The organism is Sphingomonas sp. DC4900 (assembly GCF_049896485.1).
Classification (GTDB): Bacteria; Pseudomonadota; Alphaproteobacteria; order Sphingomonadales; family Sphingomonadaceae; genus Sphingomonas; species Sphingomonas aquatilis.
On record NZ_JAFCUK010000002.1, the window covers coordinates 339511 to 437957 of the forward strand.

At 68.8% G+C, this 98447-nt stretch carries 83 protein-coding genes and 1 riboswitch (1 of these 84 running past the window's edge); of the genes, 48 read left to right on the forward strand and 35 right to left on the reverse strand.

What is annotated here, in order from left to right:
• Window positions 1-2133 carry the 5' portion of a ribonuclease R gene (gene rnr / locus ACP690_RS04120; protein WP_426260238.1) on the reverse strand. The gene continues 87 nt to the left of window position 1, outside the view, so the window shows 2133 of its 2220 coding nt (coding positions 1-2133); it begins with the start codon at window positions 2131-2133; the stop codon falls past the left edge of the window.
• 147 nt (window positions 2134-2280) lie between these two features.
• On the opposite strand from rnr, the gene ACP690_RS04125 reads away from it, so the two are divergent.
• Window positions 2281-3201 carry a rhodanese-related sulfurtransferase gene (locus ACP690_RS04125; protein WP_426260239.1) on the forward strand — a complete coding sequence of 307 codons (921 nt, stop codon included), beginning with the start codon at window positions 2281-2283 and terminating at the stop codon, window positions 3199-3201.
• 178 nt (window positions 3202-3379) lie between these two features.
• Entirely contained in the window at window positions 3380-3757 is a 378-nt protein-coding gene (locus ACP690_RS04130; protein ID WP_043060513.1) for a hypothetical protein, read from the forward strand.
• Between the two features lie 55 nt (window positions 3758-3812).
• Here ACP690_RS04130 and ACP690_RS04135 read toward each other — a convergent pair whose 3' ends face one another.
• Window positions 3813-4724 (reverse strand): SMP-30/gluconolactonase/LRE family protein, encoded by a 912-nt coding sequence (locus ACP690_RS04135; RefSeq protein WP_426260240.1) that lies wholly within the window; start codon window positions 4722-4724, stop codon window positions 3813-3815.
• A gap of 108 nt (window positions 4725-4832) precedes the next feature.
• Between ACP690_RS04135 and ACP690_RS04140 the strand changes: the two genes are divergently transcribed.
• Complete coding sequence (locus ACP690_RS04140) at window positions 4833-6485, forward strand: thiamine pyrophosphate-binding protein (protein WP_426260241.1); 1653 nt, start codon at window positions 4833-4835, stop codon at window positions 6483-6485.
• A gap of 12 nt (window positions 6486-6497) precedes the next feature.
• Here the strand turns inward: ACP690_RS04140 and ACP690_RS04145 are convergent, their stop codons facing one another.
• The 3 genes from ACP690_RS04145 to ACP690_RS04155 form a co-directional block, all read right to left on the reverse strand.
• Entirely contained in the window at window positions 6498-6962 is a 465-nt protein-coding gene (locus ACP690_RS04145; protein WP_241890759.1) for a RidA family protein, read from the reverse strand.
• A 64-nt stretch (window positions 6963-7026) separates the two neighbouring features.
• Complete coding sequence (locus tag ACP690_RS04150; RefSeq protein WP_426260242.1) at window positions 7027-7662, reverse strand: HAD family hydrolase; 636 nt, start codon at window positions 7660-7662, stop codon at window positions 7027-7029.
• On the reverse strand, window positions 7662-7937 hold the full coding sequence (locus ACP690_RS04155) for a DUF3572 domain-containing protein (protein ID WP_017977472.1): 276 nt from the start codon (window positions 7935-7937) through the stop codon (window positions 7662-7664). Before ACP690_RS04155 ends, ACP690_RS04150 begins: the two co-directional genes overlap by 1 nt.
• A 39-nt stretch (window positions 7938-7976) precedes the next feature.
• On the opposite strand from ACP690_RS04155, the gene ACP690_RS04160 reads away from it, so the two are divergent.
• Complete coding sequence (locus tag ACP690_RS04160; RefSeq protein ID WP_018250532.1) at window positions 7977-8339, forward strand: response regulator; 363 nt, start codon at window positions 7977-7979, stop codon at window positions 8337-8339.
• Between the two features lie 151 nt (window positions 8340-8490).
• Here ACP690_RS04160 and ACP690_RS04165 read toward each other — a convergent pair whose 3' ends face one another.
• Together ACP690_RS04165 and rpmG are read right to left on the reverse strand one after the other, a co-directional pair.
• The gene (locus ACP690_RS04165; protein ID WP_426260243.1) at window positions 8491-9234 is read right to left on the reverse strand and encodes a MauE/DoxX family redox-associated membrane protein; all 744 of its coding nucleotides are present in this window, start codon (window positions 9232-9234) and stop codon (window positions 8491-8493) included.
• Between the two features lie 326 nt (window positions 9235-9560).
• Entirely contained in the window at window positions 9561-9728 is a 168-nt protein-coding gene (rpmG, locus tag ACP690_RS04170; RefSeq protein WP_017977469.1) for a 50S ribosomal protein L33, read from the reverse strand.
• Between the two features lie 175 nt (window positions 9729-9903).
• Between rpmG and ACP690_RS04175 the strand changes: the two genes are divergently transcribed.
• From ACP690_RS04175 to ACP690_RS04185, 3 genes are all read left to right on the forward strand, one after another.
• On the forward strand, window positions 9904-10239 hold the full coding sequence (locus ACP690_RS04175) for a hypothetical protein (protein WP_043060516.1): 336 nt from the start codon (window positions 9904-9906) through the stop codon (window positions 10237-10239).
• Window positions 10240-10263: 24 nt separating this feature from the next.
• Complete coding sequence (locus ACP690_RS04180; protein WP_426260244.1) at window positions 10264-10830, forward strand: TMEM165/GDT1 family protein; 567 nt, start codon at window positions 10264-10266, stop codon at window positions 10828-10830.
• Window positions 10831-10941: 111 nt separating this feature from the next.
• Window positions 10942-11433: a Dps family protein gene (locus tag ACP690_RS04185; RefSeq protein WP_295561635.1), complete on the forward strand. Its 492-nt coding sequence runs from the start codon at window positions 10942-10944 to the stop codon at window positions 11431-11433.
• A 62-nt stretch (window positions 11434-11495) separates the two neighbouring features.
• On the opposite strand, the gene ACP690_RS04190 is transcribed toward ACP690_RS04185, so the two are convergent.
• A complete protein-coding gene (locus tag ACP690_RS04190; RefSeq protein ID WP_426260245.1) occupies window positions 11496-12329 on the reverse strand; it encodes a metallophosphoesterase in 834 nt (277 codons plus the stop codon).
• 51 nt (window positions 12330-12380) lie between these two features.
• On the opposite strand from ACP690_RS04190, the gene ACP690_RS04195 reads away from it, so the two are divergent.
• Window positions 12381-13976, forward strand: coding sequence for a cisplatin damage response ATP-dependent DNA ligase (locus tag ACP690_RS04195; protein ID WP_426260246.1), 1596 nt, complete (start codon window positions 12381-12383; stop codon window positions 13974-13976).
• A gap of 137 nt (window positions 13977-14113) precedes the next feature.
• On the opposite strand, the gene proS is transcribed toward ACP690_RS04195, so the two are convergent.
• The gene (gene proS, locus ACP690_RS04200) at window positions 14114-15643 is read right to left on the reverse strand and encodes a proline--tRNA ligase (RefSeq protein ID WP_294316852.1); all 1530 of its coding nucleotides are present in this window, start codon (window positions 15641-15643) and stop codon (window positions 14114-14116) included.
• A 224-nt stretch (window positions 15644-15867) separates the two neighbouring features.
• On the opposite strand from proS, the gene ACP690_RS04205 reads away from it, so the two are divergent.
• The 3 genes from ACP690_RS04205 to ACP690_RS04215 all read left to right on the forward strand — a co-directional run bounded on the left by ACP690_RS04205 (window position 15868) and on the right by ACP690_RS04215 (window position 20104).
• The gene (locus ACP690_RS04205) at window positions 15868-16782 is read left to right on the forward strand and encodes a DMT family transporter (protein WP_426260247.1); all 915 of its coding nucleotides are present in this window, start codon (window positions 15868-15870) and stop codon (window positions 16780-16782) included.
• A 60-nt stretch (window positions 16783-16842) separates the two neighbouring features.
• The gene (locus tag ACP690_RS04210) at window positions 16843-19014 is read left to right on the forward strand and encodes a primosomal protein N' (protein ID WP_147037394.1); all 2172 of its coding nucleotides are present in this window, start codon (window positions 16843-16845) and stop codon (window positions 19012-19014) included.
• A gap of 100 nt (window positions 19015-19114) precedes the next feature.
• Window positions 19115-20104, forward strand: a complete 990-nt coding sequence (locus ACP690_RS04215; RefSeq protein ID WP_426260248.1) for a N(4)-(beta-N-acetylglucosaminyl)-L-asparaginase — start codon at window positions 19115-19117, stop codon at window positions 20102-20104.
• A gap of 275 nt (window positions 20105-20379) precedes the next feature.
• On the opposite strand, the gene ACP690_RS04220 is transcribed toward ACP690_RS04215, so the two are convergent.
• From ACP690_RS04220 to ACP690_RS04245, 6 genes are all read right to left on the reverse strand, one after another.
• The gene (locus ACP690_RS04220; RefSeq protein ID WP_017977459.1) at window positions 20380-20631 is read right to left on the reverse strand and encodes an ATP synthase F1 subunit epsilon; all 252 of its coding nucleotides are present in this window, start codon (window positions 20629-20631) and stop codon (window positions 20380-20382) included.
• Between the two features lies 1 nt (window position 20632).
• On the reverse strand, window positions 20633-20815 hold the full coding sequence (locus ACP690_RS04225) for a hypothetical protein (protein WP_063687418.1): 183 nt from the start codon (window positions 20813-20815) through the stop codon (window positions 20633-20635).
• On the reverse strand, window positions 20815-22296 hold the full coding sequence (gene atpD, locus ACP690_RS04230) for a F0F1 ATP synthase subunit beta (protein WP_426260249.1): 1482 nt from the start codon (window positions 22294-22296) through the stop codon (window positions 20815-20817). The genes ACP690_RS04225 and atpD overlap by 1 nt, the downstream gene beginning before the upstream one ends.
• A 25-nt stretch (window positions 22297-22321) precedes the next feature.
• Window positions 22322-23230 carry a F0F1 ATP synthase subunit gamma gene (locus tag ACP690_RS04235; protein WP_426260250.1) on the reverse strand — a complete coding sequence of 303 codons (909 nt, stop codon included), beginning with the start codon at window positions 23228-23230 and terminating at the stop codon, window positions 22322-22324.
• 75 nt (window positions 23231-23305) lie between these two features.
• Window positions 23306-24835: a F0F1 ATP synthase subunit alpha gene (gene atpA / locus ACP690_RS04240; RefSeq protein ID WP_017977455.1), complete on the reverse strand. Its 1530-nt coding sequence runs from the start codon at window positions 24833-24835 to the stop codon at window positions 23306-23308.
• 5 nt (window positions 24836-24840) lie between these two features.
• Window positions 24841-25389, reverse strand: a complete 549-nt coding sequence (locus ACP690_RS04245; protein WP_426260305.1) for a F0F1 ATP synthase subunit delta — start codon at window positions 25387-25389, stop codon at window positions 24841-24843.
• A gap of 196 nt (window positions 25390-25585) precedes the next feature.
• On the opposite strand from ACP690_RS04245, the gene ACP690_RS04250 reads away from it, so the two are divergent.
• Both ACP690_RS04250 and ACP690_RS04255 read left to right on the forward strand, forming a co-directional pair.
• Entirely contained in the window at window positions 25586-26527 is a 942-nt protein-coding gene (locus ACP690_RS04250) for a hypothetical protein (RefSeq protein ID WP_043060525.1), read from the forward strand.
• Between the two features lie 49 nt (window positions 26528-26576).
• Window positions 26577-27602, forward strand: coding sequence for a methylated-DNA--[protein]-cysteine S-methyltransferase (locus tag ACP690_RS04255; protein ID WP_426260251.1), 1026 nt, complete (start codon window positions 26577-26579; stop codon window positions 27600-27602).
• 425 nt (window positions 27603-28027) lie between these two features.
• Here the strand turns inward: ACP690_RS04255 and ACP690_RS04260 are convergent, their stop codons facing one another.
• Together ACP690_RS04260 and ACP690_RS04265 are read right to left on the reverse strand one after the other, a co-directional pair.
• The gene (locus tag ACP690_RS04260; protein ID WP_426260252.1) at window positions 28028-29566 is read right to left on the reverse strand and encodes a hypothetical protein; all 1539 of its coding nucleotides are present in this window, start codon (window positions 29564-29566) and stop codon (window positions 28028-28030) included.
• A gap of 112 nt (window positions 29567-29678) precedes the next feature.
• Entirely contained in the window at window positions 29679-31181 is a 1503-nt protein-coding gene (locus tag ACP690_RS04265) for a S1C family serine protease (RefSeq protein WP_426260253.1), read from the reverse strand.
• A gap of 334 nt (window positions 31182-31515) precedes the next feature.
• On the opposite strand from ACP690_RS04265, the gene ACP690_RS04270 reads away from it, so the two are divergent.
• The 4 genes from ACP690_RS04270 to ACP690_RS04285 are packed head-to-tail and all read left to right on the forward strand — an operon-like array spanning window position 31516 to window position 36371.
• Window positions 31516-33051: a CpaF family protein gene (locus tag ACP690_RS04270; RefSeq protein WP_029720768.1), complete on the forward strand. Its 1536-nt coding sequence runs from the start codon at window positions 31516-31518 to the stop codon at window positions 33049-33051.
• Window positions 33052-33067: 16 nt separating this feature from the next.
• A complete protein-coding gene (locus tag ACP690_RS04275; RefSeq protein ID WP_426260254.1) occupies window positions 33068-34636 on the forward strand; it encodes a hypothetical protein in 1569 nt (522 codons plus the stop codon).
• 29 nt (window positions 34637-34665) lie between these two features.
• Window positions 34666-35847, forward strand: coding sequence for an aspartyl protease family protein (locus tag ACP690_RS04280; protein ID WP_426260255.1), 1182 nt, complete (start codon window positions 34666-34668; stop codon window positions 35845-35847).
• A gap of 5 nt (window positions 35848-35852) precedes the next feature.
• Window positions 35853-36371, forward strand: coding sequence for a TPM domain-containing protein (locus ACP690_RS04285; RefSeq protein WP_426260256.1), 519 nt, complete (start codon window positions 35853-35855; stop codon window positions 36369-36371).
• A gap of 74 nt (window positions 36372-36445) precedes the next feature.
• Here the strand turns inward: ACP690_RS04285 and ACP690_RS04290 are convergent, their stop codons facing one another.
• From ACP690_RS04290 to phaR, 3 genes are all read right to left on the reverse strand, one after another.
• Window positions 36446-37132, reverse strand: a complete 687-nt coding sequence (locus tag ACP690_RS04290) for a hypothetical protein (protein ID WP_426260257.1) — start codon at window positions 37130-37132, stop codon at window positions 36446-36448.
• Between the two features lie 241 nt (window positions 37133-37373).
• Window positions 37374-37559 carry a hypothetical protein gene (locus tag ACP690_RS04295; RefSeq protein WP_043060532.1) on the reverse strand — a complete coding sequence of 62 codons (186 nt, stop codon included), beginning with the start codon at window positions 37557-37559 and terminating at the stop codon, window positions 37374-37376.
• 12 nt (window positions 37560-37571) lie between these two features.
• Window positions 37572-38135 (reverse strand): polyhydroxyalkanoate synthesis repressor PhaR, encoded by a 564-nt coding sequence (gene phaR / locus ACP690_RS04300; protein WP_426260258.1) that lies wholly within the window; start codon window positions 38133-38135, stop codon window positions 37572-37574.
• 89 nt (window positions 38136-38224) lie between these two features.
• Here phaR and ACP690_RS04305 point away from each other — a divergent pair, with 89 nt between their 5' ends.
• From ACP690_RS04305 to ACP690_RS04315, 3 genes are all read left to right on the forward strand, one after another.
• Complete coding sequence (locus tag ACP690_RS04305; protein WP_426260259.1) at window positions 38225-39232, forward strand: alpha/beta fold hydrolase; 1008 nt, start codon at window positions 38225-38227, stop codon at window positions 39230-39232.
• A gap of 21 nt (window positions 39233-39253) precedes the next feature.
• Window positions 39254-40426 carry an acetyl-CoA C-acetyltransferase gene (locus ACP690_RS04310; RefSeq protein WP_426260260.1) on the forward strand — a complete coding sequence of 391 codons (1173 nt, stop codon included), beginning with the start codon at window positions 39254-39256 and terminating at the stop codon, window positions 40424-40426.
• A gap of 184 nt (window positions 40427-40610) precedes the next feature.
• Window positions 40611-43805: a TonB-dependent receptor domain-containing protein gene (locus tag ACP690_RS04315; protein ID WP_052814229.1), complete on the forward strand. Its 3195-nt coding sequence runs from the start codon at window positions 40611-40613 to the stop codon at window positions 43803-43805.
• Window positions 43806-43860: 55 nt separating this feature from the next.
• Here ACP690_RS04315 and alr read toward each other — a convergent pair whose 3' ends face one another.
• The 5 genes from alr to ACP690_RS04340 all read right to left on the reverse strand — a co-directional run bounded on the left by alr (window position 43861) and on the right by ACP690_RS04340 (window position 49784).
• Window positions 43861-44883, reverse strand: coding sequence for an alanine racemase (gene alr / locus ACP690_RS04320; protein ID WP_426260261.1), 1023 nt, complete (start codon window positions 44881-44883; stop codon window positions 43861-43863).
• 53 nt (window positions 44884-44936) lie between these two features.
• Window positions 44937-45707, reverse strand: coding sequence for an ABC transporter ATP-binding protein (locus ACP690_RS04325; protein WP_426260262.1), 771 nt, complete (start codon window positions 45705-45707; stop codon window positions 44937-44939).
• Entirely contained in the window at window positions 45698-46654 is a 957-nt protein-coding gene (locus ACP690_RS04330) for a FecCD family ABC transporter permease (protein ID WP_426260263.1), read from the reverse strand. Before ACP690_RS04330 ends, ACP690_RS04325 begins: the two co-directional genes overlap by 10 nt.
• Window positions 46651-47448, reverse strand: coding sequence for an ABC transporter substrate-binding protein (locus ACP690_RS04335; RefSeq protein WP_426260264.1), 798 nt, complete (start codon window positions 47446-47448; stop codon window positions 46651-46653). The genes ACP690_RS04330 and ACP690_RS04335 overlap by 4 nt, the downstream gene beginning before the upstream one ends.
• A gap of 410 nt (window positions 47449-47858) precedes the next feature.
• Window positions 47859-49784, reverse strand: coding sequence for a TonB-dependent receptor plug domain-containing protein (locus tag ACP690_RS04340; RefSeq protein WP_426260265.1), 1926 nt, complete (start codon window positions 49782-49784; stop codon window positions 47859-47861).
• 136 nt (window positions 49785-49920) lie between these two features.
• Window positions 49921-50127, reverse strand: a riboswitch (cobalamin riboswitch).
• A 130-nt stretch (window positions 50128-50257) separates the two neighbouring features.
• On the opposite strand from ACP690_RS04340, the gene ACP690_RS04345 reads away from it, so the two are divergent.
• The 4 genes from ACP690_RS04345 to ACP690_RS04360 all read left to right on the forward strand — a co-directional run bounded on the left by ACP690_RS04345 (window position 50258) and on the right by ACP690_RS04360 (window position 54678).
• Window positions 50258-51115, forward strand: coding sequence for a glucose 1-dehydrogenase (locus tag ACP690_RS04345; protein WP_426260266.1), 858 nt, complete (start codon window positions 50258-50260; stop codon window positions 51113-51115).
• 214 nt (window positions 51116-51329) lie between these two features.
• Window positions 51330-52910: an aldehyde dehydrogenase (NADP(+)) gene (locus ACP690_RS04350; protein WP_426260267.1), complete on the forward strand. Its 1581-nt coding sequence runs from the start codon at window positions 51330-51332 to the stop codon at window positions 52908-52910.
• A gap of 281 nt (window positions 52911-53191) precedes the next feature.
• Window positions 53192-54049, forward strand: coding sequence for a dienelactone hydrolase family protein (locus ACP690_RS04355; RefSeq protein ID WP_426260268.1), 858 nt, complete (start codon window positions 53192-53194; stop codon window positions 54047-54049).
• Between the two features lie 11 nt (window positions 54050-54060).
• The gene (locus ACP690_RS04360; RefSeq protein ID WP_426260269.1) at window positions 54061-54678 is read left to right on the forward strand and encodes a glutathione S-transferase family protein; all 618 of its coding nucleotides are present in this window, start codon (window positions 54061-54063) and stop codon (window positions 54676-54678) included.
• Window positions 54679-54884: 206 nt separating this feature from the next.
• On the opposite strand, the gene ACP690_RS04365 is transcribed toward ACP690_RS04360, so the two are convergent.
• Window positions 54885-55613: a hypothetical protein gene (locus ACP690_RS04365; protein ID WP_426260270.1), complete on the reverse strand. Its 729-nt coding sequence runs from the start codon at window positions 55611-55613 to the stop codon at window positions 54885-54887.
• Window positions 55614-55723: 110 nt separating this feature from the next.
• Here ACP690_RS04365 and ACP690_RS04370 point away from each other — a divergent pair, with 110 nt between their 5' ends.
• Genes ACP690_RS04370 through ACP690_RS04380 form a run of 3 tightly spaced genes read left to right on the forward strand, consistent with a single transcriptional unit; the run spans window position 55724 to window position 58685 of the window.
• Window positions 55724-56395 carry a response regulator gene (locus tag ACP690_RS04370; protein WP_426260271.1) on the forward strand — a complete coding sequence of 224 codons (672 nt, stop codon included), beginning with the start codon at window positions 55724-55726 and terminating at the stop codon, window positions 56393-56395.
• Window positions 56392-57759 carry a sensor histidine kinase gene (locus ACP690_RS04375; protein ID WP_426260272.1) on the forward strand — a complete coding sequence of 456 codons (1368 nt, stop codon included), beginning with the start codon at window positions 56392-56394 and terminating at the stop codon, window positions 57757-57759. The genes ACP690_RS04370 and ACP690_RS04375 overlap by 4 nt, the downstream gene beginning before the upstream one ends.
• Window positions 57760-57818: 59 nt before the next feature.
• Window positions 57819-58685, forward strand: a complete 867-nt coding sequence (locus tag ACP690_RS04380; RefSeq protein ID WP_426260273.1) for an SMP-30/gluconolactonase/LRE family protein — start codon at window positions 57819-57821, stop codon at window positions 58683-58685.
• 120 nt (window positions 58686-58805) lie between these two features.
• Here the strand turns inward: ACP690_RS04380 and ACP690_RS04385 are convergent, their stop codons facing one another.
• Both ACP690_RS04385 and ACP690_RS04390 read right to left on the reverse strand, forming a co-directional pair.
• Window positions 58806-59483 carry a DUF1013 domain-containing protein gene (locus ACP690_RS04385; protein ID WP_020486343.1) on the reverse strand — a complete coding sequence of 226 codons (678 nt, stop codon included), beginning with the start codon at window positions 59481-59483 and terminating at the stop codon, window positions 58806-58808.
• 213 nt (window positions 59484-59696) lie between these two features.
• Window positions 59697-60713 carry an NAD(P)H-quinone oxidoreductase gene (locus ACP690_RS04390; protein WP_426260274.1) on the reverse strand — a complete coding sequence of 339 codons (1017 nt, stop codon included), beginning with the start codon at window positions 60711-60713 and terminating at the stop codon, window positions 59697-59699.
• A 95-nt stretch (window positions 60714-60808) separates the two neighbouring features.
• On the opposite strand from ACP690_RS04390, the gene ACP690_RS04395 reads away from it, so the two are divergent.
• The 3 genes from ACP690_RS04395 to ACP690_RS04405 all read left to right on the forward strand — a co-directional run bounded on the left by ACP690_RS04395 (window position 60809) and on the right by ACP690_RS04405 (window position 64001).
• Window positions 60809-61003 (forward strand): DUF1192 domain-containing protein, encoded by a 195-nt coding sequence (locus ACP690_RS04395; protein WP_017977424.1) that lies wholly within the window; start codon window positions 60809-60811, stop codon window positions 61001-61003.
• A 134-nt stretch (window positions 61004-61137) separates the two neighbouring features.
• Window positions 61138-63453: an ATP-dependent Clp protease ATP-binding subunit ClpA gene (gene clpA, locus ACP690_RS04400; protein ID WP_017977423.1), complete on the forward strand. Its 2316-nt coding sequence runs from the start codon at window positions 61138-61140 to the stop codon at window positions 63451-63453.
• A 77-nt stretch (window positions 63454-63530) separates the two neighbouring features.
• Window positions 63531-64001: a hypothetical protein gene (locus tag ACP690_RS04405; protein ID WP_426260275.1), complete on the forward strand. Its 471-nt coding sequence runs from the start codon at window positions 63531-63533 to the stop codon at window positions 63999-64001.
• Here ACP690_RS04405 and ACP690_RS04410 read toward each other — a convergent pair.
• Window positions 63975-64439, reverse strand: coding sequence for an NUDIX domain-containing protein (locus tag ACP690_RS04410; protein WP_426260276.1), 465 nt, complete (start codon window positions 64437-64439; stop codon window positions 63975-63977). The two genes, ACP690_RS04405 and ACP690_RS04410, sit on opposite strands and share 27 nt — an antisense overlap.
• A gap of 151 nt (window positions 64440-64590) precedes the next feature.
• Between ACP690_RS04410 and ACP690_RS04415 the strand changes: the two genes are divergently transcribed.
• Both ACP690_RS04415 and ACP690_RS04420 read left to right on the forward strand, forming a co-directional pair.
• Entirely contained in the window at window positions 64591-66261 is a 1671-nt protein-coding gene (locus ACP690_RS04415) for a diguanylate cyclase domain-containing protein (RefSeq protein WP_426260277.1), read from the forward strand.
• Between the two features lie 116 nt (window positions 66262-66377).
• Complete coding sequence (locus ACP690_RS04420; RefSeq protein WP_017977419.1) at window positions 66378-66572, forward strand: hypothetical protein; 195 nt, start codon at window positions 66378-66380, stop codon at window positions 66570-66572.
• A gap of 23 nt (window positions 66573-66595) precedes the next feature.
• On the opposite strand, the gene ACP690_RS04425 is transcribed toward ACP690_RS04420, so the two are convergent.
• Genes ACP690_RS04425 through ACP690_RS04435 form a run of 3 tightly spaced genes read right to left on the reverse strand, consistent with a single transcriptional unit; the run spans window position 66596 to window position 71605 of the window.
• Window positions 66596-67954, reverse strand: coding sequence for an NAD-dependent succinate-semialdehyde dehydrogenase (locus tag ACP690_RS04425; RefSeq protein ID WP_426260278.1), 1359 nt, complete (start codon window positions 67952-67954; stop codon window positions 66596-66598).
• A 46-nt stretch (window positions 67955-68000) separates the two neighbouring features.
• A complete protein-coding gene (locus tag ACP690_RS04430) occupies window positions 68001-69056 on the reverse strand; it encodes a glycosyltransferase family 2 protein (protein ID WP_426260279.1) in 1056 nt (351 codons plus the stop codon).
• Window positions 69057-69058: 2 nt separating this feature from the next.
• The gene (locus tag ACP690_RS04435) at window positions 69059-71605 is read right to left on the reverse strand and encodes a DegT/DnrJ/EryC1/StrS family aminotransferase (protein ID WP_426260280.1); all 2547 of its coding nucleotides are present in this window, start codon (window positions 71603-71605) and stop codon (window positions 69059-69061) included.
• A gap of 153 nt (window positions 71606-71758) precedes the next feature.
• Here ACP690_RS04435 and ACP690_RS04440 point away from each other — a divergent pair, with 153 nt between their 5' ends.
• From ACP690_RS04440 to ACP690_RS04515, 16 genes are all read left to right on the forward strand, one after another.
• Window positions 71759-72229, forward strand: a complete 471-nt coding sequence (locus ACP690_RS04440; protein ID WP_426260281.1) for a MarR family winged helix-turn-helix transcriptional regulator — start codon at window positions 71759-71761, stop codon at window positions 72227-72229.
• Window positions 72226-73641, forward strand: coding sequence for an efflux transporter outer membrane subunit (locus tag ACP690_RS04445; RefSeq protein WP_426260282.1), 1416 nt, complete (start codon window positions 72226-72228; stop codon window positions 73639-73641). The genes ACP690_RS04440 and ACP690_RS04445 overlap by 4 nt, the downstream gene beginning before the upstream one ends.
• Entirely contained in the window at window positions 73638-74828 is a 1191-nt protein-coding gene (locus ACP690_RS04450; RefSeq protein ID WP_426260283.1) for an efflux RND transporter periplasmic adaptor subunit, read from the forward strand. Before ACP690_RS04445 ends, ACP690_RS04450 begins: the two co-directional genes overlap by 4 nt.
• Window positions 74829-74941: 113 nt before the next feature.
• A complete protein-coding gene (locus tag ACP690_RS04455) occupies window positions 74942-76474 on the forward strand; it encodes a DHA2 family efflux MFS transporter permease subunit (RefSeq protein ID WP_294284093.1) in 1533 nt (510 codons plus the stop codon).
• A 100-nt stretch (window positions 76475-76574) separates the two neighbouring features.
• Window positions 76575-77285 carry a response regulator gene (locus tag ACP690_RS04460; protein ID WP_017977411.1) on the forward strand — a complete coding sequence of 237 codons (711 nt, stop codon included), beginning with the start codon at window positions 76575-76577 and terminating at the stop codon, window positions 77283-77285.
• Between the two features lie 171 nt (window positions 77286-77456).
• Window positions 77457-78767, forward strand: a complete 1311-nt coding sequence (locus tag ACP690_RS04465) for an ATP-binding protein (protein ID WP_426260284.1) — start codon at window positions 77457-77459, stop codon at window positions 78765-78767.
• Between the two features lie 318 nt (window positions 78768-79085).
• Window positions 79086-79784, forward strand: a complete 699-nt coding sequence (locus ACP690_RS04470) for a carbonic anhydrase (protein WP_017977409.1) — start codon at window positions 79086-79088, stop codon at window positions 79782-79784.
• A 6-nt stretch (window positions 79785-79790) separates the two neighbouring features.
• Window positions 79791-81305, forward strand: a complete 1515-nt coding sequence (locus ACP690_RS04475; protein ID WP_063687340.1) for a SulP family inorganic anion transporter — start codon at window positions 79791-79793, stop codon at window positions 81303-81305.
• Window positions 81306-81464: 159 nt separating this feature from the next.
• Window positions 81465-82310, forward strand: coding sequence for a TorF family putative porin (locus ACP690_RS04480; RefSeq protein WP_017977407.1), 846 nt, complete (start codon window positions 81465-81467; stop codon window positions 82308-82310).
• Window positions 82311-82518: 208 nt separating this feature from the next.
• Window positions 82519-83631 carry a glycosidase gene (locus tag ACP690_RS04485; protein ID WP_426260285.1) on the forward strand — a complete coding sequence of 371 codons (1113 nt, stop codon included), beginning with the start codon at window positions 82519-82521 and terminating at the stop codon, window positions 83629-83631.
• Window positions 83632-83825: 194 nt separating this feature from the next.
• Window positions 83826-85385 (forward strand): alpha-amylase family glycosyl hydrolase, encoded by a 1560-nt coding sequence (locus ACP690_RS04490; protein WP_426260286.1) that lies wholly within the window; start codon window positions 83826-83828, stop codon window positions 85383-85385.
• 230 nt (window positions 85386-85615) lie between these two features.
• Window positions 85616-86623 carry a glycosyltransferase family 4 protein gene (locus ACP690_RS04495; protein WP_426260287.1) on the forward strand — a complete coding sequence of 336 codons (1008 nt, stop codon included), beginning with the start codon at window positions 85616-85618 and terminating at the stop codon, window positions 86621-86623.
• Window positions 86624-86668: 45 nt separating this feature from the next.
• Complete coding sequence (locus tag ACP690_RS04500) at window positions 86669-88324, forward strand: MFS transporter (RefSeq protein WP_426260288.1); 1656 nt, start codon at window positions 86669-86671, stop codon at window positions 88322-88324.
• Window positions 88324-89475, forward strand: coding sequence for an HlyD family secretion protein (locus ACP690_RS04505; RefSeq protein ID WP_426260289.1), 1152 nt, complete (start codon window positions 88324-88326; stop codon window positions 89473-89475). The genes ACP690_RS04500 and ACP690_RS04505 overlap by 1 nt, the downstream gene beginning before the upstream one ends.
• Complete coding sequence (locus tag ACP690_RS04510) at window positions 89475-91169, forward strand: efflux transporter outer membrane subunit (RefSeq protein ID WP_426260290.1); 1695 nt, start codon at window positions 89475-89477, stop codon at window positions 91167-91169. The genes ACP690_RS04505 and ACP690_RS04510 overlap by 1 nt, the downstream gene beginning before the upstream one ends.
• 84 nt (window positions 91170-91253) lie before the next feature.
• Complete coding sequence (locus tag ACP690_RS04515) at window positions 91254-93347, forward strand: ATP-binding protein (RefSeq protein WP_426260291.1); 2094 nt, start codon at window positions 91254-91256, stop codon at window positions 93345-93347.
• Between the two features lie 109 nt (window positions 93348-93456).
• On the opposite strand, the gene ACP690_RS04520 is transcribed toward ACP690_RS04515, so the two are convergent.
• The 3 genes from ACP690_RS04520 to ACP690_RS04530 all read right to left on the reverse strand — a co-directional run bounded on the left by ACP690_RS04520 (window position 93457) and on the right by ACP690_RS04530 (window position 97841).
• Window positions 93457-94329: an HpcH/HpaI aldolase/citrate lyase family protein gene (locus ACP690_RS04520; RefSeq protein WP_426260292.1), complete on the reverse strand. Its 873-nt coding sequence runs from the start codon at window positions 94327-94329 to the stop codon at window positions 93457-93459.
• A gap of 162 nt (window positions 94330-94491) precedes the next feature.
• Window positions 94492-97098, reverse strand: coding sequence for a bifunctional lysylphosphatidylglycerol flippase/synthetase MprF (gene mprF / locus ACP690_RS04525; RefSeq protein WP_426260293.1), 2607 nt, complete (start codon window positions 97096-97098; stop codon window positions 94492-94494).
• Window positions 97095-97841 carry an AcvB/VirJ family lysyl-phosphatidylglycerol hydrolase gene (locus ACP690_RS04530; RefSeq protein WP_426260294.1) on the reverse strand — a complete coding sequence of 249 codons (747 nt, stop codon included), beginning with the start codon at window positions 97839-97841 and terminating at the stop codon, window positions 97095-97097. Before ACP690_RS04530 ends, mprF begins: the two co-directional genes overlap by 4 nt.
• Between the last annotated feature and the right edge of the window lie 606 nt (window positions 97842-98447).

Sequence of the window (98447 nt, forward strand, 5' to 3'; positions counted from 1 at the left end):
GCCGAGATGCCGCGGTCCCGGTGCGGCGCCCTTGCCGCCGGGCAGTTCGAAGCGCAGCGCGCCCGACACCGGATTGGCCTCGGCGAGGCGCAGTTCTAGCCGTTGCCCCAGCGCATATTCCTCGCCGCTGTCCTCGCCGGTCAGCGTACGCGCCGCCTCGTCGAAACGGAAATATTCGCCCCCCAGGTCACGCACCGACATCAGGCCGTCGCCGCCGATCCCCTCGACGGTGGCGAAGAAGCCGTAATTCTGCACGCCGGTGATCCGCGCCGACACCGTCTCGCCGACGCGTTCGGCGAGGAAGGCGGCGACGTACCGGTCGATCGTGTCGCGCTCCGCCTCCATCGCGCGGCGTTCGAGCGCGCTGATCGTCGTGCCGATCTGCTCCATCGCCTCGGCATCCGCCTTGGTGAGCCCGCCCTCGCCCAGGCCATAGGCCGCAACCAATGCGCGGTGGACGACGAGGTCGGCATAGCGACGGATCGGCGAGGTGAAGTGCGCGTAACTGCCGAGGCTGAGGCCGAAATGCCCCTGGTTGGCGGGCGCGTAATAGGCCTGGGTCTGCGTGCGCAGCACTTGCTCCATCACCTGCGGACGGAAGTCAGCATCGCCGATCCGTTCGAGGATATGGTTGAACGTCGCCGGGCGGATGACCTGGCCGAGCGCGAAAGGCACGTCGAACGTTTCGAGATAGTCCTTCAGCGCCACCAGCTTTTCGCGGCTGGGCGGTTCGTGGACGCGGTACATCACCGGCGCCTTCTTCGCTTCCAGCGCCTTGGCGGCGGCGACGTTGGCGGCGATCATATAATCCTCGATCAGCCGGTGCGCATCGAGCCGCTCGCGCGGGGCGACCGACATGATCCGGCCCTGTTCGTCGAGGACGACGCGGCGTTCGGGCAGGTCGAGGTCGAGCGGCTCGCGCGCATCGCGCGCCTTCGCCAGCGCGCGCCAGCAGGCCCACAGCGGGCGCAGCACGTCGATCATCGCGCCGGCATCGGCGTCGATCGCCGCCTGCGCCTCTTCATAGGCGAGGTTCGCCGCGATGCGGACGCGGGCGCGGGCGAAGCGCCAGCTTTCTAGTTTGCCCGATTTGGAGATGTGGAGGTGGCAAACCAAGGCGGCGCGGTCCTCGCCCTCCTTCAGCGAACAGACCTCCGCCGACAGGATTTCGGGCAGCATCGGCACGACGCGATCGGGGAAATAGACCGAATTGCCGCGCCGCCGCGCCTCGCGGTCCAACTCCGATCCGGGGCGGACGTAGAAACTGACGTCGGCGATCGCGACGACCGCCTGCCAGCCGCCATCCTCATGTGGCGCGGCCCAGACGGCGTCGTCATGATCGCGCGCATCGACCGGGTCGATCGCAACGATCGGCAGGTGCGTGAGGTCTTCGCGGTCTTCACCGAGCGGCAGTTCCGACACGCGCTTCGCCTCGTCGAGCGCATCGCCCGAGAAGACGTCCGGGATGCCGAGCTTGTGGATCGCGATCAGCGAGAAGCTGCGCGGTGCGAACGGATCGCCGAGGCGCTGGACGACGCGGACGGTGATGCGCGGCGGTCGCCCGCCCATTTCCGCCATGACGAGGTCGCCGGCCGCCGCGCCGCCGGTGTCGGAGACGGGAAATTCGCGCCGCTCCTTCTTTTCGACGCCGGTCAGCCAGAAGCGCTCGCCCTCTTGCCGCAGCACGCCGAGGATCTGTTCGGAGGCACGGGCGAGCACCTTCATCGGATGCGCGATCCAGCCGTTGCCCGCCTCTTCGGTGCGGGCGAGGATGCGTTCGCCGATGCCGAGCGCGCCACGCTTGCGTTCGCGGACGCGCAGCCGCGGCACGGGGCCGTCCGCCTCCCAGCGATCGGGCACCGCCCAGACGTTGCCGCCATCGTCGACGTCGGCGATGCGCAGCACCGTTACCTTGGGCAGGCCGCCCATCTTGTGAAAGGCGCGGCCGGGGGCGCTGTCGATCAGGCCTTCGTCGGCCATGTCCTTCAGCATCGCCTTCAGCGCGATCTTTTCCTGCGCGGTCAGGCCGAACGCCTTGGCGATCTCGCGCTTGCCGGCGGGAACCTCCGATTGCGTGATGAAGTCGAGGATCTGCGCCTGCGTCGGCAGGCCGGGTCTGGGTTTCTTTGCCACTTAGTGGAGATAGGGCGCGCGGGCGGGTTCGTCACCGCATGTTTGTTCACGCGAAGACGCTAAGACGCGACGAGGTCGCGGATGAGCGAGGCCATCCTGCTTCTTCGCGGCTTCGCGTCTTTGCGTGAACCGACTAAAGGCCTACCCATGTCCGTCACCGTCGCCGCACTGTATCACTTCACCCGTTTCGCCGATCCTGCCGTGCTGCAGGGCCCGCTGCTCGCCTTGTGCGAGGCGCAGGGCGTGCGCGGCACGCTGTTGCTGGCGGAGGAAGGGATCAACGGGACGATCGCCGGACCGGCCACAGGGATCGACGCGGTGCTGGCGCATATTCGTGGCCTGCCGGGATGCGCGGCGCTGGAGGTGAAGTTTTCCGCGGCGGACACGATGCCCTTCCACCGTACCAAGGTGCGGCTGAAGCGCGAGATCGTGACGATGGGCGAGCCGCTGGTCGACCCGACCGATCCCGGCACCTATGTCGATCCCGCCGACTGGAATGCGCTGATCGTCGATCCGGGCACGGTGCTGATCGACACGCGCAACGATTACGAGGTGGCGGTCGGCACGTTCGATGGCGCGGTCGATCCAGAGACGCGGTCGTTCCGCGAATTTCCGGACTGGTTTCGGGCGCATCGCGACGAATTGCTCGCCGGCACGAAGCGGGTCGCGATGTTCTGCACCGGGGGCATCCGCTGCGAAAAGGCGACGGCGTTCCTGAAGGCCGAGGGCGTGCCCGACGTGTTCCACCTGAAGGGCGGCATCCTGAAATATTTGGAAGAGGTGCCCGCCGAGCAGAGCGCGTGGCGGGGCGAATGTTTCGTGTTCGACGAGCGAGTGGCGGTGGGGCACGGCCTGGCGCCGGGCAGCCACGGCTTGTGCCGGGCGTGCCGGATGCCGGTGTCGGAGGCGGATCGCGCGTCGCCGCTATACGAGGAAGGGGTGAGCTGCCCCCGCTGCCACGACACGCGCGATGCGGCGGATCGGGCGCGCTATGCGGAGCGGCATCGGCAGGCGCAGCTGGCCGAGGCGCGCGGCGAGGCGCATGTCGGGCGACGGTTTGGGGATTGAGCCGCGGGTTGTTCCGCCCTCACCCTTCCGGCGCTACGCGCCTCCCTCCCTCTCCCGATGGGAGAGGGAAGAGACGGCGAAGCCGTCGATAGGGTGAGGGTGGGTGCGGGACAGTCGCCTGTCGGATGAACCAACCCCCGGCATCGTCGTTATGCTGCCGTAACAGGAGGCTCGACGGATGCTGTTCACCACCACCACGCAATTCGCCGCGCTGGCGCTGTGCCTGATCGCAGGCTGGTTCTTCGGATTGGCGAGCAGCAGCGGCGGCAAGAAGTGGAAGGCGCGCTATGCCGCGGAGCGCGAGGCGCATGGCACCTATCGCAAGCAAGGCGACACCAGCCTGGCTGCCGCGAATGCCCGCGTCGCCGAACTGGAGCGCGAGAATGCGCGGTTGACCGAAGCGGCGCAGGCCCGGCCCGTTGCGGCGCCGGTCGCCACCACGGCGCCGACGATCGGCGAGCGCCTGACCGGCCGGCGTCAGACCGCCGCCCGTCCGGCCTATCCGGTAGGCCAGCGTCCGGGCTGGTTCGACTTCGGTCCGCGGTCGCGGGTGTAAGCGGACGATAAGGCGCTCAGCGGTCGGCGGACCGATCGCCGGGCACGCCGTTCCCTCAATAGGCCAGGCGCAAGCCGGGCCGCGGCCAACGCATCGTCACCAGCCGGCCGCTGCCCGACAGCGTGACATAGGCGTCGTGCAGGTCGTCCCCGCCCCAGCAGATGTTGGTCGTGAACACGTCGTCGGTCGCGACGAAATCAACAAGGTCGCCCGTCGGGGACACGACGCTGATCCCGCTTTCGCCGATCGTCGCGACGCAGATGTTCCCGCTGGCCTCAACACCCAGCGAATCGAAGAATTTATACCCCGCCGGCCGGTAGACCGGGATGCCGGGCCCGCCCGGGCCGCCGCCGGGTGCGACCTTGCCGGGGGCGGTCACGTCGAACGCCATCAGCCGGCACGTATAGGTCTCTGCGGCGTAGAGGCGGCTGCCGTCGGGTGACAGTCCGATGCCGTTCGGGTTTTCCGACGGGAACACCACCTCTTCCAGGAAGCTGCCGTCCGCCTTGGCGTAGAAGATGCCGGTGACGTCGCGCTCGCGGGGGCGCGTCTTGCCGTGGTCGGTGAACCAGAAGCCGCCATGCGCGTCGAACACGATGTCGTTGGGTCCACGCAGCGAACAGCCGAAATCGCCATCGGCGTACAGCACGTCGACCGTGCCGCGCAGCGGGTCGATCCGTTCGATCCGCCCGCCGCTATAATCGTCGGCCTGCCCGTGCGGCGCCAGAAAACCGCCCGCCTCGTGCCAGTTAAACCCGCCGTTGTTGCAGCAATACAGCTTGCCGTCGGGCCCCATCGCCAGGCCATTGGGTCCGCCGCCCGGCTCTGCGACCACGTCGATCCGGCCCTCCGAATCGATGCGGGTGATCCGCCCCGCCGCGATCTCGACCAGGATGACGCTGCCGTCGGGCATCGCCACCGGTCCTTCGGGAAAGCGCAGGCCCTGCGCTACCGTCCGCCACGTCATCCGCGCGCCTCTCCCACGTCGTCGATGCTGCCGCAGCATCGCCAGGGGCGGTGGCGCTGACAAGTCCCTTCCTCGACATCGTCGCCGCCGCGGGGCACAGTCGCGCGCATGGAGAGACAGACCCGGACCGGCGGCCGCATCCTCGTCGACCAATTGCTCGCGCAAGGGTGCGAACGCATCTTCACCGTGCCGGGCGAAAGCTTCCTCGCGGTGCTCGATGCGCTGCACGATACGCCGCAGATCGAAACCGTGGTGTGCCGGCAGGAAGGCGGCGCGGCCTTCATGGCGTGCGCCGACGGCACGCTGACGCACCGGCCGGGCATCGCCTTCGTGACGCGCGGGCCGGGCGCGACCAATGCCTCGATCGGGGTGCATGTCGCGCGGCAGGATTCGCAGCCGATGATCCTGTTTATCGGCGACGTCGACCGCGGCACCCGCGACCGCGAGGCGTTTCAGGAGGTCGATTTCGCCGCGATGTTCGGGCCCCTCGCCAAATGGGCGGCGCGGATCGACGATGCGGCCCGCATCCCCGAATATGTCGCGCGCGCCTATGCGGTGGCGATGAACGGGCGGCCGGGGCCGGTGGTGCTGGCGCTGCCCGAGGACATGCTGCTCGATGAGGTCGAGGCCACCGGCCGGCCGCGCGTCGAGCGCGCGGCGCAGGGGTGCGACGAGGGCGCGATGGCGCAGCTTGCCGATCTGCTCGCCACCGCCGAACGCCCCGTCGCGATCGTCGGCGGTGCGGGATGGGATGGGATCGCGGCGCAGGATTTCGCCGCCTGGGCGGATCGCACCGGCGTGCCCGTCGCCGCCGCCTTTCGCCGGCAGGATGCGGTTCCCAACGCCTGCCCCGCCTATGCCGGGAATCTGGGCTATGGCCCGAACCCGAAGCTCGTCGCGCGGATCAAGGCCGCCGATCTGTTGCTGGTCGTGGGCCCGCGACTGGGCGAGGCGACGACCGATGGCTATGCACTGATCACCCCGGAGCATCCGGGCCAGCGTCTCATCCACGTCCACCCGGACGCCGACGAGCTGGGCGTGACGTACCGCACCGACCTCGCGATCTGCGCCGGCATGGCGGAATTTGCGGAAGGCTTGAACGCGATCGACGGACCGCCGAACGCCGGTGGTGCCGCGGCACATGCCGATTGGCAGGCGTGGTCGACGCCCGCGGCGCGCGACGGCGTGGCGATGGACCTGGGGCCCTGCGTCGCGGCGATGCGTGAGGCGCTGCCCGCGGATACGATCATCTGCAACGGCGCGGGCAATTACAGCGGCTGGTGGCACCGCTATTGGCCCTATGCCGCGCCGGGCACGCAACTGGCGCCGACGGCAGGGGCGATGGGCTATGGCCTGCCCGCTGCCGTTGCCGCCGCGCTGCGCCATCCGGGGCGGCAGGTGGTGGCGCTCGCCGGCGACGGCTGTTTCCTGATGAACGGGCAGGAACTGGCGACCGCGGTGCAATATGACGCGCAGCTGCTGGTGCTGGTGATCGACAATGGCGGATATGGCACGATCCGCATGCACCAGGAGCGCGAATTTCCGGGCCGCGTATCGGGCACGGCGCTGGCCAATCCCGATTTCGCAGCGCTCGGCCGGGCCTATGGCTGCTGGGCGGAGACGGTGACGCGGACCGAGGATTTCGCGCCGGCCCTCGCGCGCGCGCAGGCGGAACGCGGGGTGCGCCTGTTGCATATCCGCACCGATATCGAGGTCATCACCGCCGGCACCACGCTGAGCGCGGTGGCGCGGCGGGGGTGACGCCGCGCCGCGTTACGCCAGTTCGATGATCGCATCGACCTCGACCGCCGCGCCCAGCGGCAGGACGGGGACGCCGACGGCACTGCGGGCGTGCTTGCCGGCGTCGCCGAACAGCGCGACCATCAGCTCGGAGGCGCCGTTCGCGACCTTGGGCTGATCGGTGAAGTCGCCGTGGCTGTTGACGAACACGCCCAGCTTCACGACGCGCTTGATGCGCGACAGGTCGCCGCCGAGGTGCTTCTTGACCTGCGCGACGATCATAAGGCCGCATAGGCGCGCGGCCTCCTGCCCCTGTTCCAGCGACACGCCGTCGCCCAGACGGCCGGTGACGAGCTGGCCGTCCTTGAAGGGCAGCTGGCCCGACAGGTGGAGCATGCCGCCCGCCTCGACCACTGGGACATAGGCCGCGACCGGCGCCGCCGCCTCAGGCAGGGAGAGGCCGAGTTCCTCGAGCTTGCGATCGACGTGCGTGGTCATGGCAGTATCCTTCGATGATGCGTTGCCCGCGCGTCTAGCCGATGGCGCGGCGGGCGGTAAACCGTCAGGCGGCGGGTTGCCCCGCGGCGAAGCGGGCGGCGATCCAGTCCGCCGCCTCGCGCCAGTCGTCGATGCGCGCATGCGCGTGCGGCGCGGGGGCGACACTGGGCGCAAGGCTGGGTTCGGAGATCATGTGCAGCCGGTGGACCTGCGGCGCGTGACGCGACACCGATTCGTGATGAACGGCCAGATCGTCGACGAACACCGTCACCGGATTGCCATGCTCCTCGACGAGGCGCGACACGGGATCGCCCTTGCCGCCCTGGTTGCATTCGACGCGGTGATGGATGCCGAAGGCGGCGAGCTGGTCGATCCGCGCGGTGCGGCAGCTGTCGAGCAGATTGGTGAGGACGACGATGTCCGCCACCTCGCTCAATTGCGCAAGCGCCTCGGCGGCGTGGGGGACCAAGGTCTGGCGGTGCATTTCGGAGGGGAAGAAGCCGCCGAGCATCGACCACATCTCCGCCTGCGTCGGCGTCTCGCCCGTCGAGCGGCGGCGCATCGAATTGGCGAAATCGGCGCCATCGGGCGTGAAGTCGATATCGTGCGTTTCGCGCACCCATGTGCCGAAATGCTTGACCATGTGCAGCAGCACTTCGTCGCAATCGGTGATCAGCAAGGGTCGGGGGGTCGGGGTCATCAGCGAGCCTCCAGCATCTGGTGTGCGGCGACCAGCGCCGACGGGGTGACGCCCAGCGCATCGGCGCAGGCGATGAGATCGGGTTCGTACGCCTCGAGATAGGCCAGCACCGCGGCGAGCACGGCGGGTTCGCCGGCACGGGCGCGCAGATCGTCGGGGTAGAGGCCGGTCGTCGCGATCAGGCGATCGGCACGCGCCTGTTCGCCGAGCGTCCAGGCCAGCGCCTGAAGCCCCAGCAATTCCGCATCGGGGGTGTTTGTATCGCGACCGCGCATTGCCTATCGTCCGCTGACTGGAAAGGATCGGTGACCCACGTGGCGAAACGGGTGCTCGTTGTCGAGGACAACGAACTCAATCTGAAGCTGTTCTGCGACCTGCTGCGGGCGCACGAGTTCGTCGCCGAACCGGTGCGCGACGGACGCGAGGCCGTGGCGCGCGCGCGCGAGGTGATGCCGGACCTGATCATCATGGATATCCAGATGCCGCATGTGACGGGATATGAGCTGATTCTGGAGCTGATGGCGGACGAGCAGCTGCGCGATATCCCGGTGATGGCGGTCACCGCCTATGCGGGACGCGACGACGAGGAGCGGATCCGGGCGGCAGGCGCCCGATCCTATGTCTCGAAACCGATCAGTCTCGCGCGATTCATGGATGCGGTGAACGCGCTGGTCTGACCGGAGCGGCGCGACACAAAAAAAGCACCCTGCCGCGGCGATCGGGCCGCGACAGGGTGCCGCGCGCTCTCAGCGCCCTTACCCCCCGAAAAGGGCGCGGGAGCTGCGAGCTATGGGTAAAAACGACGATTCCTCAACGCGGTTCCCAGCGTCATCCCGCCAGCATCATCCACACGGCCATCGCGACCATCATCAGGTTTTCGGTCAGCGACACGAAGCCCAGCGGTACGTTGCTGTCACCGCCGACGCAGGCGCATGTGAGTTCGCGCCGATCGACATACACCGCCTTGTAAACCGACACCGCGCCCACACCGCCGATGACGAGCGCGACGGGCACCGACAGCCATGTCGCGACGCCGGCGATCATCAACACGCCCGCCAGCCCCTCCAGATACGGGTAGAGCATGGCATAGGGCACCCAACGTTGCGCGAGCAGGTCATAGCCCAGGAACATCGTCGCGAATCGATCGACGTTCTGGAGCTTGAGGATCGCCAGCACGACCATGCTGAAGGCGATGAACCATTCGCCCGCGCGGACCGTGACCGGCGATCCGAAGGCGGCAAGACTGGCAGCCATCGCCATCAACGCGGTCATCGCGAATACGGCCAGAACCGGACGATAGCTGACCGCCTTGGGGTCCGGCACCGACAGTCCGAAATAGCGGCGCAGGTCGTCGTAGCCGCCGATCCGCACGCCATCGATGAACGTCTGCGGCGTGGTCTTCACGTCATGTTCGGCCTTGAACGCATCGGTTTCGGCACGAGTCGTCAGGTGACGATCGTCGACCGCATAGCCCTTGCGGCGCAGCAGATCGCGCGCCTTCAGACCATAGGGACAGATGTGGGTCGGCATGACCATGCGGTAGAGGACGGCGCGCTTCGACATGACCGACATGTGGGGACACGACCGTCAGGCCGCCAGCACCCCGCATAAACCAAGGGCGGCCCCCTCGATTCGAGAAGACCGCCCTTAGCCCGTAGTGACGCGATACAGGGCGGCCGGATCGTCCGGCCACCACGGTCCGCTATGCCGACCGAACATGAACGCAATGTGGCCGAACCTAGCCCCCACCATGGCTTCGTCACAAAAACGCATAGGTTGCCCGCACGTGGTTTTCCCCGCACGCACGCACGCGAAGAGCCGCCGATGCGCGGGGCACCGGCGGCTCTTCGCGATTCGATCCGGCAAGCAGCGCGGGGCGGCGGCGCCCCGGCAGCGGCTTACTTGATCTTGGCTTCCTTGAACTCGACGTGCTTGCGCACGACGGGGTCGTACTTGCTGAAGCTCAGCTTCTCGGTCTTGGTGCGCGGGTTCTTCTTCGTGACGTAGAAGAAGCCGGTGTCGGCAGTGCTGACGAGCTTGATCTTGACGGTAGTCGGCTTGGCCATGAGCCCTAATCCTGAAAACAAGGAGAGCGGCAGCACCAACGCCGCCGCTCGATCAGTCGCGGCGCATGGGCCAGACGGCGACGAAAGTCAACCGCGGATGCCCCCATCCCCATCGTTAACCACCACGTTACCGGTGCGGGCGCATGAATGCCATATGACATGACGGGAGCGGGACATGGGGCATCAGGGGCATATCAACGACATGGCGCTGGACGCGGTGCGCGCCGATCTGGCGGCGCGAATCGCCGCGATCGACGTGAAGGCGCCCTATACCTGCGCACGCGACCTGAAGCCCGATATCAACCAGATTCGCCTGATCGCACATCGCCACGGCCTGAACCCCGCGGTGACGGTCGCGCATTTCGTCGACTCGGCACTGTCACGCGGCGAACATGGCGCCCTGGTGCATGGCTGGCTGTCGATGCTGGGTGACGCGGTCGCCTGCGACCGGCAGGATGTGCGGGCGTGCGACACGTTTGCGGCCGCCTGTTCGGTGCGCCTCGCAAGCTGAACACCGACGACGGGACGGGACGGGATGGATGCAATAATGGCGGCGCTGGTCGCCGCCGCGCTGGCACAGGTGGGCGACCGCCCCGCCTGGCTCGCCGCGATCCTGGCCGATCGCTACCGCGCGCCCGGCCTCGTCATCGCGATGGCGGCCATCGCGCTTGCCGTGGCCGCGGGATTGGCGGGCGCGGCGGGGGGCCTGATCGCCCCGCAGCTGACGCCCGAGGCGAAGCAGCTGTTCCTGGGGTTGGCGCTCGTGCTGCAGGGCGGTGGCGCGCTGTTTCCGGCCAAGGCCCCCGACCGGCTCGAACGCTGGCGGCTCGGCGCTACGGCGACCAGCCTGCTCGGACTGTTCATCCTCGCCTTCGGCGACGGCGTGCAGTTCATCGTCCTGACCCTGAGCGCTCGGGCCGAACTGGTGTGGCTCGCGCCGCTGGGTGCGACGCTGGGATCGCTTGCCGTGATCGCGCCCGCGGCGCTGCTTGGCGAAGCGGGATGGCGCGCACTGCCGCTTCGGTCGCTGCGGATCGGGATCGGCATCCTGTTCCTGATCGCGGGGCTCTGGCTGGGTGTGGGGGCGCTGCGTCTGATCTAGTCGGACGATCAGCCTGACCATGATTCCTGATGCAAAATCCCGGTCCGACCGGGAGCGTTTGCGCTATCGGATCGTTTCCGCAACGAACCCATTTCTGTCAGGAGCTTCCCCATGGCCGACGTCAATCCGGCGCTCAGCACGCCCACCGATCTGTCGAACACGCGCTCGGTCGCCGACGCCCTCAATGCCTCGCTCGCCGATTGCTATGCGCTGTATCTGAAGACCAAGAACTTCCACTGGCACGTCAGCGGCCCGCATTTCCGCGACTATCACCTGCTGCTCGACGATCAGGCCGCGCAGATTCTGGGCGTGACCGACGCGATCGCCGAACGCGTGCGCAAGACCGGCAACGTCACGCTGCGCTCGATCGGCGACATCAGCCGTCGCCAGACGATCGCCGACAATGACAAGGACTTCGTGGAAGCCGGCGCGATGCTGGCCGAACTGCGCGAGGACAATCTGAAGCTGGTCGAAAGCTTCCGCGCGGTGAAGGACGCGGCCGAAGCGGCCAAGGACAATGCGACCAGCGGCATCGTCGACGACTGGACCGACCAGGCCGAAGAGCGCGCCTGGTTCCTGTTCGAAGCCAGCCGCAAGGGCTGAGCCCGGCTTTTGCGTCACCCCGGACCCGATCCGGGGTGACGGTACATCCCTGCGTCCGGCCGTCAGCGGGAGGGGATCGGGCCGACGCGCACCAGCCACAGGTCGGGCGGCGCGCCGAAGCGGATCGGCAGGTTGCTGGTGCCGAGCCCCGCCGTCACCACCGTCAGCCGATGCGGATCGCGGACGATGCCGCAGCGATAGCGCGGATTGGTCACCTCGACCGGCGCGCCGATCAGCGGCAGCACGACCTGTCCGCAATGCGTGTGGCCGGCGAGCAGCAATGTCGTGCGCCGCGACAGCTTCACGGCGACATCGGGCGAATGCGCGACCATCACGCCGGCGCCCGCCAGGGTCGCGAGTGCCGCCTGGGTCGAGGCGATGCGATCGTGATGCGTCGCCGGATCGTCGAGGCCGCCGAGCGCGAGCGGCCCGAGCCCCTCGCCCTGATTGACCAGCACGACCACGCCGATCCGCCGCAGCATCGCCGCGATCGGCGCAGGATCGGTCCAGTGATCGTGATTGCCGAGCACCGCGACGACCCCCAGCGGGGCCTTCAACTGCGACAGCGGGCGCGCCAGCAGCGGGATCGCCCGCTCCGCCTCGCCGGCGCCGCGCCCCTCGATGAAATCGCCGGCCAGCACGACCAGATCGGGGTGGAGCGCGTTCACCTGCCCGACGATGCGGGCGAGCCGGCCCTCATCCATCGCCATGCTTTCCATGTGGATATCGCTCATCAGCGCGATGGTGATCGGCGGTTTGCCGGCCGGCCAGTCGGGCAGCGCCATCGTCACGCGCCGAACGACCGGATCGGCGCGAGCATTGAGATAGCCGATGAGGAAGACGGCGCCGGCGATAAAGGCGACGATCAGCGCAGCAGTGAGAAGCGGACGTTTCACGATGCGGGTCCTAGCGGGAGCGCTTCGGCGGCGCCATGCGTTCGTGTGTCCATGCAAGCCTTTGCCGCGCTTCTCGATTCGCTGATCTACACGCGGGGGCGCAACGCGAAGCTCAAGCTGATCGTCGACTATCTGCATGCGACGCCCGATCCGGATCGCGGCTGGGCGATGGCGGCGCTGACCGGCGATCTCGACCTGCCCGGCGTGAAGCCCGCGCAGATCCGGGCGCTGATCGAGGCGCGGGTCGACCCCGTGCTGTTCCGGATGAGCCGCGACTATGTCGGCGATACGGCCGAGACGGTGGCGCTGCTGTGGCCGGCGCCGGTGGTGCCGCCGCCCGATGTCGGTCCGCTGTCGATCACCGCTGCGGTCGACGCGCTGCGCCATCTGTCGCGTTCCGATGCCCCCGCGGTGCTCGCCGGCATGCTCGACCGGCTAGATGCGGAAGAGCGGTTCGCGCTGCTCAAGATGGCGACCGGTGGCCTGCGCATCGGCGTGTCGGCGCGGCTGGCCAAGACCGCGCTGGCGCAGGCGTTCGGGCTGGATGTCGATGCGGTGGAGGAGGTGTGGCACGGCCTGTCGCCACCCTACGCCAGCCTGTTCGCCTGGGCGGAGGGAAAGGGCGCGCAACCCACGCCGGCGGACGTGCCGGTCTTCCGCCCTTTCATGCTTGCGCACGGGCTGGAGGATGCGCAGGTCGACCTGGCCGATTATGCCGCCGAGTGGAAATGGGACGGCATTCGCGTCCAGATCGTCCATGTCGCGGGCCAGACGCGCCTGTACAGCCGCACCGGCGACGACGTGACCGGCAGCTTTCCCGACGTCGCCGCGGCCTTTACTACCCCCGGCACGGTCGATGGCGAACTGCTGGTGAAGGGCGAATTCCAGGGCGGTGCGCTGGACGACGGTGGTGGGGCAGCGAGCTTCAACGCGCTGCAACAGCGGCTGGGACGCAAGCAGGTGTCGGCGAAGATGCTGGCCGACTATCCCGCGTTCGTCCGCCTCTACGACATCCTGTTCGACGGGCCCGAGGATTTGCGGGCGCTACCTTGGACGGAGCGGCGCGACCGGCTGGAGGCGTTCGTGCCGCGGCTCGATCCTGATCGCTTCGATCTCAGCCAGGTGATCGCAGCCGACAGCTTCACCGAACTGGAGGCGATCCGCGCCGGCGCGCGCGATGCGGCGATCGAGGGCGTGATGCTGAAACGCCGCGACAGCCCCTATGTCGGGGGGCGGCGCGCCGGCCTGTGGTACAAATGGAAGCGCGATCCGCTGACCGCCGATTGCGTGATGATGTACGCGCAGCGCGGCAACGGGCGGCGATCGTCCTATTACAGCGACTATACCTTCGGCTGCTGGACCGAAGAGGGCGAACTGCTGCCGGTCGGCAAGGCCTATTCGGGGATCACCGACGAAGAGTTGCGCATGCTCGACAGCTTCGTCCGCCGCCATACGGTGAAGCGGTTCGGCCCGGTACGCGAAGTGGAGAAGACGCTGGTGCTGGAGATCGCGTTCGATTCGATTCACACGTCCACGCGGCACAAGTCGGGCGTCGCGATGCGCTTCCCCCGCATCGCACGCATCCGCACCGACAAGCCCGCGGCAGAGGCGGATCAGGTCGAAACGTTGCGGCGGCTGGTGACGTAAGGCGGGAGCGACGCCCAAGCTCCCCCTACGCAACGTCGTCCCAGCGACCGCAGCAGTCTCCCTGTTATCCCGCCCAGCAAAAGCCGCTCGAGGCCTCCGCCTTCGCTGGGGCGACGTTTCCGGGGCGCGCCTGTCGATCAATACGCCCGGGCGAGCAGCACGCGTTCGACGGCCGGCGCGCCGGTGAAGACGCAGGCGCCGTCCGCCGGGGCCTGATCGCCCGGCGCGTTGCGGATCGTCAGCTTCAGCGCCTTCAGTCGCTCGACCACCTGGTCGAGCGCCGCACCGGTGGGGCGCGACCATTGCACCTCGACCCAGCCGGGGTTCTTCTGCCCTTCGGCGAAATGCGCCTCGACCGCAGCAAAGTCCGCCGCCGGCACGATGGCCGCCTGCATCCGCGCGGTCGCCTGTTCGTGCAGCGCCTGCTGGATCGCGGCGAGCAAGGCGGGTGCATCCGCCTCGAAATCGCCGCGCGGCATGACGACGCTGTCGAGCTTGCCGTCCTCGCGATATAGCCGGTCGCGGCGGATCACCGAGACGTTGCCGCCCGCCATGTCGCGGCCGCCGATCTCGATCACGATCGGCGCGCCCTTCTTCACCCAGCCCCAGCGCTTGGTCGCGGCCTTGGCGGGCTTGAGGTCGAGCAAAGCGCGCACCGGCTCGCCCAGCGCGGTCAGGCCGGCGAGGTTCGACTGGATGTCCTTGGCGTAGGCGATCAGCGCCTCGTCCTCGGGCTGGTCGCGCAGCATCGGCACGATCACGATCTGCCACGGCGCGATGCGCGGCGGCACGCGCAGGCCGTCGTCGTCGCCATGCACCATGATGACGCCGCCGATCATGCGCGTGCTGACGCCCCAACTGGTCGTGTTCGCCAGCTCCAGCTCGCCGCTGGCATTCTGGAAGCGGATGTTCTGGGCGTGCGCGAAATTGGTGCCGAGGAAGTGGCTGGTTCCCGCCTGCAGCGCCTTGCCGTCCTGCATCATCGCTTCGATGCTGTAGGTCGCGACCGCGCCGGGAAAGCGCTCGTTCTCCGGCTTCTCACCCGCGACGACGGGTAGCGCGAGGCAGGTTTCGGCGAAATCGCGATAGACTTCGAGCATCTTGCGCGTCTCTTCGCGCGCTTCGTCGGCGGTGGCGTGGGCGGTATGCCCCTCCTGCCACAGGAACTCGCTGGTGCGCAGGAACATGCGCGTCCGCATCTCCCAGCGCACGACGTTGGCCCATTGGTTGATGAGCACGGGCAGGTCGCGCCACGACTGCACCCAGCGGGCAAAGGCGGTGCCGATCACAGTCTCCGACGTCGGGCGCACGACCAGCGGCTCTTCCAGCTTGGCGGCGGGATCGGGCTTCAGGCCGCCGTGGCCGTCGGGGATCAGGCGATGGTGCGTGACGACCGCCATTTCCTTGGCGAAGCCCTCGACATGCTCGGCCTCCTTTTCGAAATAGGACAGCGGGATGAAGAGCGGGAAGTAGCAATTCTCATGCCCCGTCGCCTTGATCCGGTCGTCGAGCAGGCGCTGGATCCGTTCCCAGATGCCATAGCCCCACGGCCGGATGACCATGCAGCCGCGCACGCCCGATTCCTCGGCGAGGTCGGCCTCGGTGATGACGGATTGATACCAGGCGGCGAAATCGGCGTCGCGGGTGACGGGGAGAGCGTGCTTCATGGTGGTGGCTCTTATCTCCGACGGACGTTTCCGTCACCCCGCAAGTCCTCCCCCGCCAGGGGGAGGTGGCGGTGACGGAGGGGGAGGTAAGCGAGGGGCTTCCTCGCGCACGGCACCGGGCACCTCCCCCTCCACCATTCGGCTGGCGCCGAACGGTCCCCCTCCCCCTGGCGGGGGAGGAATTTAGGTCGCGCGCTCGCTCCCAATCCCGCTACAGCCCCGGCATGAACGACCGCATCCTGCCCGCGATCGGCCTGCGCCTGCTGTCGGTCGTGTTCTTTGCCGCGATGAACGCAAGCATCAAGCTGGCCGAACATGCCGGCGCGAGCGTGGTCGAGATCCTGTTCTTCCGCCAATTCGGTGCGGCGCTGCTGGTGTCGGCCGTCATCGCCAGCGGTCCCGGCATGACCAGCGTCGCGACACAACGATTGCCGGCGCATGTCGCCAGAGCAGTGGTGGGGCTGAGCGCGATGGCGCTGACCTTCCACGGAATCGTGCTGTTGCCGCTCGCCGAGGCGACGACGATCGGCTTCACCGTGCCGCTGATCACGACGACCCTCGGCGCACTCGTGCTGCGCGAGCCAACGGGGGTGTGGCGCTGGGGCGCGGTAATGGCGGGGTTCGCCGGCGTGCTGATCGTCGCGGCGCCGGGCCTTGCCGCCAACGACGGGCATCTACCACTGGGCGGCGCGGCCTTTGCGCTGCGCGGGGCGTTCGGCACCGCCTGCGTCACGATCCTGCTGCGCCAGATCGGGCGGACCGAAGCGGCGCTGACCACGGTCTTCTGGTTTTCGACGCTGTCGCTGGTGCCGCTGACGCTGTTCTACGTGCCCGTCGCGCAAGGGCATAGCGCGTTCGGCTGGGCGTGCCTTGCCGCGGTCGGCGTTCTGGGCGGATGCGCGCAGATCGCGATGACCAATTCGTTGAAGCTCGGCCCCGTGTCGGTGGTGGTGCCGATGGACTATTCTAGCCTGTTGTGGGCGACCGCGCTCGGGTGGCTGATCTTCGACACCCTGCCGGCCAGCGCGACCTGGATCGGGGCGCCGGTGATCATCGCGAGCGGCCTGATCATCGTCTGGCGCGAGCGGGTGCGCCAGCGACAGGAAACGATCGCGGCGAGCGCCGACGACGTCGCCTAGCGGTCGAAGCGGCGCAATCCGGCGCTTCACGCCGAGTCGATCAGCCCCCATATGGACGCCATGTCGTCGCGCGCCCGCGTTCTCGTCCTCAATTCCGCGCTCGGCCCGCTCGACTATCGCGTGCCGGCGGGCTCGCATGTCGAGCCGGGATCGGTGGTCATCGCGCCGCTGGGGCCGCGCCAATTGCTCGGCGTGGTGTGGGAACCCGAGCGGATGCCGTCGGATGCGGAGGTCGGCGACAACCGGCTGCGGCCGCTGCTCGGCGTGGTCGACGTGCCGCCGCTCGCCGCGCCGTTGCGCCGGCTGATCGAGTGGACCGCCGACTATTACCTCGCGCCGCCGGCCGCCGTGGTGCGGATGGCGCTTGCATCCACCTCGGCGCTGGAGGGGGCGCGGACCGTCACCGAGTACCGCGCCACCGGCACCGTGCCGCCGCGCCTCACCCCACAGCGCGAACAGGCGCTGGAGCGGATCGGCGACCGGCAGGGGCTGATCCGCGAACTCGCAACCCTCGCCGACGTGTCCGACGCGGTGGTCCGTGGGCTGGTGAAGGCCGGCGCGCTGGAGGCGGTGAGCGTCGATATCGACAGCCCCTATCCGCATCCCGACCCGGCCTTCGGTCCGCCGACGCTGGCGGAGGCGCAGCAGGCCGCCGCGGACGAGCTGGTCGCCGGGGTCGCCGCCCATGACTTCCGCCCCACCCTGCTCGACGGCGTCACCGGATCGGGCAAGACAGAGGTGTATTTCGAAGCGGTGGCAGAAGCGATCCGGCAGGGCCGGCAGACGCTGGTGCTGCTGCCCGAGATCGCACTGACCGAACCGTTCCTGAAGCGCTTCCACGACCGCTTCGGCTGCGAGCCCGTCGCATGGCATTCGGGACTGCGCTCCACCCAGCGGCGGCGGGCGTGGCGCGCGATCGCGAGCGGCGAGGCGCTGGTGACGGTGGGCGCGCGGTCCGCTTTGTTCCTGCCCTATCGCAACCTCGGCCTGATCGTCGTCGACGAGGCGCATGAGACGAGCTTCAAGCAGGAAGAGGGCGTCCATTACCATGCCCGCGACGTCGCGGTGATGCGCGGCAAGTTCGAAGGCTGCCCGGTGATCCTGGCCAGCGCGACCCCGGCGATCGAGACGCGCCAGCAGGTGGCGCTGGGCCGCTATGCCGAACTGAAGCTGCCCGGCCGCTACGGCCCCGCCGAGATGCCGACGATCGAGGCGATCGATCTGATCCAGCACCCACCCGAACGCGGCACGTGGATCGCGCCGAAGCTGGTGACGGCGCTGCGCGAGACGTTCGAAAAGGGCGAGCAGTCGCTGCTGTTCCTCAATCGCCGGGGCTATGCGCCGCTGACGCTGTGCCGCAATTGCGGGCATCGCTTCCAATGCCCCAATTGCACCGCCTGGATGGTCGAGCATCGCCTCACCCGCCGGCTGGCCTGCCACCATTGCGGCCATGTGATGCCGACGCCGCGGGCCTGCCCGGAGTGCAAGGCGGAGGACAGCCTGGTCGCCTGCGGTCCCGGCGTCGAGCGGATCGCGGACGAGGTGGCGACTTTGTTCCCCGAGGCGAAGACCGCAGTCGTCACCAGCGACACGATCTGGTCGCCGGCCAAGGCCGCCGAATTCGTGGGGCGGATGGAGGCGGGCGACATCGACATCGTCGTCGGCACGCAGCTCGTGACCAAGGGCTATCACTTTCCCAATCTGACATTGGTCGGCGTAATCGATGCCGATCTGGGGCTGGAGGGTGGCGACCTGCGGGCGGCGGAGCGGACGTTCCAGCAGATTCGGCAGGTGTCGGGGCGTGCGGGGCGGGGAGCCAAGCCGGGGCATGTGTTCATCCAGACGCACAGTCCGTCGGCGCAGGTGATGCAGGCGCTGATCACCGGCGATGCCGAGGCCTTCTACGAAGCGGAGACCGAAGCGCGGCGCGATGCCGGCGCCCCGCCCTTTGGCCGCTATGCCGCGATCGTCGTGTCGTCGGAGGAGCAGGCGTGTGCGCATGAGGTGGCGCGGGCGGTGGCGCAGAGTGCGCCGCGCGTCGACGGCATGGCGGTCTATGGCCCCGCCCCTGCCCCGCTCGCTATGCTGCGCGGGCGGCATCGCTATCGATTACTGGTGCATGCCCGGCGCGCGCTCGACGTGCAGGACGTGATCCGCGACTGGCTGGGCGGGCTCGACTGGCCGGCGAAAGCGCGCGTGACGGTCGACGTCGATCCGTACAACTTCCTCTGAACCGTAACCCCCGGGCTTGACCCGGGGTCCCTCTTCTTCCCACGCTGTCCGACGACAGCGGGACCCCGGGTCGAGCCCGGGGTGACGAAAGGGATATGGGATGACGACGCGACGCACCTTCATCGGCAGCATGGCCGCGACCGGCCTGGCCAGCGCCGCGCGCGCACAGGCGGCCAGCCCGGATCGCGCGCTGATCGTGTCCACCTGGGATTTCGGTGCGGCGGCGAACGATGCGGCGTTTGCGCGGATGAAGGCGGGGGGCACGTTGCTCGACGCGGTCGAGGCGGGGGCGATGGTGCCGGAGGCCGACCCGGAGAATCATTCGGTCGGCTATGGCGGCTATCCCGATCGCGACGGGCATGTGACGCTGGATGCGGTGATCATGGACGATGCCGGCGGCGTCGGCGCGGTCGCGGCGCTGGAGGATACCGTCCACGCCATCTCGGTCGCGCGGCGGGTGATGGAGAAGACGCCGCACACGTTCCTCGTCGGCGAGGGCGCGACGCGGTTCGCGCGCGACCAGGGGTTTCCCAAGGTCGATCTGCTGACGCCGCCGGCGGAGAAGGCGTGGCGCGAGTGGCTGAAGACCTCGCAGTACAAGCCGGTCGCCAATATCGAGAACCGCCGCGCGCCTTTGGGTGGTGCGCTGGATCACGACACGATCGGGTTGCTGGCGCGCGACGCCTCGGGGCGGATGGCGGGGGCCTGCACCACGTCGGGCATGGCGTTCAAGATGCGCGGGCGGGTGGGCGATTCGCCGCAGGTCGGTAGCGGATTGTACGTCGAGGCGGGCGTCGGTGGCGCGACCTCCACCGGGCTGGGCGAGGAGGTGACGCGGATCGCCGGCACCGCCCGCGTCGTCGCGTCGATGCGCGCGGGGCTGTCGCCGCAGGCGGCGTGCGAGGAGGTGGTGAAGCATATCGCCAAGCTGCGTGGCGATGCGATCAAGGGCGTGCAGGTAGGCTTTCTGGCGCTGTCGCCGCAGGGCGAGGTGGGAGCGTTCTGCCTGTTGCCGGGCTTTACCTATGCGGTGACCGATGCGGCGGGGCGGACCGTGGTGCGCAAGGGGCGGTCGCTGTTCGCTGCGTGAGCGACGATGGAGACCTTGGCGGAAATTTGGGTGTCGTCACCCCGGACTTGATCCGGGGTCCCGCTTTTTGCCCGCCCGAGCAGAAGAAGCGGGACCCCGGCTCAGGGCCGGGGTGACGGGAATGGGGTGAGCGGCGGTGAGAAAGAGCCGGGGTTTGCCGGCTGCTGTATCGGGGTAACGGGCTGTAGGACAGCCGGTGCTGATTGTGCGCCCTCGCGCAGGGACTTAGCGGGAGGGCGATCCAACAGTCTGCATCGCCGCCGGCCCCGGATCGATTACGCCGCGTGTTCGGCGAGGACGGTGAGGCCCTGGGCGTTCACTTCCGCAAAGCCGCCCTGGATCGCGATGGTTTCGGGCTGGCCACCTTCGGTGCGGTAGACCGAGAGCGCGCCGTCGCGGACGGTGGACATCAAGGGCGCATGGCCCTCCAGCACGCCGAAGTCGCCTTCGGTGCCGGGCACGACGACCATGTACACGTCCTCGGAGCGGACGAGCTTTTCGGGCGTGACGAGTTCGAAGTGCAGCATGTCAGAGTCTCGTTTCAATCACGCGATCGAACGCGGTGATGGCCGCGTCGAATTTGTCCCGGCAGCCGGGATTGCAGAAACCGACCACCGCGCCGCGATAGACCGTCAAGGCATCGTCGCTGATCGGCTTACCCGACCAGGGACAGATGGCGTTGACGGCGTCCTCGCGGCGCAGCGCAGGCATTAGGCCTCGGCGGCCATCTTTTCGGCCTTGGCGACGACTTCGTCGATGCCGCCGACCATGTAGAAGGCCGCTTCCGGCAGGTGATCATATTCGCCGTCGACGACCGCCTTGAACGAGCGGATCGTGTCTTCGATCTGCACGAACTTGCCGCTGATGCCGGTGAAGACTTCGGCGACGTGGAACGGCTGGCTGAGGAAGCGCTGGATCTTGCGGGCGCGCGTGACGGTCAGCTTATCCTCTTCGGACAGTTCGTCCATGCCGAGGATGGCGATGATGTCCTGCAGCGACTTGTAGCGCTGGAGCAGCGACTGAACGGCGCGCGCCGTGTCGTAATGCTCCTGGCCGACGATGCGCGGTTCGAGAACGCGGCTGGTCGAATCGAGCGGATCGACCGCCGGATAGATGCCGAGTTCCGAGATCGCGCGGTTGAGCACGGTCGTCGCGTCCAAGTGGGCGAACGAGGTTGCCGGCGCCGGATCGGTCAAGTCGTCCGCGGGGACGTAGACGGCCTGCACGGAGGTGATCGAGCCCTTGTTGGTCGAGGTGATGCGCTCCTGCAGCGCGCCCATGTCGGTCGACAGCGTCGGCTGATAGCCCACCGCCGACGGGATGCGGCCGAGCAGTGCCGACACTTCCGCGCCCGCCTGCGTGAAGCGGAAGATGTTGTCGACGAAGAACAGCACGTCCTGCCCTTCCTGATCGCGGAAATATTCCGCGATGGTCAGGCCCGACAGCGCGACGCGCGCGCGGGCGCCCGGCGGCTCGTTCATCTGGCCGAACACCAGCGCGACCTTTGATCCTTCGCTGATCGGATTGCCGTCGGCATCCTTGGCGATGACGCCCGCGTCGAGGAATTCGTGATAGAGGTCGTTGCCCTCGCGGGTGCGCTCGCCGACGCCCGCGAACACCGAGGTGCCGCCATGGCCCTTGGCGATGTTGTTGATCAGTTCCTGGATCAGCACGGTCTTGCCGACGCCGGCGCCGCCGAACAGGCCGATCTTGCCGCCCTTCGCGTACGGCGCGAGCAGGTCGATGACCTTGATGCCGGTGACGAGGATCGCGCTGTCGGTCGACTGGTCGACGAATTCCGGCGCCTTCGCGTGGATCGGCGCGCGCAGGTCGGTGGCGACCGGGCCACGCTCGTCGATCGGCTCGCCGACGACGTTCATGATGCGGCCGAGCGTCGCCGGGCCGACGGGGACGCTGATCTGCGAACCGGTGTCGCGAACGGTCTGGCCGCGGGTCAGGCCCTCGGTCGCGTCCATCGCGATCGTGCGGACGGTGTTCTCACCCAGATGCTGCGCGACCTCGAGCACCAGCTTGGTGCCGTTGTTATCCAATTCCAACGCCGACAGGATCGCCGGCAGCGTTTCGGGGAAGTGGACGTCGACGACGGCGCCGATGACCTGCGCGATCGTGCCGGTGGTGTTGCTGCTGCCCGTCGACTGGGTCGGGCGGATGTCGTCTGCGGCGGTTGCCATGGCGGTTCTTCCTGCTTCGGATTCGTTAGAGCGCTTCGGCGCCGGAGATGATCTCGACCAGTTCGGTCGTGATCGCGGCCTGGCGCGTGCGGTTGTACTGGATGGACAGGCGGTTGATCATGTCGCCCGCGTTGCGCGTCGCATTGTCCATCGCGTTCATGCGGCTGCCCTGTTCCGACGCGGCGTTTTCCAGCATCGCGCGGAAGATCTGGATCGCGACGTTGCGCGGCAGCAGGTCGGCGAGGATCGACTCTTCGTCGGGCTCGTATTCGACGACCGCGGCGGGGGCGGAAGTGTTGCTGGAAGTGGACGAAGTGGAGGGTACGTCCTTGTCCAAAGCGTCCACCGCGACGGGGATGATCTGGCGGCCGACGGGCAGCTGCACCAGCGCCGAGACGAACTTGGCGTAGAACAGGTGCGCGACGTCGAATTCGCCCGCCGCGTAGCGTGCGAGCAGGTCGTCGGCGACTTCGCGCGCCTGCTGGAAGCCGAGCACCTTGTGCTGGCCCAGCTCATGGTCGGCGAGGATCGCGTTCGGGTAGAAGCGACGCAGCACGCGGCCCTTCTTGCCGGCGAGGTAGAAGCGCACGGTCTTGCCCTGCGCCTCCAGCTCCTCCGCCTTGCGGCGGGCGGCGCGGACGATGTTGCTGTTGAACGCACCGGCGAGGCCGCGTTCGGACGTTGCGACGACGAGCAGGTGAACCTGGTCCTTGCCGGTGCCCGACAGCAGCGGCGAGACGCCCGCACCGCCCGCCAGCTGGCGCGACAGGCTGGCGACGACCGCCTCCAGCCGCTCGGCATAGGGACGACCGGCCTGCGCCGCTTCCTGCGCACGGCGCAGCTTGGCGGCGGCGACCATCTTCATCGCCTTGGTGATCTTCTGGGTCGACTTGACCGAGTTGATCCGGATCTTGAGGGCCTTCAACGACGCCATTGTTGTCCTTCATGTGTCCCCGCGACGGCGGGGACCCAGTACTGGGCTCCCGCCTGCGCGGGAGCACATTGAACGTTACGCGAAGGTCTTCGCGAACTGGTCGAGCGCGGCCTTGAGGCCCGCCTTCGCTTCGTCGCCGAGATCGCGGGTGTCGCGGATCTTGGTGAGGACGTCGGCGTGGTTGGCGCGCAGGTCGGCGAGCATCGCGGCTTCGTAGCGGGTCACGTCCGCGACGGGGACGTTATCGATATAGCCGTTGGTGCCGGCGAAGATCGACGCGGTCTGCTCCTCGAACGGCATCGGGCTGAACTGCTTCTGCTTGAGCAGCTCGGTCAGGCGCGCACCGCGGTTGAGCAGCTTCTGCGTCGAGGCGTCGAGGTCCGAGCCGAACTGCGCGAAAGCAGCCATTTCGCGATACTGGGCGAGCTCCAGCTTGATCGAGCCCGACACCTTCTTCATCGCCTTGGTCTGCGCGGCCGAGCCGACGCGGCTGACCGACAGGCCGACGTTGATCGCGGGGCGGATGCCGGCGAAGAACAGGTCGGTTTCGAGGAAGATCTGGCCATCGGTGATCGAGATCACGTTGGTCGGGATGTAGGCCGACACGTCGCCCGCCTGGGTTTCGATGATCGGCAGCGCGGTGAGCGAGCCGCCACCGTTGGCATCCGACATCTTCGCGGCGCGCTCGAGCAGGCGGCTGTGCAGATAGAACACGTCGCCGGGGTACGCTTCACGGCCCGGCGGACGGCGCAGCAGCAGCGACATCTGGCGATAGGCGACCGCCTGCTTCGACAGATCGTCGAACACGATCAGCGCGTGCATGCCGTTGTCGCGGAAATATTCGCCCATCGCAGCGCCGGTGTAGGGCGCGAGGAACTGCATCGGCGCCGGCTCCGACGCGGTCGCGGCGACGACGATGGAATATTCCATCGCGCCATTCTCTTCCAGCGTCTTGACGAGCTGCGCGACGGTCGAGCGCTTCTGGCCGACCGCGACATAGACGCAGTACAGCTTCTTCTTTTCGTCGGTGCCGGCGTTGACGCCCTTCTGGTTGATGAAGGCGTCGATCGCGACGGCGGACTTGCCGGTCTGGCGGTCGCCGATGATCAGTTCGCGCTGGCCGCGGCCGACGGGAACGAGCGCGTCGATCGCCTTCAGGCCCGACTGCATCGGCTCGCTGACCGACTGGCGCGGGATGATGCCCGGCGCCTTCACCTCGACGCGGCTGCGCTGGTCGGCGACGATCGGGCCCTTGCCGTCGATCGGGTTGCCGAGGCCGTCGACCACGCGGCCGAGCAGGCCCTTGCCGACCGGCACGTCGACGATGGTGCCGGTCCGCTTGACGGTGTCGCCTTCGCGGATTTCGGCGTCCGAACCGAAGATCACGACGCCGACGTTGTCGGCTTCGAGGTTCAGCGCCATGCCCTGCACGCCATTGGCGAATTCGACCATCTCGCCCGCCTGGACGTTGTCGAGGCCGTAGATGCGCGCGATGCCGTCGCCGACGCTGAGCACCTGGCCGGTCTCGCTGACCTGGGCCTGGTCACCGAAGTTGCTGATCTGGTCCTTGATGACCTTCGAGATTTCTGCGGCGCGGATATCCATTTGCGTTAGCCCTTCATCGCGTGCGCGAGAGTGTTGAGACGGGTGCGGATCGACGAATCGATCATTTGCGAACCGATACGGACGACCAGGCCGCCGAGCAGTTCGGGGTCGACCGACAGGTCGACGGAAACGTCGCGGCCGACGCGAGTGCGCAGCTGCTGCTTGAGTTCGCCGACCTGTTCCTCGGTCAGCGGATGCGCGCTGGTGACCTCGGCCGACACTTCGCCGCGGTGGCGGCTGGCGAGCGCGCGGAAGGCGCGGATGATCTGCGGCAGCGCGGCGAGGCGGCGGTTTTCGGCGAGGACGCCGAGGAAGTTCTTGGTCGTCGCGTCGAGGCCCATCGCGTCGGCGGCGGCAAGCACCGCCTTCACCGCGGCGCCGCGGGCGACCAGCGGGCTGGTGGTGAGCTTGGCGAAGTCGTCGCTGTCGCGCAGCGCGTCGCGGACCGCCACGAGGCTCGCCTCGACGGTGTCGATGCTCTTCGCATCGCGGGCGAGTTCGAACAGCGCGATCGCATAGCGTCCGCCCAGGCTCGCCTGGATACCGCCGCCCAAATTACCGCTGGATGTCTCCACGGAATCGAAGTCCTCGTGCCGAAATGTTGGCCCATGGGGAAGAGGGCGCGCGAGTTCGCGCACCACTTATGGGTGGCGGGCGGCTAGCATGGGGGGCGAACAAGCGCAAGTAGACGCGCAGCTTCTGTTCAGGAACGGGGCCGTAACGGTGGCAACAGGGCAAAACGGGAGGCGGATGATGCGGTGGGCGGCGATCGTATTGGCGGGACTGGCGATCACGGGCACGGCGCGGGCCGAGGTGCTGCACGTGGCCGGCGTGTTCGGCGCCAATGCGCGCGCGGCGAGCCTGCTGCCGACGATCGGGATCGGGCCGTTCGACGGCGCTTATGGCGGTACGCTGGCCGATGCGATCGAGCGGCGGCTGAGCAAGCTGGGCGCGGACGGCGTGCCGCATGCGGTGCTGGTGCCCGCGGGCCTGCGCCCCGACGGGCTGCTGTCCGGCCATACCGGCGTCAACGTGTCGACCAACGATTACACCGAAAGCCGCGAGCGCTGCGTCGAGAAGAACAAGGACGGCAAATGCGTCGCCAAGCAGCGCTATCAGGTGCGCTGCACCAACCGGACGATCGACATCCGTGCCGATCTGGTGCTGCGCGAGGCGCGGAGCGGCGAGAAGCCATACGATACTACCAAGACGCGGCACGACTTTTCGAGCTGGTGCGAGGATCGCGGCGTCGCCAGCGACGTCGGCTTTACCGTCGGCAGCATGGCCGATTCGATCGCGCAGGAGGTGCGGCTGGACCTCGCCCCGCATGCCGAGGATTATAAGGTGCGCGTGCGCGAGGAGCGCGACGGCCTGCCGCCCGACATCGCGAAACAGTTCAAGGCCGCAGTCCATCTGACCAAGAGCGACGAACACGCGGCGTGCGACGCCTTTGCCGCGATCGACAAAGCGGTGCCCGATCAGGGATCGACGACGTTCAACCTGGCTTTGTGCGCCGAAGCCGCGGGCCGCTATGCCGAAGCGGCGGACCGCTACACGCGGGCGCGGTTGTTCGCGCCGGATGCGGGCAGCGCGGTGAGCAAGGGGCTGGAGCGCGTCGCGAGCCTGGCCGCCGGGCGCGACGATGTCGCGATCATGCGCGCACGGCCGCCGGTGCGCGGCACCGGGTTTTGATCGCAAGCCGCGGGATGAGCGGCGCCCGCCCGCGCGCTATGACGGGGGCATGAGCGAGATCGATCAGGATGCGGCCTGGGCCGCCTTCGTGGCGCGGGACAGGAGTCAGGACGGCGCGTTCGTCGTCGCGGTCACCAGCACGGGCATCTATTGCCGGCCGAGCTGCCCGGCGCGGCGCCCGGCACGGGCGAACGTGCTCTTTCTGGCAGATGGCGCGGCGGCGCGGGCGGCAGGCTATCGGGCGTGCCGGCGCTGCCTGCCCGATGGCGTGGCGCGCGACACGCAGGCGGTGGCCGACGCCTGCGCGGCGATCGCGGCGGCGGAGGGACCGGTGACTTTGGCGGACCTCGCCGGTGCGGTCGGCTATGCGCCGCATCATTTCCAGCGGGTTTTCACGCGGGCGACGGGGGTCAGCCCCGCCGCTTACGGGCGGGCGGTGCGCGCCGGACGGGCGGCGGCGTCGCTGGATGCGGGCGCGGGCGTGACCGAGGCGATCCATGCCGCGGGCTATGGCGCGGCAAGCCGTTTCTATGCCGACGGCGCCGCGCGACTGGGCATGGCGCCGCGCGCGCGGGCGAAGGGTGCGGCGGGGCTGACGATCCGCTGGACCGTGGTGGCGACCAGCCTGGGGCCGTTGCTGGTCGCGGCGACGGACACGGGCCTGTGCCGGATCGCGTTCGACGAGGATGCAGGCGCGCTGACGGCGCATTTCCCGCAGGCGACGATCGTGCCGGGCGATGCCGCGCTGGCGACGTTGGCGGCGGAGGTGGTGGCGCTGGTCGAGACGCCGGGACGCGACGCGGGCCTGCCGGTGGATGTGCAGGGCACGGCGTTTCAGGAGGCGGTGTGGCAGGCGCTGCGCACCATCCCGGCGGGCGAAACGCGCAGCTATGCCGAGCTGGCGGCGGCGGCCGGACGGCCGGGGGCGACGCGCGCGGCGGGGACGGCCTGCGGGCGTAACCCGCTGGCGGTGCTGGTGCCGTGCCACCGGGTGACGCGCGGCGACGGCGCGATGGGCGGTTATGCCTGGGGGGTTGAGCGCAAGCGTGCGCTGCTGGCGCGCGAGCGGGGGTAGCGGCGCGTGATGCCGTTTGGGTTGTGCATGCGAGCGCGGTGTGCGGTTTCGGGGCTGATCGGGTGACGCCGTCGAGGGCGGGGGACGGGAGTGTCTGCGGTTGCGAGGCGCTGCCCTGACCTCCCCCTCCGTCATGCCTGCGGCATGCCACCTCCCCCTGGCGGGGGAGGACTTGGGGGGCTTGGCCTATGGGGTCGGCTCGGGGTCCGGCGCTTTAGTCCAGCGTTACGTCGTCCTTTTTGCTGCCGGCCGCGGCGAGCGCGGCGGGGCCGGTCTTGCTGTCGAGGGCGGTGGACGGGAGTGTCTGCGGTCGCGAGGCTCCCCTGACCTCCCCCTCCGTCATGCCTTCGGCATGCCACCTCCCCCTGGCGGGGGAGGACTTGGCGGGCTTGGCCTCTGTGGTCGGTTGGGGAGCCTCGCGCGGGCTAGTCCAGCGTCACGTCGTCCTTCTTGCCGCCGGCCGCGGCGAGCGCGGCGGGGCCGGTCTTGCCGGCATCGATCTGGGCGAGCAGGCGGGCGGCGGGGTTGTCCACGGGGGCATGCGGGGAATAGGCGAGCGTCCGGAGCGCGAGGCGCGCGTCGTCGGTCTTGCCGTCGAGCAGCGACTGGACGCCGTAGGCGAAGGTCAACGCCTCATCTTGCGGCACCAGCATATGCGCCTGTGCCAGCGCAGCCTTGGCGTTCGCGGTCGGCACGTCGTGCGCCATGCCGAAGCTGGAATAATAGAGCATGAGGGCATAAGCGTCGTTGTTGTCGAGCTTGTTGGCTTTGAGCAGCCACGAGCGCGCCTCTTTCCAGACGGCGGGGTCCTTGGCATGCGCGGCGCTGGCGCGGCGGAGGTGGACCTGCGCCTTGTAGACCAAAGCCTGCGACGATTTGGGATCGAGCGTCAGCGCCCGATCCGCCGCCGCCTCGGCAACGTCGTTGCGCCCCGCATCCAGCGCCATTTCCGCAAACCAGCCCTGGACCACGGGATCGTCGGCATATTTCGCCGCGATCGGCGTGGCTTCGGCGAGGATCGGCTGCGCCGTTTCGCGATTGACGCCTCGATCGGATCGCATGCGCAGCGCGATCATCGCCTTTTCGCCCGGCCGTAGCGGTCTGAGGCTCACCTCGGGCTTGGGCAGCCGATCGTTGGACAGTTTGTACGCGGGGAAGCTGGAACCGCTGAGGCGCTTGTTCATCTCCTTATTCAGCGCCTTGAGGTCGCCAAAGGCCTTGGTCGCCGCCTCGCTGCTCGGCATGCCCTGGTTGAAGAGCGTGAGGTAGGTGGAAAACTGCGCCGCACGCGTCCGGTCGAGCGCGAGGACGTGCGTGAGCAGCCAGCCGCGCGCATACAGCTCGCTCGTTTCCGAATCCGACAATTTGCGGCGATCGGTGGCGAACAGCTTTTCCGCCGACATGCCCTGCCCTTCCAGCAGCGTGTAGGCACGATGCTGCGCTGGCGCGCCGATCCAGAAGACGTCCTTGTCGAACCGCGTCGTCGACATGAACTCCGCGAACCCTTCCGAATACCAGCGCGGCACCGCAAGCTCGGAATGCCCGAGCAGCGCGTGATGCGCATATTCGTGGAACAGGACGATCTGCGGATCGAGCCCGCCCTCCGAGCGATCGCTGCGACCGGGGGTGAAGGCGACCGATCCGCTGGCGCGGCCATCATAAAAGCCCGCAATGTTCTTGCCGCCGGCGCCGAACAGCCGCTGGACCGCCGAATCGTTGGCGACAACGTAGACGGTCAGCTTGTTCGAGGTATCGAGATCGGTGTCGGGCAAGCCGCGCACCAGGCGGATCGCCGCATCGAACCGTTCCAGCTGCTCGGCCTGCTTGCGCACGGCATCGGCGCTGTCGTTGGCGTAAACGACGACGTGGCGACCGGTCGCTTCATACCATTCGGCCTGCGCGGGCACAGCGAGCGTGGCCGCTCCGATCGCCGCCGCCATCATGCCCCGTATCGCGAATCGCATCCCCGCCCCCCTTCGGTCCGATATGGGCAGCGTAACGCGGCCCGTGGGAGGTGCCAGAGGTCTTTTGGAAATGCCGCCGCGGCTTTGCGGACGTCGTTGCGATCGACCGGGCTCAACCCGCGCGGCGGCAGGCGTAGACGAGCTTTTCGTTGGGGAGCGGGGGCAGCGCGGCGCGCTGCGCGGATTGCTGTTGGACCAGGCGTTCGGTGGCGACCGGATCGACGGTGCAGCGCTGGCCGACGGTCTTCGCACTCAGGCTGCGCAGCGCCTGCATCGCCTGCGCGCCGAGCATGTAGCGCGTGACCGTCAGGCGGCGGGTGACGGGATCGAACACGCGCGACGACACGGTCTGTTCGTCGTCGGGGACGGTGAGGCGCTGCCACGCGTCGCCGGTGGCGAGATATTGGGTGCGACCGTCGGCGCAGCCGCTCTTGCCCCAGTCGAGCGTCACGTCGTCGGTCGACGAGACGGTGACGCGGCTGGCGTCGGCCTGCAACGTGCAGACGAGCTTGCCGAGCGGTGCGTTGGGTACTGCCTGGCGTGCGGCAACGGGGACGGGCGGCAGATCGGCGCGCGCCGAGGGGCGCAGGATGAAGGTCGCGATGCCCGCCGCCATCGTCGCGGCCCCGATCCCCGCGGCCCAGAGCGCGGCGCGGCGGCGGCCCTTTGCGTCGAGCAGGCCGGCGCCGCCCAGCCCCATTGCGCCGAAGACCAGCAACAGGCCGGCGATGCCCATGACATTCTCGCGCCGCGCCTGTGCGGCCTCGCGCGCGGTGGCCAGCGCTTCCTCGCGGCCCATCGCGGCGCGGGTCGCTGCTTCGCGGGCGCTGGTGAGCGCGTCGGCGCGGGCGCGGGCGTCGGCCTCGCTATCCTGCCGCAGCCGCTCCTCGATCGAGGTGCAGGGCGCGCCGGTGGTGGCGAAGGGCTGTTTGGCGGTGCGCAGGAAGGCGGCAAGCTCGGTATCGGCGATGGCGAAGCCGAATGAGCTGTCGCCCTCTTCGCCGCGGGTAATCGCCGAGTTGATGCCGATCACCCGGCCGCAGCGATCGAGCAGCGGCCCGCCCGAATTGCCGCGCGCGATGCTGGCGGTGTGGAGCAGCACCTCGGTGCCGGTGAGGTTGCGCCGGCCGGAGAACACCCCCTCCGACCGCACCGGCGAGGTGGGGCGGATATAGTCGGCCGCGGATTTCGCCGTCGCGAGGTCGACGTTGCCGGGATAGCCCAGAGCGACCACCGCATCGCCTTCGCCGATCGGCCCGGTGTAGAGCGTCGCCGGCGGCAGGCTGGCGCCGGTGAATTCGATCAGCGCGAGGTCGGCGCGCGCGTCATAGGCGATGACGCGGCCCTGGTAGCTCTTGTCGCCTTCGGACGGCACGACGCCGACGACGACATTGTCGGGATAGCGTTCGGCGAGGTCGACGACGTGCGCGTTGGTGACGACGCGATTGGGCGCCACCGCGACGCCGCTGCCATGGCCGAAGCCGACCACCTGCCCATCGACCACCGCGATGGTGACGACGCGCACCACACCGCGCGCGGTGGCGCCGATATCGTCGGCGCGCGCCGGCTGGGTCCAGGCGAGGAGCAGCAGCAGGGCGAGAAACAGGCGGCGCATGCCCCGGTCTCGAAGGCTAGCCACGCCACGCTGTCAAGCCTTGTACGGGCGGACGGGATGGATCGGGCGGGATGAAGGCTGTGTTCGCGCAGAGGCGCGGAGACCGCAGAGGTGTTGCGCCCGCTGCCCGCGCGGCCCATCCCGAACACGCGCCGAAGGAGGCGCGCGTGGCCGCGCGACGGACACCTCCGCGTCCTCAGCGCCTCTGCGCGACCACAGCCTTCGCCAGCCTTTGCGATGTCTTCCCGGCACACCGGCCCGCGGCGCATCGTGGTTAGGAAAATGTCAAACCTTGCCCCCTACCCCTCTCGGCAGGACCATATTGGAATTGGGTATGAGCGCGTTCGGGCGTCGGAACGGAATGGGTGGCGGACAGCCGGCGAGGCCGGCGTTCGGCGTCGCGCGCCCGATGCAAAGCAGCGGCGTGGCGCCGCGGCCGGCGGAGGACACGCCGCCGGGCAGCCAGTTCCCGCCGATCGAATCGGCTTTGCTCGCGCCCGAGGATCCGCTCGCCCCCGCGCCGCCCGCCGGCACCGTCGATGCGATGGCGCGGCTGACCGAGCGACAGAATGCCAGTGGCGATGCGGGCAGCAGCCGCAACGAGGGCTTCGAAGCCTCGATCCACAAGATCAAGGAACAGGTGCTGCCGCGCCTGCTGGAACGCGTCGATCCGGAAGCCGCGGCGACGTTGAGCAAGGACGAGCTCGCCGAGGAATTCCGCCCGATCATCGGCGAAGTGCTCGCCGAGCTGAAGCTGACGCTGAACCGGCGCGAACAGTTCGCGCTGGAAAAGGTGCTGGTCGACGAGCTGCTCGGCCTGGGGCCGCTCGAGGAGCTGCTCGCCGACGCCGCCGTCACCGACATCATGGTCAACGGCCCCGACCAAACGTACGTCGAGCGCAAGGGCAAGCTGGAGCTGGCGCAGATCCAGTTCCGCGACGAGGAGCATCTGTTCCAGATCGCGCAGCGCATCGTCAATTCGGTCGGCCGCCGCGTCGACCAGACGACGCCACTCGCCGACGCCCGCCTGAAGGACGGCAGCCGCGTCAACGTGATCGTGCCGCCGCTGTCGCTGCGCGGCACCGCCATCTCGATCCGTAAATTCTCCGCCAAACCGATCACGCTCGACATGATGGCCGGGTTCGGCAGCATGAGCCCCAAGATGGCGACCGCGCTGAAGATCGCGGGCGCCAGCCGGTTCAACGTCGTCATTTCGGGCGGTACGGGTTCGGGCAAGACGACGATGCTGAACGCGCTGTCGAAGATGATCGACCCGGGCGAGCGCGTGCTGACGATCGAGGACGCGGCCGAATTGCGGCTGCAGCAGCCGCACTGGCTCCCGCTCGAAACCCGACCCGCGAACCTGGAGGGTCAGGGCGAGATCAGCATCCGCGACCTCGTGAAGAACGCGCTACGTATGCGCCCCGACCGCATCATCCTGGGCGAAATTCGCGGGTCCGAGTGTTTCGACATGCTCGCCGCGATGAACACCGGCCACGACGGATCGATGTGTACGCTCCACTCCAACTCCCCGCGCGAGGCGCTGGCGCGTATGGAAAACATGGTGATGATGTCGGACATCAAGGTGCCCAAGGAGGCGATCAGCCGCCAGATCGCCGACAGCGTCGACATGATCATCCAGGTCAAGCGCCTGCGCGACGGCAGCCGCCGCGTCACCAACGTCACCGAAGTGATCGGCATGGAAGGGCCGGTGATCGTGACGCAGGAATTGTTCAAGTTCGAGTATCTGGACGAAAGCGCCGACGGCAAGATCATCGGCGAATATCGCTCGATGGGCCTGCGCCCCTATACGCTCGACAAGGCGAAGCAGTTCGGCTTCGACCAGGCGTTCCTCGAAGCCTGTCTGTAAGGCGGGGGCCGGGCGGATGACCGCGGCGATTCACGCGCGTGACATGGCGACGACGCGGGACGCGGCGATTCGCGGGCCGGGCCTGTACGCGGCGATCGAACGGGTCGTCCTCGCGCGGCCGCTCGCCTGGCTGATGCTGATCGGTGCGGTGTTGCGCGTCTGGGCGGCACTGACCCCCGGCTTCCATCACCCCGACGCGATCTATCAATATCTGGAGCCCGCGCATCGCCTGCTGACCGGCGAGGGCGTCATCACCTGGGAATGGCGGACCGGCATCCGCAGCTGGATGCTGCCCGCCTTGCTAGCCATCCCGCTGGGAATCGGCGAAGCGATCGATCCCAACGGCCTGTTGCCGATGATCCTGCCCCGCTTTGCCACCGCGGCGGCATCGCTCGGCATCATCTGGGCGGCGTGGGATATCGGGCGACGACATAGCGCGACCACCGGGGTGCTTGCCGGCGTCGTCGCGGCGACCTGGTTCGAAATCGTCTTCTTCGCCGCCGAAACGCTGGCGGAGCCGATCGCGGTCGCGGCCTTCCTGCCCGCCGTCGCGCTGCTGACCGCAAGGCATGCCGGGCCGCGCCGCATCGCCGCGGCGGGCGCCTTGTTCGCCTTCGCCGCGCTCGCCCGGCCGCATTACGCGCCCGCTGCGGCGGTGCTGGTGCTGGTGGAATGGCGGCGCGACCTGTTCGACGGCAAGCGCTGGGCGGTGTTGCTCACGGGAGCGCTCGCGGTCGCCGCCGCCAGCGCGATCGTCGACGCCGCACGCGGACTGATGCCGTTCGCCTGGATCCTGGGCAATTTTGAACAGAATATCGTCCACAACGTCTCCGCGCGCTACGGCACCTTCCCGGCGCTGTCCTATGTCGCGTGGTTCATGGAAGTGTGGTCGTGGTGGATGGTGCCGGCGGTGGTCGGCATCCTGTACGGCTGGCGGCAGGCGCCCGGACTGCTCGCCGCGGCGGCGGTGACCCTGGTGATCCACAGCCTGATCCCGCACAAGGAATATCGGTTCATCTTCCTCGCCTTTACCGTGCTGGTGATCCTGGCCGCGCTTGGCTGGGGCGAGATCATCGCACTGGCCCGTGCGCGGCTATCGCAGGGGCAGGCGCGCGCGGTGACGGTCGGCGTCTTCGCGGCTTTCGCGCTCGCCTCGATCGGCCTGGCGCAGGGCAAGCTCGCGCCCAATCAGCTATCGCCCAACGCGGACGGCTGGCGGACCTTCGCCCATCTGCGCGCCGATCCGGCGGTGTGCGGCGTCGCGCTGGTCAAGCCCGCCAGCTTCGCCGTGCTACCGGGTGCGGTCGCGCTGCGCCGGGGCACGCCGATCAGCATGTTCTGGACGGGCGATTCCGCCGATCCCGCCGACCGCCCCATGGCGAATGCGCTGGCGCATCAGGCGGGGTTCAACCGCATCGTTACCGCGACCCAGGGCACGCTGCGCGTTCCCGCCGGCTGGCGCGTCGACCATTGCGAGCAAAGCTGGAACATCCGGATGTGCGTGCTGGCGCGCAGCGGCGGCTGCTCGGGGGCAAGCGAATCTCCCTTCCTCATTAACCGCGCGATGGCCCGCACGGGTTTATAGGTCGGTTCGGGCGCGCTAGGGTGTGCCCAATGCGCGTCCTCCTACCGTTCGCCCTGCTGCTGCTCGCCGCGGCACCCCCGCCTGCGGGACGCGAGGGCGTCGCGACGCTGGCCGCGGATACCGATGCGCGCTGGGTGCCGTTCGACCTGACACCGGGCAACCAGATCCGCTTCACGCTGACGCTCGACGGGGCGCCGTTGACCGCGATCCTCGACACGGGGGTGAGCTATTCGGTGCTTGCGCGTGCCGCCGCCGACCCGGCGCGGGTGCAGAGCGACGGGCAGGCGACCGCGATCGGCGGGGCCGGCAGCGGCGCGGTCGCGGTTGGGTGGCAGCCGACGCGGACACTGACGATCGGCGGGCTGACGCGCACCGGCGGCGGCGTCACCGTCGCCGACCTGCCGGCGCTGGCGACGGGCAGCGCCAAAGCGGTCGACATGCTGATCGGGCGCGACGCGATCGGCGGGCAGGCGCTCGACATCGACTATGCAAACCACCGGTTTCGCCTGCTCCCCTCCGGCCGGCTGCCGTTCGTCGGCGCGCTGGCGCCGCTGACGATCTCGCCCGCGCGCCATGTCTACGAAAGTCAGGTCAGGATCGGGCGCCGTACGCTATCGCCGGTGATCGTCGATACCGGCGATGGATCGGCGCTGACGCTGTCGGACAGCGCGGCGAAGCGCGCGGGCGTGACGCGGCTGCCGAGCACCACCACCGTCTCGTTCGGTCTCGCCGGGGAGACGGTGAGCACGCTGACGATCGTGCCGATGATCACGATCGGCGAACAGGCGATCCGCAGCGTCGAGACGCGGATCGAGCCCGCGAACGGCTTTTCGGAGACGATCGGCGTCGCCGGGCGGATCGGATCGGGGCTGCTACAGAATTATCGCGTGCTGCTCGATCCCGCCGCGGGGCGCATGGTGTTGAAGCCCGGGCCGGACGCGAACCGGCCGCCGCTGCGATCGACCAGCGGGCTGCTCGTCGGGCTGGAGCGGGACCGGCTGAAGGTGCTGCACGTCATGCGCGGCGGCCCCGCGGCGACGGCGGGGTGGCAGGTCGGCGACCTCATCTGCCGGATCGACGGCCAGCCGATCGGTGCGGACTATCCGACGAGCGCGCTCGCCAAATGGTCGATCGGCACGCCGGGCACGATCGTGCGGCTGGGCCTGTGCGACGGCACCGTCCGGTCGCTGACGCTGAAGCGCTTCTATTGAGCGGGGTGCTCGCATCGATCCTGATGCTGCTGGCAGCGATCGGCGGCACCGATGCGGCGTTGAGCAGCGTCGATCGTCCGGCAGCTGTCGCGGCCACTCCCTTGCGCTTCACGGGGTATGTCGTCGACCAGGCAGGGGTGCTCATCCCGCAGCAGCGGCAGCGGTTGACGCAACAGCTGAGCCGGTTTCAGCGGGAAACCGCGCACCAAATGGTCGTCGTGACGGTGAACAGTCTGAACGGCGACGATGTGGCCCGCTTTACCGACCGGCTGGGGAACCGGTGGGGTGTCGGCCGAAGGGGAATCAACGACGGCATCGTTCTATTGGTGGCGCCGAATGACAGACGGGCGAGAATATCGGTCGGCTCGGGATTGACCCGGCGGCTGCCCGACGCCGTGTGCCAGCACGTCATGGACCAGGTCATGATTCCGGCCTTCAAGGCAGGCCAGATCGGGTTTGGGATCGAGCGCGGTGTCGCAGCACAGCTCGGGCGACTGTCCTTTCCGGGCAACGCCACCCGCTGACCGTCGCGCGACGCGGCGAGTGCGAGCCGGCACGCCCGTCTGGCGCGCCGCAGTTATAACCAGCCCCCGTTGCCTCACTTCACCGGCTGGTGGCCACTGAACGTCACGTTGGTTTTCAGTTCGCCCGATTTGCCCATCATCGATCCCGTCATCGCCATCGCGAAGGATTCGGGGACGATGCCGATGCCCGGCGCGGCGACATAGCGGCTGCTGCTGTCGATCCGCTTGACCGAGGCGACCAGCATCATGCGGAACCCCTTGGTCGAGGTGAAACGCACGCGTTCGACGAAGGGGGTGGCGCTTTTGGTGTTGACCAGCACGTCGGCGGCCGTGTCGGCGGAGGCGTCGTGGTTGCCGATCTTCAACTCGCCTGCGGGCAGGCGATCGAAGTGATAGGCGGCATAGCCCGCCGGCGCCTCGACCCGGCGCGCCGGCGTGCCGAACCAGTCGGCGAGATCGCCGTAGGAGCCGGGCTTCTTCTTGCCCTCGCGCGCCTTGGCGATGTCCTTGGCGGTGGGGGCCTTGCCGTCGACGCTGACCAGCGTCCAGCGCTCGGCGGCGGGGCGGCGGGGGTCGTAGCGTTCGACGATCGTGCGCCGCGCCTGCCCGGTCGTCTCGACGACGATCGTCTGCTGGAAGGCGAAGGCGGTGGCGCGCGCCGCCTGCATGCCCGCGAGCAATCGCGATTGCAGTTCGTCGGCATGGGCAGGCACAGCGAACAGGACGGCCGCCGCGGCGGTCGGGATCAGCAGATGGCGCACGGATGTCGCTCCCCGGAAGACGGCGGGGAGATAGGCCCGCGATGGCCGCAAGCGTAAGCCATTGAAGGCAGGACGCAACGGGATTTTGAGGAGGTGCGCTTCACCCTTTTGGCCGTTCGTCCTGAGCCTGTCGAAGGATGGGTCGCCACACGCGCGGCGCGGCGGTGGACGCCTGCCCTTCGATAGGCTCAGGGCGAACGGGGGGATGGCGCGACAGACTGGCTGGTCGCTGCCCCGGCCCTCAGCGCGTATGCAGCCCGACGCTCACCAGCAGGATCGTCGCGAGCAGCGCCGCCATCTGCACCGTGCGCCAGTCGACGAAGCCGACGCGATCGGGATCGTGGCGCAGGCGCCGCCGCCGATCCGCGAACGCCGCGACGAGGGCGACGCACAGGCTGGCGCCCGCGCTCCAGAACATCACCGGCACGGGCGCGCGCCGTCAGCCGAGCTTTTCGACCTTGTCCTGCAACCGCGTCAGCTCCGCCTTCAGCGCGGCGATCTCGTCATCCTTGCTGGCGGGCGCGGCGGGCGCAGGCGCGGCGGCGGGCGCCATCGCAGGTGCGACGCCGAACGCCTGGGTCGCGGCCTCGAACATCTGCATGTTGCGCTTGGCGATTTCGGCGAAAGGCGAATGAGCGAACGCGCCCTCGACCGCCGATTTGAACTGTTCCTGGTTGCGGCGGAAGCTGTCCATCGACGCCTCCAGATAGCCCGGCACCATCGACTGCATCGAATCGCCGTACATGGCGATCAGCTGGCGCAGGAAGCTGACGGGCAGCATCGTCTGCCCGCGGCTTTCCTCCTCCATGATGATCTGCGTCAGCACGTTGTGCGTGATATCGTCGTCGGTCTTGGCATCGACGACCTTGAAGTCGCGGCCTTCGCGGGTCATCGTCGCGAGATGATCGAGCGTGATGTAGGACGAGGTCTCGGTATTGTAGAGCCGCCGGTTGGCGTATTTCTTGATGATGACGACGCCGTCGCCCGGCTGTTGCTTCTTCATACGCGTCCCCTGCCCGTTCCGGTGTTATGCCCGTGATCGAACCGCATGCTACGCCTCAATTTTCCGCACCGCAACACGGTCCGCGGCCGTTGCCCCTGTTCCTCGACATGCTGCGCAGCGAAACTGCAGCATATCCCGAGCGGATGGCTGCCGCGCTCGCCGGGCTGACCGCCTATCAGCAGGCGCCCCGCCCCCCTGCCCCGCCGCCGATGCCGGCGCTGGCCACGGCGGGACGGGCGGCGTTGCGCTATTATGGCGGGCGGGGGCGGATGGTGGTGTGCGTGCCGTCGCTGATCAATCCGCCCGCAATTCTCGATCTCGGCGCGGTATCGCTGGTGCGCTGGCTGGCGGCACAGGGCTTTCGCGTCGCGCTGGTCGACTGGGGCGCGCCGACGCCGGCGGACCGGGACATGGACATGTCCGGCCATGTCGAATCGCTGCTGCTGCCGCTGATCGAGCAGCTCGATGCGCCGCCGGTGCTGGTCGGATACTGCCTGGGCGGCACGATGGCGACCGCGGCGGCGGCGGGTACGACCGTGGCCGGCCTCGCGACGATCGCGGCGCCGTGGCGGTTCGATGGCTATGGCGCGGCGCGGGGCGGGATGCGCGAGCTGTGGCAAGCGGCGCTGCCGACCGCAGAGGCGCTGGGCGTGCTGCCGATGGAGGTGCTGCAGGCGGGATTCTGGCGGCTCGACCCGGCGCGCACGATCACGAAATATGAGGCGTTCGGGCGGATGGCGCCCGACAGCGAGGCGGCGCGCGCCTTCGTCCGGCTGGAGGATTGGGCGAATGCCGGCGAGCCGCTCCCCCTCGCCTGCGCGCGCGATCTGTTCGATCGCTTCATCACCGCCGATGCGCCGGGACAAGGGCAATGGACGATCCGTGGGCACAGCGTGATCCCTGAGGCGCTCGCCTGCCCGACGGTGGAGTTCGTCTCCACCACCGACCGGATCGTCCCCGCCGCCACCGCCGCAGGGCTCGCCGATCATCGCGAGCTGGCGCTGGGCCATGTCGGCATGATCGTCGGCGGGCGCGCTCGCGCATCGCTATGGCAGCCGCTTGCCGACTGGATCGCGGCCCTGCCCGCCGCTAGATAGGCGGCGCACAAGGAGATCATCATGACCGAGATCGTCATCACCGCCGCCAAGCGCACCCCCGTCGGCAGCTTCCTGGGCGCGTTCGCCGCCACCCCGGCCCACGAGCTGGGCCGCGTCGCGATCGAGGCCGCGCTGGAACAGGCCGGCGTCAAGGGCGAAGAGGTGTCGGAGGTGATCCTGGGCCAGGTGCTCACCGCGGCGCAAGGGCAGAACCCGGCGCGCCAGGCATCGATGGCGGCCGGCATCCCCAAGGAAGTGCCCGCCTGGGGCGTCAACCAGGTGTGTGGATCGGGCCTGCGCGCGGTGGCGCTCGCGTGCCAGGCCATCCAGACCGGCGATGCGTCGATCGTCGTCGCCGGCGGGCAGGAAAGCATGTCGCTCAGCCCGCACGCACAGACGATGCGCGGCGGCACCAAGATGGGCAACGTCAGCCTGGTCGACACGATGGTGAACGACGGCCTGACCGACGTGTTCAACGGCTATCACATGGGCATCACGGCGGAAAATCTCGCCGAGCAATATCAGGTGACGCGCGGCGAGCAGGACAGCTTCTCGGTCGCCAGCCAGAACAAGGCGGAGGCGGCGCGCGGGTCTGGCCGGTTCAAGGACGAGATCGCGCCCGTCACGATCAAGGGCCGCAAGGGCGACACCGTCGTCGCCGACGATGAATATATCCGCGCCGGCGCGACGATCGACAGCGTCAGCGGCGTGCGCCCGGCATTCAAGAAGGACGGCACCGTCACCGCCGCCAACGCCAGCGGCCTGAACGACGGCGCCGCCGCGCTGGTGCTGATGAGCCGCGAGGAAGCCGAGAAGCGCGGTACCCCCGTGCTGGCGACGATCAAGAGCTGGGCGAGCGCGGGCGTCGACCCGTCGGTGATGGGCATCGGCCCAGTGCCGGCGTCCAAGAAGGCGCTGGAAAAGGCGGGCTGGACCGTCGCCGACCTCGACCTGATCGAGGCGAACGAGGCGTTTGCGGCGCAGGCGCTGTCGGTGTGCAAGGAACTGGGCCTCGACCCCGACAAGACCAACGTCAACGGCGGCGCGATCGCCATCGGCCACCCGATCGGCGCCAGCGGCGCCCGCGTGCTGACCACGCTGCTGTACGAAATGCAGAAGCGCGACGCGAAGAAGGGCCTGGCGACGCTGTGCATCGGCGGCGGCATGGGGATCGCGATGTGTGTGGAGCGGTGATCGAGAGCATTGTCACCATACGGCAGCATAGCTGCACCAATGTTGCGTGCCAGTCACATCATGACGTGAAAATGTAGTTTTTTGTTGCCGATGGGCGATCGATCGTTGCGGTCGCCGTCATCTGATGTTCACAATGGGCCCCTGGGATAAGCACGAACACGTGCTCTTCAACAGGGGACCATGCATGAATATCCGTACCTTGCTGGCGGCGTCGGCGCTCGCCGGCACTTTGGCAGCCTATCCTTCCGTAGCAGCCGCGCAGGCTGGTAAGACCGATACCCCCGTTCAGTCCGGCGCCGATGCGCAAGCCAATGCGGCGACCGACCCGACGAGTGAACAGACCGAAACGTCTCGGGACGGCGAGATCGTCGTAACCGGTTCGCGTCTCGCTCGACCCAATCTCGATTCGCCTGCGCCCGTCACCTCGGTCACGTCCGAGTTGCTCACCTCGACCGGCAACCTGTCGATCGGTGACGCACTCAACCAGCTTCCGGCATTGCGCACGACGTACAGCCAAGCCAATTCGACGCGTTTCATCGGCACGGCCGGTCTTAACCTGCTCGATTTGCGTGGTCTCGGGACGCAGCGCACGCTGGTGCTGGTCAACGGCCGCCGCCACGTGACGTCGCAGCCGGGCAGCTTCGTCGTCGACACCAACACGATCCCGACCGATCTGCTCGAGCGCGTCGACGTTCAGACCGGCGGTAGCTCGGCCGTCTACGGTTCGGACGCGATGGCCGGCGTGGTGAACTTTGTCATGAAGCGCGACTTCGAGGGAATTCGCGCTACCGGGCAAGGCGGCATTTCGTCCCACGGCACGCGCGGATCCTATTTCGGCGCGCTGACCGTCGGCAAGAACTTTGCCGACGGCCGCGGCAACATTGCTGCGGCTGCCGAATATTCGCGCTCCAACGTAGTCTATTACACCGACCGCGACGACATCACCGGCGCCTATTCGGGCCGCAGTCAGTTCAATGCGACGCAGAACACTGGACCGCAGCTCAACCCCAATGGCGGCGCCATCCGCACCGGGCCGGAATCCTCCTTGGGCGACGGCATTCCTGACACCAGCTTCCTCCGTAACGTGCGCAACAACACGATTTCGGAAGGCGGTCTGTTCACAGCCACCTGCCCGACCGTGGCTGCCACCGGTGAATCCGCTGCCGCCTTCGCGGCACGGCGTGGCGTAGCCTGTTCGGGACTTGCCAACGTGGGCAGCACGAACACCCTCAGCCAGTACGGCCGCACCTTCGTGTTCAACCCGGATGGTTCGCTGACTGCGAACAACTGCATCACGGATCTGCGTCCTTTCGGTTCGGGAAATTGCGTCGGCGGACAGGGTTCGACGCTGCGGCTCACCGGCATGCTTCAGCCCAAGCTGGAACGTTACTCGGCCAATATCCTGGCCCATTATGACTTCTCGGACGCTTTCAAGCCGTTCGTGGAAGCAAAGTACGTCCGTATCGACGCGTTGCAGGAAGGTCAGCCGACCTTCGCCAACAACACGTTCAGCATCAACAACCCGTACCTCACCGATCAGGCCCGCGCGACGCTGGTGTCGGCACTGGCACCGGGGGCGACCACGTTCACCGCTCAGCGCTTCAACGTCGATTTCGGCGGCCGCGGTGAGGTTCATCGCCGTGAGACCTTCCGGATCGTTGGCGGCGTCGAGGGAGACTTCGGCCAAGGCTGGCATTACGAAGTGTCGGCGAACTACGGCCGTCTTGACACCTTCTACAAGACGAACGGCAACTACGTTACGCAGAAGTACGCGAATTCGATCAATGCTGTGCGCAATGCAGCAGGCCAGATCGTCTGCGGAATCAATGCAGACGCGATCACCACAAACGACGATCCGAGCTGCGTGCCCGTCAACCTGTTCGGCCAGGGACAGGTCAGCCAAGCGGCGTTGAATTATTTTTCGGTGACCTCGACGCGTAAGCAGAAGGCCGAAGAATTCGACCTCGTCGGTTTCGTCAACGGCAAATTGTTCAAGCTGCCGGGCGGTGACGTGACCTTCTCGATCGGTGGCGAATACCGCCGTGAGACGGCATTCTCGAAGTATGACGACCTGACCGCCAGCGGCGCGACGTTCCTTAACTCGATCCCGACGTTCGCACCGCCAGCGTATGACATCAAGGAAGCGTTCGGCGAACTCAGCATTCCGCTCTTGGCCGACCGACCGTTCTTCCACGAACTGACGCTGAGCGGCGCGGCGCGCGTGTCGCACTACAATATCGGCAATGCCGGTACGCCGTGGACGTACAACCTCAACGCGGTCTGGGCACCGATCCGCGACATCACCTTCCGCGGCAGCTACGCCCGGTCGGTGCGTGCGCCGTCGCTGATCGAACTGTACAATTCGAATTCGCAGACCTTCGCCAATGGTCTTGCCGATCCGTGCAGCCAGGCGAACATCAACAACAACCCAAATCGCGTAAAGAATTGCGCGGCGGCCGGCGTTCCGACCACTCAGACGTTCAACGGCACGACCGAGCCGTTCACGAATAACGCCGCTTCGGGCATCTCGGGCTTCAACCGGGGCAACCCGAATCTGAACGCCGAAAAGAGCCGCAGCTTCACCGCTGGCGTTATCCTGCAGCCGCAGGCGCTCCGCGGCTTCTCGCTGACGCTCGATTACTACAATATCACGATCAAGGACGCGATCTTCTCGCTGGCAGCGCAGACGATCGTGAACCAGTGCTACGACAACCCGAGCGGCATCAACAATCCGTTCTGCGCGGCGGTCTTCCGCAACCCCAACGGCACGTTCCAGGGTCAGCAGAACGTCGTTCACGGTGGTTCGACGGTGTCGTTCCCGATCACGGGTCCGGCGTTCTTCTCGCAGGGCTTCAACTACGCGAAGCTGGAAACGTCCGGGTTCGACCTCGACATGTCGTACCGGACCCGGATCAGCGACACCGGCACGCTGTCGCTACGCCTGCTCGCCAGCTATGTGGCGCAGAATAACGCCTACACCGACGTCACCGATCCGACCTACCGCGACCGCCAGAAGGGTGAGCTCGGCTATGCCGCATGGCGTGGCCAGTTCGTCGGGAACCTCGACTTCAAGACGTTCGATATCCAGTATCGCGTCCGGTACGAAGGCAAGTCGACGATCGGCGAATGGGAAACGCAGCACGCGTATGACGGACGTCCGGCACGCAATCCGGATGCTTACCCGGTCGTTTTCTACCCGGAAGCGTTCTATCACTCGATCCAGTTGGGCTTCAACGCAACCGAGCGTTTCCGCTTCTACGTCGGCGTCGACAACATCACCGACAAGAAGCCCCCGTATGACCTGCTGGGCGTTGCCAGCGGCGACCCGTACGATAACATCGGCCGTTTCTTCTATTCGGGGTTCAAGGCGAACTTCTGATCATTTAGAAATGGAAAACAGTTGGGCCGCTTCTTCGGAAGCGGCCTTTTTTTTGTCAGCCCCACACCCGCCCATACCGGCGGCCCAGCCCGGTCAGCAGCTCGTACTGCGATAGGCCGCCCTGCGCCGCCACATCCGGCAGCGCGAAATCGATCGCCAGCCAGTCGCCCTCCGCCACGTCCGGCGCGGCCGTCACGTCTACCGCCAGCAGATCCATCGAGACGCGGCCGATGACCGGCAGAGTGCCGCCCTGTGCGCTGCCGCGGTCGGAGAAGGCGCGGAGGTAGCCGTCGGCGTAGCCGAGGTTGAGGATGGCAACCTCGGTCTCGCGGGCGGCGGTCCAGGTGGCATTGTAGCCGACGGTGTCGCCGGCGGCGACGGTGCGGCGCTGGAGGATCTGCGCTTCGGGCCGGACGACCTGGCGGATCAGGCCCGCGAAGTCGGACCGCGGGATGCCGCCGTAGAGCGCTATGCCGGGGCGCGTCAGGTCGAAGGCATAATCGGCGCCGAGCGCGATGCCGGCGGAATTGGCGAGGCTCATCCGCCGCGCGCCCGTCGCCCCGCGCAGGGCGGCAAAGGCGGCGAGCTGGCGCGCGTTCATCACGCTATCCTCATCGGCGCAAGCGAGGTGGCTCATCAGCGTGTCGATGGCGAGGCCGTCGAGCAGGCCGGTCCGCACCGCGTGCGGTGACACGCCGAGGCGGTTCATGCCGGTATCGACCATCACGTCGCACGCACCGCCGCCCGCCGCCCGCCAGCGCGCAACCTGCGCGTCGGTGTTGAGCACGGGCCGCGCGATGCCGGTCAGCGCGATCGCCATGTCCTCGTCGCGCACGCCATGCAGCACCGACAGCGGGAGCCGCAGCGGGGCGAGCCGTTCGGCCTCTGCCCAGGTGGCGACGAAGAAGTCGCGGCAGCCTGCCTCGCGGAGGTGCGATGCGACCTCGGTCGCGCCCAGGCCATAGCCGTTCGCCTTGAGCGCTGCGCCGCAGGCCGCGCGGCCGCTCATCCGGTCGAGCGTGCGCCAATTGTCGGCGAGGGCGGCGGGGTCGAGGCGGAGGCGGAGGGGAGCGGTCACGCGCCAGCGCATAATCGCGCACGCCCGTTGCGTCGATGCCTCAGGGCCGACGGTCAGCGGACAATGCGGCCGATCGGCACCATCACGCGACTGCCGGGCAGGCTGGCGACGGTGACGTCGAACACCTCGGCGATGCGCGCGGCGGTGAGGGTGCAACTGGCTGGTCCGGCGGCGACGATGCCGCCATCGCGCAGCAGGATGACGTCGTCGGCGATGCGCGCGGCCTGCGCGAGATCGTGGAGGACGAGCACGACGCCACGGCCGGCGACGGCGATGCCGCACAGCCGATCGAGGATGTCGATCTGGTGCGCGGGATCGAGGCTGGCGAGCGGTTCGTCGGCGAGCAGCCAGTCGGGTTCGCCGGCGAGGACGCGGGCGAGCAGGACGCGCGCCCGCTCGCCGCCCGACAGATCGGCGATAGGGCGGTCGGCAAGGTCGGTGGCATGGGTCGTGGCGAGCCCAGCGTCGATGGCGGCGCGGTCTTCGGGCGACGGGCCGGCGAAAGGTGCGCGATGCGGCACGCGGCCGAGCGCCACGACGTCGCGCGCGGGGACGTTCCAATGAACCGCAGCCTCCTGCGGCAGATAGCCGATGCGGCGCGCGCGCTGGCGGGGGGCGAGCGCGGCGAGCGGCGCGCCCTCCAGCGTCACATTGCCCGCGGCCGGGGTGACGAGGCCGGCGAGCGCCTTCAGCAGCGTGCTCTTGCCCGCGCCATTGGGGCCGAGGATGACGGTGACGCGGCCGCGCCGGATGGTCGCGTCGACATCGTACAACACCCGGCGCGGCCCGAGATCGACCGAGAGGCGGTTCGCGATCAGATCCATGCCCGCCCCCGATGCCGCAGCAGCAGGCCGAGGAAGAAGGGCGCGCCGATCAGCGCCATGGCGACGCCGAGCCGTACTTCGCCCGCACCCGGCGCCAGGCGGCACAGGCTGTCGGCGACCAGCACCAGCGCCGCGCCGCCGAGGCCGCTCGGCAGCAGCAGCGCGGACGGGCGGTGGCCGAAGACGGGGCGGAGCAGGTGCGGCACGACGAGCCCGACGAAACCGATCACGCCGGTCGCCGCGACGCCTGCCCCAACGCCGAGGCCGATGCCGAGCACGACCAGCGCCTGGACACGGCCGAGCCGGATGCCGAGCGAACGGGCCGCCCCCTCCCCCAGCGTCAGCGCGTCGAGCGCGGGGCCGGCCGCCGCGAGCAGGATCGTGCTGACGATCAGGAAGGGCGCGGCGCGGGCGAGGTCGGCGAGGCCGCGGTCGGTGAGGGCGCCCATCAGCCAGTCGAGCACGCCTGCCACCGCATAGGGGTTTGGCGCGATCGAAATGAGGAAGGCGGTGAGTGCACCCGCAAGGCTCGACAGGACCGTGCCGGCGAGAATGAAGGCGACCGGGTCCGCGTTGCGCCAGGTGAGCGCGACGAGCAGCAGCATCGACGCCACCGCCGCGCTCATCGCCGCGGCGAAGATGCCGAGGCTGGACGCACCGGCATAAAGAATCGCCGCGACCGCGCCGAAGGCGGCGGACGACGACACGCCGATCACGGCGGGGTCGGCGAGCGGGTTGCGCAGGAAGCCCTGCAGCACCGCCCCCGACACGCCGAGCATCGCGCCGAGCAGCAGACCGAGCAGCGCGCGCGGCAGGCGCAGTTCGAGGAAGATGGCGGTGGCGGCGTCGCTGCCCCAGGGCAGCCACTGCTTGCCGGCGACCAGCGACAGCGCGAAGCCGGCGACGACGAGCGCGGCAAGGCCTGTGAGGCGGAGCCCGCGGCTCATGACAGCAGCTGCGCGCGGATCGCCCACAGGCGGCGCAGCGCGGGGACGATGGTGGGGCCACCGCAATTCATCAGATGTCGGGGAAAGCGCACCTCCGCGACCTGCGCGCCGCTGCGGGCGAGGATGCGGCGGCGCAACTCGGCCGTGCGGCCGTCGCCGTCGCTGAGGATCAGCGCGGGCGGGTGCGCGACGATGGTTTCGATCGGCAGCGTACCGGTGAAGGCGAGGCCATAATCCGCGGCGGCGTTGCGCAGGCCGGCGCGGGTCATCAAATCGTCGAGCAGCGTGCCGCCGCCATTGGCGAGGTCGCCCGAGATATAGAGCAACGCGGCGGGCTTTGCGCCGGTCGCGGGTGGGATCGCGCTCTGCATCGCGCGGACCATCGCCTGCCCACGCGCGGGAACGCCGGCGGCGGTGGCGATCTGCATCACCTGTGCTTCGCTGGCGGCGATCGTGGCGGGGGAATCGAGGGTGAGCACCTTCAGCCCGGCGCGGTCATAGGCGGCGCGCGTCGCGGCGGGGGCGAAGGTGTCGGTGACGACGAGGTCGGGGTGGCGCGCGATCACCTCTTCGGCGGTGCCGGCGGTCGCGGGATAGCGGCGCGCGAGGGCGAGCGGCATCGAGGTCGCGGCCGGATCGTGCGAATAATGGCTGACCGCGGCGAGACGATCGGGCGCGATCTGCGCCAGGATCGCGTCGGCGCAAGGGTTGGTGGAGACGATGCCGCCCTGGTGTGGCGGGGGAGCGCAGGCGGTTAGGGTGAGGGCTGCGCTCAGCCAGACACCTGCCGTCACCCCGGACTTGGTCCGGGGTCCACCGGGCCGCGAGGGGGTGGCCTGAGCCTCTTGCCGTCCCCCTAGCCGCAGAGTGGACCCCGGAACTAGTCCGGGGTGACGGAGAATGTGAGGCACCCGATCGGCGAACCCCCGCCACGGCGCAGTGCCACTAGTGAATATCAGGGCGGCGACTCGCCCCACCCACCCCGTCATCCCCGCGCAGGCGGGGATCCAGACTGGCTGGCCTTGCGGCGCTTGCGAGACGGTAGCGGGTCTGGATTCCCGCCTGCGCGGGAATGACGGAAGGAAGGTAAGCACAGACGACAGCAGGCGACGACCCTCACCCTTCCGGCGCTGCGCGCCTCCCTCCCTCTCCCATCGGGAGAGGGAAGAGGCGGCAACACCGGCCAAGGGTGAGGGCATCCGCATCAGTCCAGCTTCACGCGCACGCCGCCATAGGCTGCGCGGCCGTAGGTGCCGTATTCGGCCACCGTCTGGTAGCGGGCGTCGGTGACGTTATCGATGCGGCCGTAGATCGACAGGCGGTCGCCGATCGGCAGTTCGGCGCGGACGCTGGCCAGCGCATAGCCGTCGACGCGCACGCGGCTGCCGTAGCTGTCACTGTCGAAGCTATCGCCGACGATCTGCACGGTGCCACCGATACCCAGGCCGAACGGCAGGCGATAGTCGACGACGAACGCCGCGGTTTCCTTGGGCCGGCGCAGCAGATCGGTGCGGAAGGCGGTGCCGGGCGTGCGGTTTTCCGCATCGATGTACGACACGTTCGCCGAGACGGTCAGCGCATCGACCGGACGCAGGCCGATCGCGAACTCCACGCCCTCGGCATGGGTGCGCTGGATGTTGTCGTAGACGCCGAACGGGCGGTTGACGCAGATCGAGCCGCTGGTTGTCTGCTCGGCGCCCGAACAGCCGCGGAAGCTGATCTGGTTGCGCGTGTCGCGGTTAAAATAGGTCGCCGAGACGCGGGCGCGGCCGTCGAGCAGCGCCTGTTCGATGCCGGCATCCCAGTTGCGCGCGGTTTCCGGATCGAGGCGCGTGTTCCCGTACGGGCTGTAGAGCTGGTACAGCGTCGGCGCCTTGAAGCCCTCGCCATAGCTCGCCCGCAGCGTCGTGCCGGTGCGCAGCGCCAGCGCGGCGTCGGCGCCGAAGGTGGTGTGGTTGCCGAACGTCTCATGATCGTCGTTGCGGATGCCGCCGGTGAAGGTCAGCGCGTCGAACGGCTTCACGATCGCTTCGCCATAGACGCTGGTGATGCCGACCGAGCGGCGCAGGCTCGAATCACGATAGCGGCTGTCTTCATGCTCGACGCCGGCAACGATGCGGACCTGATCGATCGGCTGGTAATCGCCCTGATATTCGTAGCGTTCCGAGCGGCCGCGGAACGGCGACGGCGTGGCGCCGGGCTTGGCATAGGTGTCGCGGTTGATGTCGGCGATGGTGAAGGCGACGCGGTTGCGGAACGTGCCGAAATTGGCGTGCAGGCCGGCATAGCCGTACAGCTCGTTCGCGGTCGAGAAGCTGGGGTCGTCGGCGAGGATATAGTTCGGCGCAGGATAGCCGTCGGTCTGCGTCTTGCTGTCGGCCCAATAGCCGCGCAGGTCGAGGCCGATGCCGTCGGTGAAGTCGACGCCCAGGCGGCCGGTCGCGCCATATTGGCGATAGCCGTCACGCTCGGTGCCGTTGGCCGCGGCCGAGATGCCGTCGCTGCGCAGATAGCCGCCGGTCAACGCGCCCGAGATCGCACCGCTGCGACCCGAGATGCCGCCCTGCGCAAACACGCTGTCGGCATAGCCATATTCGGCGCTGGCGCGCGCCTTCAGCCGCTCGGTCGGTTCTTCGGTGATGACGTTGACGACGCCGCCGATCGCCTGGCTGCCCCAGGGGACCGAATTGGGGCCGCGCAGCACTTCGATGCGCTGGACGCTGGCCGACAGCAGGTTCGCGAAGTCGAAGCCGCCGCCGGGCGACGAGGGATCGTTGACGCGTATGCCGTCGATCACGACCAACGTCTGTTCCGCCTCGGCGCCGCGCAGGCGCACGCCAGTGAAGCCGCCCAGGCTGCCGTTGCGCGTCACGGTGACGCCGGGGGTGGTCGACAGCAGATCGGCGACCGACACGGTCTGGCGGCGATCGATCTCGTCGCGGGTGATGACGGTCACGGCCTGGCCGACTTCGGCCGCAGGCTGGGCGACGCGGGTCGCGGTGACGACGATGTCGTCGCTGTTGGCAGGATCAGCGGTCGGCGCGATTTGCGCGGCGGCGGGCGCGGCGAGCAGCAGGCCGACCGTCAACAGCGACGGACGGACAACGGAAACAGATAGGCGAACAGTCATTGGGCACACCCCTTATGACCGCACGCGACGGATCGCGCGCGGCGGCCTTTTTGACCGCGCGCGACCATTCGCGCACGGCGGATGTCGCTCGCATCGAGGGGGTTCCCTCGTCCGCCCGGCACACCCCGTCCGCGCGAAGGATCGACGGCGAAAGGTAGGTCTCCTGGCTTCCGGGTCGTCGCCTGTGTCCCCGCCTTCCCAAATCCGTCGCGGACCCAGTGGCTCGATGGGGACCGGCTCGCCGGTCACAGTTGCGGGGGCAGCGCCGGATCCGCGCCTCCCGTTGCGCATCCCGGCTTCCCTTTTGACCCCGTCTCCGGGGACCTTTCACGGCCGCGCCCTTACGGTCAGACGGGCCGAGGCGTCAATGCCGCGCCGCCGCGGTGTCGGCGTCGGGGCAACTTCATTGATCCAGGTTGATGTGCCGGAACGGGTCAGCACGCGATCGGTTGGCCGGAGCGAAGGAGTGCCCCATGACCGATTACCCCACCCCGCCCTATCCCGAACAGCAGCAGGCGATCCCCGGCCGTACTGACGACATGGACCCGCGCCCCGACCATGGTGAGTCGAGCTACAAGGGCTCCGGGCGCCTTGCCGGCAAGAAGACGATCGTCACCGGCGGCGACAGCGGCATCGGCCGCGCGGTTGCCCTGGCCTTTGCGCGCGAAGGCGCCGACGTGCTGATCGCCTATCTCGATGAACATGACGATGCCGAGGCGGCCAAGGCGCTGGTCGAGGCGGAGGGGCAGCAGGCGGTACTGGTCGCGGGCGACCTGTCGCAGCCTGATCAGTGCCGCACCGTGATCGCCAAGGCGGTGGAGGCGTTCGGCCGCATCGACGTGCTGGTCAACAATGCCGCGCAGCAGCGCAGCTTCGAGACGCTGGAAGATATCGCCGACGAGGAATGGCAGCTGACCTTCGCCACCAACATCCATGCCATGTTTTATCTGTCGAAGGCCGCGGTCGCGCACATGGGCGAAGGCGCGTCGATCATCAACACGACGTCGATCAACGCGCAGGACCCGAACCAGCAATTGCTCGCCTATGCGACGACGAAGGGTGCGATCTACAATTTCACATCCGGGCTGGGGCAGATGCTCGCGGAGCGGAAGATTCGCGTGAATGCGGTCGCGCCGGGGCCGGTGTGGACGCCGCTGATCCCGTCGACGATGCCGCCCGAAGCCGTGAAGACGTTCGGCGAGAACACGCCGCTCGGCCGCGCCGCGCAACCGGCGGAGCTGGCGCCCGCCTATGTGCTGCTGGCGAGCGATGAATCGAGCTATATCACCGGCGCGACGATTCCGGTGACGGGCGGGCGGGCGTTTTTGTAAACGCTGCCCATTCACCCCACCCCCGTTCGCCCTGAGCCTGTCGAAGGGCGCGTTGCCACAGGCGACGGCGCGCATGTGGCACCCCGTGCTTCGACACGCTCAGCACGAACGGGTGTTGGGGAATGGGTAGCGACACCCGAACAATCGGTCATTGTCCGCAGCGTCGTGCCACCCTACAATTAGTCAGACATTATCTTCGATACGAGGCACATCCATGATCGACGGCGCCCTGCTGATCGGCGGCGACACTCGCCAGGCCGAGACCCGTTTCACCGCGGTCAACCCTGCGACCGGCGAGACGCTGATCCCCGATTTCTCGTCGGCGGGTGCCGATGCAGTGGCGGAGGCGTGTGCGCTGGCCGATGCCGCCTTCCCCGCCTTTGCCGCGACCGATCCCGAGACGCGTGCGGCGTTCCTCGAGCGGATCGCCGACAATATCGTGGGACTCGGCGATGACCTGATCGTGCGCGCGATGGCGGAAAGCGGCCTGCCGCGCATGCGGCTGGAGGGCGAGCGCGGGCGGACCGTCGGCCAGCTGAAGCTGTTCGCGGGCGTGGTGCGCCAGGGCGACTTCCTCGACGCGACGATCGATCCCGCCATGCCGGATCGTGCGCCGCTGCCGCGCCCCGACCTGCGCCGCGTCAATGTCGCGATCGGGCCGGTCGCGGTGTTCGGCGCATCGAACTTCCCGCTCGCCTTCTCGGTCGCAGGCGGCGACACCGCCTCGGCGCTCGCTGCGGGCTGTCCGGTGGTGGTGAAGGGCCATCCGGCGCACCCGGGCACCGGCGAGCTGGTCGCACGGGCGATCGCCCGAGCGGTGAAGGACAGCGGCCTGCCCGCGGGCGTCTTCTCGTACCTGCCCGGCGAGACGAACGAACTGGGGGCTGCGCTGGTGCGCGATCCACGTATCCAGGCGGTGGGCTTCACCGGATCGCGTGGCGGGGGCCTCGCGCTGGTCCGCATCGCCGCCGAGCGCGAAGAGCCGATCCCGGTCTATGCCGAAATGTCGAGCATCAACCCGGTCGTACTGTTCCCCGCCGCGCTCGCCGCGCGGGGCGAGGCGCTGGGCAAGGAATTCGTCGCGTCGCTGACAATGGGCGCGGGCCAATTCTGCACCAACCCCGGTCTGGTGCTGGCGATCGACGGCCCCGATCTCGATGCGTTCATCGCCTCCGCCGCGACGGCGATGACCGACGCGGCACCGGCGACGATGCTGACGCCGGGTATCCATGCGAGCTTCGAACAGGGCGTCGATGCGCTTGCCGGCCATGATGCAGTGAAGACCGTCGCGCGCGGCAAGGTGGGCGATGGCGTCAACCAGGCGGTCGGCGCGATCTTCGACACGACGGCTGAGGCGTTCCTCGCCGACCGCGCGCTGAGCCATGAGGTATTCGGATCGTCGTCGGTCGTCGTGCGCTGCCGCGACATGGCGGAGATCGCGCGCGTCATCGCCGGGCTGGAAGGCCAGCTGACCGCGACGCTGCAGATGGATGCCGCCGACGAGGCCGATGCCGCGCGGCTCGTACCGGTGATCGCGCGCCGTGTGGGTCGCATCCTCGCTAACGGCTGGCCGACGGGTGTCGAGGTCGCGCCGGCGATGGTGCATGGCGGGCCCTTCCCCGCGACGAGCGACGGGCGCACGACGTCGGTCGGTACGCTCGCCATCGCGCGCTATCTGCGGCCGGTGTGTTTCCAGAACCTCAGCGGCGCGCTGCTGCCGGCGGCGCTGGACGACGCTAATCCCTGGGGCATCGCACGGCGGCTGGACGGCAAGCGTGAGGCGAGCCCGCGGTAAGGGTTGCTCCCCTTCCGTCACCCCGGACTTGGTCCGGGGTCCACTCCGCGGCGAGGGGGTTGGTTTGAGCCTCTTGCCATCCCCCGGCGGCCCGGTGGACCCCGGAACAAGTCCGGGGTGACGGGGTGGGTGGGGCGGCCGTCATTCCCCCACCTGTCGTCATCCCTGCGGAGGCGGGAATGACGGCGGTGGTGGAGGCAAAGGTCTTTGACCAAACGCTTTTCCGGCTGGAGCCTTGACGCGCACTCGATTAGCCTCCCCACAACATCAGGAGAGGCCGCATGTGCGACGAAATCACCGAAGCCGATAACGCCACCCATCTCACCCGCCGCCAATTGGGCGCCTCTGCCGGTGCGGTGGGCATGGCGGCGCTGCTGCCGACCTCGGCCGACGCCAAACCCGTGAAGGGCCGCGACGTCACGATCACGACGCCCGACGGGCAGTGCGACGCCTATTTCACCGCGCCGGCCAGCGGCAAGCATCCCGGCGTGCTGATGTGGCCCGACATCATGGGGCTGCGGCCGGCGTTCCGGCAGATGGCGGACCGGCTGGCGGGCGAAGGCTATGCGGTGCTGGTCGTCAATCAATTCTACCGGTCGACCAAGTCGCCGATCGTCCAGCCCGGCGAATCGTTCGACCAGCCCGCGGTGCGCGACAAGATCATGCCGTGGCGTGCGGCGCTCACCGCGGATGCGGTGACGCGCGACGGGACGACCTTCGTCGCCTTCCTCGACAAGCAGAAGGAGGTCGACACCAAGCGGCACATCGGCAGCGCGGGCTATTGCATGGGCGGGCCGATGGTGCTGCGCACCGCCGCCGCGGTGCCGAACCGCGTGCATGCGGGCGCATCCTTCCACGGCGCCGGCCTCGTCAGCGAGGCGGCCGACAGCCCGCACCGGCTGATCCCGAAGCTCGCCGGCGGCTATTTGATCGCGATCGCCAGCAACGACGATGCCCGCAGCCCCAACGACAAGACCGTGCTGCGCGACGCCTTCGCCGCGGCGAAGCGCCCGGCGGAGATCCAGGTCTATGCCGACGCGATGCACGGCTGGTGCGTCATCGACAGCAAGGTCTACAACCAGCCGCAGGCCGAGCGCGCCTGGGGCCGGATGCTCGACCTGTTCCGCAAGCAGCTCTGAAGGAACGCCCGATGCCCGCCGATCTGACACTCTACACCAACCCGATGTCGCGCGGCCGGATCGCGCGCTGGATGCTCGAGGAAACCGGCGCGCCCTACGACGTCGTGCTGCTCGACTACGCGACGACGATGAAGGCCGAACCGTATCGGTCGATCAACCCGATGGCCAAGGTGCCCGCGATCGTCCATCGCGGCCATGTGGTGACCGAAGGCGCGGCGATCTGCGCCTATTGCGCCGACGCCTTTCCGGACGCCGGGCTGGCGCCGACCGACGACGAGCGCGCGGATTATTACCGCTGGCTGTTCTTCGCCGCGGGTCCGGCGGAGCACGCCATCACCAACCGATCGATGGGCGTCGCGCCGACCGCGGAGCAAGAGCGGATGGCGGGATACGGCAATTACGATCGCATGGTCGATGTGCTGGAGCGCGCGGTCGCGGCGCATCCATACATCGCCGGCGATCGGTTCACCGCGGCGGACGTCTATGTCGGGGCGCAGGTGATGTGGGGGCTTCAGTTCGGGTCACTGCCCAAGCGCGCGGCGTTCGAGGAATATGCGGGCCGGTTGGCGAGCCGCGAGGCGCTGGTCCGCGCGGCGGCGCTGGACGATGCGGCGGTCGCAGCGGGGTAAAGCCGTCTGGGATTCGCGTGATGGCCATTTGGTCACGCGAAGACGCTAAGACGCGAAGGGGGCGCGCCTGCCGCACGCGCGGCCGTTTCCGTCACGATCCGATGGGCAGGGTCGAGCGTAGCCCGGAACGCGCCAACGTCGCGTCTTCGCGTCTTTGCGTGACCATAGGAAAAGCCGGCCACCCATAAGGCAGCCGGCTCGTCAGGTCAGCGCGCCGGAGCGGCGGGCGGCGGCGCGGTAGGGGCGCCTGCCGCGGGGGCCGGCGGACGGGCGCCTGCGGGCGGCGGCACCGGGGCGCCGGCGGCGGGCGGAGCGCTCGCTGCACCCGGCGGCGGGGGCGGCGGGGCGACACCGTTCGCGCCGGCAGGCGGCGGCGGCGGTGCGCCGGTCGGACCGGATCCGGCAGGACCAGCGCCGGGCGGTGGCGGCGGGGGCGCACCGGCGGGGCCGGCACCCGGCGGGGGCGGCGGCGGGCCGGCAGGGCCGGCACCCGGAGGCGGGGGCGGCGCGCCGGGGCCGTGCGGCGGGTGCGCCGGGCCGACCGCCTCGACCGCACCATTCGGGCCGACGAGGAACTGCGCCCGCAACTGACCCTGGTCGTAGCGGCCCTGCACCATCACCGGCGCGCCGGTGGTGAGGTTGCTCGCGCCATCGGGTCCGGCGTCGATCATCGCGCGGCCACTGCCGTCCTGCACGACGATGCGGTTGCCGAACACCTCGGCGACGCGGCCCTTCACCGTGACGATGCCGCTGCTCGAGGCGAGCTTGGCGATCGGCGTGGCGACGGTCGGCGCCATTTCAATCGACGGCCGCGTCATCGCCATCGCACCGGCGCCGCCCGCGCTCGCGGCGAGCACCACCACTGCGCCCAGCGCCGCCCATTGGCGATGCTCCAGCGTCAGTTTTTCCTTCATACGCTTCGTGAACCTACCCATCTGTCGTCTCCTTGGGGGTCGATGAGGGGGTTCTACCGATTCGCAGCCGACGCCCGCTGAACCATGCGGTTCAGTTTCGGTTTAGGCAGGGGCCATAGGTGACGGGTGTCATGCGGATATTGCTGGTCGAGGACGATGACGAACTGGGCCCCGCGATCGCGCGTGCGCTGCGGGCCGAACATTGCGCGGTCGACCTGATCGCCGACGGCATCGACGCCGCGCATCTGGGCGAGACCGAGGCGTATGACGCGGCCGTCCTGGATCTGGGGCTTGCCGGCAAGGACGGCATCACGGTGCTGCGCGAATGGCGGGCGGCGGGGCGCGCGCTGCCGGTGCTGATCCTGACCGCGCGCGACGGCTGGTCGGACAAGGTCGCCGGGTTCAAGGCGGGCGCCGACGATTATCTGGTCAAGCCGTTCCGCGTCGAGGAGCTGATGATGCGACTGCGCGCGCTCGTCCGCCGCGCCGCGGGCCATGCGCAGCCGGTGCTGACCTGCGGGCCCCTGTCGTTCGATACGCAGATCGGGCATTTCGAGCTCGACGGCCTGCCGCTGAAGCTGACCGCGTTCGAATGGCGCGTGCTGTCGGCCCTCATGCTGCGCAAGGAGGCGGTGATCGAGCGGCTCGACCTGCTCGAGCGCGTCTACGAAGGTGACGCCGATGTCGATTCGAATAGCCTGGAGGTGATCGTCGGCCGGCTGCGTCGCAAGATCGGCGCCGACCGGATCGAGACGATCCGCGGGCGCGGCTATCGCCTGACATGCGGGGGTTCCGGATCATGATGCCGCGGTCGTTGCAGGGACGGATGCTGCTGCTGTCGGCGGTCGCGATCCTGGCGGCGCTGGGCATTGCCGGCTGGGCGATCGCCGGCGTGCTGGAGCGCGTCGTTACCGAAGGCATCGACCGGCGGCTGGATGCCGAAATCGCGCTGATGGCGAGCGTCGTCGATGGCGACGGCCGGGTCGATCGCGCGGCGCTGGCGCAACGACAGGGGGCGCTGGACGCGGGGCGCGACTGGTTGTGGCGGATCGAGGCACCGGGCGGCGCGATCGGCTCGACCGACCGGTTCGTGCCCCGGCCCGACGCCGCTCCACCCGGCCCGCGCCTGCCGGGACCGCCCGGTCCGCCACCACCGGGCGCGGCGCCGCTGCCGGATGGAGGGCCGCAGGGCGTGGACGGCACCGATGCCAGCGGCGCGCGCATGCATGCGCGACGGCTGGTGCTGACGACGCGCAGCGGCCCGGTGACGCTGTTCGCCGCCGCGCCGCGCGGGGTGATCGCGCGGCCGCTGCGCGTGGCGCTGGTGCCGTTGCTTGCCGCGCTGGCGATCCTCGCCGGACTGCTCGCGACGGCTACGCTGGTGCAGCTGCGGCTGGGGTTGAAGCCGCTCGCCCGACTGCGCGCGCAACTCGCCGCGATCCGCGCCGGCGAAGCGGAGCGGGTCGATGAGGACCAGCCCGTCGAACTGCAGGGCCTCGCCGCCGAACTCAATGCGCTCGCCGCGGATCGCGCGCAGGCGCTCGCCACCGCGCGCCAGTCCGCCGCGAACTTGGCCCATGCGCTGAAGACGCCTGTCGCGACGCTGGCGTTGCGGCTCCGCGCAGATGCGGAGGGAGCCGCGCAGGTCGAGCGGATCGACGCGACGATCCGCCATCACCTCGCCCGCGCCCGTGCCGGTGTCGTCGATACGCGCGCCAGCACCGCGGTGCGCCCCGCGGTGGATGATCTGGTGCAGGCGATCGGACGGCTGCACGGCGACCGTGGTCTGGCGATCACCGCCGACGTCCGCGGCGATCCGGTCGCGGCGATCGAGCCGCAGGATTTCGACGAACTGCTCGGCAACCTGCTCGACAATGCTGCGCAGCATGCGCGCAGCATCGTACAGGCGTCCGCGTCGCTCGACCCGGCGGATGCGCGGCGACTGGTGCTGACCGTCACCGACGACGGCCCCGGCATTCCCGAAGAAGAGCGCAGCCGCGTGACCCAGGCGGGCGTGCGGCTGGACGAACGCGGCGAAGGCCATGGCTTCGGCCTGGCGATCGTACGCGAACTCGCCACTCTGCATGGCGGCGCGTTGACGCTGAATGCCCGCGAGGGCGGCGGCCTCGTCGCGCAGGTGACCCTGCCGGCGCGTGCATTTGTCTGACTAGACGCCGGCCGCGCAAGCGGGAATGGTGCGCAGGACAGACGAGAGGATGATTCCCCATGCCCCATGATGTTCGATCCGTCCTGCCGGTCCAGGCGACGCTGGGCGAGGGCCCGGTGTGGATCGGCCGCGACGCGGCCTTGTGGTTCGTCGACATCAAGCAGCGCCACGTCCACCGCTTCGATCCGGCGACCGGCACCGCGCATCGCTGGGACGCGCCCGAACAGGTCGGCTGGGTATTGCCCGCCGCGGACGGTGGCATGATCGCCGGGTTGCAGAGCGGCCTGTATCGCTTCGATCCCGCCGACGGCACCTTCCGCCCGCATGCCACGCCCGATGGCCATCCGACGCACAACCGGCTGAACGATGCGGCAACCGATTCGCACGGCCGCATCTGGTTCGGGACGATGGACGATGGCGAGAGCGCCGATACCGGCCGGCTGTTCGCGCATCACGGCGGCGCGATCCGATGCAGCGGGCTGCCGGCTGTGACGATCACCAACGGGCCGGCCGTGCATGGATCGACGCTCTACCACACCGATACGCTGGGCAAGACGATCTGGCGCGCCGCGATCCGCGACGACGGCACGCTGGGGCCGGAAGAGCGCTTCGTCACGATCGAGGAGGGGGCGGGCTGGCCCGACGGATCGGTCGCGGACGCGGACGGGTGCCTGTGGGTCGCTTTATGGGGCGGCTGGGGCGTGCGCCGCTACGATCCCGCGGGACAGCTGATGGGGACGGTGCGGCTGCCGGCGTCGAACATCACCAAGATCGCGTTCGGCGGGTCCGATCTGCGCACGGCCTACGCAACGAGCGCGCGCAAGGGTCTGGACGCGGCGGCGCTGGCCGAGCAGCCCGAGGCGGGGAATCTGTTCGCCTTCGATCCCGGCGTGGCGGGCGTCGCGGTGACGCCTGCGGTGGTGTGAGGCGGTTCAGAGCGAACCGCCTAACATATCGTCACCCCGGGCTTGACCCGGGGTCCCGCTTCTTTTCAGGCCGCTCGCAGAAGCGGGACCCCGGCTCTTCGGCCGGGGTGACGGGCTAGATCAGCGCTTGAACGGGTCCTGGAACAGCGCCTGCGCGGCCGCTGCCGGATCGTTGTCGTAGGAATCGACCTCGCGGTTCGCCGCGTCGCGCTCGGCGCGCAGCGACGCGATCAGTGCTTCGCGATCGCCTTCCAGGCGGGTGTCGGCCGGGGCGGCTTCGCCGGTGCCCTTCGATGCCTTGGCGACCGCGGCGTCGAGTTCGCGCTGCGTCGTCAGGCCGAGCGTCACCGGATCCTTGGGCGTGATGTTGGCGATGTTCCAATGGCTGCGGTCGCGGATCGCCGCGATCGTCGTGCGGGTGGTGCCGATCAGGTTGCTGATCGCGCCATCGGTGATTTCCGGATGGTTGCGGATGATCCAGGCGATGCCGTCCGGCTTGTCCTGACGCTTCGACACCGGCGTGTAGCGCGGGCCCTTGGTGCGGCGGACCTGCTCGGGGCCCTTGATCATCTTCAGGCGATAGGCGGGATCGGCCTGGCCCTTGTCGATTTCGTCCTGCGTCAGCTCGTGCGCGCGCACCGGATCGCGGCCGGTCAGCTTGGTCGCGGCGGTATCGTCGGCGATCGCCTGCACTTCGAGGATGTGGAGACCGCAGAAGTCCGCGATCTGGTCGAACGACAGCGAGGTGTTGTCGACCAGCCAGGAAGCGGTCGCATGGGGCATGAGCGGCTGGGCCACGGGAAAACTCCGTCGGAAATAAATAGGGCCGCCCCATCCGGAGCGGCCTGCTGCACCCTTCGATGTACGGTACGCGCACGCGAAGGGCAAGGCGTGTGGTGGAATTGCGCGGTTTTCTCGCCGTCATCCCGGCCTTGAGCCGGGATCCCGCCTCTTCCTCTCGCGGGAATAAAAGCGGGACCCTGGATCACGTCCTGGGTGACGGGCACCGCCTCACACCGTCAGCACGATCTTGCCCACATGGTCGCCCTCTTCCATTCGCGCATGCGCTGCGGCGGCGTCGGCCAGCGGGAAGACCTTGTCGATCACCGGGCGCAGGCGGCCCGCCTCGACGTGCGGCCAGACGGTGCGCGCGATCTCGTCGGCGACCAGCGTCTTGAACGCGGTGTCGCGCGGGCGCAGCGTCGATCCGGTCAGCGTCAGGCGGCGGCGCATGATCTCGAAGATCGGGATGGTCGCGGTCGGGCCGCCCTGTACCGCGATCGAGACGTGGCGGCCGTCGTCGGCGAGGCATTGCAGGTTGCGTGGCACATAGTCCCCGCCGACCATGTCGATGACCGCGGTGACGCCCTTGCCGTCGGTGATCGCCTTCACGCGCTCGACGAAATCCTCGGTCTTGTAGTTGATCGCATGCGCAGCGCCGAGGTCCAGCGCGCGGGCGCATTTGGCGTCCGATCCGGCGGTGACGATGATCGTCATGCCGAACAATTGGCCGAGCGCGATCGCCATCGTGCCGATGCCGCTGGTGCCGCCGTGAACCAGCACGCTGTCGCCCTCGGTCGCAAAGGCGCGTTCGAACAGGTTCGTCCACACGGTGAAGAGCGTTTCGGGAATCGCCGCGGCATGAACCATGTCGAGCCCGTGCGGCACCGGCAGGCACTGGCCGGCGGGTGCGACCGCATATTCGGCATAGCCGCCGCCTGCGATCAGCGCACAGACCGGCTGGCCGATCATCGTATCCTCGACACCCTCGCCCACGGAAACGACGGTACCGGAAACCTCCAGCCCCATGATCGACGGCGCCCCAGGCGGCGGCGGATAGCCGCCCTTGCGCTGCAGCACGTCGGGCCGGTTCACACCGGCGGCAGCGACGCGGATCAGCACCTCGCCCGATTGCGGCTGCGGCACCGGGCGTTCCACCAGCCGCAGCACCTCCGGCCCGCCATGCGCCTCTGGATCGATCGCCTGCATCGTCGCGGGGATCGTTGCCCCGTGCTGCCGTTCGTCCATCCGCCCATCCTGTCCCTGTTGCCCGCCGCAAACGCAGCGCGCGCCCTATGGTGCCTTATTGACATCGCACCGGCGGGGGTCAACGTTAGCGCTTCATGGATATGGACGACGCCCCCTCCCGTCCCGACGACGCCCTCGGCCTGCTGCTGCGGCAGGACCTCGACCCGTTGTCGGTCGCCGAGCTGGAGGCGCGCATCGCCGCGCTGGAGGGCGAGATCGCGCGCACCCGGCGGCATATCGAACGCTCCGTTAACCATCGCGCAAGCGCCGACGCGCTATTCCGGCGATGAGCGACGCGCGCACCGGATCGGGTTCCCGCCAGCCCCGCCCGGTGTGCCGCCCGCCGCTTGATGCACGGCCCAACGATACCGACATAGGTGGAAAGGGCCGGGCGTCACGATCCGGTCCGACTGGAGTAAGCTGAATGCCATCCTTCGCCCCCGCGCTCGAGACCACGCTGCACAAGGCGCTCGAGGCCGCGTCCTCGCGGCGGCACGAATATGCGACGCTCGAGCATCTGTTGCTTGCGCTGATCGCCGACGAACATGCATCCCAGGTGATGGAGGCATGCCACGTCAACCTCGGCGACCTGAAGACCACCGTCGCGCATTATCTCGACACCGAACTCGATGCGCTGAAGGTCGACACCGCGACCGATCCGTCGCCGACCAGCGGCTTCCAGCGCGTCGTCCAGCGCGCGATCCTGCACGTCCAGTCGTCGGGCCGCGACGAGGTGACCGGCGCCAACGTGTTGGTCGCGCTGTTCAGCGAGCGCGAGAGCTACGCCGTCTATTTCCTGCAGCAGCAGGACATGAGCCGCCTGGATGCCGTCAGCTTCATCAGCCACGGCGTCGGCAAGGGCGGTGCGCAGACCGAAGCCTCCACCCCCAAGGGTGCCGAAGAGGAAAAGCCGGCGAAGGGCCAGGACAAGGGCAAGAGCGAAAGCGCGCTCAAGCAGTTCACCGTCGACCTCAACGAAAAGGCGAAGATCGGCAAGGTCGATCCGCTGATCGGTCGCGGGCCGGAGGTGGATCGCACGATCCAGATCCTATGCCGCCGCAGCAAGAACAATCCGCTGTACGTGGGCGATCCCGGCGTCGGCAAGACCGCGATCGCCGAGGGTCTGGCCCGCAAGATCGTCGAGGGCGAGGTGCCCGACGTGCTGAAGGAAGCCGTCATCTACAGCCTCGACATGGGCGCGCTGCTCGCCGGCACGCGCTATCGCGGCGACTTCGAGGAGCGGCTGAAGGCGGTCGTCAACGAACTCGAAAAGCTGCCCCATGCGGTGCTGTTCATCGACGAGATCCACACCGTCATCGGCGCGGGCGCGACCAGCGGCGGCGCGATGGACGCGTCGAACCTCTTGAAGCCGGCGCTGTCGGGCGGTTCGATCCGCTGCATCGGTTCGACGACGTACAAGGAATTCCGCAACCACTTCGAAAAGGATCGCGCGCTGCTGCGCCGGTTCCAGAAGATCGACGTCAACGAACCGACGATCGAGGATACGATCAAGATCCTCGCCGGGTTGCGCTCGGCGTTCGAGGACCATCATTCGGTCAAATACACGCCCGATGCGATCAAGTCGGCGGTGGAACTCAGCGCGCGCTACATCAACGACCGCAAGCTGCCCGACAAGGCGATCGACGTGATCGACGAAGTCGGCGCGATGCAGATGCTGGTGCCCGCCAACAAGCGGAAGAAGACGATCACCGCCAAGGAGATCGAGGCCGTCATCGCGACGATGGCGCGCATCCCGCCGAAGTCGGTCAGCACCGACGACCGCGCCGCGCTGGAGAGCCTCGAGACGGATCTGAAGCGCGTCGTCTTCGGCCAGAATGCGGCGATCGAGAAGCTGTCCGCGGCGATCAAGCTCAGCCGCGCCGGCCTGCGCGATCCCGAAAAGCCGATCGGCAACTATCTGTTCACCGGCCCCACCGGCGTCGGCAAGACGGAAGTCGCCAAGCAGCTGTCGTCGATCCTGGGCATTCCGCTCCAGCGGTTCGACATGTCCGAATATATGGAGCGGCATTCGGTCAGCCGGCTGATCGGTGCGCCCCCGGGCTATGTCGGCTTCGACCAGGGCGGCCTGCTGACCGATGCGGTCGACCAGAACCCGCATTGCGTGCTGCTGCTCGACGAGATCGAGAAGGCGCATCCCGACCTGTTCAACATCCTGTTGCAGGTGATGGACAACGGCCGCCTGACCGACCAGCACGGCAAGACCGTCGATTTCCGCAACGTGATCCTGATCATGACCACCAATGCGGGCGCCGCCGACATGGCGCGTGAGACGGTCGGCTTCGGCAACCTGACCCGTGAGGGTGAGGATGAACAGGCGGTGCAGAAGATGTTCTCGCCGGAATTCCGCAACCGGCTGGATGCGATCGTACCGTTCGGTTACCTGCCGCCGGAGGTGGTCGCGCGCGTCGTCGACAAGTTCATCCTGCAGCTCGAACTCCAGCTCGCCGACCGCAACGTCCACATCAACCTGGACGATGCCGCCAAGTCGTGGCTCACCGAGAAGGGCTATGACAAATTGTACGGCGCGCGTCCGATGGGCCGCCTGATCCAGGAAAAGATCAAGCAGCCGCTCGCCGAGGAACTGCTGTTCGGTAAGCTGGTCCATGGCGGCGAGGTGACGGTGAAGATGAAGGACGGCGCATTGTCGTTCGCGATCGAACCCGCCGCGCCGAAGAAGCCGCGCAAGAAGGGCAAGGCGGAACCCGTCGACGCCAAGTAACCGCGGCATAGCGCAACTGCCTCCGAAACGGATCGGATCCACCCGGATCCGGTCCGTTTTCGTGTTAGCCAGCCGGCGTGGACCCGCACGATCCCCTTGCCGGCCTGCCGCTCGATGCGGCCGATCCCACCGATGCGGCGGCGCTGGCCGATCTGGCGGCGGGGCGGGTGGTCGACAGCGAACACATCGTCGACTGGCTGGGCGGCTGGCAGATGGCGCGGCAGGCCGACACGTTCGTCCCTTGCGCCCCGATCGCCGATACGCAGCCGCACGCGCAGGGCGATGCGGAGACGCGGCCCTTGGTCTGGACCGACAGTGCGCACGATGCCTGCCGGCGTCTGCGTACGGATTTGGCGGCGCTCAGCAGCGACAGCGACCTCCGCTTCGTCGCCGCGCTGGTCGCCAGGATGGTGTCGCTGATCGTCGAGGGGGGCCATGCGCCCGGCTTCGCCGAGGTGGCGCTGATGCCGCCGCTGTACCTGCGCATCGCCGTCACCCGCACCCGCATCACCGTGCTCGGGCTACGCTGGAACGGCACCCTCAGCTGATCGCGCCAGTGCGGCGACCGCGGCCCGCGTCGGCGTGGTGAGGTTCGGCGGCAGCGCATCCAGCGGATACCAGACCGGCCCGTCATGCTTGGCCGGTTCGCAATTGCGCGGCGTGCCGGTGAAGCTCAGCACGCGATAGATGGGCGCAACCCAATGCGTACCCGCCGCCACGTCGATCTGGTCGACGAAGCACAGCAGTTCCACCATACCGACGACGATGCCCAATTCCTCGCCCACTTCGCGGCGCATCGCGGCCTCGGCGGTTTCGAACAGGTCGATCTTGCCGCCGGCAAGGCCCCAGCTGCCCGCCTCGGGATCGGTCAGCCGGCGCAGCAGCAGGATGCGACCATCGACGACGATCGCCGCACCGCAGCCGGCCCTGGGTTCGCTCTGCTTGCCCGGCGTGCGCGCCGGGGCCGTGTCGGGGGACGATGCCATGGTTCGCGATTCAGCCGTCCCCATGGCATAATGTCAACCAAAAGGCCCGACGCGGCTGTATATGTCACAGATAACGCTGCGATTTTTCATCTAGGTCAACTATGGCCGCGTTTACCGAAGCTTTGTAAAACCGGTGCTAAGGACACGCCATATGCCGGCAGGTTTTCAGTGGCGACGCATCGCGATGATCGTGCTGAGCTTCGCGATCGCCTGCTGCATCCTGCCCGCGGCGGCGCACGCGCGCACGCCGCTGAAGGCCTGCGTGCTGCGCGACGCCGGATCGCAGAATCCCGCCGCCCTGTTCGCCGCGCCCGATCGGTTCGACTGCACGACGCCGCAGCGCGCCTTCGGCCCCGGCAGTTACTGGCTGCTGTCGCAACCCCTTCCAGCCGGAGCATCCGGCGAGCTGCTGCGGCAGGGCAGCGTGTGGCAGGATCGCGTGACGCTCTACGTCCGCTACACCGATGGCGCGATCCGCCATGTCGCCTTCACCAGCCGGACGACGTGGCGGCTGCTGCAATTGGGTGCGGTGATCCAGATCCCCCTGCCCGCCCATTCCGCCACGCCGGACCGATTGCTGTGGCATGTCGAGGGATCGCTGAACCGTCGCGGCATCCTCGTCGCGCCGGTGCTGGTCGACCGGCATACCGCGCAAAACAGCGATCGCGAGATGGTCGCGCTGTATGCCGCCTTTGCCGGAATGTGCCTGGCGCTGCTGATCTACAATCTGGCGATCTGGGCGGCGCTGCGCCAGGGATTCCAGCCCGCCTATTGCGTCATGGTGCTGTGCCTGCTCGCCTATGCGCTCAGCGCGTCGGGCCTGCTCGGCCAGCTGACGGGCATGGACAACAACGATCGCCAGCGATTGAGCTATATGCTGCTGGCGCTGATCGCGGCCAGCGCGGTGATGTTCGTGCGCGCGTTCATGGAACGCCGCGTCTTCGACGGTTGGCTGCGGCCGGCCAGCAACGTGGTCATCGGTTTCCTGCTGCTGTCGGCGGCAAGCTTCACCGTGTTCGTGCCCCGTTACGCCGGGGTGACCGATCTGATGTGTACGATCGGCTATTGCATGGTCGTCGCGCTGACCGTGCCGGTGATATGGCGCGCCTGGCGGCTGCGCAGCCGCTTCCTGCTGCTGTTTGCGCTCGCCTGGGGGCCGCCGGTGCTGTGTGCGGTCGTCCGCATCCTGGCGTCGATGAGCCTGGTCAAGTGGCAGCTATGGATCGACAATTCCACCTTCATCGCGCTGGCGCTGGAAGCGTCGATGTCCTCGGTCGGCATCGCCTATCGCATCCGGCTGCTCAGCCGCGAACGCGACGAGGCACGCGCGCAGGAGGTGGCGGCGCTGCGCCTGGCCGCGGTCGATCCGCTGACCGGCCTGCTCAACCGCCGCGCGTTCCTGGAAGCGGCGATGGGACGGGCGGGCGAACACCAATTGGTTCTGATCGACATCGATCACTTCAAGGCGGTCAACGAAACCATCGGCCATGACGGCGGCGACGAGGTGCTGCGCGTCTTCGCCCGCGCGCTGCGCTCCGTCGCTGCACCCGACTCGCTGATCGCGCGCATCGGCGGCGAGGAATTCGCGATCCTGACGCCCGCCGCCGCGCCGCTCGACGCACGATTGGTGCTCGACGGGCTGCGCGGCCATCGCATGCCGTTCGACCTTGGCGTCACCGCCAGCATCGGCACCTGCGTCGGGCCGCTCCATCGCGAAATCGACTGGAAGACGATGTACCGCAACGCCGACCGTGCGCTGTTCGAAGCGAAAGCGGCGGGCCGCGACCGCGTGCGGCATGGGCTGCGCAGCGACGCCGCCTGACCTATCGACCTGACCAAGCGTGGCAGGCCGGTCGCGGCTTTTCGAACGCACGCTACACTATGGCCGTGACGGCCGCGCCATGATATGTCCTGCCCGCAGAAGGGGATGGGACGCGAATGACCGACCGGCGCAAATGGACGATAGCAGCGGTGGCTGCCGTGTCGCTCGTCGCGCTGCGCCATCCGACGCCCGACATCCGCCTGATCACGCATGACATCGGCGACCAGAGCCCGCGCCGGTTCCAGGCCGCGATCGACCTGGGTCTGGTGGGGATCTCGTTCCTCTACACCTGGACCGCACGACGCGGCTGAGGGCGATCCCCCAGCCGCACGCCTCAGCCGAACACCGTTTTCAGGTTCATGAATTCGTGCAGGCCGTACGGGCCCAGCTCGCGACCATGGCCTGACCGCTTGATGCCACCGAACGGCGCTTCGGGCGTCGAGGACAGCATCGCATTCACCGCGACCATGCCCGCTTCGATATCGCGCTCGAAGCGCGCACGCTCATCGGAGTCGTTGGTCCATACCGACGATCCCAGACCGAACGGCACGTCATTGGCCAGCGCGATCGCCGCATCGATGTCGGCGGCGCGGAACACCATCGCGATCGGGCCGAACAGCTCTTCCTGCGCGGCCGGATCGTCGATCGGCACATCGACCAGGATGCCCGCCGACATATAGGCGCCCTTGCCCGGCAACGCCTCGCCCCCGAACAGCAGCCGCCCGCCCGCCGTCTGGATGGCGGCAAGCTGGTCCAGCGTGGTCTGCCTCTGCTCCTCGCTCGACAGCGGGCCCATATCGGTGTCGGCATCCATCGGATCGCCCGCCTTCACCGCGCGCATTGCGTCCGAAAAGCGATCGAGGAACGCGTCGTAGATGTCGCCATGAACGATCATCCGCTTGCCGCAGATGCACGACTGGCCCGTGTTCTGGATGCGCGCGGTCACCGCCTGCTTCACCGCCGCGTCGAGGTCGGCGGAGGGCATGACGATGAACGGGTCCGATCCGCCGAGCTCCAGCACCACCTTCTTGAGGTTGCGTCCGGCCGCTTCGGCGACCTTGATGCCGGCGCCTTCGCTTCCCGTGAGCGTCACCGCGACGATACGCGGATCGGCGATCAGCGCATCGACCTTGTCGGAGCGGATGGCGAGGTTCTGAAACAGGCCGGCCGGCGCGCCGGCGGCAACGATCATCCGCTCGATCGCCGCGCCGCAGCCTTGCGTCAGCGAGGCGTGCTTCAGCAGCCCGACATTGCCGGCGAGGATCGTCGGCGCGGCGAACCGCACCACCTGCCAGAAGGGGAAGTTCCACGGCATCACCGCGAGCACCGGCCCCAATGGCTGCCAATGCGCCGTCGCCGGGCCGCCGGGTGTGTCGAAGCGGCGCGGCTCCAGCATCGCCGGTCCCTCCTGCGCGTAATGGCGGAAGGCGGCAGCGCATTTCTGCACCTCGGCGATCGCCGACTTCAGCGTCTTGCCCATTTCACGAGTCGCAATCTCGGCAAGCTCGCGCGCATTCGCCTCGAACTGTTCGGCAATCCGTTCGAGCAGCGCCGTGCGTTCCGCGATCGGGGTCAGCCGCCATGCGCGATAGGCGCTGTCGGCACGCGCGATCGCCGCGTCGAGCGCGTCGGCGGTCAGTTCAGGGATGCTGTCGCCGGGCTGGCCGGTCGCGGGATTGATGCTGGTAAACATGCCGGCCCAACGCGCAGGCCCGGCACGCGATCCGCCCCCGATCCGCCTAGGCCGCCCGCCGCGTGCGCTGCCAGCGCCGCACCGTGCCGATCGCGCCGTCCCACAGCAACGTTTCGAGGCCGGCATAGCCCAGCCCAAGATGCGGCGGCCGCGCGGCGACCACGTCGGCGATGTGGACGCTGCCCGATCGCAGCCCGGCGCGCCCGATCCGCGCCCAGCGCCGCGCGGTTTCCCAGCGGATTAGCCGCGCATCGTCACGGCTCGGCCGCGCCTGCGCCAGGAACGCCGCCTGCAATGCCGCGATGCCATCGCCCAGTTGCATCAGCGTCGCGCGATCGGGCACCGGCACGCCGCCCATATTGTGCAGCACCAGCAATCGCGCGAGCGTCGCCGCATCGTCCGCGCCCAGGACGGCGGCATGCCGTTGCGCCAGCACCCGCGTCGCCGCGGTCTGCATCGTGTCGATAAAGCGCTTCGACACGCCGCCCGCATGCTGGCGATAGAGGACGAGAGGCGAATCGATCCGCGCGATCCGACCGAGCGGCTGGATGCGGTGGTATAGGTCGAAATCCTCGGCATAGAGCAGGTCGGGCCGGGTGAAGGGATCGAGCGCGCGCGCAGTGTCGGCGCGCAGCATCACGGTCGACCAGACGAGCGGATTTTCGATCCAGCTGAGCCAGGTGATCAGCGCGGGCGTCGTGTTGGGCGCATAGTGCATCGGCGACACCCGCTCGTCCCGCAGCTGGCAAGCCTGCGTCCCGACCAGCGCGACGTCGGGATGCGCCTCCAGATACGCGACCTGCCGTGCCAGTCGCTCGGGCAGGCACAGATCGTCCTGGTCGAGGCCCGCGACATAGCGCCCGCGCGCCGCCGCGACGCCGCGATTGCGCGCGCGCACCGGCCCCATATTTTCGGCATTCTCGATCAGCCGCACGCGCGCGTCCGGCCAGTCCCGCATCATGGCGCGGGTCGCGTCGGTCGAACCGTCGTCGATGACGATCGCCTCCCAGTCGGTCAGCGTCTGGCGCTCGAGCGACCGGAGCGTGTCGGGCAGGAAATGCTCCCCGTTATACGCGGGGATGATCAGGGACACGATGGGCATGGCTACGCAGCGACTGCGCGCGCCTCCGGTTCCAACACCTGGTCGACGATCATCTGGCCGACGTCATTCTGCCACAGCCACAGGCCGTTCGCCTGCCCGCGGAAGCTCGCTTCGCCGCCCAGGCGCCCCCAGGGCACGAAGCCTGCCGACAGGCCGATGCCATAGGCGCCCGGCACCGGCCGGTCCGTGGCGTCGAGCAGGCGGCAATGCCGGTCGACCATCGGCCGCCCGACGTGATGCGCCAGCGACAGCGGCGTACCGTCGACGCCGATCAGCGGCACGCAGCGCGGGCGATAGCCGAGCGCGCCGATCACCAGATCCGCGCCTTCGATTATCGCGCGCGCGGCGGCATCGTGATCGCCGGTGATGCGATGCGTCGTCACGCGCGGATCGGGCGTGCGACCGCCCAGCGACAGCATCCGCAGCACCAATTCGCGCGATTCGAGCCGCAATCCGGCAAGACGCAGCACGAAACCGCTGACCGGGCAGATGTCGTTCTCGTCGAAATCGTGGAAGCCGTCGGCGTGCGCCGCGGCGATCGTCGGGTAGAAGGGCTTGAGCGGCTGGCGATGCACGATGGTGATCGCGCCGGCACCAAAGGCGAAGCCGGGCTGGCTCTTTAGGAGCAGCACTGCCGCCGCGATCGCGCTCGTCGAGGCACCGACGATCGCGATGCGCGGCGCCCTGCACGCCCGCAACCGTTCCTGCACCGCCGCTATGCCGCCCTGGCGCAACACGATATCGGAACGCATCAGCCGCCGGCCCGCCATCACGCCGAGCGGCATGCCGACGACGCGTTTCGCGGCGACCTGCTCGTCGGTCTGATAGCCACCGGTCGCCACGACGATCCGGTCGGACAGGATCGTGCGCACCGCACCATGGCCGTCGGCGACGCGCGTCGCCCAGCGCCCGTCGGCGGTCCGCCGCACCTCCTGCGCCTCATGGCCGGTCAGCACGCTGCCGCCATGCGCGCGGACGATGGTGCCCAGCCGTTCGCCCGTCGCCTCCAGCAGCGGCGCGGTGTCCGCCAGCGGCGCGCCGAGCTCGCCGATATAGCGCTCCATCAGCCGCGCGGCGGGATGCTGCGCCAGCGCCGCGAGTTCGGGGTGGGGATTGTCCTTCACCGCCGACAGGAAGGTTTCGGCGGTCGTGTCCGATCGGATCGCATAGCCGCCAAGCGCGCCGGCACCCAGGCGCGGCCCCCGCTCGATGATCGCCAGCCCGGCCTCGACCAGCGGCACTAGGCGGTTCTGCTTGCTCGCCGCGGTCAGCATCGCCGTGCCGGCCGGTCCGCCGCCGATCACCACTGTCCTCACGTCATCCCCCGCACCCTGCGCCACCGCATGCTCCGTCCCGTGCGGCACCAGCATCCGCGCCATTTCCGCATCCACCACGCGTTCGATCGCGCGGACCAGCCGGTGTGCGATCTCGGTCGCATCGGCGGGCGTCATCGCATCGGTGATCGGCAGGCTGAGCATGCGCGCGGCGACATCGTCGGCGACCGGCGTCGGCTCGATCACCGCCACGTCGCGGAACAGCGGCTGCTCGCCGATATGCGGGCTGAAATACTGTCCGACGCCGACGCCGTCCGCCGCCAGCGCGGCGACGATCGCCGCGCGATGGCCGACGAGGGCGGGCGGGAGCACCAGCGGCATGAACTGCGTCGCCTGCCGCCGTGCGGCGGGCGCCTGCATCGTGAAACCGGGCAACGCAGCACGATAGGCGGCATCGATCGCAGCCCGCGCCTCGCACACAGCATCGATCTCGGTCAGCTTGGCGCGCGCCATCAGTGCGATCACTTCGGGCAGCTTCGCGTTGATGCCGGGCAGCGTCGCGCTGCGAGCGCCGCTCGATCCGGACGGGTCGAACCCGAAATTGGCCATTGCGCGCAACGACGCGATCCGGTCCGCGTCGCCGCAATGGATCAGCCCGCCCTCCGCCACGGCGAAGGTCTTGGTCGCATGCATCGAATAGACGATGGCGAAGGGCGCACCCGTACCGAAGGCGCGGCCCGCCGCATCGATCGTCCCCAGCGACGCCGCCGCATCCACCACGACGCCGACGTCATAACGGCGCGCCAGCCACGCATAGCGATCGAGGTCCAGATCGGTGCCGAAGGTCGCATAGGGCACGATCACGCCCACCCGATCGCCATGGCGCGCGAGCAGCGCTTCCTCCTGCGTGGGATCGGATATCCAGCAAGACGGCTCGATATCGCCGATCAGCGGCGTCAACCCCGCCCACAGCGCCGCCTGCGCGGTCGCGGCAAAGGTGAGCGCGGGCATCAGCGCGAGCGTGCCGGCCCGCGGCATCGCTCCGCCGCACCGCGCGGGCACCGCCTGCCGGATCGCGAGCATCAGCCCCAGCGTCGCATTGCCGACCGCCAGGCAATCGCCCACCCCACCAAACAGCTGCGCCGTCCCCTCGCGCTCGAACGCCTGCACCTCGGGCCCATTGTTGCTGAACACGCCCGACGCCTCGACGCGCCGCAGCCCGTCGGTCAGCGTGCTGAGCCGGGGCGGCCGGGGGGCGATCAGCGGAAATTCCATGCGTGGCGTGTCCCGGACAACGGAGCGCATCCGTCTACCCGCGCGTCCCTAAGAAGCGGTTAGCGATGGAACGCGCCCGCCTTTCCGGCCGTTGGATCAGCAACATACAGAAACATGATTGACTGCCTCGGCAACGGTTGCCATGGCAACCAAATGCCCTTCTACACCGAGTCGGATTTCGCGCCGGAGCGCTCGATCGGGTATCTGATCCGCCGCACCGAACAGCTCGGCACGCAGGCGATGGATCCGGTGTTCGCCGCCGCCGACATCACCAAGACGCAATGGAGCGCGCTGGCGGCGCTCCGCTTCACCCAAGCGACAACCTGTGCCGAAATCGCCCGCGACCTTGGCCACGACAAGGGCGCGACGACGCGGCTGGTCGATACGCTGGAAGAGCGCGGCTGGATCGTGCGCACCCGCAACGACGAGGATCGCCGCGTCGTGCGCCTGACGCTGACGCCCGCGGGCGAAGCGATCGCCACGGACGTGCGCAACACCGTCATCCGCCTGTGGAATGAATGGCTGGCCGATTGGCCGGACAGCGACGTCGACCAGGCGATCCATCTGCTCCAGCGGCTGCGCGACACGCTGCAACGTGCGGCCGACGAAAGGGCCAGTGCATGACCCCCTATTTCTTAAAGCCGAAACCCGCCATGCTGCTCGCTTTGCTGGCGAGCGCGTGCGCGGTGCCGCACAGCCCGCCTGCGGTCGCACCGGTCGCGCCCGCGACGCTGGGGCTTGCCGCCGATGCGTCGCCCGCCATCGCCGACGATTGGTGGACCGCGTTCGGCGATCCGCAGCTCGACCGCCTCGTCGCCGACGCGACGAAGGGCAATCCCAATCTCGACGCCGCGCTCGCCCGTGTCGCGCAGGCGCAGGCGATGCTGGCGGCGCGCGATGCGGAGCGCGGCCCCGACGTGACGTTCGACGGATCGGCACAGGTCGCGCGCCTGTCGGGCCGCTACACCATCCCGCCCCCCTATGCCGGATCAGTGCGCTTCCTCGGCAGCGCACAGGCGAACCTCAACTGGAACCTCGACCTGTTCGGCCGCCAGAAGGCTGCGATCGAGGGCGCGCGCGCCTCCGCCCGTGCCGCCGCGCTCGATGTCGCCGCCGCGCGCCTCGCGATCGCCGGGTCGGTGGTGCAGACCTATATCGACCTCGCGCGCGCCGAAGCGCAGGCGACGCTCGCCCGCCGCACGATCGCGACACGCGAACGCTCTGTGCAGCTGGTCGACGTGCGCATCCGCAACCGGCTGGCGAGCAATCTGCAGGCGACCGCCGCGCAGACGCTGCTGTCGCAGGCGCGCGTCGCGCTGGCGGAGGCGGACGGCGCCCGTGCCCGTGCGGTGAATGCGCTGGCGGCACTCGCCGGTCGCGGCCCCGATTATGCCGCCGCGATCCGCCCGGCGACGCTGCGCCTCGACACCGCCTTGCCGCTGCCTGCGCGCGTGCCCGCCGACCTGATCGCGCGCCGCCCGGACATTGCCGCCGCACAGGCGCGGATCGAGGCCGCCGCCGCCGGCCGCCAGGTCGCGCGCCGCGCTTTCTATCCCAACATCAACCTTGCCGCGCTCGCCGGCTTCCAGGCGGTCGGCCTCGGCAACCTCTTCAGCCTCGATGCCGGCACGGCGGGCGCGGGACCGGCGATCCATCTGCCGATCTTCGACAACGGCCGGCTGAAGGCGGATCTCGCCGGCGCGACCGCGGGCGTCGACCTCGCCACCGCCGACTATAACCAGCGCGTCGTCGGCGCGGTGCGCGAGGCGGCGGATGCGATCGCCGGCATCACCGCGCTGGCGCAGGAACGCGCCCGCACCGCCGAGGTGGTGCGCGGCTTCGCGGAGACCAATCGACTCAATGCGGTGCGCGTCGCCAGCGGTCTCGATAGCCAGCTGTCGCTGATCGACACCGACGTCCGGCTGCTCGACGCCGAACGCGCCCAGACCAACCTTGCCGCCGATGCGGCCCGCCAGCGCGTGGCGCTGGTGTTGGCGCTCGGCGGTGGCTTTTCCTCCCAGGAACCCGCCCGATGACCGACGCGCCCGATTCCAAGACCGACACCGACGACGGCGCACAAGCCGCCGACCCTGCGCCCGGCGGCAAGCCCAAGGCGCGCCGCACCGGCCTGCTGATCCTCGCCGCAGTGGTGGTGATCGCCGCGATCGTCTGGGCGGTGTTCCACTTCCTGCTGGCCAAGCCCGAGGAAGAGACCGACGACGCCTATGTCGCGGGTGACGTCGTCGCGATCACCGCGCGCGATCCGGGCCAGATCACCGCGATCCACGCCGACAATACGCAGACGGTGAAGGCCGGGCAGCCGCTGCTCGACCTCGATCCGGCGACCGCGGATGTCCAGCTCGCCTCTGCCGCGGCGGAACTGGCGCGGGCGGTGCGTGCGACGCGCGCCGACTTCTCCAAGGTCTCCGAAAGCGGCGCGGCGATCGTGCAGGCGCGCGCGCAGCTCAGCGCGGCGCAGGCCGATTACGCGCGCCGTCAGGGCGCCGCCGCGCAGGGCGCGATCTCGGGCGAGGAACTGGCGCATGCCGCCGATGCGGTGAAGGTGGCGCGCGCCAACCTCGCCCTCGCGCAGAGCCAGCAGGCGCAGGCGCGCTCGGCGGTGCAGGGCACCGACACCAGCACCAACCCCGCCGTGCTCGCCGCCATCGCCGCCTATCGCCGCGCCGCGATCACCCGCAGCCACATGCACATCGTCGCGCCGATCGACGGCGTCGTCGCGCAGCGCACCGTGCAGATCGGCCAGCAGGTCGCCGCCGGCACGCCGCTGATGGCGGTGGTGCCGCTCGGCAAGGTGTGGGTCGATGCCAACTTCCGCGAAACGCAGCTGAAGGACCTGCGCATCGGCCAGCCCGCCACCGTCACCGCCGACATGTATGGCGGCGACGTGGTGTTCCATGGCCGTGTCGTCGGCGTCGGCGCGGGATCGGGCAATGCCTTCGCGCTGCTGCCGCCGCAGAATGCCAGCGGCAACTGGATCAAGATCGTCCAGCGCGTACCGGTGCGCATCGCGCTGGAACCGAAGGAACTGGTGCAAAACCCGCTGCGCATCGGCCTGTCGGTGAAGACGACCGTCGACACCGGCGACCAGTCCGGCGCACGGCTCGGCCGACCCGCGACGCAGGTCTATGGCGACAAGCCCACCGACGCGCGCGACCCCGCGGTCGAGGCGCGCATCCGCCAGATCATCGCCGCGAATCGCTAAGTGAGCAAGCTGCCCTCACCCTTCGCCGCCTTAGGCGGCTCTTCCCTCTCCCGGTGGGAGAGGGAGGGAGGCGCGCAGCGCCGGAAGGGTGAGGGCCGGACAGGACGCGTCTAATGGCATCGCAACCCGCCCCCCTGACCGGCGGCAAGCTCGCGCTGATCGCCTTCGCGCTGGCGCTCGGCACGTTCATGATGGTGCTCGACAGTACGATCGCGAACGTGTCGTTGCCGACGATCGCCGGCAACCTCGGCGTGTCGAGCGACAATTCGACCTGGGTGATCACCGCCTTCGCGGTGGCGAACGGCGTCGCGGTGCCGCTGACCGGCTGGCTGATGGGTCGGTTCGGCGTGGTGCGCACCTTCTGCACGGCGGTGGCGGCGTTCACCCTGTCGTCGTTCCTGTGCGGCATCGCCTGGGATCTGCCCTCGCTGATCGTGTTCCGTATCCTGCAGGGCGCGTGTTCGGGGCCGATGATGCCGGGCAGCCAGGCGCTGCTCATTTCGATCTTCCCGTCCGACAAGCGATCCACGGCGCTCGGCGTCTGGTCGATGACGACGTTGGTCGGTCCGGTCATGGGCCCGATCCTGGGCGGCTATATCAGCGACAATTATCATTGGAGCTGGATCTTCCTGATCAACATCCCCTTCGGCATCTTCGTGACGCTGACGTGCTGGAACGGCCTGAAAAGCCGCGAGACGCCGACGCGGAAACTGCCGATCGACACGGTCGGTTTGATGCTGCTGGTCGTCTGGGTGGGGTCGCTGCAGATCATGCTCGATCTCGGCAAGAACGCCGACTGGTTCAACGATCCGGCGATCTGCGTGCTCGCGATCATCGCGGCGGTGGGCTTCATCGCGTGGATCATCTGGGAACTGACCGATGCCAATCCGGCGGTCGATCTGACGCTGTTCCTGAACCGCAACTTCGCGATCGGCACGCTCGCCTTCTGCCTTGGCTATGCGGTGTTCTTCGCCAACACCCTGATCCTGCCGCTGTGGCTGCAGACGCAGCTGGGGTATACGGCGACCTGGGCGGGCCTGATCGCCGCACCCAGCGGGGTGGTCGCGGTGATCATCTCACCGCTGGCCGCGCGCCTGTCGGGCAAGATCGACGCGCGGTTGCTCGCGACGGTGGCATTCCTCGCCTTCGCCACATCCTATTGGATGCGCTCCAACCTCGTGACCGGGGCCGCCGTCTTCGATTTCATGGCGCCGCTGCTGGTGCAGGGAGTGGCGATGAGCGTCTTCTTCCTCGCGATGGTGACGATCCTGCTCGACGGCATTCCGCCGCAGCGGATCCCGTCGGCGACCGGCATCTCCAACTTCGCGCGCATCGTGGCGGGGTCGTTCGCCGCGTCGATCATCACCACCGCGTGGGACCGGCGCGAGGCGCTGCACCAGAGCCGGCTTGCCGAGGCGATCGGGCAGGGCATGCCGTATCAGATGGCCAGCGAGCAGTTACAGAAACTGGGCGCGACATCGACGCAGGCCGCCGCGGCGATCACCCGCCAGATGGTGGGACAGGCGTATCTGCTCGCGTCGACCGACCTGTTCCGCGTATCGGCATGGCTGTGCGCGGCGATGGTCGTGATCGTCTGGTTCACGCGTCGGCCGCAGGGCGGCGGCGGGCACGTCGCGGCGGACTGACCTCACGCAATGTTGCGGGCGCGTTGCGGGGTCGTATCCAAAGCTTGAACATAGGTCCGGCGCGGTTGACCGCCCCGGCACCGGTGCCTAACTTTCGATCATGACCGCCCCCACCATCCTCCTGGTCGAGGACGATCCCGCCCTTCGCACCCTGACCACCCGCGCGTTGCAGGAAAACGGCTATCTCGTGCGGCCCGCCTCCGCTGCGCCCGAAATGTGGCTGGCGCTGGAGGCGGGGCCCGTCGACCTGATCCTGCTCGACATCATGCTGCCCGGCACCAGCGGCATCGACCTGTGCCGCACCCTGCGCCAGAAGAGCGAAGTCCCGATCATCTTCATCAGCGCCAAGGGCAGCGAAACCGACCGCGTCGTCGGGCTGGAACTGGGCGCGGACGATTATATCGCCAAGCCGTTCGGCACGCGCGAACTGATCGCCCGCATCCGTGCGGTGCTGCGCCGCGGCTCGCTGGAGCGCAATCCCGGCGAACGCGAAGAGGGCGTGCTGACCTTCGACGGCTGGCAGGTCACGCTGCCGCGCCGTGAACTCACCTCGCCCACCGGTGCGGTCGTCGACCTGACCGGCGCGGAATTCGACCTACTCGTCAGCCTGGCCGAACATGCCGGCCGCGTCATCGCCCGCGAACGCCTGATCGAACTATCGCGCACGCGCCTCGGCGACAGCTCCGACCGCAGCATCGACGTACTGATCAGCCGCCTGCGCCGCAAGCTGTCGAGCGCGGGCAAGGATGCCCCGATCATCACCGTGCGCGGCGTGGGCTATATGCTGAACACCGAGGTGACGCGGCGTTGAGGGGCGCGTGACGCTTTCCCACGCGCTTCGTCACCCCGGACTCGGTCCGGGGTCCACTTATCCGCAGGGGAGTGATCAGAGCCTCCTGCCGCCCCCCTCGCCGCAGAGTGGACCCCGGAACGAGTCCGGGGTGACGAAGCGTGAGTGGGGCGGTTTGCCGCACATCACCCGATGAAACGCTTCGTCCAGCCCTCGATCGGCCTGATCGGCCAGATCGTCGCGATCCTGCTGCTCACGATGGTGATCGAGTTCGGGATCAGCACGCTTCTGTACGAACGCGCGAGCCAGTTTTCGGTGCGCGATGACGAGGCGCGGCGCCTCGCCGAACATCTCGTCATCGCCCGCCGCCTCGTCGCCGAACAGCCGCCGACGCGCCGGGGCGACATGGCGAACGACCTCACCACCGAACGCTATGCCCTGCACTGGCAGCGCGACCTGCCGCCGCCCCCGCCGATCGCCCCCGCGCTCGACAGCATGCGGCATCAGGTGGTCGATTGGGAGCCGACGCTCGCCACCGCCGATCTGCGGCTGAAGCTGACGTCGCCGGGGCGCAGCTCCGTCGTCACCGGCGGCCTGAAGCTGTCCGATGGCAGCTGGCTGTACTTCCGCACGCTGGAGCCGCTCCAGAACCTCAACCTCGCCGCCGAACGCATCCTGCTCGCGCTGATCCCGGCGCTGGCGCTGATGGTGATCGGCGGGCTGCTGATCCGCCGCATGCTCCGCCCGATGCGCCAGCTCGCCTTCGCCGCCGATACGTTCGGCGATGCCGAGCACGATCCTATCCCCGAAACCGGCCCGCGCGAGGTGCGCCACGTCGTCGCCGCGTTCAACCGCATGGCAGCGCGCATCCAGCGGCTGATCGCCGACCGGACGCAGGCGCTGGCTGCGGTCGGCCACGACCTGCGCACGCCGCTCGCCCGCCTGAAGCTGCGCGCCGAGGGCGTCGACGATGCGCCGGTACGCGAGGCGATCGAGCGCGATATCGGCGAGATGGAGGCGATGGTGACGTCGCTGCTCGCCTTCCTGGGCGGCGACAGCGATCCCGAAACGCCGGTGCTGGTCGACGTCGCGGTGCTGTGCGCGACGCTGATCGACGACGTCGAGGATCGCGACCTGCCCGGCATCTACGACGGTCCGGCGCATTGCGAGGTGACGGTGCGCCCGACGGCGCTGAAGCGCGCGCTCGGCAACCTCGTCGAAAACGCACTCCATTATGCCGGCAACGTCGCGATCCGCCTGTCGAGCGCGCCGGGGCGCGTCTGCATCGCGGTGGAGGACGACGGCGCGGGGATTCCCGAGGATCAACTGCGCCGCGTGCTCGAACCCTTCGTCCGGCTCGATTCGGCGCGGCCGCGCGACACCGTCGGCTTCGGCCTGGGCCTGCCGATCGTCGCCCGCATCGTCGAGACGGAGGGCGGCACGCTGACGCTGTCGAACCGCGCCGAAGGGGGCCTGCGGGCGGCGATCGAACTGCCGGCGTAACGCCATTCCTCCCCCGGTTCTTCTTTCTTCGTCACCCCGGACTAGTTCCGGGGTCCACTCATCCGCGAGGGAGGGCTAGAGCCTCTTGCCGTTCCCCTCGCCGCAGAGTGGACCCCGGAACAAGTCCGGGGTGACGGGTGAGAGACCTCAAGCGCTATGTCGAAAAACCAACCCGACCGAACGCCGTTTCCGCTTTCCGTTTCCGCCCGTTTTTGTCCGGCAACATTTTAACACGAACCTGCGGCATCGCAGCAAAACGTACCCGGTAGATACCCTGTTCAATGCGGCTCATGCCGCCCGTGACAGGAGTCTCCAATCGTGAACGAACTGATCGGTCGCGTCGTAAGCTTCGAGAAAAAGGTCTTTCAGGACCAGCAGGCGCTCTATTCGACGCTCGCGCATCATGGCCAGTTTCCCAAGGCGCTGATGATCTCCTGCGCCGATTCGCGCATCGTGCCCGAACATATCATGCAGGCGCAGCCGGGCGATCTGTTCGTCTGCCGTAACGCCGGCAACATCGTTCCCCCCTTCTCGGCGCACACCGGCGGCGTGTCGGCGACGGTGGAATATGCCGTGTCGGTCCTCGGCGTGCGCGACGTCATCGTGTGCGGCCATTCGGACTGCGGCGCGATGAAGGGCCTGTCGGGTGATCCCGCCGCGCTCGCCGCGGTGCCGACGGTCGCCAATTGGCTGAAGCACGGCGCCGCCGCGCGCCAGGTCGTCGACCAGAGCTATCCCGAACTGACCGATGGCGAACGCGTCCGCGCGCTCAGCCTCGAAAACATCGTCTCGCAGCTTCAGCATCTGCGCACGCATCCGTCGGTCGCCGCCGCGGTGGCGCAGGGCAATATCACGCTGCACGGCTGGTTCGTCGACATTCACGAGGGCGTCGTCCTCGGCCTCGACGGCGAATCGGGTCGTTTCGTGCCGATCCGCGAAGGCGAGCCCTTCCCCGTCGCACAGGCCGCCGCACCGCGGCAGGCGTCCGACGTCCCCTTCCTCCAAGCCGCGGAGTAAGTCCCCATGCTGGGCGCCCTGAACCTTCCCAAGATGTCGATCGTCGGCCGTGACCTCACCGCCTCGATCGTCGTCTTCCTCGTCGCGATGCCGCTCTGCATGGGCATCGCCGTGGCGTCCGGCGTTCCTCCGGAAAAAGGCCTGATCACCGGCATCATCGGCGGCATCGTCGTCGGTGCGCTGGCGGGTTCGCCGTTGCAGGTCAGCGGCCCCGCCGCGGGCCTCGCCGTCGTCGTGTTCGAGCTGGTGCGCGATCACGGCATGTCCGCGCTCGGGCCGATCCTGATCCTTGCGGGCATCATCCAGTTCGTCGCCGGCGTCGCGAAGCTCGGCGGCTGGTTCCGCGCGATCAGCCCCGCGGTCGTCCACGGCATGCTCGCCGGGATCGGCGTGCTGATCGTCGTCGGCCAGTTCCACGTGCTGTTCGACGCGAAGCCGCTGCCCAGCGGCCTGCAAAACCTGTCGGCGATGCCTGGCCGCCTGCTCGGCCTGTCGCCCGACAATATCGCCGCGGCAGAGCTCGCCTTCGGCATCGGCGTGCTGACCATCACCGCGATGATCGGCTGGGAGAAGTTCCGCCCCGCCTCGCTGAAGCTGGTCCCCGGCGCGCTGGTCGGCGTGCTGACCGGCACCTTCGTCGCCATGGCGTTCGGCCTCGACGTCGCGCGCGTCAACGTGCCCGAATCGATCGCAGGTGCGGTCGCGCTGCCCGATGCCGGCATCCTCGCCCGCTTCGCGGACCCGTCGATCATCGCCGCCGCGCTCGCCATCGCCTTCATCGCCAGCGCCGAAACCCTGCTGTCGGCCGCCGCGGTCGACCGCATGCACGATGGCGTGCGCACAAACTACAACAAGGAACTGCGCGCGCAGGGCGTCGGCAACCTGCTGTGCGGCATGGCCGGCGCGCTGCCGATGACCGGCGTCATCGTCCGCTCGTCCGCCAACGTACAGGCCGGTGCCACCACGCGCCTGTCGACCATGTTCCACGGCATGTGGATCCTCGGCTTCGTCGCGCTGCTGCCGTTCGTGCTGCGCGAGATCCCGATGGCGGCGCTGGGTGCGATTCTAGTCGTCACCGGCTGGCGCCTCGTATCCCTCCACCATGCGCGTCACCTCTTCTCGCATTACGGCGTGCTGCCGGCGTTCATCTGGGCAGCGACGCTCGTCACCGTGGTGGCGGCGGACCTGTTGACCGGCGTGCTGGTCGGCATCGGCCTGTCGATGCTGGAGCTGGTGCCGCACGCGCGCGGCCTGAAGCTGAAGGTATCGGAAGGCGCGGAAGGCGCGCAGCATGCGATCAATCTGTCGGGCGCCGCGACCTTCGTGTCGCTGCCCAAATTGTCCGACACGCTGGAGCGCGCACCGGCCGGCACGCCCGTCCGCCTCGACGTCAGCGGCCTTCGCACCGTCGACCACACCTGTTCGGAACTGATCAAGGACTGGTTCCAGCGTCGCCGGGCCGCGGGCGACAGCGTCGAACTGCTCGGCGGGCGTGGCAAGACTGCCGCACTCGCGCACTGATCGACCGGGGGATCGCGGCGATCCCGCGATTCCCCATTGTCGAACGGAAAATGCTGCGATAGCGAAGTGACGTCTAGGAAAGATGGGCGCCCCTCTCTCGAGTGAGCGCGCCGGCGGCCTGGACGCAGGAGGGACCCCAACGACACGGAAAGGGGTTCCATGAAGTATCTCAGCCTGGCCGCAGCATCGCTCGCGGCGTTCGTCGCCCTCCCTGCCGCCGCGCAGGAGACCGCACCCCCCAAGGACGTCACCGTCACCGGCTCGGTTGCGCTCGTCTCCGACTATCGCCTGCGCGGCGTGTCGCAGACCGACAAGGAAATGGCGGTCCAGGGCGGCCTCACCATCACGCACAAAAGCGGCCTGTACGTCGGCACCTGGGCGTCCAACCTGTCCGGCTGGGGCACGTTCGGCGGCTCGAACATGGAGCTCGACCTGATCGGCGGCTATAAGGTGCCGATCAGCGGCGGCGCACTCGACGTCGGCCTGACGTGGTACATGTATCCGGGCGGCGCGTCGAAGACCGACTTCGCCGAACCCTATGTGAAGCTGTCGGGCACCGCGGGCCCCGTCTCGATGCTGGCGGGCGTCGCCTATGCGCCCAAGCAGCAGGCGCTGGGCAAGTGGTATAACAACGCCGCGGCCTATGCGACCGGCGTCCCGAACAACCCCGGCAAGGGCAACGACAATCTGTACCTGTGGGGCGATTTCAGCGCCGCCATCCCGCAGACGCCGCTGACCGCCAAGGCGCATATCGGTCATTCGGACGGCAATTCGGGCCTCGGCCCCAACGGCACGTCGGCCGCGCCGACGGGGCATTACTGGGACTGGCTGCTCGGCGCGGATTACGCGATCAAGGGCACGCCGCTGACGCTCAGCGCTTATTATGTCGACACCGACATCAGCAAGGCGAAGGCCGCCTATCTGCAGCCGAACTTCGCCTCGACCAAGGACGGCAGCACGATCGCGGGCAGCCAGGTGGTGTTCTCGATCAGCGCGGCGTTCTGATCGATGGGTGGGGCGCGGCGCATGCGCCCCACTCTTCGTCACCCCGGACTTGTTCCGGGGTCCACTCCGCGGCGAGGGGGCCGGTTCGAGCCTCCGGCCACCCCCTCGCGGCCCGGTGGACCCCGGAACAAGTCCGGGGTGACGGACATGGAATTGGCGGCCTCGGTTTCCTATGGAACCACCCGCCCGCCCCGGCGCTAACGCCACCATGCACGACGCGCTGATCTTCACCCCCGACGACGTCGACCTCTCCCGCTCGCCGCTGCGTCGCGGGATCGCCGAGCCGACCTATGTCCTCGGCGCCTTCAACCCCGGCTTCACGCGCCTGCCCAACGGCAATCTGCTGCTGATGGTCCGCATCGCCGAAGCGCTGGCCGAACCCGTGCGCGACGGCCATGTCCATGCGATCCGCTGGACGCCGGCCGGCTATGTGCTCGACGCCTGGCCGTTGACCGACGTCGACATGACCGATCCCCGCCAGTTCGAGCTGAAGGGCCGCCGCCATCGCATCCTCGCGCTGACGTCGCTGTCCTGGGTGCTCCCCGTCGAGTTGGACCCCAGCGGCGAGCGCATCGTCGCCGTCCATTACGACGCCGCGATCGAACCCGCCGCAACCTATCAGGACTATGGCGTCGAGGATGCGCGGATCACGCACGTCGGCGACACATGGTATATGACGACCTGTTCGGTCGGGGCCGAGCGGCATTGCACCACGCTCCACACCTCGCGCGACGGCCTGCACTACCGGCTGGAGGGGATCGTGCTCGACCACCAGAACAAGGACATGATCCTGTTCGAAGGTCTGGTTGCCGACCGATTCATGGCGCTCACCCGGCCACTGGGCGAGGTCTATTTCGCCTATCCGCCCGACAGCCCCTGGGTCGGCGGCCCGTCGATCAACTTCGCGGCATCGCCCGACGCGCTGCACTGGAAGCCGCTCGACGCCCCGGGCCTGCGCGCGCGCAAGGGTTCGACGTCGGCGATGAAGATCGGCGGCGGCACGCAGCCGATCCTGACGCCCGACGGCTGGATGATGATCTACCACGGCGTCGAGGCGCGCGAGAGCGTCGGCATCTACCGCAGCTTCTGGGCGCTGCTCGACCGCGACGATCCCTCGCGCATCCTGCGCGTCGAGGACGAGGTGCCGCTGCTGGAGGCGAATCCCGCCCTCACCGCACATATCGCGCACCAGATGTATCTGCCGACGCCCGTCGTCTTCTCGACCGGCCTCGTGACGGACGGCGACGATTACCTCATCGCCAGCGGCGAAGCCGATCTCGCCTGCCGCATGACCCGCCTGCCGAAGAGCCGTTTCGTGTAATTTCGTTCACGCGAAGGCGCCAAGGGATCAATGTAGGCCGCGCGCCAGCGCCCGATATAACTCCATGGCAAGAGCCATGCATTGCCGCGCGCGAGTCCTCTTCGCGTCTTCGCGTCTTCGCGCGAACCAAAAAAGCGCAAAAGGAACCCCCTCGCCCCTCCCCCGTTCGACCGCCCTAGCAAGGGGGACGCGCGATGACGTGGTGGAAGACCGGCAGCATCTACCAAATCTACCCGCGCTCGTTTCAGGACAGCGACGGCGACGGCGTCGGCGACCTCAAAGGTATCGAAGCGCGGCTCGACCACCTTGTCGCGCTCGGCGTCGATGCGATCTGGATATCGCCGATCTTCGTCTCGCCGATGCACGACTTCGGCTATGACGTCGCCGATTATTGCGACATCGATCCACGCTTCGGGACGCTCGCCGATTTCGACGCACTGCTCGCCGCCGCGCACGCCCGCGGCCTCAAACTGCTGCTCGATTTCGTCCCCAACCACAGCTCGACGGACCACCCCTGGTTCCGCGAGAGCCGGTCGTCGCGCGACAACCCCAAGCGCGACTGGTACATCTGGCGCGACCCCGCCCCGGATGGCGGCCCGCCCAACAACTGGATCAGCGACTTCGGCGGCTCCGCGTGGGAATATGACGCCGCCACCGGCCAATATTATTACCACGCCTTCCTGAAAGAACAGGCCGACCTCAACTGGCGCAATCCCGATGTGCGGCATGCGATGATGGACGTGCTGCGTTTCTGGTTCGATCGCGGCGTCGACGGCTTCCGCATCGACGTGCTGTGGCACATGGTGAAGCACGCCGACTTCCCCGACAATCCTACCAATCCGGACTATCGCGCCGAGATGGGCGAGATGCACGCCGTGCTCCAGTCGAACTCCACCGACCAGCCCGAAGTCCATGACATCGCCGCCGAGATGCGCCGCATCGCCGACGGCTATTCCGGCGATCGCGTGCTGATCGGCGAAATCTACCTGCCGATCGAAAAGCTGATGCACTATTACGGCATCGATACGCCCGAAGTGCACCTGCCCTTCAACTTCCAACTGATCGAGGCGCCGTGGGACGCGCGTAGCCTCGCCACCATGATCGCCGACTATGAAGCGGCGCTGCCGCCCGGCGGCTGGCCGAATTGGGTACTCGGCAACCATGACCGGCCCCGGATCGCGACACGCGTCGGCGGGCCCCAGGCGCGCGTCGCCGCGATGCTGCTGCTGACGCTGCGCGGTACGCCGACGATCTATTATGGCGACGAACTCGGCCTGACCGACGTCGCCATTCCGCCCGATCGGGTGCAGGACCCGCGCGAACTGCGCGAACCGGGTTGGGGGCTGGGCCGCGACCCGGTGCGCACGCCGATGCCGTGGAACGTCAGTGACCACGCGGGATTTTCGAGTGCGGAACCGTGGCTGCCGCTCGGCCTCGACTGGCCGACGCGCAACGTCGCGGCGCAAGCCGCGGACGCCGGGTCGATGCTCGCGCTGTACCGCGACCTGCTGTCGCTCCGCCGCAAGCACGCCGCGCTGGCGGAAGGCGACTTCCGGTTGCTCGAGACGAGCGGTCCCGTCCTCGCCTACGAACGCTGGCGGGGGGACGAACGGATCGTCGTGGCGCTGAACCTGGGTGGGGAGGACCAGCCGTTCGCTCCGCCGACAGGCGAGGTGGTGCTACGCACGCTGCCGGGGGGCGGAGACGCTGGCCTGCTGCGCGGCGACGAGGGGTTGATAATACTCCTGCGCTAACCTCCCCCACCCCGTCACCCCGGACTTGGTCCGGGGTCCACCGGGCCGCAGGGGGACGGCAGGAGGCTCGCACCATCCCCCTCGCCGCAAAGTGGACCCCGGAACGAGTCCGGGGTGACGGGAGAAGCAAGCCCCCGGAACAACTCCGCCACGCCGGAGTATCACCACCGGGCCTTATCGTTACGCCCCCGTACCCCCATGCATTCCTCCGGCTCAGGCGACCGCCACCCATGAAAATCGCGATGCTCGCCCCGATCTCCTGGCGCACACCTCCCCGCCATTATGGCCCTTGGGAACTCGTCACGAGCCTGCTCACCGAAGCACTCGTCGCACGCGGCATCGACGTCACGCTGTTCGCGACGCAGGACAGCCTGACCGCCGGCACCCTCGCCGGCGTCGTCCCCGCGCCCTATTCCGAAGATCCGTCGATCGACGCAAAGGTCTGGGAATACCGCCACCTCGCCCATGTCTTCGAACGCGCGGGTGAATTCGACCTGATCCACAATCAGGCCGATTTCCCCGCCCATGCCTTCGCCAACCTCGTGACGACGCCGATGGTCACGACGATCCATGGCTTTTCGTCGGACCGCATCCTGCCGATGTACAAGCCGTATGAGGATCGGGTGCATTATGTCGCGATCAGCGATGCCGACCGATCGCCGCAGCTCCGTTATGCCGAGACCATCCACCACGGCATCGTCCTCGACGACTTTCCGTTCGATCCAACCGGCAGCGACGATCTGCTGTTCTTCGGCCGGATGCATCCCGACAAGGGCGCGGCCGAAGCCATCGCGGTGGCGCAGGCCACCAGCCGAGCGCTCGCCATGTACGGCATCGTGCAGGACCAGGGCTATTACGAGCGCGCCGTCGTGCCGCATCTTGGGGGCACCATCACCCACCCCGGCGCGGTCGGCGGCACGGAACGCACCCGCGCGCTAGGCCATGCCGCAGCGCTGCTCCACCTCATCAACTTCGACGAACCCTTCGGCCTGTCGGTGGTGGAGGCGATGGCGTGCGGCACGCCCGTCATCGCGATCAACCGCGGGTCGATGCCCGAACTGATCGAGGACGGCGTCACCGGCTTCCTGGTAAACAGCGTCGACGAGGCAATCGCCGCCGTCGCGCGCCTGCCCCAGATCGACCGCGCCGCCTGCCGCCGCGCGGTGGCGGAGCGCTTCTCGGTCGAACGCATGGCGGACCGCTATATCCAGCTCTACCGCCGCATCCTCGACCAGTGAGCGAAGTGGCTGACCTGCCGCGCTTTCCGGGTTTATAGGCAGGCGATGTTCGCCCGTCTCCGCCGCTTCCTGTCAGAGGAACATTGGGACTTCCTGCCCCATGAGATCCCGGCGATTCCCGGTTCGCCAGGGTCGGTCGAACATCAGCTGCGCCATCGCATCGCCTATGGCGTCATCGCGGTGCTGCTCGGCCTGACGGGCGGTTTCGGCAATGCGCTGATCTCGGCGAACACCTATACGCTGCAAGGCGCGCTGGGTCTCGATCCCGCGGAAATCGCCTGGCTGCCGACGGTCTATGTGATGACCAACGTCAGCATCAACCTGCTGCTGATCAAGTTCCGCGCGCAGTTCGGCCTCAGGCCCTTCGCGATGATTTTCCTCAGCCTGTACGTCGTCTTCACGCTCGGCCATCTGTTCGTCCGCGAATTCGACACCGCGATCCTGGTGCGCGCGGCGAGCGGCATGGCGGGGGCCGCCGTGTCCAGCCTGTGCCTCTATTACATGATGCAGGCGCTGCCGCTGCGCTGGCGACTGAAGGCGGTCGTCGTCGGCATCGGCATTCCGCAATGCGCGACGCCGCTCGCGCGGCTGTTCTCGCCCGATCTGCTCGCCATGTCGCAATGGCGCACTTTGTACCTGTTCGAACTCGGCCTCGCGCTGCTGAGCCTCGCCGCGGTCGCCTTCCTCCGCCTGCCGCCCACCACGCGATCCAAGGCGTTCGAGCCGCTCGACTTCCTCACCTTCGTCCTGTTCGCGGGTGCGATGGCGCTGTTCGCGGCGGTATTGGGCGAAGGCCGCATCGTCTGGTGGACCAATGCCGCGTGGATCGGCTGGGCGCTGATCGCCGCCATTCCGATGCTGGGCGCGGCGCTGGTCATCGAACATCACCGCGTCAATCCGCTGCTCAACACGCGGTGGCTGGGCAGCGCCGACATCGTCCGCTTCACGATCGTCACGATCATGGCGCGCATCGTGCTCTCTGAACAGACCTATGCCGCGGTCGGTCTGCTGACGTTGCTCGGCCAGAACAACGATCAGCTGATCCCCTTCTTCACGATCATCTTCCTCGCCTCGGCGGCCGGCGTGGTGCTGAGCGCGGTGACGCTCGACGTGACGCGCCTGACGCATCCGATCATGCTCGCGATCGGGCTGGTCGCCATCGCCGCGTTTGTCGACAGCCATGCGACCAGCCTCACCCGCGCACCGCAGCTGTACGTCACGCAAGCGATGATCGCGTTCGGCGCGACCTATTTTCTGGGGCCGGCTTTGTTGTTCGGCATGACGCGCGCACTGCAGGCCGGATCGGGCCATATCATCAGCTTCGTCGCGCTGTTCGGCATGATCAATTCGATCGGCGGCCTCGCCGGCACCGCGCTGCTCGGCAGCTATCAGGTAGTCCGCGAAAAGGCGAACAGCGCCGCGCTGGTCCAGGGCATCGACCCCACCGACCCAATCGTCGCACAGCGCCTGCAGGCCGGCGGCGCGGCGGTGTCGCGCGTGGTCGGCGATCCGGCGCTGCGCAGCGCGGAAGGCGGCGCGATCCTGTCGCAGACCACCACCCGCGAAGCCAACGTGCTCGCCTATGACGACGTCTTCCGCCTGATCGCGGTGCTCGCCGCGCTCACCTTCTGTTACCTTGCTTTCCTGTTGATCCGCCGCGCGTACCGAGCCCGCCGCGCCGCACTTGTCGAGGCCGCCTGATGACCGACATCCGCAACCCTGTGGATTCCACCCCCGCGACCGAAGAGGCGCAAGCCGAGGCGGTTACGCCGCCCAGCGCGCCCTCCGGCTCCGGCTGGCGCCCCCAGCCGCCCAGCCGCACCGCGATGATCGTCATCGCGATCCTGGCGATCGGCGGCGTGCTCGCGGTGCTCGCGGCGTGGCGCCTGCCGCCCTTCGCCACCAGCAACCAGTCGACCGACAATGCCTATGTGCGCGGGCGCACGACGGTAATCGCACCGCAGGTGTCGGGCTATGTCACCAAGGTCTATGTCCGCGACTTCGCCGACGTGACGGCGGGCCAGCCGCTCGTCCAGATCGACGACCGCATCTACCGCCAGCGGGTCGATCAGGCGACCGCGCAGGTCGACGCGCAGAACGCCACGCTCGCCAACGCGCAGCAGACCGAACGCAGCCGCACCGCCAGCCTCGCCGCGCAGACCGCCGCCGTCGCCAATGCCGAGGCGCAGCTGATGCGCGCGCAGGCGGACATGAACCGCGTCAACGACCTCGTGACGGACGGCTCCGTCTCGCAGCGCGAACGCGACCAGACGCTCGCCGCGCTGCGCCAGGCGCAGGCCGCGGTGCAACAGGCGCGCGCCGCACGCGAGATCGCGCAGCAGGACATCCGCACCGTCCAGGTCGGCCGCGGCGGCCAGCGTGCCGGCGTATCGGGGGCGGAAGCCGCCCGTCGCCTCGCCCAGATCGACCTCGCCAACACCGTCATCCGCGCGCCTGAGGCCGGCCGCCTGTCCGAAGTCGGCGTCCGCGTCGGGCAGTATGTCACCGCCGGATCGCAGTTGATGTTCCTGGTGCCGCCCGAAACCTGGGTCATCGCCAATTTCAAGGAAGCGCAGACCGCGCGCATGGCGGTGGGCCAGCCCGCGACCTTCACCGTCGACGGCCTCGGCGGCGCGAAGCTCACCGGCCGCGTCGAGCGCATCTCACCCGCCGCCGGGTCCGAATTCGCGGTGCTAAAGGCGGACAATGCGACGGGCAATTTCACCAAGGTGCCGCAACGCATCGCCGTCCGCATCCGCATCGATCCCGGCCAGCAACTGATCCAGCGCCTCCGCCCCGGCATGTCGGTGCAGGCCAGCGTCGACACCACCACCGGCCCGGCGGTGAAGTGATGCGCATGGTCCATATTCGCGCAAAGCCGCAACGACGCGAAGAGCGTGCGCCCGCGGCGCAGCCGCCCTCTATCGCGCCCTTCACCGAACAAGCGCCGACCTCTGCACCGTGCGAAACATCTCCGCGTCTCCGCGTCTCCGCGCGAACCAATTGCCTCAGCCAAGCGCGACCGGCATGTAAGATTTACGCGGAGACGCGGAGGCGCGGAGGGGATGGGATCCGGGCCACCACCCGCCACTCTCGTCTACCGGATGATGAAGGCGGCTGCCCCGCAACGCGGGCACCCTCTTCGCGTCTTCGCGTCTTCGCGAGCACCCTCACCACCCTCGCCGCAACCACCACGCTCGCCGCGTGCATCGGTCCGCGACCGCCCGCCCCCGTCGCGGCCACCGTCGCCCCGCCGCCTGCATGGCGCACCACGCTCGGCCAGGGCCAACCCATTCGGGCCGACTGGTGGAACGCGTTCGGCGACCCCGTCCTCACCGATCTCGTCGCGCGCGCACTTTCCAATAACGTCGACCTCGCGCTCGCCGCGTCGCGCATCGACGAAGCGCGCGCCGCCGCGCGCCTCGCCGCCGCGCAGCGCACGCCGACGCTCGGCGGCAGCCTGCCGTCGACCACCGGCCAGACGGTCAGCCCGTTCGGCACGCCCAGCGACGCGCTCGGCGCACAGCCGCTGATCACCGCCAGCTACGATCTCGACCTGTTCGGCCGCCTTCGCCAAGCCAACCGCGCCGCCCAGGCGCAATTGCTCGCCAGCGAAGGTGCGCGCGACACCGTCCGCCTCGCCATCGCCAGCGGCGTTGCCAGCAATTACATCGCCCTGCGCGCGCTCGACCAGCGGCTCGCGGTGGCGCAACAGACGCTCGCCGCACGCACCGAAGCGTTGCGCATCGCGCGCCGCCGCGCCGAAACCGGCTATACCTCCAACCTCGAACTGCATCAGGCGGAGGCGGAATATCGCGCCACGCAGCAGCTCGTCCCCGCCGCGCAACTCGCGATCAGCCGGCAGGAGAATGCGCTGTCGCTGCTGCTCGGCGAGAACCCCGACGCGATTCCGCGTGGCGCCCCGCTCGACCGGCTGACGCCGCCGCCGATCCCCGACGGCCTGCCCGCCGACCTGCTACGCCGCCGCCCGGACCTGTTCCAGGCCGAACAGACATTGGTCGCCGCCGACCGCAGCCTCGACAGCGCCCGCGCGGCGATGCTGCCCAACATCGCGCTTACCGGCAGCGCGGGCGTCGTCCTGTCGACCAAGCTTGCCGATCCGATCGGCGTCTTCTCGATCGGCGCGAGCATCCTGTCGCCGATCTTCGACGGAGGCCGCCTGCGCGCGCAGAGCGATGCCGCGACCGCGCGCCGCGACCAGGCCGCCTTCGCCTATCGCCGCACCGCGCTCGTCGCGTTCCAGGAGGTCGACAACGCCCTCGCCGGCGTCCAGCGCTCGGGCGAACAGGCGACCGCGCTCGGCTTGCAGGTGGATGCGCTCGCCGCCGCGCTGCGCAACGCCACCAACCGCTATCGCGCCGGCTATACGTCGTACATCGAACAGCTGGATGCGCAGCGCGGCCTGCTCACCGCCGAACTGGCACTGGTGCAGGCGCGCGCCGATCGCCTGACCGCCTATGCGCAGCTGTATCAGGCGATGGGGGGCGGCTGGTCGCGCGAGGCGATCGAGGCGACGCAGCGCTGACGGTCGGATCGCCTGCCGCCATCACGCGTTGGGGCAGCGTTCCTAACCAACACTCCTTCCGTTCCGATGAGTTCCAAGCCGCCTATGCCCCACAACGACCCGCAGATCGCCGGAGCGACCAGCGTCGGCAGCTGGGATTGGGACGTGGTGGCCGACCGGATCACCGCCGACCCCGCCTTCGCCCGCCTGTACGGCGTCGATCCCGACGACGCGGCTCGCGGCACGGCGATCGAACGCTTCTTCGGCGGTATCCACCCGGACGATCTGCCCCGCGTCCAGGCCGAGATCGCCGAGGCGCTGGCAAGCGGCGCGCCCTTCGAAAGCGATTATCGCCTCACCCAGCCCGACGGCCGCGCCCGCTGGGTCGCCGCACGCGGACAGGCGCAGCTCGACGATGTGGGCCGCGCGATCCGCTTTCCCGGCATCAGCTTCGACATCGACGCGCGCAAGACCGCCGAACTCCGCCTGCAGGCGCTGGTCGAGCTCAACGATCGGCTGCGCACGGCGGGCGATCCCGACGATTTGGCTTATGCCGCGGTCGAGATCCTCGGTCGCCTGTTCGACGTCAGCCGCTGCGGCTACGGCACGATCGACGCGGAGGCCGAAACGATCGTCGCGACGCGCCCCTGGTGCGCGCCCGGCATCCAGCCGTTGCCCGGTCTGCTGCACTTTCGCGATTATGGTTCGTATATCGAGGATCTGAAGCGCGGCGAGACGGTCGCGATCGGCAACGTCTACGACGACCCGCGCACCCGTGACACGGCCGAAGGGCTGAAGGGCCTGGCCGCTGTGTCCTTCGTCAACATGCCGATCACCGAACGGGGCGATTTCGTCGCGCTGCTCTACCTCAACAACGCCGTGCCCCGGCCCTGGCTGCCCGACGAGATCGCCTTCATCCGCGACGTCGCCGAACGCACCCGCGACGCGACCGAACGCCGCCGCGTCGAGCAGGAACTGGGCGCGCTCACCGCCAGCCTCGAACAGCAGGTCGAGGAGCGCACGCACGCGCTGATGGTCGCCGAAGCGCATCTGCGGCAGGCGCAGAAGATGGAGGCGGTCGGCCAGCTCACCGGCGGCCTGGCGCACGATTTCAACAACATGCTCACCGGCATCTCGGGCGCGATCGAGATGATGCAGGTGCGCGTCGCGCAGGGGCGTATCGGCGACCTCGATCGCTACGCCACCGCAGCGTTGGGGGCGACGCGGCGTGCCGCGGCGCTGACCCACCGGCTGCTCGCCTTTTCGCGCCGCCAGACGCTCGATCCCAAGCCGACCGACGTCAACCGGCTGATCGCCGATCTCAGCGATCTCATCCAGCGCACCGTCGGCCCCGGCGTCACGCTGGAGGTGGTCGGCGCGGCGGGCATATGGCCCGCGATGGTCGATCCCAACCAGCTCGAGAACGCGATCCTGAACCTTTGCATCAACGCACGCGACGCGATGCCGGAGGGGGGCCGGATCACGATCGAAACCGCCAATCGCTGGCTCGACCAGCGCGCCGCGCGCGAACGCGATCTCGAACCCGGGCAATATCTGTCCGTGTGCGTCAGCGACACCGGCACCGGCATGACGCCCGAGGTGCAGGCGCGCGCCTTCGACCCCTTCTACACCACCAAGCCGATGGGCGAGGGGACCGGCCTTGGCCTCTCCATGATCTACGGCTTCGCGCGCCAGTCGGGCGGGCAGGTGCGCATCTATTCGGAGGTTGGGCAGGGCACGACGATGTGCATCTATCTACCCCGCCATTATGGCGATGCGAGCGACGATGACGGCGCGGTCGCGCTCGATACCGCCGCCGCGCCGGTCGAGGGGCGGCACAGCGTCATGGTCGTCGACGACGAACCGACGATCCGCATGCTGGTGGTCGAGATCCTCGAAGAGATGGGTCATGTCGTGCTGGAGGCGGGCGACGGCCCCTCCGCGCTGCGCCTGCTCGGCACCGGCGCGCATGTCGACCTGCTCATCACCGACGTCGGCCTGCCCGGCCAGATGAACGGGCGCCAGGTCGCCGACGCCGCGATCGAAATGCTGCCGCACCTAAAAGTGCTGTTCATCACCGGCTATGCGGAAAATGCCGTGATCGGCAACGGCCCGCTCGGCCCCAATATGGCGCTGATGACCAAGCCTTTCGCAATGGACATCATCGCGGATCGGATACGGACGATCCTGGCGGGGTAGGCCATACACCTCCAACCGTTCGCCCTGAGCCTGTCGAAGGGCGGGTGGCCGCAAACGTCACGCTGGTGGATAGCAGCCCTTCGACGGGCTCAGGGCGAACGGCGGGGGATCACCCCGCTCCCGCGTCCACCAACGCCAACACCCGCTCCGCCTCGGCGAGGTGCAGCCGCTCCACCATCGCGCCGTCCAGCGGGATCGCCCCCTTCCCCGCCGCCTCGGGTGCGGCGAACGCCGCGACCACGCGCTCCGCCCAGGCCACCGCCTCCGCCGACGGCGCGAACGCCGCATTGGCGGTGTCGACCTGGACCGGATGAATCAGCGTCTTGCCGTCGAACCCCAGCATCGCGCCCTGCTCGCACTCCGCTGCAAAGCCTGCCGTGTCACGGAAGGCATTGTAGACGCCATCCAGCACCACCAGCCCCGCCGCGCGGCCTGCGATCACCAGCTGCACCAGCGCCGGCACCAGCGCCGTGCGCCCGCCATCGACTCGGCAGTGCATCTCCTTGGCCAGATCGTTGGTGCCTGCGATCAGCAGCTCGGTCCGCGTCGCCGCCGCCGCGCCGACGATCTCAGGCAAGCGCAGCACCGCCCCGCACGTCTCGATCATCGCCCAGACCGGCGGCCCGTCCGCGCCCAGCGCCGCGCGCACCGCCGCGAGGTCGTCCGCCGACCCGACCTTGGGCACCACCACCGCGGCCACGCCCGGCGCTGCCGCCAGCGCCGCGGCATCCGCCGCCCCCCAGGGCGTATCAAGCGCGTTGATCCGCACCGCGCACGCCCGGCCACCGAACCCTTCCGCCGCCACGGCCAGCGCCGCCGTGCGCGCGACGTCCTTCGCCTCCGGCGCCACCGCATCCTCCAGATCGAGGATCACCGCATCGCACGCCAGATCGCGCGCCTTCGCCATCGCGCGCGGATTGGAAGCCGGCATGAACAATACGCTACGCCGCCGCAGCGCGCGGCCTGTGGGATCGTCGGTCATGCGAAGACCCTACCGCACGCACGCCGTCTGTAGAACCGTTGCGAAAACCGTTCGTGCTGAGCCTGTCGAAGCACGGGGTTCCACGAGGGGCAGCTCGGCATCAGGCACCCGCCCTTCGACAGGCTCAGGGCGAACGGGGGGTAATGGCAAGCACACCCCCCCTTACGCGCTTACCAGTCGTGCGAGATCGATCAGCACCCGCGGCATCGCCGCGCCCGGCGGCGTCGCGATATAGCGCGACACCCAGTCCGGCCCGTATTTCGCCTTGAACGCGCGCAAGCCCGCAAAGCCGTACAAGCGCTCGCCATTGGCGAACAGCGCATGGCCCAGCTGCGCCCATACCGGCGCCAGCCGCCCGCTCGGCATGCCGGACAGCGGCGCCATGCCCAGGTTGAACCGCTCATACCCCTGCCCGCGCGCCCATTCGATCAGGCGCACCATCATCATCTCCATCGTGCCGTATGGCGCATCGGGATGGTGGCGCATCAGGTCGCACGATGCCTCCTCACCGTCACCCGATACCCAGATGTTGGCGAAGGCGACGATCCGCCCCTCCACCCGCACCAGCGCCACCGGAAAACGCGCGAGGTACGCCGGGTCGAACGCGCCCAGGCTGAACCGCTTCTCGCGCCCCGCCTTCGCCGCCAGCCACGCATCGGACACGGCGCGCATGTCCTCGATCAACGCCGACACCGCACGCGCCGGTTCGACCGAGAAGACCGCCCCCGCCGCCTCCGTCCGCCGCACCGCATGACGCAGCGATTTCGCGCGCGGCCCTGCGATCGTGAACCGATCCAGCGCCACATGCGCCTCCTCGCCATATTTGATCGCATGCAGCCCCAGCTCGACGAACAAGGGCAGCATCCGCTCGCTCGCCTGGTAAAAGCACAGCCGCCCCGCGCGCGCATCGCACGCCCGCCGGATGCTCCAGACAAGCTCGCTCCACGCCGCGACCGGCCCGACGGGATCGCCCATCACCACCCAGCTGCGCCCGCGCACGCGGTACATCAGGAACGCGTCGCCCGCCGCCGATACGATGAAGCTCTTGTCGCCGGTATAGGCCAGTGCCGCATCGGTGCGCGGACTGTCTGTGCGCGCCGCCGCGATCGCATCTTCAGGGATGACGCTTTCGGGCAGGCTCTTCGTCCGGCTGCCGGTGAGCAACTGGTACACCGACGCCGCGGTCAGCAGCACGCCTGCCGCAAAGCTCGCGCGCAGGAACCGCGGCGCATTGCCGTTCAGCGCGAAATGCCACCACAGATCGTCGCTATACGGCGTGCGCTTGTACGCGAAGAACCCCGCCCAGACGCTCAGCGCCAGCGCCGCGGCGGCAGCGACCAGCCACGGCCAGTGCGGCCGATCGGTCAGGATGCCGCCTTCGCGATAGAAGCTCGCCCTACAATATTGCAGCACGCCCGCGACGATCAGCTGCAGCGCCGCCTCCTCGTAATCGAGGCCCTTCATCAGCGAAAACAGCGCGCCGCCGATCAGCAGCAGCCGCGCCGCCGCAAAGCCCGACCGCAGCCGCGCATTGAGCGCCGGCGCGACCAGCAACATCGCCGTGCCGATCAGGCTGCCCGCCATGTGCGAGCCCTCGATGAACGGCAGCGGCAGCATGTCGTCGAGATCGGACAATCGGTCCTTCACTCCCGGCAGCGCCCCCGACACCAGCAGGATGAAGCCCGCGACGAACACCAAGGCGGTGACGGCGGTCGGCGCCAGCAACTGCCCGGCGCGATCGACATACGACAGGCCGCGCCGGATCGGATGGCGCAGCCGCCACCCCTCCGCCGCCGCAATGCCGATCGCCGCGACCATCAGCGGCAACAGATAATAGATCAGCCGATACAGCAGCAGCGCGGCGAACAGCGCCGGCCGGTCGCCCGGCACCGTCGCCAGCACCATGGTCTCGAACACGCCGAGTCCCCCCGGCACGTGCAGCACCAGTGCCACCACCACCGCCACCGCATAAGCGACGACGAAGGCGGGATAGGCTTGCGCCGCCGCCCCCGGCACCAGCACGAACAGCGCCGCCGACGCCGCGCTGAGGTCCGCGAGCGACAGCAGCGCCAGCGCGCCCATCTGCCTGAGGCTCGGCAGCGCCACGCCCAGCCGCTCCGGCCCCAGCATCGCGACGCCGCGCGCGCGCAGCACCGGCAGGATCGCGAGCAGCGCCAGCAGGCCTCCGCCCAAGGCGCGCGCCCAGGCGGGATCGAGCGTCACCGGCCCCAGCGTCACGCCCTGCCCGACGACCAGCCCGAACCCCGCCGCCCCCGCGACGCCCGCCCAGAAGGCGATCGCGCAGATCGCCGCCACCTGCGCCACCTCGCCGAAGGTCAGGCCGGCGGCACTGTACAGCCGCAACCGCGCCGATCCGCCGGTCAGCAGCGACAGCCCCAGATTGTGGCTCAGCGTGTAACTGGTGAACGACCCCGCCGCCGCGATCCGCCACGGCAGCGGCTTGCCCACCGCGCGCAGCGCGACCCAGTCGAGGCCGGTCAGCATCAGGTAGCTCGTCACCGTCAGCGCCAGGCTCGCCGCGATCCGCGTATCGGGCACCGCCGCCAGCGACGCGCGCACGTCGCGCAGATGCACCTCGCGCAGCACCAGATGCAGCGCCTCGAACCCGATCGCGGCGACCAGCAGCACCGCGGCGATCACCAGCTCGCGCCGATGCCGCGCGACGAAGGCGCCGCCCGCATCCAGCCACCGGTCGAGCCGGGACGCGCCGCCAGACGCGCCGCGCGGCGCGTGCGCGGGTGTGCTCACCGAAACGCCCCGGGCACGTCCTGCCGGATCGCGGTCAGCACATGCGCGAACAGGCCCTTGCGATCATTGTCGAGGAAATGCCCGCCGGGCATCGCGATGATCGTCGCATGCGGCAGATGAACGTCGGGACACGCGCTGTCCTGCTCGTCGCGGCCGTAGATGCAGGTCACCGGCAGCCAGTCCAGCCGGTCGAGCGACGCCGCCCCGATATGGTCGGGCATGCCGCGATAGCCGAGGCCCGAGGGGTCGGCGCGGAAGAATACGCTCTCGCCCGGCACGACCAGCACCGCGCCTGCGATGCGGCTGCGCAGCGTCGGCGGCAGTGCCGCCAGCCCGGTTTCCAGGATGTCCGCACCATAGGATTGCCCGATCACCACGATCCGCGACGCCCTGCTGCGCGCGAGCGCGGTCCGTACCGCATCGGCCACGATCCGGTCCACCTCGCCGCGCGTGCGGTGAAAGCGGAACAGCGTCGGCGATTTCAGCGCGACGACGGTCACGCCGTTCGCCGCCAGCGTGCGCGTCGTGGTGGGATTGGGGCCGAAGCGCAGCCCCATATCACCCGACAGATACAGCGCGGCGACGGGCCGCGCCGTGCCTTCCGCGGGCAGCAGCACGACCGGATCGCGATCGAAGAACCCCGCCAGCGCCGCCACGCCCGCCATCACCGCCACCACGCCGAGCGCGATCCCGCCCACCCAGGCAAGATGATGCCGTATCGATCGCGACGCAAACCAACCCATCCTATCGACATGCCCGCACCGGCCTGTCCCCCCCATGGCATCCAGATGAAGTTTTCGTCATTTTGGAGAGCGCGGGCGGGCGGCCGATGCGCGGGCCTCGTCGGTAGGCAAGCGGAAGGTGGTAGGCAGCAAGCGGCGGGGAGCGGCGGGCAGCGGGCAACGGGCAACGGGCAACGGGCAACGGGCAACGGCGTCAAACGCACCCCCGCCCCACAACCCCCGTCATTCCCGCGAAGGCGGGAATCCATAACCTCCAACGCCAGCGATAGAAGCGCACCGCCAGCCGGTCGGGATTCCCGCCTCCGCGGGAATGACGGCCGGGAGGGTACAAGGCCGCATCCGCCACAACCGATCCACTCCGAGTACCCCCCAAGCCCATTCGTCATCCCGGCGCACGCCGGAATGACGCAGGGTGAGGCATCACACACCCCACACCAATCACCCCCACAACCACCCTTGCGCCGCGCCGTCACCGCGTCATGATAGCGGTCGTGTCCGTCAACGTGGTGTAATTTCAGGTGTGCCACCGGGCCGCATCGTTCAGGCGGCCTTGGGTGTAATCTGTAGGGGCGGTACCTCCTCGATCTGTGGTGTGGCGAGAGCGGT

Coding starts and splice junctions, on each gene's coding strand:
- ACP690_RS04125 (WP_426260239.1), top strand. CDS start 2,281: ATGTCCGTCACCGTCGCCGCACTGTATCACTTCACCCGTTTCGCCGAT.
- ACP690_RS04130 (WP_043060513.1), top strand. CDS start 3,380: ATGCTGTTCACCACCACCACGCAATTCGCCGCGCTGGCGCTGTGCCTG.
- ACP690_RS04135 (WP_426260240.1), bottom strand. CDS start 4,724: ATGACGTGGCGGACGGTAGCGCAGGGCCTGCGCTTTCCCGAAGGACCG.
- ACP690_RS04140 (WP_426260241.1), top strand. CDS start 4,833: ATGGAGAGACAGACCCGGACCGGCGGCCGCATCCTCGTCGACCAATTG.
- ACP690_RS04145 (WP_241890759.1), bottom strand. CDS start 6,962: ATGACCACGCACGTCGATCGCAAGCTCGAGGAACTCGGCCTCTCCCTG.
- ACP690_RS04150 (WP_426260242.1), bottom strand. CDS start 7,662: ATGACCCCGACCCCCCGACCCTTGCTGATCACCGATTGCGACGAAGTG.
- ACP690_RS04155 (WP_017977472.1), bottom strand. CDS start 7,937: ATGCGCGGTCGCGATACAAACACCCCCGATGCGGAATTGCTGGGGCTT.
- ACP690_RS04165 (WP_426260243.1), bottom strand. CDS start 9,234: ATGTCGGTCATGTCGAAGCGCGCCGTCCTCTACCGCATGGTCATGCCG.
- rpmG (WP_017977469.1), bottom strand. CDS start 9,728: ATGGCCAAGCCGACTACCGTCAAGATCAAGCTCGTCAGCACTGCCGAC.
- ACP690_RS04175 (WP_043060516.1), top strand. CDS start 9,904: ATGGGGCATCAGGGGCATATCAACGACATGGCGCTGGACGCGGTGCGC.
- ACP690_RS04180 (WP_426260244.1), top strand. CDS start 10,264: ATGGATGCAATAATGGCGGCGCTGGTCGCCGCCGCGCTGGCACAGGTG.
- ACP690_RS04185 (WP_295561635.1), top strand. CDS start 10,942: ATGGCCGACGTCAATCCGGCGCTCAGCACGCCCACCGATCTGTCGAAC.
- ACP690_RS04195 (WP_426260246.1), top strand. CDS start 12,381: ATGCAAGCCTTTGCCGCGCTTCTCGATTCGCTGATCTACACGCGGGGG.
- proS (WP_294316852.1), bottom strand. CDS start 15,643: ATGAAGCACGCTCTCCCCGTCACCCGCGACGCCGATTTCGCCGCCTGG.
- ACP690_RS04205 (WP_426260247.1), top strand. CDS start 15,868: ATGAACGACCGCATCCTGCCCGCGATCGGCCTGCGCCTGCTGTCGGTC.
- ACP690_RS04210 (WP_147037394.1), top strand. CDS start 16,843: ATGTCGTCGCGCGCCCGCGTTCTCGTCCTCAATTCCGCGCTCGGCCCG.
- ACP690_RS04215 (WP_426260248.1), top strand. CDS start 19,115: ATGACGACGCGACGCACCTTCATCGGCAGCATGGCCGCGACCGGCCTG.
- ACP690_RS04220 (WP_017977459.1), bottom strand. CDS start 20,631: ATGCTGCACTTCGAACTCGTCACGCCCGAAAAGCTCGTCCGCTCCGAG.
- ACP690_RS04225 (WP_063687418.1), bottom strand. CDS start 20,815: ATGCCTGCGCTGCGCCGCGAGGACGCCGTCAACGCCATCTGTCCCTGG.
- atpD (WP_426260249.1), bottom strand. CDS start 22,296: ATGGCAACCGCCGCAGACGACATCCGCCCGACCCAGTCGACGGGCAGC.
- ACP690_RS04235 (WP_426260250.1), bottom strand. CDS start 23,230: ATGGCGTCGTTGAAGGCCCTCAAGATCCGGATCAACTCGGTCAAGTCG.
- atpA (WP_017977455.1), bottom strand. CDS start 24,835: ATGGATATCCGCGCCGCAGAAATCTCGAAGGTCATCAAGGACCAGATC.
- ACP690_RS04250 (WP_043060525.1), top strand. CDS start 25,586: ATGATGCGGTGGGCGGCGATCGTATTGGCGGGACTGGCGATCACGGGC.
- ACP690_RS04255 (WP_426260251.1), top strand. CDS start 26,577: ATGAGCGAGATCGATCAGGATGCGGCCTGGGCCGCCTTCGTGGCGCGG.
- ACP690_RS04260 (WP_426260252.1), bottom strand. CDS start 29,566: ATGCGATTCGCGATACGGGGCATGATGGCGGCGGCGATCGGAGCGGCC.
- ACP690_RS04265 (WP_426260253.1), bottom strand. CDS start 31,181: ATGCGCCGCCTGTTTCTCGCCCTGCTGCTGCTCCTCGCCTGGACCCAG.
- ACP690_RS04270 (WP_029720768.1), top strand. CDS start 31,516: ATGAGCGCGTTCGGGCGTCGGAACGGAATGGGTGGCGGACAGCCGGCG.
- ACP690_RS04275 (WP_426260254.1), top strand. CDS start 33,068: ATGACCGCGGCGATTCACGCGCGTGACATGGCGACGACGCGGGACGCG.
- ACP690_RS04280 (WP_426260255.1), top strand. CDS start 34,666: ATGCGCGTCCTCCTACCGTTCGCCCTGCTGCTGCTCGCCGCGGCACCC.
- phaR (WP_426260258.1), bottom strand. CDS start 38,135: ATGAAGAAGCAACAGCCGGGCGACGGCGTCGTCATCATCAAGAAATAC.
- ACP690_RS04310 (WP_426260260.1), top strand. CDS start 39,254: ATGACCGAGATCGTCATCACCGCCGCCAAGCGCACCCCCGTCGGCAGC.
- ACP690_RS04315 (WP_052814229.1), top strand. CDS start 40,611: ATGAATATCCGTACCTTGCTGGCGGCGTCGGCGCTCGCCGGCACTTTG.
- ACP690_RS04325 (WP_426260262.1), bottom strand. CDS start 45,707: ATGGATCTGATCGCGAACCGCCTCTCGGTCGATCTCGGGCCGCGCCGG.
- ACP690_RS04330 (WP_426260263.1), bottom strand. CDS start 46,654: ATGAGCCGCGGGCTCCGCCTCACAGGCCTTGCCGCGCTCGTCGTCGCC.
- ACP690_RS04340 (WP_426260265.1), bottom strand. CDS start 49,784: ATGACTGTTCGCCTATCTGTTTCCGTTGTCCGTCCGTCGCTGTTGACG.
- ACP690_RS04345 (WP_426260266.1), top strand. CDS start 50,258: ATGACCGATTACCCCACCCCGCCCTATCCCGAACAGCAGCAGGCGATC.
- ACP690_RS04350 (WP_426260267.1), top strand. CDS start 51,330: ATGATCGACGGCGCCCTGCTGATCGGCGGCGACACTCGCCAGGCCGAG.
- ACP690_RS04355 (WP_426260268.1), top strand. CDS start 53,192: ATGTGCGACGAAATCACCGAAGCCGATAACGCCACCCATCTCACCCGC.
- ACP690_RS04360 (WP_426260269.1), top strand. CDS start 54,061: ATGCCCGCCGATCTGACACTCTACACCAACCCGATGTCGCGCGGCCGG.
- ACP690_RS04365 (WP_426260270.1), bottom strand. CDS start 55,613: ATGGGTAGGTTCACGAAGCGTATGAAGGAAAAACTGACGCTGGAGCAT.
- ACP690_RS04370 (WP_426260271.1), top strand. CDS start 55,724: ATGCGGATATTGCTGGTCGAGGACGATGACGAACTGGGCCCCGCGATC.
- ACP690_RS04375 (WP_426260272.1), top strand. CDS start 56,392: ATGATGCCGCGGTCGTTGCAGGGACGGATGCTGCTGCTGTCGGCGGTC.
- ACP690_RS04380 (WP_426260273.1), top strand. CDS start 57,819: ATGCCCCATGATGTTCGATCCGTCCTGCCGGTCCAGGCGACGCTGGGC.
- ACP690_RS04390 (WP_426260274.1), bottom strand. CDS start 60,713: ATGGACGAACGGCAGCACGGGGCAACGATCCCCGCGACGATGCAGGCG.
- ACP690_RS04395 (WP_017977424.1), top strand. CDS start 60,809: ATGGATATGGACGACGCCCCCTCCCGTCCCGACGACGCCCTCGGCCTG.
- clpA (WP_017977423.1), top strand. CDS start 61,138: ATGCCATCCTTCGCCCCCGCGCTCGAGACCACGCTGCACAAGGCGCTC.
- ACP690_RS04410 (WP_426260276.1), bottom strand. CDS start 64,439: ATGGCATCGTCCCCCGACACGGCCCCGGCGCGCACGCCGGGCAAGCAG.
- ACP690_RS04415 (WP_426260277.1), top strand. CDS start 64,591: ATGCCGGCAGGTTTTCAGTGGCGACGCATCGCGATGATCGTGCTGAGC.
- ACP690_RS04420 (WP_017977419.1), top strand. CDS start 66,378: ATGACCGACCGGCGCAAATGGACGATAGCAGCGGTGGCTGCCGTGTCG.
- ACP690_RS04425 (WP_426260278.1), bottom strand. CDS start 67,954: ATGTTTACCAGCATCAATCCCGCGACCGGCCAGCCCGGCGACAGCATC.
- ACP690_RS04430 (WP_426260279.1), bottom strand. CDS start 69,056: ATGCCCATCGTGTCCCTGATCATCCCCGCGTATAACGGGGAGCATTTC.
- ACP690_RS04435 (WP_426260280.1), bottom strand. CDS start 71,605: ATGGAATTTCCGCTGATCGCCCCCCGGCCGCCCCGGCTCAGCACGCTG.
- ACP690_RS04440 (WP_426260281.1), top strand. CDS start 71,759: ATGCCCTTCTACACCGAGTCGGATTTCGCGCCGGAGCGCTCGATCGGG.
- ACP690_RS04445 (WP_426260282.1), top strand. CDS start 72,226: ATGACCCCCTATTTCTTAAAGCCGAAACCCGCCATGCTGCTCGCTTTG.
- ACP690_RS04450 (WP_426260283.1), top strand. CDS start 73,638: ATGACCGACGCGCCCGATTCCAAGACCGACACCGACGACGGCGCACAA.
- ACP690_RS04455 (WP_294284093.1), top strand. CDS start 74,942: ATGGCATCGCAACCCGCCCCCCTGACCGGCGGCAAGCTCGCGCTGATC.
- ACP690_RS04460 (WP_017977411.1), top strand. CDS start 76,575: ATGACCGCCCCCACCATCCTCCTGGTCGAGGACGATCCCGCCCTTCGC.
- ACP690_RS04465 (WP_426260284.1), top strand. CDS start 77,457: ATGAAACGCTTCGTCCAGCCCTCGATCGGCCTGATCGGCCAGATCGTC.
- ACP690_RS04475 (WP_063687340.1), top strand. CDS start 79,791: ATGCTGGGCGCCCTGAACCTTCCCAAGATGTCGATCGTCGGCCGTGAC.
- ACP690_RS04480 (WP_017977407.1), top strand. CDS start 81,465: ATGAAGTATCTCAGCCTGGCCGCAGCATCGCTCGCGGCGTTCGTCGCC.
- ACP690_RS04485 (WP_426260285.1), top strand. CDS start 82,519: ATGCACGACGCGCTGATCTTCACCCCCGACGACGTCGACCTCTCCCGC.
- ACP690_RS04490 (WP_426260286.1), top strand. CDS start 83,826: ATGACGTGGTGGAAGACCGGCAGCATCTACCAAATCTACCCGCGCTCG.
- ACP690_RS04495 (WP_426260287.1), top strand. CDS start 85,616: ATGAAAATCGCGATGCTCGCCCCGATCTCCTGGCGCACACCTCCCCGC.
- ACP690_RS04500 (WP_426260288.1), top strand. CDS start 86,669: ATGTTCGCCCGTCTCCGCCGCTTCCTGTCAGAGGAACATTGGGACTTC.
- ACP690_RS04505 (WP_426260289.1), top strand. CDS start 88,324: ATGACCGACATCCGCAACCCTGTGGATTCCACCCCCGCGACCGAAGAG.
- ACP690_RS04510 (WP_426260290.1), top strand. CDS start 89,475: ATGCGCATGGTCCATATTCGCGCAAAGCCGCAACGACGCGAAGAGCGT.
- ACP690_RS04515 (WP_426260291.1), top strand. CDS start 91,254: ATGCCCCACAACGACCCGCAGATCGCCGGAGCGACCAGCGTCGGCAGC.
- ACP690_RS04520 (WP_426260292.1), bottom strand. CDS start 94,329: ATGACCGACGATCCCACAGGCCGCGCGCTGCGGCGGCGTAGCGTATTG.
- ACP690_RS04530 (WP_426260294.1), bottom strand. CDS start 97,841: ATGGGTTGGTTTGCGTCGCGATCGATACGGCATCATCTTGCCTGGGTG.